Annotated in this window: 81 protein-coding genes, 2 pseudogenes and 1 riboswitch; of the genes and pseudogenes, 38 read left to right on the top strand and 45 right to left on the bottom strand. The window is 66.0% G+C overall.

The features are described from left to right. A pseudogene (locus DWA33_RS25760) lies at window positions 1-103 on the top strand (integrase core domain-containing protein); the annotation flags it as partial. After that, window positions 82-261: pseudogene (locus tag DWA33_RS18605) on the top strand (integrase core domain-containing protein); the annotation flags it as partial. The pseudogenes DWA33_RS25760 and DWA33_RS18605, both read left to right, overlap by 22 nt. Before the next feature lie 157 nt (window positions 262-418). On the opposite strand, the gene DWA33_RS18600 reads toward DWA33_RS18605, so the two are convergent. Continuing rightward, complete coding sequence (locus tag DWA33_RS18600; protein WP_114360012.1) at window positions 419-1,489, bottom strand: glycosyltransferase; 1,071 nt, start codon at window positions 1,487-1,489, stop codon at window positions 419-421. 218 nt (window positions 1,490-1,707) lie between these two features. Here DWA33_RS18600 and DWA33_RS18595 point away from each other — a divergent pair, with 218 nt between their 5' ends. Next, window positions 1,708-2,655 (top strand): UDP-glucuronic acid decarboxylase family protein, encoded by a 948-nt coding sequence (locus DWA33_RS18595; protein ID WP_114360011.1) that lies wholly within the window; start codon window positions 1,708-1,710, stop codon window positions 2,653-2,655. Further along, window positions 2,652-3,173, top strand: coding sequence for an RNA pyrophosphohydrolase (locus DWA33_RS18590; protein WP_114360010.1), 522 nt, complete (start codon window positions 2,652-2,654; stop codon window positions 3,171-3,173). Before DWA33_RS18595 ends, DWA33_RS18590 begins: the two co-directional genes overlap by 4 nt. 185 nt (window positions 3,174-3,358) lie before the next feature. Here DWA33_RS18590 and DWA33_RS18585 read toward each other — a convergent pair whose 3' ends face one another. The 5 genes from DWA33_RS18585 to DWA33_RS18565 form a co-directional block, all read right to left on the bottom strand. Beyond that, a complete protein-coding gene (locus DWA33_RS18585) occupies window positions 3,359-3,766 on the bottom strand; it encodes a F0F1 ATP synthase subunit epsilon (RefSeq protein WP_114360009.1) in 408 nt (135 codons plus the stop codon). Window positions 3,767-3,878: 112 nt separating this feature from the next. Next, the gene (gene atpD / locus DWA33_RS18580; RefSeq protein ID WP_114360008.1) at window positions 3,879-5,309 is read right to left on the bottom strand and encodes a F0F1 ATP synthase subunit beta; all 1,431 of its coding nucleotides are present in this window, start codon (window positions 5,307-5,309) and stop codon (window positions 3,879-3,881) included. A 73-nt stretch (window positions 5,310-5,382) separates the two neighbouring features. After that, a complete protein-coding gene (locus tag DWA33_RS18575) occupies window positions 5,383-6,258 on the bottom strand; it encodes a F0F1 ATP synthase subunit gamma (RefSeq protein ID WP_114360007.1) in 876 nt (291 codons plus the stop codon). Between the two features lie 142 nt (window positions 6,259-6,400). Then, the gene (gene atpA / locus DWA33_RS18570; protein ID WP_114360006.1) at window positions 6,401-7,933 is read right to left on the bottom strand and encodes a F0F1 ATP synthase subunit alpha; all 1,533 of its coding nucleotides are present in this window, start codon (window positions 7,931-7,933) and stop codon (window positions 6,401-6,403) included. After that, window positions 7,933-8,493: a F0F1 ATP synthase subunit delta gene (locus tag DWA33_RS18565; protein ID WP_114360005.1), complete on the bottom strand. Its 561-nt coding sequence runs from the start codon at window positions 8,491-8,493 to the stop codon at window positions 7,933-7,935. Before DWA33_RS18565 ends, atpA begins: the two co-directional genes overlap by 1 nt. Window positions 8,494-9,196: 703 nt before the next feature. Between DWA33_RS18565 and DWA33_RS18560 the strand changes: the two genes are divergently transcribed. After that, window positions 9,197-9,676 carry a septal ring lytic transglycosylase RlpA family protein gene (locus DWA33_RS18560; protein WP_114360004.1) on the top strand — a complete coding sequence of 160 codons (480 nt, stop codon included), beginning with the start codon at window positions 9,197-9,199 and terminating at the stop codon, window positions 9,674-9,676. Between the two features lie 154 nt (window positions 9,677-9,830). Here DWA33_RS18560 and DWA33_RS18555 read toward each other — a convergent pair whose 3' ends face one another. Continuing rightward, window positions 9,831-12,041, bottom strand: coding sequence for a primosomal protein N' (locus tag DWA33_RS18555; protein WP_114360003.1), 2,211 nt, complete (start codon window positions 12,039-12,041; stop codon window positions 9,831-9,833). A gap of 183 nt (window positions 12,042-12,224) precedes the next feature. Here DWA33_RS18555 and DWA33_RS18550 point away from each other — a divergent pair, with 183 nt between their 5' ends. Next, window positions 12,225-13,196 (top strand): tyrosine recombinase XerC, encoded by a 972-nt coding sequence (locus DWA33_RS18550; protein WP_114360002.1) that lies wholly within the window; start codon window positions 12,225-12,227, stop codon window positions 13,194-13,196. Window positions 13,197-13,336: 140 nt separating this feature from the next. Continuing rightward, window positions 13,337-13,927 (top strand): DUF4337 domain-containing protein, encoded by a 591-nt coding sequence (locus DWA33_RS18545; RefSeq protein WP_114360001.1) that lies wholly within the window; start codon window positions 13,337-13,339, stop codon window positions 13,925-13,927. A gap of 2 nt (window positions 13,928-13,929) precedes the next feature. Here DWA33_RS18545 and DWA33_RS18540 read toward each other — a convergent pair whose 3' ends face one another. From DWA33_RS18540 to DWA33_RS18465, 16 genes are all read right to left on the bottom strand, one after another. Further along, complete coding sequence (locus DWA33_RS18540) at window positions 13,930-14,472, bottom strand: hypothetical protein (protein ID WP_114360000.1); 543 nt, start codon at window positions 14,470-14,472, stop codon at window positions 13,930-13,932. Window positions 14,473-14,502: 30 nt separating this feature from the next. After that, window positions 14,503-15,903 carry a dihydrolipoyl dehydrogenase gene (lpdA, locus tag DWA33_RS18535; protein ID WP_114359999.1) on the bottom strand — a complete coding sequence of 467 codons (1,401 nt, stop codon included), beginning with the start codon at window positions 15,901-15,903 and terminating at the stop codon, window positions 14,503-14,505. A 14-nt stretch (window positions 15,904-15,917) separates the two neighbouring features. Then, window positions 15,918-16,208: a DUF2442 domain-containing protein gene (locus DWA33_RS18530; RefSeq protein ID WP_114359998.1), complete on the bottom strand. Its 291-nt coding sequence runs from the start codon at window positions 16,206-16,208 to the stop codon at window positions 15,918-15,920. Then, on the bottom strand, window positions 16,201-16,455 hold the full coding sequence (locus tag DWA33_RS18525) for a DUF4160 domain-containing protein (RefSeq protein ID WP_114359997.1): 255 nt from the start codon (window positions 16,453-16,455) through the stop codon (window positions 16,201-16,203). Before DWA33_RS18525 ends, DWA33_RS18530 begins: the two co-directional genes overlap by 8 nt. Window positions 16,456-16,481: 26 nt before the next feature. Beyond that, the gene (locus DWA33_RS18520) at window positions 16,482-17,228 is read right to left on the bottom strand and encodes an SDR family oxidoreductase (RefSeq protein ID WP_114359996.1); all 747 of its coding nucleotides are present in this window, start codon (window positions 17,226-17,228) and stop codon (window positions 16,482-16,484) included. 7 nt (window positions 17,229-17,235) lie between these two features. After that, on the bottom strand, window positions 17,236-17,628 hold the full coding sequence (locus DWA33_RS18515; RefSeq protein ID WP_114359995.1) for an MAPEG family protein: 393 nt from the start codon (window positions 17,626-17,628) through the stop codon (window positions 17,236-17,238). Window positions 17,629-17,695: 67 nt separating this feature from the next. After that, on the bottom strand, window positions 17,696-18,952 hold the full coding sequence (odhB, locus tag DWA33_RS18510) for a 2-oxoglutarate dehydrogenase complex dihydrolipoyllysine-residue succinyltransferase (RefSeq protein ID WP_114359994.1): 1,257 nt from the start codon (window positions 18,950-18,952) through the stop codon (window positions 17,696-17,698). A 103-nt stretch (window positions 18,953-19,055) separates the two neighbouring features. Then, window positions 19,056-22,013, bottom strand: coding sequence for a 2-oxoglutarate dehydrogenase E1 component (locus DWA33_RS18505; protein WP_114359993.1), 2,958 nt, complete (start codon window positions 22,011-22,013; stop codon window positions 19,056-19,058). Window positions 22,014-22,140: 127 nt separating this feature from the next. Continuing rightward, the gene (gene sucD / locus DWA33_RS18500) at window positions 22,141-23,025 is read right to left on the bottom strand and encodes a succinate--CoA ligase subunit alpha (RefSeq protein ID WP_114359992.1); all 885 of its coding nucleotides are present in this window, start codon (window positions 23,023-23,025) and stop codon (window positions 22,141-22,143) included. 11 nt (window positions 23,026-23,036) lie between these two features. Next, window positions 23,037-23,456 (bottom strand): PIN domain-containing protein, encoded by a 420-nt coding sequence (locus DWA33_RS18495; protein WP_114359991.1) that lies wholly within the window; start codon window positions 23,454-23,456, stop codon window positions 23,037-23,039. Beyond that, window positions 23,446-23,679 (bottom strand): DUF6364 family protein, encoded by a 234-nt coding sequence (locus tag DWA33_RS18490; RefSeq protein WP_147270253.1) that lies wholly within the window; start codon window positions 23,677-23,679, stop codon window positions 23,446-23,448. Before DWA33_RS18490 ends, DWA33_RS18495 begins: the two co-directional genes overlap by 11 nt. Window positions 23,680-24,069: 390 nt before the next feature. Beyond that, entirely contained in the window at window positions 24,070-25,263 is a 1,194-nt protein-coding gene (gene sucC / locus DWA33_RS18485; RefSeq protein ID WP_114359989.1) for an ADP-forming succinate--CoA ligase subunit beta, read from the bottom strand. Window positions 25,264-25,358: 95 nt separating this feature from the next. Then, window positions 25,359-26,327, bottom strand: coding sequence for a malate dehydrogenase (gene mdh, locus DWA33_RS18480; protein ID WP_114359988.1), 969 nt, complete (start codon window positions 26,325-26,327; stop codon window positions 25,359-25,361). Window positions 26,328-26,472: 145 nt separating this feature from the next. After that, a complete protein-coding gene (gene zapE / locus DWA33_RS18475; protein WP_114359987.1) occupies window positions 26,473-27,657 on the bottom strand; it encodes a cell division protein ZapE in 1,185 nt (394 codons plus the stop codon). A gap of 84 nt (window positions 27,658-27,741) precedes the next feature. Next, on the bottom strand, window positions 27,742-28,281 hold the full coding sequence (thpR, locus tag DWA33_RS18470) for an RNA 2',3'-cyclic phosphodiesterase (protein ID WP_114359986.1): 540 nt from the start codon (window positions 28,279-28,281) through the stop codon (window positions 27,742-27,744). A 206-nt stretch (window positions 28,282-28,487) separates the two neighbouring features. Then, complete coding sequence (locus tag DWA33_RS18465; protein ID WP_181902430.1) at window positions 28,488-29,186, bottom strand: arylesterase; 699 nt, start codon at window positions 29,184-29,186, stop codon at window positions 28,488-28,490. Between DWA33_RS18465 and DWA33_RS18460 the strand changes: the two genes are divergently transcribed. From DWA33_RS18460 to DWA33_RS18445, 4 genes are all read left to right on the top strand, one after another. Next, window positions 29,185-29,928, top strand: coding sequence for an ABC transporter ATP-binding protein (locus DWA33_RS18460; protein WP_114359984.1), 744 nt, complete (start codon window positions 29,185-29,187; stop codon window positions 29,926-29,928). The genes DWA33_RS18465 and DWA33_RS18460 overlap by 2 nt on opposite strands. Window positions 29,929-29,931: 3 nt before the next feature. Then, window positions 29,932-32,502 carry an ABC transporter permease gene (locus DWA33_RS18455; protein WP_114359983.1) on the top strand — a complete coding sequence of 857 codons (2,571 nt, stop codon included), beginning with the start codon at window positions 29,932-29,934 and terminating at the stop codon, window positions 32,500-32,502. 328 nt (window positions 32,503-32,830) lie between these two features. Continuing rightward, window positions 32,831-33,622 carry a Bax inhibitor-1/YccA family protein gene (locus DWA33_RS18450; RefSeq protein ID WP_011155766.1) on the top strand — a complete coding sequence of 264 codons (792 nt, stop codon included), beginning with the start codon at window positions 32,831-32,833 and terminating at the stop codon, window positions 33,620-33,622. 249 nt (window positions 33,623-33,871) lie between these two features. Beyond that, window positions 33,872-34,423, top strand: a complete 552-nt coding sequence (locus tag DWA33_RS18445; protein ID WP_114359982.1) for a GNAT family N-acetyltransferase — start codon at window positions 33,872-33,874, stop codon at window positions 34,421-34,423. Between the two features lie 156 nt (window positions 34,424-34,579). On the opposite strand, the gene DWA33_RS18440 is transcribed toward DWA33_RS18445, so the two are convergent. The 3 genes from DWA33_RS18440 to acnA form a co-directional block, all read right to left on the bottom strand. Next, complete coding sequence (locus tag DWA33_RS18440) at window positions 34,580-34,948, bottom strand: DUF2794 domain-containing protein (RefSeq protein ID WP_114359981.1); 369 nt, start codon at window positions 34,946-34,948, stop codon at window positions 34,580-34,582. Between the two features lie 406 nt (window positions 34,949-35,354). Beyond that, window positions 35,355-36,110, bottom strand: a complete 756-nt coding sequence (locus DWA33_RS18435) for a DUF1223 domain-containing protein (protein WP_114359980.1) — start codon at window positions 36,108-36,110, stop codon at window positions 35,355-35,357. A gap of 165 nt (window positions 36,111-36,275) precedes the next feature. Next, window positions 36,276-38,993 (bottom strand): aconitate hydratase AcnA, encoded by a 2,718-nt coding sequence (gene acnA, locus DWA33_RS18430; protein WP_114359979.1) that lies wholly within the window; start codon window positions 38,991-38,993, stop codon window positions 36,276-36,278. Window positions 38,994-39,206: 213 nt separating this feature from the next. Between acnA and ccmA the strand changes: the two genes are divergently transcribed. From ccmA to DWA33_RS18390, 8 genes are all read left to right on the top strand, one after another. Then, window positions 39,207-39,809: a heme ABC exporter ATP-binding protein CcmA gene (gene ccmA / locus DWA33_RS18425; RefSeq protein ID WP_114359978.1), complete on the top strand. Its 603-nt coding sequence runs from the start codon at window positions 39,207-39,209 to the stop codon at window positions 39,807-39,809. Further along, complete coding sequence (gene ccmB, locus DWA33_RS18420) at window positions 39,806-40,474, top strand: heme exporter protein CcmB (RefSeq protein WP_114359977.1); 669 nt, start codon at window positions 39,806-39,808, stop codon at window positions 40,472-40,474. The genes ccmA and ccmB overlap by 4 nt, the downstream gene beginning before the upstream one ends. Window positions 40,475-40,604: 130 nt before the next feature. Then, a complete protein-coding gene (locus tag DWA33_RS18415) occupies window positions 40,605-40,940 on the top strand; it encodes an MbcA/ParS/Xre antitoxin family protein (protein ID WP_244601341.1) in 336 nt (111 codons plus the stop codon). Then, window positions 40,900-41,664, top strand: coding sequence for an RES family NAD+ phosphorylase (locus DWA33_RS18410; RefSeq protein WP_114359975.1), 765 nt, complete (start codon window positions 40,900-40,902; stop codon window positions 41,662-41,664). Before DWA33_RS18415 ends, DWA33_RS18410 begins: the two co-directional genes overlap by 41 nt. Before the next feature lie 89 nt (window positions 41,665-41,753). Continuing rightward, a complete protein-coding gene (locus DWA33_RS18405; protein ID WP_114359974.1) occupies window positions 41,754-42,488 on the top strand; it encodes a heme ABC transporter permease in 735 nt (244 codons plus the stop codon). After that, a complete protein-coding gene (gene ccmD, locus DWA33_RS18400; RefSeq protein ID WP_114359973.1) occupies window positions 42,488-42,661 on the top strand; it encodes a heme exporter protein CcmD in 174 nt (57 codons plus the stop codon). Before DWA33_RS18405 ends, ccmD begins: the two co-directional genes overlap by 1 nt. A 15-nt stretch (window positions 42,662-42,676) precedes the next feature. Continuing rightward, complete coding sequence (locus DWA33_RS18395; RefSeq protein WP_114359972.1) at window positions 42,677-43,267, top strand: DsbE family thiol:disulfide interchange protein; 591 nt, start codon at window positions 42,677-42,679, stop codon at window positions 43,265-43,267. A gap of 205 nt (window positions 43,268-43,472) precedes the next feature. Continuing rightward, window positions 43,473-43,838 carry a ComEA family DNA-binding protein gene (locus DWA33_RS18390; protein ID WP_114360016.1) on the top strand — a complete coding sequence of 122 codons (366 nt, stop codon included), beginning with the start codon at window positions 43,473-43,475 and terminating at the stop codon, window positions 43,836-43,838. A 184-nt stretch (window positions 43,839-44,022) separates the two neighbouring features. Here the strand turns inward: DWA33_RS18390 and DWA33_RS18380 are convergent, their stop codons facing one another. Together DWA33_RS18380 and ftsY are read right to left on the bottom strand one after the other, a co-directional pair. After that, window positions 44,023-44,625 carry a septation protein A gene (locus tag DWA33_RS18380; RefSeq protein ID WP_114360015.1) on the bottom strand — a complete coding sequence of 201 codons (603 nt, stop codon included), beginning with the start codon at window positions 44,623-44,625 and terminating at the stop codon, window positions 44,023-44,025. Between the two features lie 11 nt (window positions 44,626-44,636). Beyond that, window positions 44,637-45,584 (bottom strand): signal recognition particle-docking protein FtsY, encoded by a 948-nt coding sequence (gene ftsY, locus DWA33_RS18375; protein ID WP_114359970.1) that lies wholly within the window; start codon window positions 45,582-45,584, stop codon window positions 44,637-44,639. 28 nt (window positions 45,585-45,612) lie between these two features. Between ftsY and DWA33_RS18370 the strand changes: the two genes are divergently transcribed. After that, on the top strand, window positions 45,613-46,464 hold the full coding sequence (locus DWA33_RS18370) for an RluA family pseudouridine synthase (RefSeq protein ID WP_114359969.1): 852 nt from the start codon (window positions 45,613-45,615) through the stop codon (window positions 46,462-46,464). Between the two features lie 12 nt (window positions 46,465-46,476). Here DWA33_RS18370 and DWA33_RS18365 read toward each other — a convergent pair whose 3' ends face one another. Beyond that, complete coding sequence (locus DWA33_RS18365; protein WP_114359968.1) at window positions 46,477-47,580, bottom strand: DNA topoisomerase IB; 1,104 nt, start codon at window positions 47,578-47,580, stop codon at window positions 46,477-46,479. A 383-nt stretch (window positions 47,581-47,963) separates the two neighbouring features. Here DWA33_RS18365 and acs point away from each other — a divergent pair, with 383 nt between their 5' ends. Continuing rightward, window positions 47,964-49,916: an acetate--CoA ligase gene (gene acs, locus DWA33_RS18355; protein ID WP_167443238.1), complete on the top strand. Its 1,953-nt coding sequence runs from the start codon at window positions 47,964-47,966 to the stop codon at window positions 49,914-49,916. A gap of 371 nt (window positions 49,917-50,287) precedes the next feature. Further along, window positions 50,288-50,815, top strand: a complete 528-nt coding sequence (locus DWA33_RS18350) for a L,D-transpeptidase (protein WP_114359965.1) — start codon at window positions 50,288-50,290, stop codon at window positions 50,813-50,815. A 78-nt stretch (window positions 50,816-50,893) separates the two neighbouring features. On the opposite strand, the gene DWA33_RS18345 is transcribed toward DWA33_RS18350, so the two are convergent. From DWA33_RS18345 to sdhC, 7 genes are all read right to left on the bottom strand, one after another. Continuing rightward, on the bottom strand, window positions 50,894-52,840 hold the full coding sequence (locus tag DWA33_RS18345; protein WP_114359964.1) for an OmpA family protein: 1,947 nt from the start codon (window positions 52,838-52,840) through the stop codon (window positions 50,894-50,896). Between the two features lie 260 nt (window positions 52,841-53,100). Continuing rightward, window positions 53,101-53,358, bottom strand: coding sequence for a hypothetical protein (locus DWA33_RS18340; RefSeq protein WP_114359963.1), 258 nt, complete (start codon window positions 53,356-53,358; stop codon window positions 53,101-53,103). Next, complete coding sequence (locus tag DWA33_RS18335; RefSeq protein ID WP_114359962.1) at window positions 53,359-53,847, bottom strand: pyridoxamine 5'-phosphate oxidase family protein; 489 nt, start codon at window positions 53,845-53,847, stop codon at window positions 53,359-53,361. Window positions 53,848-54,085: 238 nt separating this feature from the next. Then, a complete protein-coding gene (locus DWA33_RS18330; protein WP_114359961.1) occupies window positions 54,086-54,868 on the bottom strand; it encodes a succinate dehydrogenase iron-sulfur subunit in 783 nt (260 codons plus the stop codon). A 114-nt stretch (window positions 54,869-54,982) separates the two neighbouring features. After that, window positions 54,983-56,806, bottom strand: a complete 1,824-nt coding sequence (gene sdhA, locus DWA33_RS18325) for a succinate dehydrogenase flavoprotein subunit (protein ID WP_114359960.1) — start codon at window positions 56,804-56,806, stop codon at window positions 54,983-54,985. A 3-nt stretch (window positions 56,807-56,809) separates the two neighbouring features. Then, complete coding sequence (gene sdhD / locus DWA33_RS18320) at window positions 56,810-57,223, bottom strand: succinate dehydrogenase, hydrophobic membrane anchor protein (protein ID WP_107342467.1); 414 nt, start codon at window positions 57,221-57,223, stop codon at window positions 56,810-56,812. Continuing rightward, window positions 57,220-57,618: a succinate dehydrogenase, cytochrome b556 subunit gene (gene sdhC / locus DWA33_RS18315; RefSeq protein WP_114359959.1), complete on the bottom strand. Its 399-nt coding sequence runs from the start codon at window positions 57,616-57,618 to the stop codon at window positions 57,220-57,222. Before sdhC ends, sdhD begins: the two co-directional genes overlap by 4 nt. A 367-nt stretch (window positions 57,619-57,985) precedes the next feature. Here sdhC and DWA33_RS18310 point away from each other — a divergent pair, with 367 nt between their 5' ends. Continuing rightward, window positions 57,986-58,927, top strand: coding sequence for a cation diffusion facilitator family transporter (locus tag DWA33_RS18310; RefSeq protein WP_114360014.1), 942 nt, complete (start codon window positions 57,986-57,988; stop codon window positions 58,925-58,927). Between the two features lie 398 nt (window positions 58,928-59,325). Here the strand turns inward: DWA33_RS18310 and DWA33_RS18305 are convergent, their stop codons facing one another. Beyond that, window positions 59,326-60,837, bottom strand: a complete 1,512-nt coding sequence (locus DWA33_RS18305; protein ID WP_114359958.1) for a malonate--CoA ligase — start codon at window positions 60,835-60,837, stop codon at window positions 59,326-59,328. A 273-nt stretch (window positions 60,838-61,110) separates the two neighbouring features. Here DWA33_RS18305 and DWA33_RS18300 point away from each other — a divergent pair, with 273 nt between their 5' ends. The 4 genes from DWA33_RS18300 (at window position 61,111) to DWA33_RS18285 (ending at window position 64,127) form a co-directional block, all read left to right on the top strand. Beyond that, complete coding sequence (locus tag DWA33_RS18300) at window positions 61,111-61,686, top strand: fasciclin domain-containing protein (RefSeq protein WP_114359957.1); 576 nt, start codon at window positions 61,111-61,113, stop codon at window positions 61,684-61,686. A gap of 212 nt (window positions 61,687-61,898) precedes the next feature. Next, window positions 61,899-62,534, top strand: a complete 636-nt coding sequence (locus DWA33_RS18295) for a cytochrome b/b6 domain-containing protein (RefSeq protein WP_114359956.1) — start codon at window positions 61,899-61,901, stop codon at window positions 62,532-62,534. Between the two features lie 19 nt (window positions 62,535-62,553). Next, window positions 62,554-63,333: a molybdopterin-dependent oxidoreductase gene (locus DWA33_RS18290; RefSeq protein ID WP_114359955.1), complete on the top strand. Its 780-nt coding sequence runs from the start codon at window positions 62,554-62,556 to the stop codon at window positions 63,331-63,333. A gap of 275 nt (window positions 63,334-63,608) precedes the next feature. After that, entirely contained in the window at window positions 63,609-64,127 is a 519-nt protein-coding gene (locus DWA33_RS18285) for a superoxide dismutase family protein (RefSeq protein WP_114359954.1), read from the top strand. Window positions 64,128-64,296: 169 nt separating this feature from the next. Here DWA33_RS18285 and DWA33_RS18280 read toward each other — a convergent pair whose 3' ends face one another. The 5 genes from DWA33_RS18280 to typA all read right to left on the bottom strand — a co-directional run bounded on the left by DWA33_RS18280 (window position 64,297) and on the right by typA (window position 70,309). Further along, window positions 64,297-65,778 carry a M20 family peptidase gene (locus DWA33_RS18280; RefSeq protein WP_114359952.1) on the bottom strand — a complete coding sequence of 494 codons (1,482 nt, stop codon included), beginning with the start codon at window positions 65,776-65,778 and terminating at the stop codon, window positions 64,297-64,299. A gap of 33 nt (window positions 65,779-65,811) precedes the next feature. After that, window positions 65,812-66,348, bottom strand: coding sequence for an inorganic diphosphatase (gene ppa, locus DWA33_RS18275; RefSeq protein ID WP_114359950.1), 537 nt, complete (start codon window positions 66,346-66,348; stop codon window positions 65,812-65,814). A 76-nt stretch (window positions 66,349-66,424) separates the two neighbouring features. Continuing rightward, window positions 66,425-66,934, bottom strand: coding sequence for a GNAT family N-acetyltransferase (locus DWA33_RS18270; protein WP_114360013.1), 510 nt, complete (start codon window positions 66,932-66,934; stop codon window positions 66,425-66,427). A 174-nt stretch (window positions 66,935-67,108) separates the two neighbouring features. After that, window positions 67,109-68,377: a flavin monoamine oxidase family protein gene (locus tag DWA33_RS18265; RefSeq protein ID WP_114359948.1), complete on the bottom strand. Its 1,269-nt coding sequence runs from the start codon at window positions 68,375-68,377 to the stop codon at window positions 67,109-67,111. A 108-nt stretch (window positions 68,378-68,485) separates the two neighbouring features. Further along, window positions 68,486-70,309 carry a translational GTPase TypA gene (typA, locus tag DWA33_RS18260; RefSeq protein ID WP_114359946.1) on the bottom strand — a complete coding sequence of 608 codons (1,824 nt, stop codon included), beginning with the start codon at window positions 70,307-70,309 and terminating at the stop codon, window positions 68,486-68,488. A 424-nt stretch (window positions 70,310-70,733) separates the two neighbouring features. Beyond that, a riboswitch (cobalamin riboswitch) is annotated at window positions 70,734-70,929 on the top strand. Window positions 70,930-71,037: 108 nt separating this feature from the next. On the opposite strand from typA, the gene DWA33_RS18255 reads away from it, so the two are divergent. Then, window positions 71,038-73,317, top strand: a complete 2,280-nt coding sequence (locus tag DWA33_RS18255) for a TonB-dependent receptor (RefSeq protein WP_114359944.1) — start codon at window positions 71,038-71,040, stop codon at window positions 73,315-73,317. A gap of 4 nt (window positions 73,318-73,321) precedes the next feature. After that, the gene (locus tag DWA33_RS18250; protein WP_114359942.1) at window positions 73,322-74,767 is read left to right on the top strand and encodes a PepSY domain-containing protein; all 1,446 of its coding nucleotides are present in this window, start codon (window positions 73,322-73,324) and stop codon (window positions 74,765-74,767) included. Between the two features lie 3 nt (window positions 74,768-74,770). Here the strand turns inward: DWA33_RS18250 and DWA33_RS18245 are convergent, their stop codons facing one another. Next, window positions 74,771-76,216 (bottom strand): TAXI family TRAP transporter solute-binding subunit, encoded by a 1,446-nt coding sequence (locus DWA33_RS18245; protein WP_114359940.1) that lies wholly within the window; start codon window positions 76,214-76,216, stop codon window positions 74,771-74,773. A gap of 169 nt (window positions 76,217-76,385) precedes the next feature. On the opposite strand from DWA33_RS18245, the gene DWA33_RS18240 reads away from it, so the two are divergent. Both DWA33_RS18240 and DWA33_RS18235 read left to right on the top strand, forming a co-directional pair. Next, window positions 76,386-76,691 carry a 4a-hydroxytetrahydrobiopterin dehydratase gene (locus DWA33_RS18240; protein ID WP_114359938.1) on the top strand — a complete coding sequence of 102 codons (306 nt, stop codon included), beginning with the start codon at window positions 76,386-76,388 and terminating at the stop codon, window positions 76,689-76,691. A gap of 83 nt (window positions 76,692-76,774) precedes the next feature. Continuing rightward, the gene (locus DWA33_RS18235; RefSeq protein ID WP_114359936.1) at window positions 76,775-77,149 is read left to right on the top strand and encodes a YkvA family protein; all 375 of its coding nucleotides are present in this window, start codon (window positions 76,775-76,777) and stop codon (window positions 77,147-77,149) included. 15 nt (window positions 77,150-77,164) lie between these two features. Here the strand turns inward: DWA33_RS18235 and DWA33_RS18230 are convergent, their stop codons facing one another. Then, a complete protein-coding gene (locus tag DWA33_RS18230) occupies window positions 77,165-77,800 on the bottom strand; it encodes a TetR/AcrR family transcriptional regulator (RefSeq protein WP_114359934.1) in 636 nt (211 codons plus the stop codon). Between the two features lie 146 nt (window positions 77,801-77,946). On the opposite strand from DWA33_RS18230, the gene DWA33_RS18225 reads away from it, so the two are divergent. Further along, window positions 77,947-80,085 carry a phytoene desaturase family protein gene (locus DWA33_RS18225; RefSeq protein ID WP_114359932.1) on the top strand — a complete coding sequence of 713 codons (2,139 nt, stop codon included), beginning with the start codon at window positions 77,947-77,949 and terminating at the stop codon, window positions 80,083-80,085. Window positions 80,086-80,212: 127 nt separating this feature from the next. Here DWA33_RS18225 and DWA33_RS18220 read toward each other — a convergent pair whose 3' ends face one another. Next, the gene (locus DWA33_RS18220; RefSeq protein WP_114359930.1) at window positions 80,213-81,187 is read right to left on the bottom strand and encodes an NADPH:quinone oxidoreductase family protein; all 975 of its coding nucleotides are present in this window, start codon (window positions 81,185-81,187) and stop codon (window positions 80,213-80,215) included. Window positions 81,188-81,388: 201 nt separating this feature from the next. Here DWA33_RS18220 and DWA33_RS18215 point away from each other — a divergent pair, with 201 nt between their 5' ends. The 6 genes from DWA33_RS18215 to argG all read left to right on the top strand — a co-directional run bounded on the left by DWA33_RS18215 (window position 81,389) and on the right by argG (window position 87,302). Continuing rightward, window positions 81,389-82,219, top strand: coding sequence for an SDR family oxidoreductase (locus DWA33_RS18215; RefSeq protein WP_114359928.1), 831 nt, complete (start codon window positions 81,389-81,391; stop codon window positions 82,217-82,219). 159 nt (window positions 82,220-82,378) lie between these two features. Further along, on the top strand, window positions 82,379-82,954 hold the full coding sequence (locus DWA33_RS18210; RefSeq protein ID WP_114359926.1) for an invasion associated locus B family protein: 576 nt from the start codon (window positions 82,379-82,381) through the stop codon (window positions 82,952-82,954). 184 nt (window positions 82,955-83,138) lie between these two features. After that, window positions 83,139-84,338 carry a dual-specificity RNA methyltransferase RlmN gene (rlmN, locus tag DWA33_RS18205; RefSeq protein ID WP_114359924.1) on the top strand — a complete coding sequence of 400 codons (1,200 nt, stop codon included), beginning with the start codon at window positions 83,139-83,141 and terminating at the stop codon, window positions 84,336-84,338. A 253-nt stretch (window positions 84,339-84,591) separates the two neighbouring features. Continuing rightward, window positions 84,592-85,092, top strand: coding sequence for a hypothetical protein (locus tag DWA33_RS18195; RefSeq protein ID WP_114359922.1), 501 nt, complete (start codon window positions 84,592-84,594; stop codon window positions 85,090-85,092). Continuing rightward, the gene (locus DWA33_RS18190; protein WP_114359920.1) at window positions 85,089-85,868 is read left to right on the top strand and encodes a phosphatase PAP2 family protein; all 780 of its coding nucleotides are present in this window, start codon (window positions 85,089-85,091) and stop codon (window positions 85,866-85,868) included. The genes DWA33_RS18195 and DWA33_RS18190 overlap by 4 nt, the downstream gene beginning before the upstream one ends. Window positions 85,869-85,964: 96 nt before the next feature. Continuing rightward, window positions 85,965-87,302, top strand: coding sequence for an argininosuccinate synthase (gene argG, locus DWA33_RS18185; RefSeq protein WP_114359918.1), 1,338 nt, complete (start codon window positions 85,965-85,967; stop codon window positions 87,300-87,302). Window positions 87,303-87,503: the final 201 nt, after the last annotated feature.

Here is an 87,503-nt window from a genome sequence, read left to right as displayed (position 1 = left end):
GAGGCAATGCTGCGCGAGCTCGGCATCGTGCACCGTTACACTCGGCCTTACCGCCCCCAGACCAACGGCAAGATCGAGCGCTTCTGGCGGACCCTGGACGACGACGTGATCGACGGAGCCACCTTCGACAACCTCGACCACTTCGCCAACGAGTTGTTCGAATACATGGTCTATTACAACAACTTCAGGCCCCACCAGGCCCTCGGCGGCAAAACCCCGAAGGACTTCGCCGCCGACAAAAAAATCCGATCACCGAATTAGTGAACTCGCACAATTGCGAGCCGAAGGCGAAGCAATCCAGGTGCTCGGTGCACTGAGCCCTTGGATTGCTTCGTCGTTCACTCCTCGCAATTACGCGGGAATTCCGTGAGCGATCTTCCCGCCTCGTCGCGCGGCGGCCGCGGAAGCTGCGGGGCCATCACCTCGCCGCGACCGCGGCCTGAAGGATGTGATCGCAGTGCGCCTTCACGGTGTGGTGGGCGAAGACGTGGTCGCGCGCGGCCAGCGCCATGCGGCGCAGGTTGTCTTTGTCTGCCAGTGCTGACGTGACGGCGCGCTCCAGTCCGCCCGGTTCGATGTCGTAGTACACGCCGTGCTGCCCGGACAGCAGCGGCGCGTAGCGCAGGATGGTCGGATTGTTCATCAGCGGCACCGACTGCACGATCGGCGCCTCGTAGTGCCGGTAGCAGTCCCACCCCATGCCCTCCGGCGACCACGCCAGCCAGGAATGCGACATCCGCTCCATGAAGGCATCGTAGGGCAGCCGCTCGGTCGGCTGATCGATCCTCACGCCCATCGCCCGCAGCCGCTCCAGCTCCGGCAGGCCGGCGCGCCGCACCGTGGAGTTGCCGTCCACCGAACCGATGAAGAAGATATCGTGAGTCTTCTCGGGAAACGGCGCGTCACGCCAGCGCGCGTCGAACCGGAATTGCGGCAGTGAAATCGGCTGCAGCTTGTCGATCCGGCGCTGCCATTTCTCGTTGCGGCGATAGCGCAGCGTCGGTAGATGCGGATGCACCGTGCCGGCCAGCGCCTGCCATTTGTCGCACGGCAGCTCGCGCTTGAAATACGCCTTGGCCTTGTCGAGCAGGAACACACTGCTCTTCGAGATCGCGAAGTGATCGTCCATCTCGACGGCGACCAGCGGCACGGGCGACCTTACCCAGCGGAACACGCTGGGACCGAACTGCCGCGTCAGAGCCGCCCAGGGATTGGCCGGGGTGTAGAAGATGCCGCGCGCCCAATAGCGCGGATGCCAGGGCGAATAGCGCAGGCTGTTGACCACCACGACGTCGTATTCGCCGCGGCCGGCAGCGCGCAGTTCGCGCAGCACGCGGTCCGGCGTCGAGAACCCGTCGAGCTTGCCGAAATCGTCGGTCAGCTTGGTCCAGGTCCACAAGCAGGTGGTGCGCTCGGGATATTGCAGTTTGAAATAGCCGCCGCCGATTTCGAGGATGCGAAGCTTGGAGGTATCGACGGGCGCGGTCATGGGGCGAAATCGCCTGGCGTGGGATCGCGGGCAGGCGCGAGGCGCCCCGGATGTCGGCGCAGGGCCGGTTTCGGCGCTTGCCTAGCATGGGGTTTCTTGCCATTCAATGCGACCGAGAGCGGTCGCCGCGACGGCGCGCGGCCGTCTGTTCGACCCAAATGGGCACCCGTTCCCGCGACTGAGGCGCGTCCGAACCCGCCCCTGTCCAGGACCCAGCGATGCGATTGTCCCGACGAATTCTCGTGAGCGGCGGCGCCGGCTTTATCGGCTCGCATCTGTGCGACAAGCTGCTGGCCGAAGGCCACGAGGTGCTGTGCGTCGACAATTATTTCACCGGCTGGCGGCGCAACATCGAGCATCTGGTCGGCACCCCGCGGTTCGAAATGATGCGCCACGACGTCACCTTCCCGCTCTATGTCGAAGTCGACGACATCTACAATCTGGCCTGCCCGGCCTCGCCGATCCACTATCAGCACGATCCGGTGCAGACGCTGAAGACCAGCGTGCACGGCGCGATCAACATGCTCGGCCTCGCCAAGCGCACCCGCGCCAAGATCTTCCAGGCCTCGACCAGCGAGGTCTACGGCGATCCGAACGTCCACCCGCAGCCGGAGAGCTATTGGGGCCACGTCAATCCGCTCGGGATTCGCGCCTGCTACGACGAGGGCAAGCGCGCCGCCGAGACGCTGTTCTTCGACTATCACCGCCAGCACAAGGTGAAGATCAAGGTGGCGCGGATCTTCAACACCTACGGGCCCCGGATGCACCCGAACGACGGCCGGGTGGTGTCGAACTTCATCGTCCAGGCGCTGTCCGGCAACGACATCACCATCTACGGCGACGGCAGCCAGACGCGGTCGTTCTGCTACGTCACCGACCTGCTCGACGGATTCGCCAAGCTGATGGCAAGCGGTGACGAGTTCATCGGCCCGGTCAATCTCGGCAATCCGGTCGAGTTCACCATTCGGCAGCTCGCCGAGATGGTGATCGAAATGACCGATTCGAAGTCGAAGCTGGTGATGATGCCGCTGCCGTCGGACGATCCGCGGCAGCGGCAGCCCGACATCTCGCTGGCCCGCCGTGAGCTCGGCTGGGAGCCGAAGGTGCCTCTCGCAGACGGCCTTAAAGAGACAATCGGCTACTTCCGCACCCTGATGGCGTCGTGACTGCGCGCCCGCCCGTCGACTCCCTGCCCTATCGCCGCAACGTCGGCATCGCGTTGTTTGGCGTCGATGGCCGCGTCCTGATCGGGCGGCGGTTTCGCGACGATGGCCCCGAGATCATCCTGCCTGGCCTGGAGTGGCAGATGCCGCAGGGCGGTATCGACGAGGGCGAGGAGCCGCGGATCGCGGTGATGCGCGAACTCTGGGAGGAGACCGGCGTCACCAGTGCCGAGATCCTCGGTGAGACCGACTGGGTCAGCTACGACTTCCCGCCATACGACGGCCCTGCCCATCGCCTCGCGGTGTTTCGCGGCCAGCGTCAGAAGTGGTTTGCGCTGCGCTTCACCGGCAGCGACGCCGAGATCGACCCGCTCGCCGTCCGCAACGGCATGCCGCCGGAATTCGACGCCTGGCGCTGGGAGCGCCTCGACCGCGTCGCCGACCTCGTCGTGCCCTTCCGCCGCGAAGTCTATCGGGAAGTTGCGCGGAGTTTTTCGCGGTTTGCCGCCGCTCAAGCTTAGCTGCGGCGCCTTCTTCACTACCGTACGTCATGCGCGGGCTTGACCCGCGCATCCATCATTCTTGGGAAAACAGATGGATTGCCGGGTCAAGCCCGGCAATGACCACTGTGTAGAGCGCCGCCTCAAAAGCAAATGGCCGGGACGATGCTCGGCCATTCGAAACTTCAGAACACTCGGTCGCGACGTCAGTGCATCGCCGTGGTGTTGAGCTCGTGCTGGATGCTCTTGAAGTGATCCAGGCGCTCGATGGCGCTGTCGAGTTCGTCGCCGACCTTACCGGGGAGCTGCTGCTCCATGGTCTGGATGGTGGCGGCAAAATCCTGCAGGTCCATGTCCCGCGCCGGCGTGGCGACGTCGGCCAGCACGGTGAGACCCTTCTCGGACACTTCGGCGATGCCGCCGAGCACCACGATCTTCTGCTTGTTGGCGCCCGCCGTCACGGTGAGGATACCGGGACGGATCACCGCCACCACCGGCGCGTGGCCAGCGAGCACGCCGAAATCGCCCTCGGCGCCCGGGATGTCGACCTGATCGACCTCGCCGGAGAAGGCGACCATTTCGGGCGAAACCAGATCGAAGTGGAAGGTGGACATGCTCGCTGCTCTCTTTGCGGTCACCCGCGGGCTCGACCCGCGGGTCCATCAGTGAAACGATTTGAGGCGATGGATGGCCGGATCAAGCCCGGCCATGACGTGTTCTCTCGGCTCAGGCCGCCTCGGCGGCGAGCTTCTTGCCCTTCTCGACCGCCTCTTCGATGGTGCCGACCATGTAGAACGCCGCTTCCGGCAGGTGGTCGTACTTGCCTTCGCACAGGCCGCGGAAGCCCTTGATGGTGTCGGCGAGGTCGACGAACTTGCCCGGCGAGCCGGTGAACACTTCGGCGACGAAGAACGGCTGCGACAGGAAGCGCTCGATCTTACGGGCGCGGGCCACGGTCAGCTTGTCCTCTTCGGACAGTTCGTCCATGCCCAGGATGGCGATGATGTCCTGCAGCGACTTGTACTTCTGCAGGATCTGCTGAACCATGCGCGCGGTGGTGTAGTGCTCTTCGCCGACGATCGAGGCCGACAGCATGCGCGAGGTCGAGTCGAGCGGGTCCACCGCCGGGTAGATGCCCTTTTCCGAGATCGCTCGGTTGAGCACGGTGGTCGCGTCCAAGTGCGCGAACGAGGTCGCCGGCGCCGGGTCGGTCAAGTCGTCGGCCGGCACGTAGATCGCCTGCACCGAAGTGATCGAACCCTTGGTGGTGGTGGTGATGCGCTCCTGCAGCGCGCCCATGTCGGTCGCGAGCGTCGGCTGATAACCCACCGCCGACGGGATGCGGCCGAGCAGCGCCGACACTTCGGAGCCGGCCTGGGTGAAGCGGAAGATGTTGTCGACGAAGAACAGCACGTCCTGGCCCTGGTCGCGGAAGTGCTCGGCGACGGTCAGACCGGTGAGGCCGACGCGGGCGCGGGCGCCCGGCGGTTCGTTCATCTGGCCGTAGACCAGCGCGCACTTCGAACCTTCGCCGCCGCCCTTCTTGTTGACGCCGGATTCGATGAACTCGTGATACAGGTCGTTGCCTTCGCGGGTGCGCTCGCCGACGCCGGCGAACACCGAGTAACCACCATGGGCGCGGGCGACGTTGTTGATCAGTTCCTGGATCAGCACGGTCTTGCCGACGCCGGCGCCGCCGAACAGGCCGATCTTGCCGCCCTTGGCGTAGGGCGCCAGCAGGTCGACGACCTTGATGCCGGTGACGAGGATCTCGGCTTCGGTCGACTGGTCGGTGTAGGCCGGGGCTTCCTGGTGGATGGCGCGATTGCCGTCGGACTTGATCGGACCCTGCTCGTCGACCGGCTCGCCGATCACGTTCATGATGCGGCCGAGCGTGCCGTCGCCGACCGGCACCGAGATCGGCGCGCCGGTGTCGGTGACTTCCTGGCCGCGCACCAGACCCTCGGTGGTGTCCATCGCGATGGTGCGGACGGTCGATTCACCGAGATGCTGCGCAACTTCGAGCACCAGGCGGTTGTCGCCGTTCTTGGTTTCGATGGCGTTCAGAATGGCCGGCAGGTGCCCTTCGAACTGAACGTCGACGACGGCGCCGATCACCTGGGTGATGCGTCCGGTCTGATTGGCGGGTGTAGCCATTTCAACTGTCTCCCTGAAGTCCGAAAACCCGTCCACGGTCGATCGACCGGACGTAAAACCTTGTGAAGTCGCGTCAGATCGCCTCGGCGCCCGAGATGATCTCGATCAGTTCCTTGGTGATCATCGCCTGCCGGGTGCGGTTGTAGACCAGCGTCTGCTTGCGGATCATCTCACCGGCGTTGCGGGTGGCGTTGTCCATCGCGCTCATCTGCGCGCCGTAGAACGAGGCGTTGTTCTCGAGCAGCGCGCGGAAGATCTGCACCGCGAGGTTGCGTGGCAACAGGCCCGAGAGGATCTCGTCCTCTTCCGGCTCGTACTCGTAGGACGTCGCCGAAGCGCCGGCAGTCGGGGCCGTCACTTCCAGCGGGATCAGCTGCTGGGCGGTCGGGATCTGCGAGATCACCGACTTGAAGCGCGAATAGAACAGCGTGCAGACGTCGAACTCGCCGGCATTGAAGCGAGAGATCACCTTCTGGGCGATGTCCTCGGCGTTGACGAAGCCGATCTGACGCACCGAGCGCAGCTCGACATTGGCGATGATCTGCTTCTCGAAATTGCGGCGGAGCTGCTCGTAGCCCTTGCGGCCGACGCAGAAGAACTTGACGGTCTTGCCCTGCCCCATCAGCTCGTACGCCCGCTCGCGAGCGAGGCGGACGATCGACGAGTTGAAGGCGCCGGACAGGCCGCGCTCGCCGGTGCACACCAGCAGCAGATGAACCTGGTCCTTGCCGTTGCCGGCGAGCAGCACCGGTGCACCGGGCGAGCCCGCCGCGGCGCCGGCGATATTCGAGATCACCGCTTCCATCTTCTCGGCGTAGGGCCGCGCTGCTTCCGCCGCCATCTGGGCGCGGCGCAGCTTCGAGGCGGCCACCATCTGCATCGCCTTGGTGATCTTCTGCGTCGCCTTGGTCGAGGCGATGCGGACGCGCATGTCTTTAAGTGAAGCCATTCTCAGTCCACCCCGGCGATCTGACCTGTGATCCGACCGCGAACCTCACACTCGTCATGCCCGGGCTCGTCCCGGGCATTCACGATGTCGAATAGCCACGTCGAGGACGTGGATGGCCGGGGAGACCCCGGCCATGACAGCATCAAGCGAACGTCTTGGCGTAGCTCTCGACCACCGCCTTGAGCTTCGCAGCGGTGTCGTCGGAGAGATCGCGGCTGGTGCGGATCGCCTCGAGGATGGCCGACTCCTTGCCGCGCAGCAGCGCCAGCAGGCCGTCTTCGAACGGGCGCACCTTGTTGAGCGGCAGCGCGTCCAGATAGCCGTTGGTGCCGGCCCAGATCACGCAGACCTGCTCTTCCATCTTCAGCGGCGAGAACTGCGGCTGCTTCAGGAGCTCGGTCAGACGCGAACCGCGGTTCAGCAGGCGCTGGGTCGCGGCGTCGAGGTCGGAGCCGAACTGCGCGAACGCCGCCATTTCGCGGTACTGCGCCAGCTCGCCCTTGATCTTGCCGGCGACCTTCTTCATCGCCTTGGTCTGCGCCGACGAACCGACGCGCGACACCGACAGACCGACGTTCACGGCCGGGCGGATGCCCTGGAAGAACAGGTCGGTTTCCAGGAAGATCTGGCCGTCGGTGATCGAGATCACGTTGGTCGGGATGTAGGCCGACACGTCGTTGGCCTGGGTTTCGATCACCGGCAGAGCCGTGAGCGAGCCGTTACCCTGTTCGTCATTGAGCTTGGCGGCGCGCTCGAGCAGGCGGGAGTGCAGGTAGAACACGTCGCCCGGATACGCTTCGCGACCCGGCGGACGACGCAGCAGCAGCGACATCTGACGGTAGGCGACGGCCTGCTTGGACAAGTCGTCGTAGATGATCACGGCGTGCATGCCGTTGTCGCGGAAGTACTCGCCGATGGTGCAGCCGGTGAACGGGGCGATGTACTGCATCGGAGCCGGATCCGACGCGGTGGCGGCGACGACGACCGAATATTCCAGCGCGCCCTGCTCTTCCAGAACCTTCACGAACTGGGCGACGGTAGAGCGCTTCTGACCGACCGCGACGTAGACGCAGTACAGCTTCTGGCTCTCCGGCGCGCCTTCGACGTTCAGCGGCTTCTGGTTGAGAATGGTGTCGAGCGCGATCGCGGTCTTGCCGGTCTGACGGTCGCCGATGATCAGCTCGCGCTGGCCGCGGCCGATCGGGATCAGGGCGTCGATCGCCTTGAGGCCGGTGGCCATCGGCTCGTGCACCGACTTGCGCGGAATGATGCCGGGCGCCTTGACGTCGACGCGCCTGCGCTCGACCGCCTGGATCGGGCCCTTGCCGTCGATCGGGTTACCCAGCGCGTCGACGACGCGGCCGAGCAGGCCCTTGCCGACCGGCGCGTCCACGATCGAACGGGTGCGCTTGACGGTCTGGCCTTCCTTGATCTCGCGGTCGGCACCGAAGATCACGACGCCGACGTTGTCGGTTTCGAGGTTCAGCGCCATGCCGCGCGTGCCGTTCTCGAACTCGACCATTTCACCGGCGAGCACATTGTCCAGGCCATAGACGCGGGCGATACCGTCGCCGACGGACAACACCTGTCCGACCTCGGAGACTTCGGCTTCCTGGCCGAAATTCTTGATCTGGTCCTTGAGGATCGCGGAAATTTCCGCGGCGCGGATGTCCATCAGCCTGCCTCTTTCATCGCGTGCTTGATCGAATTGAGTTTGGTGCGGAGCGAACTGTCGACCATGCGGCTACCGAGCTTGACGACAAGCCCGCCGATGATCGCCGGATCGACATTGATATTGAGGGCGACATCCTTGCCGGTGACCGACTTCAGCGCCGCCTTCAGCGCTTCGAGATTCTTGTCGCTGAGCTTTTCCGCGACGGTCACATCGGCGGTCGCCTCGCCCTTGAACCTGGCGACCAGCGCTCGATAAGCGCGGATCACATCGGCAACCACGAACAGCCGGCGGTTGGCAGCGAGCACTTTCAGAAAATTGGCACTGATGCCGGTGATGCCCGCGTTGTCGAGCACCGCGGCCAGCGCCTTGCCCTGCACCTCGGAAGCGAACACCGGGCTACGGACCAGGCGGACCAGATCGGGGCTGCCCGCCAGCATGGCGCTGAACTTGTCCAGATCGGCCGTCACCGCATCGATGGATTTCTCGTCGCGGGCCAGTTCAAACAAAGCGGTCGCGTAACGACCGGAGACTCCGGAAACCGATGGATCTTCAGATGCCACGAGCGCGCTCTTCTTGCTGTCAAATGGCCAAGGAAAAAACCGTCGCCACGAAGCGGCGCCCCCGATTTAAGCCCTTGGAATTCAAGCTGGACTTCGATTTCTGACCGGCACGATGGTCCGGCGGCCCTTAAAATCGCGGCTTTGCTAACATAGCGCGCGGGCAGGTGCAACACGATGGCACGAGCCCGCGGCGCCTTGTTGCAGGTCAATTGTCGACGCGCCCAACGGAGCGCTTCGGCGCAACGCCGAGCACAGGCTTCGATCGGACAGCGGACCTCCGCTCCGCCACACAAGGGCACCTCGAACGCCGCTCCGCGAGACGTCGAGGAAGCGTGCCAGCCCCTTCGCCGGGCGCATGGAGCTAATCCTAACGGTCGCAGCTTCTCTATTTGCGGTTGCAAAAGCGCCGGCGCCGCCAAACGCAGGCTTAACAGCCGATTACTTGTGCGATTCGCAGTCGGCGTTCATGAAAACTTCGCAATTCAGTATTCTTGAGAAACGCGCAGTATTTAGATAGTAAAATAGCTGTTAATATCAGAGTACCGCACTGTACTGCGAAAGATCAACAAATATTGCAGCATGAAATATGGCGGATTGACCGCCAATAATAAGCCTCATTACAAGGCCACTCGTTCGCCCGCGAACATAGGGACGGGGGTTCCACTTGCCACATGTAGGGCAATACTCGACTTAAGGATAGGATATGGTTCGAAAGAAAACACCGGCGCTGCTCACCACCGGGCCGGCCACGGCCGCGGCGATGATCGTCGCCTCTGTCTTCCTCGGCGGGTCGGTCGGCGAAGCCTCCGCGAAGAGCCGGCAGCAGCGTCACCACCATCATCACCATAGCCATCATCAAAGCGACTGGCGTTCGGCCAATGCCTCCCTGGGAGGCGGCAGCGGGCGCAGTTTTTCCGGCATGGCCTCCTATTATGGCAACGAGTCCGGCAGCCGCACCGCATCGGGCCAGCGCTTCAACCAGCATGCGATGACAGCGGCGCATCGTTCGCTGCCGTTCGGCACCAAACTCCGCGTCACCCACGGCAGCCGCAGTGTCGTCGTCACCATCAACGATCGCGGCCCGTTCATCCGCGGCCGCGTGCTCGACCTGTCGCGCGGCGCCGCCCAGGCGATCGGCCTCACCAGCCGTGGCGTCGGACGGGTCGTCGCCGAGGTGATGTAACCGCGGCATAGCGGCCGTCTTCCCTCTGTGGCTTAAAACGCCTGACGCCGGATTTGGTTCGCTCGGGAAGAACGCGCATCTCTCAGTCACGTAAAAGGCCTGCCGTCGACCGCGACGGCAGGCCTTTTTTTGTTGGTCCCGGCCGGTTTCAAGATCACAGAAAGCTCTGCGGATCGACATCGACTTCGAGCTTGAGATTACCCTTAGTCTTGGGGCCGCGTGCGAGCCATGAGCGCAAGTAATTCGACAGATCGAACCCGCGTACCGACTTCACCAGCAGCCTGAATCGGTAGCGCCCTTTGATCACCGCCAGCGGCGCTTCTGCCGGACCCAGCACCTGGACCCGCTCGTCGAACGGCGCGGCGCCGGCGAGCTGGCGGCCGAAGCCTTCGGCGGTCGGCCGATCGCCGGCCGAGACGATCAGGCTCGCGAGCCGGCCGAACGGCGGATACAGCGTGCGCTCGCGGATCTCGATCTCGCTGGCGTAGAACGCCTCACGGTCGCAGGCGACCAGGGCTTTCATCACCGGATGTTCGGGCTGATGCGTCTGCAGGAAGCCGACGCCGCGGCCCTGATCGCGGCCGGCGCGGCCGATCACCTGATTGAGCAGCTGGAAGGTGCGCTCGGCGGCGCGCGGATCGCCGTTGGACAGGCCGAGATCGGCGTCGACCACGCCGACCAGATTGAGCCGCGGGAAGTTGTGGCCCTTGGCGACGAGCTGGGTGCCGATGATGATGTCGACCCGGCCCTCGGCGATCTCGTTCAGCTCGGCGCGCATGGTCTCGATCGAGGTGATCAGATCGCTCGACAGCACCATGGTGCGGGCGTTCGGAAACAGGCTCGCCGCCTCCTCCTGCAGCCGCTCGACGCCGGGTCCGACTGCGACCAGCGAGCCCTCGGCACCGCAATGCGGGCAGGCCGGCGGCCGCGGCATCGAGAACCCGCAATGGTGACACACCAGCCGCTGCCGGAAGCGGTGATCGACGAGCCAAGCATCGCAGATCGTGCAGGCAAAGCGATGGCCGCAGGCGCGGCACAGCGTCAGCGGTGCATAGCCGCGGCGGTTGAGAAACAGCAGCGCCTGTTCGCGCCGTTCGATCGCGAAGCCGATCTGTTCGGCCAGCCGCGGCGAAATGAAGCGGCCGCGCATCGGCGGCTCGCGCCGCAGATCGATCGCCTCGATCTGAGGCATGTGCTGACCGCCGAACCGTGACGGCAGCGGAATCCGCGTGTAACGGCCCTTGCGGGCGTTGACCTCGGTCTCGACCGACGGCGTCGCCGACGCCAGCACGATCGGAATTTTCGCGATCGATGCCCGTACCACCGCCATGTCGCGGGCGTGATAGTGCGCGCCGTCTTCCTGCTTGTAGGCCTGATCGTGCTCCTCATCGACGATGATCAGCCCGAGATCCGCATAGGGCAGAAACAGCGCCGAGCGTGCGCCGACCACGACGCGGGCCTCGCCGGCTGCGATCGCCGCCCAGTTGCGGGCGCGGGTGCGCGGGGTCAGTTCGGAGTGCCATTCCAGCGGCCGCACGCCGAATCGCTGGGCGAAGCGATCGAGAAACTGCCCGGTCAGCGCGATCTCCGGCATCAGGATCAGGCTCTGCCGGCGCTGCCGGATCACCTCGGCGACCGCCTCGAAATACACTTCGGTCTTGCCGGAGCCGGTGACGCCGTCGATCAGCGCCGCCTGAAAGCCGCCGGCCGCGACGAGGCCGCGCATCGTCTCGGCCGCGCGGGCCTGCTCCGGCGAGAAATCCGTCGGTGCGAAATCCGGGTCAGGCTCCGGTGCCGGGTTCTCGCGTGGCATCTGCTCGACCTGCAGCGTGCCCTCATCGACCAGGCCATCGATCACGCCGGGACTAACGCCGGCCTCCTTGGCGACGTCGGATTTGCCGTGCAACAGGCCATCCGACAGCATCTCGAGCAGGCGCCGCCGCGCCGGCGTCATCCGCTGCGGCGGCGGGCCGACCAGCCGCACCCCCATACGCTGCCGCTCCGGGCCGAGATGCTCGCCCATCCTCAGGCACATCCGCAGCACCATGCCGCGCGCCGATAGCGTGTAGGTCGCGACCCAGTCCACCATCCGCCGCAGCTCGTCGCGCAGCGGCGGCAGGTCGAGCTTTTCGGCGACGTCCTTCAGCCGGTTGTGCAGCCGCGGGTCGGGATTGGGATTCTCTGCCCAGACCACACCGAGCACTTCGCGGGCGCCCAGCGGCACCGCCACGACATCGCCGGGCTTCAGCGAAAGGCCGCGCGGCACCCGGTACGAGTAGGACTGGTCGATCGCGACCGGCACCAGCACGTCGACGACGCTGGCGGGCGCGTGGGAGGCCGGGCTGCTGGTCGGCAAATCATCCATCGGCCCGGTGTGCCGCCAAAGCCCGGTTTCATCAATGGGAAAGGAAATCGGTTATGATTCCGACCAGAGCTCACCGTCATTGCGAGGAGCGAAGCGACGAAGCAATCCAGCCTCGTGCACTGAGCTGGATTGCTTCGCTTCGCTCGCAATGACGGAGACGGTCCGATCAGTCACAAGAAACACATGCCCAAAACCCAGCCCGCGCCTCCGCCTCTCGAACTCTCCTGTGCGGCCGCCGATCTCACCGCCGAGATGACTAAATGGCTGTCGCATCTGCGGGCCGAGCGGCGGCTGTCCGGCAAGACGCTGGAAGCCTATGCGCGCGACGTCCGGCAGTTTCTGCAATTCCTGGCGGGGCATTGGGGCGGCGAAGTCACGCTCGGCCGATTCGCGCGGCTGGAGGCGACCGACGTCCGCGCCTTCATGGCGGCGCGCCGGGCAGACGACATCGCCGGACGGTCGCTGATGCGGGCGCTGGCGGGCCTCCGTTCGTTCGGCCGTTTTCTCGAACGCGAAGGCAAGGGTCGGGTCGGTGCGCTGGCTTCGGTGCGGGCGCCGAAGATCAAGAAGAGCCTGCCCAAGCCGCTGCCGATCGCGGCCGCCAAGCGGCTCGCCGACGCCGACGAGCGCGCCGGCGAGGAGCGCGAGACCTGGGTGCTGATTCGCGACGCCGCCGTGATGGCGCTGCTGTATGGCTCGGGCTTGCGCATCTCCGAAGCGCTCGGCCTGAAACGCCGCGACGTGCCGGCACCGGGCAAGGGCGACACCCTGATCGTGCACGGCAAGGGCAACAAGACCCGGATGGTGCCGGTGCTGCAAAACGTGCTCGAGCAGATCGCCGAGTATGCAGCAGCCTGCCCCTACAACCTGCCGCCCGATGGGCCGATGTTCGTCGGCGCCCGCGGCGGGCCGCTCAGCCCGCGAATCATTCAGCTCACGCTGGAGCGGCTGCGCGGCGGCCTCGGGCTGCCCGACAGCGCCACGCCCCACGCGCTGCGGCATTCGTTTGCGACGCATTTGCTGAGTCGCGGCGGCGACCTGCGCGCCATCCAGGAATTACTCGGTCACGCCTCGCTGTCGACCACGCAGGTCTATACCGGCATCGATACCGAGCGGCTGCTCGAAGTCTATAACAGCGCCCATCCCCGGGCCTGAGCAACGGAAGCGCCTCGGCTAAGCTGTTAGTCCGGTGCCGGCGGCCTTGACCCTGCCATTTATCCAACTGACAAGATCGCGGTGCTACAAGGCCTGCGCGACGCAGGCGCGATGATTGCGGTGACAGGAGATTCCGGACGATGGGGGCGCACGAAAGCATGGAGCACGCGGAGCATGCCGAGCATGCATCGGGCTCCAACAAGGGCATCGCGCTGCTGATCTCGGTGATCGCGCTGTTCCTGGCGTTCTCCGAAACACTCGGCAAGGGCGCCCAGACCGAGGCGCTGGCCAAGAATGTCGAAGCCTCCAATCTCTGGGCGTTCTTCCAGGCCAAGAGCATCCGTCGTACCACCGTGCAGGCGGTGTCCGAACACGCCAAGCTCAGCCTCGGCACCGTACCCGACGAGGCCACCAAGGCGGCGCTGCAGAAACAGATCGAAGACTGGCAGAAAACCGCGGCGCGCTATCGCTCCGAGCCGGAGACCGGCGAGGGCTCCGAACAGCTCGCCGCGCGCGCCAAGCACGCCGAGCACGACCGCGACTTGGCGATGGCGCGCTACCATCACTACGAAGTCGCTTCCGCCGCCTTCCAGATCGGCATCGTGCTGGCCTCGGCGACGATCATCACCGGAATGATGGTGCTGGCGTGGATTTCCGGGCTGCTGGCAATCGGCGGACTGGTGTTCACCGCGATCGGCCTGTTCGCGCCGCACGCCGTGCATCTGATGTAGGATCAGCGCGCCGTGCGGATGCGCCTGCGCAACGCGCCGATGCGGCGCAGCACCTTCGCTCCCCAGCCGTCGCCGTCACCCTTCAGCAGCTCGGCGAGCTTGGCCCGGATCTGCGCCATGATCGGCGCCACGATGGCATGGGCCTTGGCGCGCAGCGCGATCACCCAGCGATAGGTCGCGGCGAACCAGCGAAGCTGCAGCAGCTTCGGCTTGGTGACATCGAAGATGAAGGCGGCGACGCCGAGGCCGAACACCTGGGCGGCCGCAAACATGCCGAGCCCTGCGATCCAATGGCCTTGAGCGAGCAGTGCCAGCGCGAACAGCTTCAGCGGATACAGCGGCGCTACCGGCACCAGAAACACCGGTAGCGTCATCGCGGGCGACAGATGGTCGACCCAGCCCGCCAGCCGCTCCTTGAGTTCGTGCAGCGGAATCAGCGCGACAATGCGGGCGATCAGCGGCTCGACGTGATCCCAGAACCACGCCTCGATCAGGAACAGAACCGCCAGCAGCACCCATAGGGGCTGCCACAACCGACTCCTCATCACACCACCATCCGTCGCGCCGGCCCTCCGTCACATATGGATGGCGCGCTTGCCGACCGAAAGGGCGGCTTCCTTGATGGCTTCGGAGCGGGTGGGATGGGCGTGGCAGGTGCGGGCCAGATCTTCGGCCGAGCCGCCGAACTCCATCAGCACCGCTGCTTCATGGATCATCTCGCCGGCCTCGCGGCCGATGATGTGAACGCCGAGGACGCGGTCGGTCTTGGCGTCGGCCAGGATCTTCACGAAGCCGTCGGTGGTCTGGTTGACCTTGGAGCGGCCGTTGGCGGTGAATGGGAATTTGCCGACCGTGTAAGCGACGCCGGCCTGCTTGAGATCCTCTTCGGTCTTGCCGACGCTCGACACTTCCGGCGTGGTGTACACCACGCCTGGAATCACCTCGTAGTTGACGTGGCCCGCCTTGCCGGCGATCAGCTCGGCGACCGCGACGCCTTCGTCCTCGGCCTTGTGCGCCAGCATCGGACCGCGCACCACGTCGCCGATCGCGTACACGCCCTTGAGGCTGGTGGCGAAATGATCGTCGATCACCACCCGGCCGCGCTCGTCGAGCGCCACGCCGGCCTCCTTCAGCCCGAGACCCTCGGTGTAGGGGGCGCGGCCGATCGCAACCAGCACGATGTCGGCTTCCAGCGTTTCCGGATTGCCGCCGGCCGCCGCCTCGACCTTCACGGCGAGCTTGGCGCCCGAGGTGTCGACACCGGTGACCTTGGCGCCGAGCTTGAAGGCGAAGCCCTGCTTTTCGAGGATGCGCTGGAACTGCTTGACCACCTCGCCGTCCATCCCCGGCAGGATGCGGTCGAGGAATTCGACCACGGTGACCTCGGCGCCGAGACGGCGCCACACCGAGCCGAGCTCGAGACCGATCACCCCGGCGCCGACCACGATCAGCTTGCCCGGGACCTTGTCGAGCGACAGCGCTCCGGTCGACGACACCACGCGCTTCTCGTCGATCTCGATGCCCTTGAGCTGCGCCACCGCCGAACCGGAGGCGATCACGATCGACTTGGTGTCGACGGTTTGCGCCTTGCCGTCGGCACCGGTGACCTCGACCTTGCCGGCGCCGAGGATCTTGCCCTTGCCGGCCAGCACGTCGATCTTGTTCTTCTTCATCAGGTATTCGACGCCCTTGACGTTGCCGTCGATACCCTGCTGCTTGAAGTTCATCATCGCCGGCAGATCGAGCTTCGGCGCGGGGACGCCGATCCCCATCTTGGCGAACGAATGCCCGGCCTCCTCGAAAAGTTCGGAAGCGTGCAGCAGCGCCTTCGACGGCATGCAGCCGACGTTCAGGCAGGTGCCGCCGAGCGTGGCGTTCTTCTCGACCACCGCGACCTTGAGTCCGAGCTGAGCCGCGCGGATCGCGCAGACGTAGCCGCCGGGGCCGGTGCCGATGACGACGAGATCGTAAGTCATTGAGTTCTTTCTATTCAGCTAGCGAGATGGAGGAGGCCGGCTTGACGTTCAGCGCGGTGCCGGAGGGCTTCGGATCCGAAATCGATCTCGTCGCCGTCATCGTCCACCCAGAAGATCTTGTGTCCATGGGCTTCGAGCACGACGTCGTTGAACCTGGGCGGGGAGGCACGAAGAAATGCAAACATCGTCCCCTTGTTGATCAGCGGGCGCAGATCGACGATCCCTTCGAAACCATCGGCCCAGACGATCTTGAGCACTCCGAAGATCACCGGCTCGGCGTGGCGCATCACGAGGATCTCAGTCATCGATCTTCTCCGGCTTGCGTAGCTCCTCGACCGCAGTCCAGGCGTTCATCAGGCCGATATAGTGGCCGGCCGCCCATTCCAAAACGACCCTGAGTTTTGCGGGCGGTAGCGAGCCGCGCAAGACCTTGGCCGTTCGAATCTCGATCTGCGCGACATATTCGGCATAACGGGCGTGAAAGTGCGGCGGTGGGTGCTCGTCGGGATAGAATTCGATCTTGACGCCGTCCACCATCGCGACCACCGGCATCGGGCATCTCCATCAAGGTCCGGGCTCTACCGTCCCCCCGACACGTCGAGGATGGCGCTGGTGACATAGGAGGCCTCGTCGGACAGCAGCCAGACGACGGCGTTGGCGATTTCTTCGGCGCGGCCGACGCGCTTCATCGGCACGTTGACGCTCAGCCGATGGGCGCGTTCCGGATCGCCGCCGGAGGCGTGGATCTCGGTGTCGATCAGTCCCGGCCGGATCGCCGCGACGCGAATACCTTCGCCGGCGACTTCGTGGCCGAGCCCGACCGTGAAGGAATCGACAGCGCCCTTGGAGGCGGCATAGTCGACATAGGTGTTGGGCGAGCCGAGTTTGGCCGCGACCGACGACAGATTGACGATCACGCCGCCCTGGCCGCCGTGCCGGGTCGACATCCGCTTCACCGCCTCGCGGGCGCACAGCATGCTGCCGGTGACGTTGACCGCCATCATGCGCTGAATGCGCTCCGCCGACATCTCGTCGACGCGGGCGGTCGGGCCGACGATGCCGGCATTGTTGACCAGCGCGCCGAGCGGGCCGAACTGATCCGCCGCGGCGAACAGCGCCAGGATGTCGGCCTCATCGCCGACGTCGCATTTCACCGCGATCGCCTTGCCGTTGCTGGCTTCGATCTCCGCCACCACGTCGTTCGCCGCGGCGGCGTTGCTGGCGTAGCCGATCACGACATTGAAGCCGCGCCTCGCGCAGCCGAGCGCGGTGGCGCGCCCGATGCCGCGACTGCCGCCGGTGATGATGACGACGCGATCGTTCATGGGCCTCTCAGCTCAACAGCCTGACCAGCATCGTGACCAGCGCCAACAGGGCGACCAGCCAGGCGATGCTGCGGGCGAACGGGACGTGGACGATGTAGAGCGGTACGTAGAGCACCCGCGCCGCCAGCCAGACGATCGCAGCGGTGGCGGCGTATCCGCCGGTCTTGCCGGTGACGGCGAGCGCTAGGGCGATCGCCACGAAGGCCGGGAAGGTCTCGAGCAGGTTGCGGTACGCGCGGCCGGCGCGACCGGCGAAGTGGCCTTTCGGCGTCCGCGGCTCGTCGCGCGGGCCGGCCTGATAGTCGCCGCCGAGCTCCATCGTGGTCGGGATCGATGCCAGCAGCATCTGCACGATCAGTAGCGCCACACCCCAGCCAAGCACCGTGATTTCGACCGGCATCGCGGCATCGCCTCCCCTGAACTAAGCGGCGGCGCGCCGGTGCCGCGCCGCCGGGATTGTTTGGGCGTTAAAGATCCAGCACCAGCCGGGCCGGATCTTCCAGGCTTTCCTTGACGCGGACCAGGAAAGTCACCGCTTCCTTGCCGTCGATCACGCGGTGATCGTAGCTCAGCGCCAGATACATCATCGGGCGGACTTCGATCTTGCCGCCGACCACCACCGGCCGTTCCTGGATCTTGTGCATGCCGAGGATGCCCGACTGCGGCGCGTTCAGGATCGGGGTCGACATCAGCGAGCCGTAGATGCCGCCGTTGGTGATCGTGAAGGTGCCGCCCTGCATCTCCTCAATCTTGAGCTGGCCGTCGCGGGCGCGCTTGCCGTAGTCGACGATGCTCTTCTCGATGTCGGCGATCGACTTCGCGTCGCAGTCACGCACCACCGGCACCACCAAGCCCTTGTCAGTGCCGACGGCGACGCCGACGTGGTAGTAGTTTTTGTAGATCAGATCGGTGCCGTCGATCTCGGCGTTCACCGCCGGGATGTCCTTCAGGGCCTGAACACAGGCCTTGGTGAAGAAGCCCATGAAGCCGAGCTTGGCACCATGCTTCTTCTCGAACACGTCCTTGTACTGCGCGCGAAGCGCCATCACGTTGGTCATGTCGACCTCGTTGAAGGTCGTCAGCATCGCGGCGGTGTTCTGCACTTCCTTCAAGCGGCGCGCGATGGTCTGGCGCAGCCGGGTCATCTTGACCCGCTCTTCGCGCGCGGCGTCGTCGGCCGGCGACGGTGCGCGGACCTGCACCGCGGCAGCGGGCTGATTGACCGGGGTCGGGGCGGACGCCGCCTTCTCGATCGCCGCCAGCATGTCGCCCTTGGTGACACGGCCGTCCTTGCCGGAGCCCGGCACGGTCGAGGCGTCGACGCCGCTCTCGGCCGACAGCCGGCGCACCGACGGCGCCAACGGCGCGTCGGAAGGCGGAGCCTTGGCGGCCGGAGCTGCGGCCGGTGCAGCAGGCGCAGCCGGAGCGGGCGCTGCGGCAGGTGCCGCTGGCTTGGCCGGAGCAGCGGCGGCCGGCTTGGCCGAGGCGGCGCCATCGGTGATCTGGCCGAGCAGCGCGCCGACCGCGACGGTCTCGCCATCCTTGGCGACAATTTCGCCGAGCGTGCCGGCCGACGGAGCTGGCACTTCGATCGTCACCTTGTCGGTCTCGAGCTCGACGAGCGGCTCGTCGACGGCCACCGCCTCGCCCGGCTTCTTGAACCAGCGGCCGATGGTCGCCTCGGTCACCGATTCACCGAGCGTCGGAACGCGAATTTCAGTCATCGTTATCGTCCTTTTGCAGCGTCGCGGCTGTCGCGCCGGCGCCCGCCCATGATCCAAACTCAGGAAAAACCGAAGGGCCGCCGGCAGACGGCGGCCCGGTGCGTCAACGCAATGCTTCGTCGAGGAACGCCTTGAGCTGCGCCAGGTGCTTCGACATCAAGCCGGTCGCAGTCGCCGCCGAGGCGGCGCGGCCGACGTAGCGCGGCCGGCGATGCTTGGCTTCGATCTGATTTTGCACCCACTCGAGATACGGCTCGATGAAGTGCCAGCCGCCCATGTTGCGCGGCTCTTCCTGACACCACACCAGCTCCGCATCCTTGAAGCGCGACAGCTCGTGCACCAGCGTCTTCAGCGGCACCGGATAGAGCTGTTCGACCCGGAGCAGATAGACGTCGTCGATGCCGCGCTTCTCGCGCTCCTCGTAGAGGTCGTAATAGACCTTGCCGGAGCATACCACGACGCGGCGGATCTTGGCGTCCGCCACCAGCTTGGTCTTCTCGTCGGGCTGCGTCTGCGCGTCGTCGAGCAGCACGCGGTGGAAGCTGGTCCCGGGGCCGAGCTCTTCGAGCCGCGAGATTGCCCGCTTGTGACGCAGCAGCGACTTCGGCGTCATCAGGATCAACGGCTTCCTGATCTCGCGCTTGAGCTGGCGGCGCAGCGCATGGAAGTAGTTCGCCGGAGTGGTCGGATACACCACCTGCATGTTGTCTTCGGCGCACATCTGCAGATAGCGCTCGAGCCGGGCGGACGAGTGCTCCGGCCCCTGGCCCTCGTAGCCGTGCGGCAGCAGGCAGACCAGGCCGGACATGCGCAGCCACTTGCGTTCGCCCGACGAGATGAACTGGTCGAACAGCACCTGGGCGCCGTTGGCGAAATCGCCGAACTGGGCTTCCCACAGCGTCAGCGCGTTCGGCTCGGCCAGCGAGTAGCCGTACTCGAAGCCGAGCACAGCTTCCTCGGACAGCAGCGAGTTGATCACTTCATAGTGGCCCTGGTCGGGCGAGAGGTGATTGAACGGGGTGTAACGGGTCTCGTCTTCCTGGTCGATCAGCACCGAATGGCGCTGCGAGAAGGTGCCACGTTCGGAATCCTGACCCGAGAGCCGGATGCGATGACCTTCCAGCAGCATGGTGCAGAACGCCAGCGCTTCGCCGGTCGCCCAGTCGAGGCCGTTGCCGCTGTCGATCGCCTTGGCGCGGTTCTCGAGGAAGCGCTGCACGGTGCGGTGCAGGCGGAAACCCTCCGGCACCTTGGTGATTCTGCGGCCGATCTCTTTCAACGTCGGCAGATCGACGCCGGTGATGCCGCGGCGCGGTTCCTCGTCCTGGTCGGCCGACTTGAAGCCGGCCCATTTGCCGTCGAGCCAGTCGGCCTTGTTCGGGCGATAGCTGGATGCGGCCTCGAATTCGGCGTCGAGCCGGGCGCGCCAATCGGCCCGCGCCTTCTCGACCTCGCCTTCAGTAATCACGCCGTCCGCGATCAGCCGCTTGGAGTAAATCTCCAGCGTTGTGGGATGGCCGGCGATCTTGCGATACATCAGCGGCTGGGTGAACGACGGCTCGTCGCCTTCGTTGTGGCCGTGCCGCCGGTAGCAGAACATGTCGATGACGACCGGCTTGTGGAACTTCTGCCGATACTCGACCGCGATCTTGGCGGCGAACACCACCGCTTCCGGATCATCGCCGTTGACGTGGAAGATCGGCGCGTCGATCATCTTCGCCACATCCGACGGATACGGCGAGGAGCGTGAGTACCGCGGATAGGTGGTGAAGCCGATCTGGTTGTTGACGATGAAGTGGATCGAACCGCCGGTGCGGTAGCCCTTCAGATCCGACAGCGCGAAGCACTCGGCGACCACGCCCTGGCCGGCGAACGCGGCGTCGCCATGCATCAGCAGCGGCAGCACCGAGACCCGCTCCTCCGGGAGATCGCCGTGCTGGTCCTGCTTGGCGCGGACCTTGCCGAGCACCACCGGATCGACAATTTCGAGATGCGACGGGTTGGCGGTCAGCGACAGGTGGACCTTGTTGTGGTCGAACTCGCGGTCCGACGAGGCGCCGAGGTGATATTTGACGTCGCCCGAGCCTTCGACCTCGTCCGGATTGGCCGAGCCGCCCTTGAACTCGTGGAACAGCGCCCGGTGGGCCTTGGCCATCACCTGGGTCAGCACGTTGAGGCGGCCGCGATGCGGCATGCCGAGCACGATCTCGCGCACGCCGAGGTTGCCGCCTCGCTTGATGATCTGCTCCAGCGCCGGGATCAGCGCTTCACCGCCGTCGAGGCCGAACCGCTTGGTGCCGGTGAACTTCAGGTCACAGAACTTCTCGAAGCCCTCGGTCTCGATCAACTTCATCAGGATCGCGCGCCGGCCCTCGCGGGTGAAGCTGATTTCCTTGTCCGGACCTTCGATCCGTTCCTGGATCCAGGCCTTCTGCGCACCATTAGAGATGTGCAGAAACTCGATGCCCATGGTCTGGCAGTAGGTGCGCTCACAAATGGCGACGATGTCGCGGAGCGAGCCGTATTCGAGGCCGAGAACATGGTCGAGGAAGATCTTGCGGTCGAGATCGGCTTCGGTGAAGCCGTAAGAGCGGATGTCCAGCTCCTCGTGATCCTTCGCCGGCGACAGGCCGAGCGGGTCGAGCTTGGCGTGGAAATGGCCGCGCATCCGGTAGGCGCGGATCAACATCAGAGCCCGCACCGAGTCGCGGGTGGCCTGCAGCACGTCGGCGGAGGACAGTTCGACGCCGCGGCTCTGGGCTTTGGCCTGAATCTTCTGGCCGACAGCCTTCTCGACCTGATTCCAGTTGCCGTCGAGCGCCGAGGTCAGCTCGTCCTGCGGGGTCAGCGGCCAGTTCGCCTGCTCCCAGGATGGGCCCTCGGCATTCTTCTGGATGTCGCCAGGATTGTCTTTGAGGCTCCGGAAGAATGCCTGCCAGTCGGCATCGACCGAGGACGGATCGCTTTCATACCGAGAGTACAGATCGTCGATATAGGTGGCGTTGGCGCCCTGTAGAAAGGAAGACAGGGCGAAAGCGGCATTCGCGTCCTGGCGAGACATGATTGCTTCCTGATTATGAGATCGCGACTTAGTCGCGATAAGCTGATCCGGTTACCGGATCAGCAACGTAGTGCACCTTTTATCCTATTCTAGGGAAATGTAAGCTCGGAACGACACAAGGTTTGAATTAAGACTTCAATTTTTCGGCAAGCGTTTTGCCGAGCCGCGCCGGGGACGGCGACACGGTGATGCCGGCCGCTTCCATGGCGGCGGTCTTCGAGGCTGCATCGCCCTTGCCGCCCGAAATGATCGCGCCGGCGTGACCCATGCGGCGGCCGGGAGGGGCAGTGACGCCGGCGATGAATCCGACCATCGGCTTCTTGCGGCCGCGCTTGGCCTCGTCGATCAGGAACTGGGCGGCGTCTTCTTCGGCCGAGCCGCCGATCTCGCCGATCATGATGATCGACTCGGTCTTGTCGTCGGCCAGGAACATCTCCAGCACGTCGATGAATTCAGTGCCCTTGACCGGGTCGCCGCCGATACCCACCGCGGTGGTCTGGCCGAGGCCCTCGGCCGAGGTCTGGAACACCGCCTCATAGGTCAGGGTGCCGGAGCGCGACACGATGCCGACCGAGCCCGGCTTGAAGATGTTGGCCGGCATGATGCCGATCTTGCACTCGCCGGCGGTCATCACGCCCGGGCAGTTCGGCCCGATCAGCCGCGACTTCGAGCCGTTCAGCGACCGCTTCACCCGCACCATGTCGAGCACCGGGATGCCCTCGGTGATGCAGACGATCAGCGGGATTTCGGCTTCGATCGCTTCGCAGATCGCGTCCGCGGCGCCCGGCGGCGGCACATAGATCACCGACGCATCCGCCCCGGTCTTGTCGCGCGCCTCGCGCACGGTGTCGAACACCGGCAGGCCGAGATGGGTCGAGCCGCCTTTGCCCGGCGAGGTGCCGCCGACCATCTTGGTGCCGTAGGCCACCGCGGCCTCGGAATGGAAGGTGCCGTTCTTGCCGGTGAAGCCCTGGCAGATGACTTTGGTGTTGCTGTCGATCAGGATGGACATAGGAGCTCGACTTAGTTGGCGCGGAAGGGATTCACGACACGGACCGAACCGTAGGTCTGATCGTGGCTGAGGTCTTCGGAATAGAGGATGGACGCGTTGAGACGGTGAGCGGCGGCAAGCACGGCGCCGTCCCAGTAGGAGATCTTGTAGCGTTGCGCGATTTCCGCGCCGGATCTGACCAGCGCGGCATCCACAGGGACGCACGGCAGTTCATCGAGCACGTCGAGCCAAGCCAGGGCATCGTCGACCGATAACGGCGTCGGGCTCTTTCGGGTAACGGTGACGTAAAATTCCTGCATCACTTGGCCCGAGATGCCGACGTTACCGGCCTTGAGAAGTTGCGTCGCAGTAAGCGCCTTGGCGGTCTCAGAGGAGGCGGTCGAGGCTGCGTAGACCAGGACGTTGGCGTCGAGCATTGCTTCAGCGCTCATAGAGATCGTCCCGAGACCACGTCACCGGACCGACTTCCAAGGTCGATTTAGCGCGCAACTCGTCGATCCGCTTTGCTAGGCGCGCACGTTTATCCTCGGCGCCCGACAAGTTTTCCAGATAATTCCGAACCAATCCGTTCACAGTCGTCTTCCGTTCGGCGGCGATGATCCGGACCCGGTCCAGCACAGCCTCATCGATTGCCAAAGTGATGTTCTTGGTCACGTCCGCACCTCCCACAGCTACACTGGATATGTGAAACTGTGTGAACCGGTCAAGACACCATCGACAGGGCGTTCAATCCGCATGATTTTCTAACTCTCAACGAGATTCCGAACCCCACAACTAGCCATAGCGCTGCGGCGATGCCGCCGGTCGGGAAGAAAACGAACCAAACCAGGTACATCAGCGGTCCCATCCCGGGTTGCATCGCATGCAAGTACGTCAGCCCGCTTGGAACACCCTATAACAAAAGGCCGATCAGCAACACAGCAAGTGCGTTCGCGGCCGATCCCCCCATCACCCAGCGCGTTCGAGAACAGAATTCCACCGATAGTCATCGAAGCCAGGTGGAATACGATCGCGAGGATGAGGAAGCCATCTAGGCTCAGATGATCAGCCCTTCACGGCGTTGACGATCTTCTGCGCGGCGTCGTCGAGATTGTCGGCGGGCAGCACGTTGAGACCGGAGTGCTTGATGATCTTCTTGCCGGCTTCGACATTGGTGCCTTCGAGGCGGACCACCAGCGGCACGTCGAGACCGACTTCCTTGACCGCAGCGACCACACCCTCGGCGATCACGTCGCACTTCATGATGCCGCCGAAGATGTTGATCAGGATGCCCTTCACGTTGGGATCGGCGGTGATGATCTTGAACGCCGCCGTCACCTTCTCCTTGCTGGCGCCGCCGCCCACGTCGAGGAAGTTGGCCGGGCTCATGCCGTACAGCTTGATGATGTCCATCGTCGCCATCGCGAGGCCGGCGCCGTTGACCATGCAGCCGATCGTGCCGTCGAGCGTGACGTAATTGAGGTCGTATTTCGACGCTTCGATTTCCTTGGCGTCTTCCTCGGTCTCGTCGCGCAGCGCCTGGACGTCGATGTGGCGGTACAGCGCGTTGCCGTCGAACGAGATCTTGGCGTCGAGACACTTCAGATCCCCCTGCTTGGTCAGCACCAGCGGGTTGATCTCGAGCATGTCCATGTCTTTGGCGACGAACGCGGTATACAGCTTGGCCACCATCGCCTCGGCCTGCTTGGCCTGATCGCCCTTCAGGTTCAGCGCCTTGGCGACGGTGCGGCCGTGGTGGCCCATGATGCCGGTCGCCGGATCGACAGTGAACGACACGATCTTTTCGGGCGTCTCGTGGGCGACGTCTTCGATCGACATGCCGCCTTCGGTCGAAACTACGAAGGAAATCCGCGAGGTGGCGCGGTCGACCAGCAACGACAGGTAGAACTCCTTGTCGATGTCGGAGCCTTCCTCGATGTAGAGGCGATTGACCTGCTTGCCGTCGGGGCCGGTCTGCACCGTCACCAGCGTGGCGCCGAGCATCTGCTTGGCGAATTCCTTGACCTCGTCGATCGACTTGGCGAGACGGACGCCGCCCTTGTCGCCCGCAGAGGCCTCCTTGAACTTACCCTTGCCGCGGCCGCCGGCGTGGATCTGGCTCTTCACCACCCAGACCGGACCGCCGAGCTGCTTGGCGGCGGCTTCCGCCTCGGACGCCTTGAAGATCGGGAAGCCGTGCCCCACCGGCACGCCGAACTCGCGCAGCACCGCCTTGGCCTGGTATTCGTGAATATTCATGGAATTGCCCCTCGCCAGATCGCATCCAGCCGGTTGAACCGCGATGCTGCGCCGGCCCTTCGGGAGCCGGCGCAGCCAGTTTCGTTAGACGTTCCTCAGCGGCCGAGCAGATCGGGCGCAATCTTCTTGCAGGCGTCCACCAGGCCCTGCACGGCGGCGACCGACTTGTCGAACGCCTCCTTGTCCTTGCCGGCCAGTTCGATCTCGACGATGCGCTCGACGCCCTTGTCGCCGATCACCACCGGAACGCCGACATACATGTCCTTGACGCCGTATTCGCCGTTGAGATGAGCCGCGACCGGGACCACCCGCTTCTTGTCCTTCAGATAGCTCTCGGCCATCGCGATCGCCGACGACGCCGGGGCGTAGAACGCCGAGCCGGTCTTCAGCAGGTTGACGATCTCGGCGCCGCCGTTGCGGGTGCGGTCGACGATCTCGTCGAGCCGCGCCTGAGAGGTCCAACCCATCTTGACCAGGTCGGGCAGCGGGATGCCGGCGACCGTCGAGTACTTGACCAGCGGCACCATGGTGTCGCCGTGGCCGCCGAGCACGAAGGCGGTGACGTCTTCCACCGACACGTTGAATTCGTCGGCCAGGAAGTAGCGGAAGCGGGCCGAGTCGAGCACGCCGGCCATGCCGACGACTTTCTTGGCCGGCAGGCCCGAGGCCTTCTGCAGCGCCCAGACCATCGCGTCGAGCGGGTTGGTGATGCAGATCACGAACGCGTCGGGCGCGTACTTCTTGATGCCGGCACCGACCTGCTCCATCACCTTGAGGTTGATGCTGAGCAGATCGTCACGGCTCATGCCCGGCTTGCGCGGCACGCCGGCGGTGACGATCACCACGCGGGCGCCTTCGATCGCCTCGTAGGAATTGGCGCCGGTCAGCTTGGAGTCGAAACCGTCGACCGGCGAGGACTCCGCGATGTCCAGCGCCTTGCCCTGCGGCACGCCCTCGGCGATGTCGAACAGCACCACGTCGCCGAGCTCTTTCAGCCCGATCATGTGTGCCAGCGTACCGCCGATCTGGCCGGAGCCAATCAAAGCAATCTTATCGCGCGCCATGGGAAAGCAGTCCTTTGAGCCCGTGGGTGGGGAGGGGTGGGAAATCCGCTTGGGTGGTTATCGCTTTCGTCCCATGCGTTCAAGTCGGCGAACGCCCATTTGTTGAGCCGGCACCCCTGCAAACCGCGGGCTGCCGGGAACAGGCCTAGGTTTCGACCAGTCCAGTGGTGTCGCCGGTGGCGGTGGAGTCGCGCCGGCCGTGCGGCAGCGCCAGATACGATTCCGATCCCATTTCTGTGAGACGGGAGACGGTGCGATTGAATTCCAGTGCCTCGAAGCCTTCGGTGGCGCGGTAGAGTTGCGCCGGCTCGGCTGCGGCGGAGGCCATCAGCTTCACCGAGTTGTCGTACAGCGTGTCGATCAGCGCGATGAACCGCTTGGCGGCGTTGCGATCGGCATAGTCCATCACCGGCACATGATCGATCATCAGCGTGTGATATTCATGTGCGAGCCGCAGATAATCGCTGGCGCCCAGCGGTTTCTGGCAGAGATCGGCGAACGAGAACCGCGCGACGTGATGGTCGGACTGCGGCACGTGCAGAATGCGGCCCTTGATCGAGATGTCACGAGCCTCGCCTTTGGCGGTACCGGTGATCCGATGCCAGGCCCGATCAATCGTGGCGGTCGCCTCGGCATCGTCCGGCGTCAACCAGACCTTCATGCCGGCGAATTTCTCCAGGCGGTAATCGGTTCGCGCGTCGAGACGTATCACCCGCATATGCCGCTTGACCTGACCGATGAAGGGCATGAACAGCGAGCGGTTGAGGCCGCCCTTGTAGAGGTCGTCGGGCGCGACGTTGGAGGTCGCCACCACCACGGTGCCGAGCTCGAACAGCTTTGTGAACAGCCGTCCGAGGATCATCGCGTCGGCGATGTCGGTGACGTGAAACTCGTCGAAGCAGAGCAGCCAGGCTTCGTCGAGGATCGACGCCGCCGTCAGCTCCATCACGTCGGCATCCGGAATTTCGCCGCGCTTGATCGCCTGGCGGAAGCCGTTGATGCGATCGTGAGTCTCGGCCATGAACTCATGGAAATGCGACCTCCGCTTCAACGCGATCGGACTCGCATCGAAGAACAGGTCCATCAGCATGGTCTTGCCGCGACCGACCTCGCCATGGATGTACAGCCCTTGCGGGGGCTGCTGGCCGGCATCGCCGCCGCCGAACAGACGGCCGAAAAAGCCCTGCTTTTTCGGCGGCTTATAGCCGTCGAGCGTCTCATTGAGGAGCGTGAAAGCCTGCACCGCACGGGCCTGCGCCGGATCGGCTTCGATGCTGCCGGAGGCGATCAGGGATTGATAGTGCTGGCGGAGTGAGAGCGGCGGGGACATGCGGTCTTGTACCGCCTGATCGGGCGGCAAAATGCAAGCCGGGAATCGGGCGGAGAGCTATGCGCGATCACGAGGGAGCGGCGATCAGGCGTTCAATTCGTACGGCGCCTCGACGATATACGGGCCACCGCCGGTCGAGGCGCGGGCCGAATACAGCACGAACCGCTCCGCTTTGAACACTTTGGACGGGAAATAGCCACGAATCGACAGATAGTCGGCGACATCGCGGCTCGAGACGTCGCCGCGCAGCCGCGCCAGGGTGACGTGCGGGGTGAATTTCCGGCCTTCGGGATCGAGCCCGACCCGCTGCATCAGCCGCTCCAGTTCGGCCTGCAGTTCGATCAGCGGCTTCGACGGCACCACCGAAGCGACCACGGCGCGCGGTTTCTTGCCGCCGAAACTCGACAGCCCCTGCAACGTCACCTCGAACGGCTTGCGATTGACCCGGAACAGGGTCGAGGCGATCTCGTTGGCGGTCGCGCCGTCGATATCGCCGATGAACCGCAGGGTGAGGTGATAGTCGTCAGGGTCGACCCAGCGCGCCCCCGGCAATCCGCCACGTAAACTCGAAAGCGTCTGGCTGATCTCGGCCGGAATCTCCAGTCCCGTGAACAAACGCGGCATCGCTACATCCTCGAACTTGAGGCCCGATTGCGGCAGCCCATCCCGATCTTGGGACCGATCCCCACCGGGACCTGGCAGTCCACGAATCGTCCGGCGAATCAACGACACGAGTCGTAGCGCGTTTGTGTAACAGCGCCACAGCGGAGCGCCGGTCTCCGCAGAAAACATGAGGGCAATCCGCCTGTTAAGCCCGAATTGCCGTTTTCTCAGCGCGCTTGCCCGAGGAGCGGGCGAAGCAGCGCCTCGACCGCAGGCAGAATGCGCGCGACGATGACGTCGACCCCCGCGGCCGTCGGATGAATGCCGTCGGGCTGGTTGAGGTTCGCCACCGCCGCCACGCCGTCGAGAAAGAACGGATACAGCGGCACATCGTATTGCTTGGCGAGATCCGGATAGATCGCGTTGAACTGCGCCGCGTAGTCCTTGCCGTAGTTCGGCGGCGCCAACATGCCGGCGAGCAGCACCGGAATGTTTCGCTGCTTCAGCCGCTTCAGGATCTCGTCCAGTGCCTTGCGCGGGACCTTCGGATCGGTCCCGCGCAGCGCGTCGTTGGCGCCGAGCTCGACGATCACCGCATCGGCATCCGGCGGGACCGACCAGTCGAGCCGCTCCAGACCACCGCTGGCGGTATCGCCGGATACGCCGGCGTTCACCATCTCGGTGTCTATACCTCTGTCTTTCAAAGCCTTTTGCAGCTTGGTCGGAAACGCGTCTCCGGCCGGAAGACCATAGCCGGCCGTCAGGGAATCGCCGAGCACCACAACCTTCAGCGGCTTGGTCGTCGCCTGCGCCTGGGCGTCCTGGCCCGGCAGCAACGCCGCCATCAGTCCCAGTGCCAGCACCAGCGCGATCCTGTGTCTCCACCTCTCGACCGCCACGAATAAATCGCCATATGAGGCAGCCATGGACAGTCTCATCGAATCCTCATTGTCGGCCGGCGGCGCGCCGGACACCATCGCGATCTCCAACGTCAACCTGTCGCTGGGCAGCGGCGCCGCGCGGGTGCACATCCTCAAGGACATCAGCCTGCGCGTCGCTGCCGGCGAGGCGGTCGGACTGATCGGCCCGTCCGGCTCCGGCAAATCCACCCTGCTGATGGTGATGGCCGGGCTGGAGCGGCCCGACAGCGGTGAGGTGGTGGTGGACGGCACCGCTTTCAATGGTTTGGACGAGGACGCGCTGGCCCGCTTCCGCGGCCGACAGATCGGAATCGTCTTTCAGTCCTTCCATCTGATCCCGACCATGACGGCGCTCGAGAACGTCGCGGTGCCGCTGGAGCTGGCCGGCCAGGCCGACGCCGCGGACCGGGCCGCCCGCGAACTGGCCTCGGTCGGGCTTGGAGAGCGGCTGCACCATTATCCGTCGCAGCTCTCCGGCGGCGAGCAGCAGCGCGTCGCGCTGGCCCGTGCGCTCGCCCCCGATCCGGCGATCCTGGTCGCCGACGAGCCGACCGGCAATCTCGACGAGGCCACCGGCAGGCAGATCGTCGACCTGCTGTTCGCCAAGCACGCCGAGCGCGGCATGACGCTAGTTCTGGTCACCCACGATAGCGCGCTGGCGCAGCGCTGTGATCGGGTGGTGCGGCTGCGCTCCGGGCGGATCGACACGACACAGCCCGGTTCTGCCGCACGCGCACGGTCGGCCTGATCGATGACCGTCCTCGTCGAAACCCCGCCCCGCGCCCGCTCATGGTTGCTGCCGCTGCGGTTTGCGCTGCGCGAGATGCGCGGCGGCCTGAGCGGCTTCTACGTGTTCATCGCCTGCATCGCGCTCGGCGTGATGGCGATCGCCGGCGTCGGCTCGGTGGCTGCCAGCCTCGGCGACGGGCTCGCCCGCGAGGGCCGCACCCTGCTCGGCGGCGATGCGGCGTTCTCGCTGATCCAGCGCGAGGCAACGCCGAACGAAGTGGCGTTTCTGCGCAGTCGCGGCGAGGTTTCGGTGGCGGCCACGATGCGCGGGATGGCGCGCACCGACGACGGCCGCTCGGCCCTGGTCGAGCTGAAGGCGGTTGACAGCGCCTATCCGCTGCTCGGCGAACTGAAACTCGATCCACCGATGCCGGTGAGCGATCTGCTGGTCCGGCGCGACGATGCCTATGGAGCCGCCGCCGACGCCGCGCTGCTGGCACGGCTCGACCTCAAGCTCGGCGACAGGATTCATGTCGGCAGCGCCGTGTTCCAGATCCGCAGCGTAGTCGCCGCCGAGCCGGACAAGCTGTCCGGAAATGTCGGCTTCGGGCCGCGCTTTCTGATCAGCGACGAGGGGCTGCGCGCCACGCAGTTGCTGCAGCCCGGCAGCCTGGTGCGCTGGATCTATCGCGTCCGGCTGCCGGACAATGGCGCCGACGATCGTGCTGCCCTGCGCCTGGTCGACGAAACCCGCGCCGCCCTGCCGCAGGCCGGCTGGGAGATCCGCACGCGCAGCAACGCCTCGCCGCAGCTCGAACGCACCATCACCCGCTTTACGCAATTCCTGACCCTGGTGGGCCTCGCCGCGCTGGTGGTCGGAGGGGTCGGCGTCGCCAATGCGGTGAAGAGTCATATCGACCGCCGCCGCGACGTGATCGCGACCTTCAAGGCGGTCGGCGGCACCGGCGGCGACGTGTTCGCGATCTATCTGACGCAGGTGGTCGTGCTGGCGGTGATCGGCGCTGCGATCGGATTGGCGCTCGGCGCCGCGATTCCGTTCGTGATCGTCGGCCTGTTCGGCCAATTGCTGCCGCTTCCCGTGGTCGCCGCCATCCATCCAGGGGAGCTGGCGCTGTCGTTGCTGTACGGCCTGCTGACCGCGCTGGCGTTCGGACTGTGGCCGCTGGCGCAGGTTCGCGACGTCCCGGTGGCGACGCTGTTTCGGGAGGCGGCGACCGCGGACGGCCACCGGCCGCGGCTGAAGCACATCGCCTGGATCGGCATCGTCGTCGTGGCGCTGCTGGCGCTGGTGATCGGCCTCTCCTACGACAAGCGGATCGCGCTGGCGGTGGTCGGCGCCGTGCTCGCGGTGTTCGTGCTGCTGCGCGGCGTCGCCGCCGCCCTGATGGCGATCGCGCGGCGGCTGCCGCGGTCGCGGATCACCATGCTGAGGCTGGCAGTCGCCAACATTCACCGGCCGGGGGCGCTGACGCCTTCCGTGGTGCTGTCGCTCGGTCTCGGCCTCGCGGTGCTGGTGACGGTGTCGCAGGTCGACGGCAATCTGCAGCGCCAGTTCACCGCGGCATTGCCGGAGAAGGCGCCGACATTCTTCTTCATCGACATCCCGTCGAGCGAGACTGAGCAGTTCAGCGCGTTTCTGCGCCAGATTGCTCCCAATGCAACGCTGGAAGACGTGCCGATGCTGCGCGGGCGGATCGTCGCGGCACGCGGCGTCCGCGCCGAAGATCTCAAGCCGGCCTCCGACGCCGAATGGGTACTGCAGAGCGACCGCGGCCTGACCTACGCCACCGACATCCCGGCCGGTTCCAAGGTGGTGGAAGGTCGGTGGTGGCCGAAGGACTACAGCGGCGCGCCGCTGGTGTCGTTCGACAAGAAGCTGGCGCAGGGGCTCGGGCTGACGATCGGCGACAAGGTCACCGTCAACGTGCTCGGCCGTGAGATCACCGCGACGATCTCCAACCTGCGCAGCATCGACTGGCAGAGCCTCGGCATCAATTTCGTCCTGGTGTTTTCACCCAACACCTTCCGCGGCGCGCCCCACACCCACATTGCCACCCTGACCGAGAGCGACAGCACGCCGCACAGCGACGCGGCGGTGATCAAGCAGGTGGCGGACAGATTCCCGATGGTCACCTCGGTCCGGGTTCGCGAGGCGCTGGAGACGGTGGGCGGCGTGGTGTCGAACTTGGTGCTGGCGGTGCGCGGCGCCAGCGCGGTGACGCTGATCTCGGCGATCCTGGTGCTCGGCGGCGCCCTGGCGGCCGGGCATCGCCACCGTGTCTACGACGCCGTCATCCTGAAGACGCTGGGCGCGACCCGGGCGCGGCTGATCGGCGCTTTCGCGCTGGAATATGCGCTGATCGGCCTCGCCACCGCGGCTTTCGCGGTGGTGGCCGGCTCGGCCCCCGCGTGGCTGATTGTCACACGGCTGATGACGCTCAGTTTCGCCTGGCAGGCCGGCTCTGCGGCCGGCGTGGTGGCAGCCGCCCTCTTGGTAACCGTCGGCCTGGGGTTGGTGGGGACGCTGCTCGCGCTCAACCAGAAGCCAGCTTCCGTTTTGCGAAATTTATAGTTATGCAACCCCGCGGCATCGGGCTGCGCGGCGGACTGGCGCTCCTCTCCGGTGAGCCTGAAACAGGCTCAAAACGGCGACTTTCGACCAAGGTCGGACGCGGGTTTCTTTACCCTGCGGAGCGGAGCGACATTCAGCCGCGCATAAAAGCTTGCCCGGTCCGTGTTAGTTTCCCACATATCAGCATGGGTCGGACGGTTCGATGAACAGGCGTTAATTTTGGGCTCAACCTCGAATTTGACGCGTCTCGCTCATCATCGTCCGGGATAAATTAGTACTGGCGATCGCCACCCTTCGCGACCGGCCAGACAAACTCGGGATCTCGACCATGTCGGACTTGGACCGCAACTATACGTCTCCATTTGGCCGGGCCGCCGGACGCGTCGAAACCGCGACCGTCGACGCCGGGCTGCGCGCCTACATGCTGCGCATCTACAACTACATGACGATCGGCCTCGCCATCACCGGCCTGGCCGCGCTCGGCGTGTATATGGGCGCCGTGACCACGGACGCCGGCGCCGCCGCCGCACGGGTCGGCAACACCATGCTGACCTCGTTCGGCGTCGCGATGTTCGTCAGCCCTCTGAAGTGGGTCTTCATCCTCGCCCCGCTGGCGATGGTATTTGTCATTTCTTTCGGCATCAATCGCCTCAAGCCGGCGACCGCACAGCTGCTGTTCTGGGCGTTCTCGGCGCTGATGGGCATCTCGCTGTCGTCGATCTTCCTGGTCTACACCCACACCTCGATCGTCCGGGTGTTCTTCATCACCGCGGCGGCGTTCGGTGCGCTGAGCCTCTACGGCTACACCACCAAGCGTGACATGACCGGGATGGGCTCGTTCCTGATCATGGGCCTGTTCGGCGTGGTGATCGCCAGCCTGGTGAACCTGTTCGTCGCCTCGTCGATGCTGCAGTTCATCGTCTCGGTGGTGGGCGTGCTGGTGTTCGCCGGCCTGACCGCCTGGGACACCCAGCGGCTGAAGAACGACTACATCTACGGCTACGGCTCGATGGGCGGCGACGTCGCCGAGCGGGCCGCCATCACCGGCGCGCTGTCGCTGTACCTGAACTTCATCAACCTGTTCACGCTGCTGCTGCAGCTGCTCGGACAGAAGGAATAACGGTCTCCGCGCAGACCTGACGGATCGAAGCCCCGGCCCCAGCGGCCGGGGCTTTTGTTTTGGACGGGCGAACCGGCCGGAGGAGCCGGGCGCCGCACAGGCGAAAGTGCCCTCGCCGGGCTTGATCCGGCGCTCGATCCTGCGACGCGAGCGTCCAAGCAGAATCACGATGACGATGGATACGCGGCGCGAGCCCGCGTATGACGGCGGCGATTGGAATGCCACCCGCCGTTCGTCTCAGGCCCGCCCATGTCAGACCTCCTCGTCCGCCCGGCAACGCCCGCCGACCTGACCGCCATCACCGCGATCTACGAGCACGCCGTTCGGTTCGGCACCGCGACCTTCGAGTTGACGCCGCCCGACCTCGCCGAGATGACGCGGCGGTTCGAGGCTCTGACCGGGACCGGCTTTCCCTATCTGGTGGCGGAAGCGGACGGCGCGATCGCCGGCTACGCCTATGCGGGGCCGTACCGGCCGCGGCCGGCGTATCGCTTCACCGTCGAGAACTCGATCTATCTCGACCCGGCGGCGCACCGCCGCGGCATCGGCAGCACGCTGCTGAACGAGCTGATCGCGACATGCACGGAACGCGGCTTCCGCCAGATGATCGCAGTGATCGGCGATTCGGCCAACGCCGCCTCGATCGCCCTGCACCGCAAGGCGGGGTTCGTGCCGATCGGCACCCATACCGACGTCGGCTTCAAATTCGGCCGCTGGCTGGACTCGGTGCTGATGCAGCGGATGCTGGGCGACGGCGGCAGGACGGTGCCGGAAGCAGAGGCAAGGCCGACTAACATGTGATGCCGTCACCCTCCGCGAAGGCGGAGGGCCCAGTATCCCAGAGCATTGATGCTGGTCACTGGCGCTCTGGGATAATGGGTCGCCCGGACAAGCCGGGCGATGACGCCGGGGACCACCAAGACGCTTCGTCCCGACCCAGCTCCGCCGCCGCTCAGCTCACACCAGCGCCAGCTTGCGATCGATCACCAGCAGCACGCGGTCGAGTTCGTGGCCGCGGCGCAGGATCTGGCCGGAGGCTCCGATCACGCAATACGCGCCCTGCTTGCGGGCCAGCCGCGGATCCTTGACGATGCGGTAGATCGGCACTTCCGAGGCGCGGCGAAAGATCGAGAACACCGCGGTATCTTTCAGGAAATCGATGGCGTAGTCGCGCCATTCGCCGGCCGCGACCATCCGGCCGTAGAGATTGAGGATGCGATTGAGCTCCAGGCGGTTGAAGGTGACCAGTCCCTGCAGCGGTGCGGTGCCTGTCCGCTCCGCTGCACGGCTCTCGCTGGGATCAGCCTCCCCGGAAATCATATCCATCGGCGCCTCCTGTCACTGCACTGACATGATTGCGCCACCGGCGCACGGCCGCAAGGGGATCAAAAGCAGCAGGCCCATAAACATCCCTCGGCGGCTGCGATCTCACGGCTTCGTTAGCCGAATTCTTATTGCCGCCCGATTTTCGCCCACCGCGCGCCAAGCCCGGTTGCGACAACACCATCACTGCGTTGGCCCGGTCCCTTCGGCTTCGGATTCCTCAGCCCCCAGCCCCCCGAGGCAGTCGGGACCGGGCCTGTACGCAGAACCTCAATCCCCCTCCTGGGCCGACGCAAGTTGGTCCTTTTTTGTTTTTCGGGGATGGGTCGGCGCCGGGCCATGCAGCTTGCGGCCGTGACCAAGTGCTGCAGCCTGAGCGGCCTCGTCAGAGATCTCAGCCTGACGGGATTCAGTTCAACGAGGTGAAGGCGGCCCCGAGCATTGCGCCCGGCTTGTCGCGGCTGCCGTTCTGGACATATACCGCCGCCGCATCGACGCCGTCAGCGACGACGTTCTCCAGCGGGACCGACCAGTGCTCCGCCGCGCCGGTCCAGTCGCCGACTTTCAGAAGATTGCGTACCACATTGTGGTAGACGACCTGACGACCACGGTTCTCGCCACGCCCGATCTCGATCGGGACCGCTTTCGACACCGCACAGATCCAGACCTCGCCCTGCTTGGCCGGATCGCCGGGCGGCGCCGCCGCGACCGAGACCTTGATCTCCTTGCCTTCGACCGCGAGCGAAACCGGCACCGCCATCACTCCGGAAGTCTTGTCGACGGTCTTGATGGCGCTGTCGATGCCGGCCCGATTGCTGCCGACCAGATGCGTCGAGCCGTTGACGACGACCTGAGGGGTGAAAACGTCGCGATCACCGCGCACCTGCGAGTATGCTCGCTGCCGGGCGCTGAACCGGGCATCGGCCAGGGTATCTTTCCAGCCGAGATAGTCCCAATAGTCGATCGGCAGGCTGAGCGCGATCACCGCGGGATCGCGGGCGAGTTCGCCGATGATCTTGTCGGCGGGCGGACAGGACGAGCAACCCTGCGAAGTGAAAAGCTCGACCACGGCGCGGGGCTCGGCGACTGCGAAGTCTACCGTCGCGACCGCCACGCACAGGCCGAGTGCGCCGGACCATCGCGAAAATCCACCAACACCGCTCATCGTCGTTTGCCAAACCGCCTTTGCCGAGTGCTTCGGGACGGCGGTACGCCGCCTTCCATCAACAAGCCTTAAAACGAAAAGGCGGCCCTTTGCATAGGCCGCCTTCCGTTCACCCGCCACTCACTTCGCAGTGAGGCATTCTGCTACTGTCGATCAGATCGCGGCTCAGGCCGCGAGCTTGCGCAGCACGTAGTGCAGAATACCGCCGTTGCGATAGTAATCGAGCTCATCGAGGGTATCGATGCGGCACAGCAGCGGCACGCGCTTGCGCTTGCCTTCGGCCGACGTGATTTCGGCTTCCAGCATCTGCCGCGGCTTGAGATCGCCTTCGAGACCACGGATCGTGACCTTCTCGTCGCCCTTGAGGCCGAGCGACGCCCACGAGGTGCCGTCTTCGAAGGTCAGCGGCAGCACGCCCATACCGACCAGATTGGAGCGATGGATGCGCTCGAAGCTCTGGCAGATCACCGCGCGGACGCCGAGCAGCCGGGTGCCCTTCGCGGCCCAGTCGCGCGACGAACCGTTGCCGTATTCGGCACCGGCGAACACCACCAGCGGCACCTTCTCTTCCTGGTACTTCATGGCGGCGTCGTAGATCGACATCTGTTCGCCGTCCGGCCAGTGCTTGGTCAGGCCGCCTTCCGGAATGTTGCCGTCGGCGCCCTTCAGCATGTGGTTCTTGATGCGGATGTTGGCGAAGGTGCCGCGCATCATCACTTCATGGTTGCCGCGGCGGGTGCCGTACTGGTTGAAGTCGGCCGGACGCACTTGATGCTCGGTCAGATACTTGCCGGCCGGCGAGGTCAGCTTGATCGAACCGGCCGGCGAGATGTGGTCGGTGGTGATCTTGTCGCCGAACAGCGCCAGGACGCGGGCGTCGACCACGTCGGTGATCGGCTCCGGCTGCTTGGTCATGCCCTCGAAATACGGCGGGTTCTGCACGTAGGTCGAGCCCATGTTCCACTTGTAGGTCTCGCTCTCCACCGTCTTGATCTTGCGCCAGTTGGTGTCGCCCTTGAACACGTCGGCGTAGCGCGCCTTGAAGATCTTCGAGGTCACGTACTTCTTGACGAAGGCGTTGATCTCCTTGGTGGTCGGCCAGATGTCCTTCAGGTACACCGGCTTGCCGTCCTTGCCGGTGCCGATCGGCTCGACCGCAAGGTTCTTGGTGACTGAGCCGGCCAGCGCGTAGGCCACCACCAGCGGCGGCGAGGCCAGATAGTTGGCCTGCACGTCCGGCGAGACGCGGCCTTCGAAGTTGCGGTTGCCCGACAGCACCGCGGCGGCGACGATGCCGTTGTCGTTGATCGACTTCGAGATCTCCTCCGGCAGCGGACCGGAATTGCCGATACAGGTGGTGCAGCCGAAGCCGACCAGGTTGAAGCCGACCTTGTCGAGATCGGGCTGCAGCCCGGAATTGGCGAGATATTCGGCGACCACTTGCGAGCCAGGCGCCAGCGAGGTCTTGACCCACGGCTTGGCCTTGAGGCCCTTGGCGGCGGCGTTACGGGCCAACAGACCGGCGCCGATCAGCACGCTCGGGTTGGAGGTGTTGGTGCAGGAGGTGATCGCGGCGATCACCACGTCACCGTGGCCGAGATCGAAGTTACGGCCTTCCACCTTGTAGCGGGCGCCGTCCAGCGCCTTCTTGTACTCGTTGGCCATCGCGGTCGCGAAACCTTCCGACACCGACGACAGCGCGATCCGGCCTTCGGGACGCTTCGGGCCGGCCATCGACGGCTCGACGGTCGCGAGGTCCAGGGTCAGCGTCACGGTGAACACCGGGTCCGGCGACTTGGCGGTCCGGTACAGGCCCTGGGCCTTGCTGTACTTCTCGACCAGCGCGACGCGGGCCGAGGCACGGCCCGAGGTCTTCAGGTAATCGATGGTTTCGCCGTCGACCGGGAAGAAGCCGCAGGTCGCGCCGTATTCCGGCGCCATGTTGGCGATCGTCGCCTTGTCGGCGACCGAGAGGTTGTCGAGGCCGGGACCGAAGAATTCGACGAACTTGCCGACCACGCCCTGCTTGCGCAGCATCTGGGTGACGGTGAGCACCAGGTCGGTGGCGGTGACGCCTTCCTTGAGCGCACCCTTGAGCTTGAAGCCGACCACTTCGGGCAGCAGCATCGACAGCGGCTGGCCGAGCATCGCAGCTTCCGCTTCGATGCCGCCGACGCCCCAGCCGAGCACGGCGAGACCGTTGACCATGGTGGTGTGCGAATCGGTACCGACCAGCGTATCCGGATAGGCGACCTCGAAGGTGCCGGTCTTACGGCCGACCGTCATCTTCTCCTTCTTGGTCCAGACCGTCTGCGCCAAGTACTCGAGATTGACCTGGTGGCAGATTCCGGTGCCGGGCGGCACCACCGAGAAGTTCGAGAACGCCTTCTGGCCCCATTTCAGGAACTCGTAGCGCTCCTGGTTCTGCTTGTACTCCTCGGCGACGTTCTTCTTGAACGCCTGGTTGTTACCGAAGAAGTTGACGATCACCGAATGGTCGATGACGAGATCGACCGGCACCAGCGGGTTGATCTTCTCGGCATCGCCACCGAGCGCCTGCATCGCGTTGCGCATTGCCGCCAGATCGACCACCGCCGGAACGCCGGTGAAGTCCTGCATCAGCACGCGCGCCGGGCGGAACGCGATTTCGTGCTCCAGCGCCTTCTTCCGCATCCATTTGGCGACCGCCATGATGTCGGCCTTCTTGACGGTGCGGTCGTCCTCGTTGCGCAGCAGGTTTTCCAGCAGCACCTTCATCGAGTAGGGCAGGCGGGAGATGCCTTTCAGGCCGTTCTTCTCGGCGGTGGGCAGGCTGTAATAGACGTAAGACTTGCTGCCGACCTTGAGGATCTTCCGGCATTTGAAGCTGTCGAGCGAGGTCATGTAAGGCGGGTCCCAGATTATCGTTTTCGATTGGGCGAGCTTGTATGCTGGCTCCGGAGGGGCAGGCCGTCCGGCTTGCAGGCGCCGATCGTGTGCTGCATCAAGTTCCGGCTTATAGAACCTTTCCAATTGCGCCGCCAGTTCGACAATGACAGGCGAGCGCATCGATTTGTGAGTAGGCCGTTCCGATGTGGAGCGGAACAGGTTGGATGCATGCGGCTGTCGGGGCGCGACTTACAATGTGTACGAGGCGGCCGCGAGGTATTCGCCGGACTGGCCTTCGAGGCGAGCGGCCGCGAAGCGCTGGCGCTGGTCGGACACAACGGCGCCGGCAAGACGTCGCTGTTGCGACTGATCGCCGGGCTGCTGACACCGGAGGCCGGAACCATCACACTCGAGGGCGGGGAACCGGACACGCCCGTCGCCGAACAGGCGCACTATCTCGGCCATCGCGACGCGCTGAAGCCGTCGCTCAGCGTTGCTGAGAATCTCGGTTTCTGGCGCGACTTTCTCGGCGGCGAGCGCAGCGATCTGGGCGCGGCCATCAAGGCGGTCGGGCTCGGCCACGCGGCCGAACTGCCGGCGGCGTATCTGTCGGCCGGCCAGCGCCGGCGGCTGTCGATCGCCCGCCTGCTGGTGGTGCGGCGGCCGATCTGGCTGCTCGACGAGCCGACCTCGGCGCTCGACGTCAAAGGCCAGGAGCTGTTCGTGCGCCTGATGCAGGATCACCTCGCCGGCGGCGGCATCATCGTTGCCGCCACCCACACGCCGCTCGGCATTCCGGTGCGGGAGCTGCGGATCGGAGCCGCCCAATGACTGCGCTTGGTGCCATCGTCCGCCGCGATATCAGGATCGCGCTGCGGGTCGGCGGCGGCGCGCTGATCGGCGTGCTGTTCTTCCTCACCGTGGTGGTGCTGATGCCGTTCGCGGTCGGTCCCGATCTGGCGCTGCTGAAGCGGCTCGGGCCGGCGATCCTGTGGCTCGGGGCGCTGCTGGCCAGCCTGCTGACGCTCGACCGGCTGTTCACCGCCGACGCCGAGGACGGCTCGCTCGACCTGATCGTGATGAGCCGGACCCCGCTGGAACTGACCTGCGCCGCCAAGGCGCTGGCGCATTGGCTGGCAGCGGGCCTGCCGCTGATCGTCGCCACGCCGGTGCTTGGCCTCTTGCTCAATCTCGACGGCAGCGCGTCGCTGGCGGTGATGGCCACGCTGCTGGCCGGCACCCCGGCGCTGACCTTCACCGGCATGATCGGCGCCGCGCTGGCGGTGACGCTGCGCCGCGGCGGCCTGCTGCTGGCGGTGCTGGTGCTGCCGCTGTCGATCCCGGTGCTGATCTTCGGCGTTTCGGCCTCCCAGGCGGCGATCGTCGGCCCGGTGTCTTTCGGCACGCCGTTTTCGATCCTGTGCGCGATCTCGCTGCTCAGCCTGGTGATCGGCCCGTTCGCCGCCGCCGCCAGCTTGCGGCAGGGGCTGGACTGAGGACGGGAACAAGTTCAACCGGAGGCGTTTATTGCTAAAGCAACACTCTTGATCTATTGTTGCTTTAGCAAGACGGAGGCTCTTGATGAGCGTTGCGGTTCATAGGCAAGACGCTCCTGCAAATGCCGGCATGGTCCTGAGCAAGGCGACGATCCGCGCAGCGGACCGGCTCGGTCTGTCGCAGAAGATCCTCGGCAATGTGATCGGGCTTTCGGAATCGGTGATCTCGCGGATGCGCAGCGGCGACTATGTGCTGGAACGCGGCAAGCCGTTCGAACTCGCGACGCTGTTCGTGCGGCTGTATCGCTCGTTGGACGCGATCGTCGGCGGCGACGAGGCTTCCGCCCGGGCCTGGATGCGCGGCGACAATCTGGCGCTGCGCGGAACACCGGCCGAGTTGATTCAAAAGGTCCAGGGTCTGCTGCATGTCGTCCAGTACCTGGACAGCCGACGCGCTCCGATCTAGCGCCGTCCGCCTGTCGGGCCGGTTCTGGCGGATCGTCGAGGCTCAGCATCGCGCCGCAACAATGAAGCTGACCGACTCGCTCGACGAGCAGGCGCTGCTGGAGCAACTGATCGACGACAGCAAGCCGCCGATCCCTTCGGACTGCGCCGGGCTCGACTATCTCTTGATGACGCCGTTCCGTTACAGCCCGGCCAACCCGTGGGGCTCGCGCTTTCGCCGGCCGTTTGCGGAAGGAGGCGTGTTTTACGCCTCCGACCGGCCGCGGACATGCGTTGCGGAAGCGGTGTTCCACCGCCTGCTGTTCTTTGCCGAGTCCCCCGCCACCCCGTGGCCGCAGAATCCGGCCGAGTACACCGCCTTCGCGGTCGACCTGCAGTCCGATCACGCCGTCGACGTGGCGGTGTTGCCGGCGGAGGATGCCGAGGCCATTCTGGCGCGGCAGAGCTATCAGGCAGGGCAGGCGTTCAGCGATGCGGCCCGCCGCGCCGCGATCGAGATCATCAGATATCCTTCGGTTCGCGATTCCGAAGGCGGCATGAATGTTGCCGTTTTGTCGCCCGCGGTGTTTGCGGTCAAAGCGCCGGTCGACCGCCAGAGCTGGCGCATCCATGTCGACCGCAACGGCGCACGCGCCTTCTGCGAAGCACCGAGGTCGTCCCTCGGCTTCGGCCGCGACGCCTTCGATTCCGACCCGCGAATGGCGGGACTGGTCTGGGAGCGCTGACCTTCACCGCCGATCAACTCCTTCGGAAGTCGCGCCCGATCTGACTCACGTCATTGCCTGCGCCGGTCGCGGCCATTATCAGGAACGTCATGAAGCTGACCGAACTCGCCAACCCGACGCGGTTCCTGACGCTGGCCGGGCGCCTGCTGCCCTGGCTGGCGGGCGCGACCGTGTTGACGCTGGCGGCCGGCCTGACCCAAGGCATGCTGGCCCCGGACGACTACCAGCAGGGCGCCACGGTCAAAATCATGTTCGTGCACGTGCCGAACGCCTGGCTGGCGATGTTCGTCTGGGGGGTGATGAGCATCGCCTCGCTCGGCACGCTGGTATGGCGGCATCCGCTCGCCGACGTCGCCGCCAAGACCGCAGCGCCGATCGGCGCGGCGTTCACGTTCCTGGCGCTGGTGACCGGCTCGCTGTGGGGGCGGCCGATGTGGGGCACCTATTGGGAATGGGACGCTCGGCTGACCTCGATGCTGGTGCTGTTTCTGATGTATCTCGGCCTGATCGCGCTGTGGCGAGCGGTCGAGGACCCGACGCGGGCGGCACGCGCGGCCGCGGTGCTGACCCTGGTCGGTGCCATCAACCTGCCGATCATCAAATTCTCGGTCGACTGGTGGAATACGCTGCACCAGCCCGCCTCGGTGGTGCGGATGGGCGGATCGACCCTGGACAAGGCGTTCCTGATCCCGCTGCTGGTCACCGCGGTCGGCTTCTCGCTGCTGTTTCTGACCCTGCACCTGGCCGCGATGCGCAACGAAATCCTGCGGCGTCGGGTGCGCTCGCTGCAGATGCTGCAGGCCAGCCGGGCCGAGGCGGCGTGATGTTCGGCAAATACGCGGACTTCATCGTCTCGTCCTACGCCGCGACCGCGATCGTGGTGCTACTGCTGGTCGGCTGGGTGGTGCTCGACTATCGCAAGCAGAAGGCGCGGCTGCGCGACCTCGAAGCGCGCGGCGCGGTCCGTCGGTCCGGCCGCAGCGCCACCGATCACTGAACCTGACGGATCGACATGACAGACACTCTCGACCCCGCCTCGCCGAAGCGCCGTTCCTGGCTGGTGGTGCTGCCGGCGCTGCTGTTCGCCGGACTGGCGGTGCTGTTCTGGTTTCGGCTCGGCGACAGCGACGTGTCGCGCATTCCCTCAGCCCTGATCGGCCGGCCGGCACCGCAGACCCCGCTGCCGCCGCTGGAAGGACTGAGCCGCGACGGCGCCGCCGTGCCTGGGCTGGATCCGGCGATGTTCAAGGGCAAGGTCAGCGTCGTCAACGTCTGGGCGTCGTGGTGCGTGCCCTGCCACGACGAGGCGCCGCTGCTGATGACGCTGGCCGAGGACAAGCGCATCCAGCTCGTCGGTATCGACTACAAGGACAAGCCCGACAACGCCCGCCGCTTCCTCGGCCGCTACGGCAACCCGTTCGCGGCGGTCGGTGTCGACGCCACCGGCCGCGCCGCGATCGAATGGGGCGTGTATGGGGTGCCGGAAACCTTCGTGGTCGGCCGCGACGGCAACATCGCCTACAAGCTGGTCGGACCGATCACGCCCGACAATCTCGACAAGGTGCTCAAGGTCGAGATCGGCAAGGCGCTGGCGAAGTCCTAGCCCGCGTTCCTCCGCACCCTCTCCCCGACCGCAGCGCGTCCCCCACTCCCGCTCGCGGGAGAGGTTGCGCCGTGCCGCGCCACTACCTCCCCGCCGCGAAATAATAATCAGCATTTATCGGCGGTTCATTTGCCGGCCACGGCGCCGCCATGAATCGCCGGCTAGCTTCATGGCGTTACTAACGACGTCCTTGGAGGACACCCCGATGCGTATTTCGAAGCTGCGCCACCTCACGCTCGCCGCCGCGCTGGCCTTCGGCCTGCTCACCAGTGCCCCGGTGATGGCCCAGGGCACCCAGACCGCACCGTCCGGCACCATGGCGCCGCCCGTCGCGACCAAGACCTCGCCGACCGCAGGCGCCAAGTCCGAGACGCCCAAGACGGAGCTTCTCGATATCAACTCGGCGACCGCCGAGCAGCTCGACGCGCTGCCCGGCGTCGGCAAGGCGTATTCCGCGGCGATCATCAAAGGCCGCCCCTACAAGGGCAAGGACGAGCTGGTGAAGAAGAAGATCGTCCCCGAGAAGACCTACGACGGGATCAAGGACAAGATCATCGCCAAGCAGAAGTGAGAGAGGCGATGCCGGGGCGACCGCCCCGAAGTACACCGTCATGGCCGGGCTCGTCCCGGCCATCCACGTCCTTGTTCCTGACATCTGCCGAAAACGTGGATGCCCGGGACAAGCCCGGGCATGACGGCGGTGAAATTGGCAATGTCAGATCAGGCAACGCGATGCCGACTTCTGAGGTGCAGCCTCAGCGTCCCGAGACGTCGCCCTCTTCGTCCGCGCTCTGCTCCAGCGTCGCCGGCTCGACCTGATGGCGTTTGATCAGCGGCATCTGCGTCACCGCGAACGCCATGGTCAGCGGCACCATCCCGAACACCTTGAAGGTGACCCAGAAGTCGGTCGACTGGGTGCGCCAGATGATCTCGTTCAGCACCGCCATGGCGAAGAACCACAGCGCCCAGCGCCAGGTCAGCGTCCGCCAGCCCTGCGGGGTGAGGTTGAACATCTGATCGAACATGATCGCGATGAAGGAGCGGCCGAACAGCAGCCCGCCGCCGAGCGCCGCGGCGAACAGCGTGTAGACGATGGTCGGCTTCATCTTGATGAAGGTTTCGTCGTGCAGCAGCAGCGTCAGCGTGCCGAACACGACCACCACCACCGCCGTGACGATGGTCATCATCGGGATCCGCCGCGTGACCCAATAGGCCACAGCGATCGCCACCAGCACCGCCACCATGAACGCCGCGGTGGCGACGAACAGGTTCGACCGGGAATTGACGAAGAAGAAGATCAGCAGCGGACCGACCTCGGTCGCCAGCTTGAACAGCGGATGCGGCCGGTTCTTTTCGATCAGCTCGTCGGTCATGCCGCCTCCGTGCCGGCGATCGCCTTGGCGAAATCGCGCGCGGTGAACGGCGCCAGATCCTCGACGCCCTCGCCGACGCCGATGAAATGCACCGGCAGTTTGTGCTTCTCGGCGATCGCCACCAGGATGCCGCCGCGCGCCGTGCCGTCGAGCTTGGTCATCACCAGCCCGGTAACGCCCGCCGTCTTGGTGAAAGCCTCGACCTGCGACAGCGCGTTCTGGCCGACGGTGGCGTCGAGCACCAGCAACACCGCATGCGGCGCGCTGGCGTCGACCTTCCTGATCACCCGCACCACCTTTTCGAGTTCGCTCATCAGCTCGGTGCGGTTCTGCAGCCGGCCGGCGGTGTCGATCAGCAGCACGTCGCGGCTCTGCTCCTTGGCCGCGGTCAGCGCGTTGAACGCCAGCCCGGCCGCGTCGGAGCCCTGCGCGCCGGCGACAACTGGAGAGCCCGTGCGCTCGCCCCAGACCTTGAGCTGATCGATCGCCGCGGCGCGGAACGTGTCGCCGGCCGCCAGCATCACCTTGTGGCCTTCGGATGCGAACCGCGCCGACAACTTGCCGATGGTGGTGGTCTTGCCGGAGCCGTTGACTCCGACCATCAGGATCACGAACGGCTTCTTGCCGGTGTCGACCACGAGCGGCTGTGCCACCGGCGCCAGCACCTTCTCGACTTCGGCGGCGACGATCTCCTTGACGTCGCCCGCCGAGATCATCTTGTCGTAGCGTCCCTCGCCGACCGCACTGGCGATCCGCGCCGCCACCTCGGTGCCGAGATCGGCGCGCAGCAGCACGTCCTCGATCTCCTCAAGCATCGCCCGGTCGAGCTTGCGCTTGGACACGAATTCCGACAGCGCGGTCCCGATCGAGCTCGAGGTGCGCTTCAAGCCGCTGGACAGCCGCCGCCACCAGCTCTGTTTCGAATTTTCCGGAGTGTCGCTCATCAGGGCGCTGTGTTAGCCGTTTCGCGCCATGAACGAAAGCCACCCAGATCAATTCGACGTGCCGGAACTGACCGCGGACCAGATCCAGGCGCGGGTGCTGTATCGCGACGGGCTGATGCTGGTGATCGACAAACCGCCGGGCCTTCCGGTGCATCTCGGCCCCAAGGGCGGACCGAACCTGGAAACCTCGTTCGAATTCCTGCGCTTCGGCCTGCCGCGCCCGCCGGTGCTGGCGCATCGGCTCGACCGCGACACCTCGGGCTGCCTGGTGCTCGGGCGGCATCGCAAGGCGACCGCCACGCTCGGACTGCTGTTCAAGCATTCGCGGATTTCCAAGACCTATTGGGCGATCGTCGAAGGCGGCCCGGCCGAAGACGAAGGCAGCATCGATCTGCCGATCGCCAAGCTCAATGCCGAGCGCGGCTGGTGGCAGAAGGTCGATCCTGCGGGACTGCCGTCGTTGACGAAATGGCGGGTGATGGGTCGATCCTCCCCTCCCCCTTGCGGGGAGGGGTCGGGGGTGGGGGTCCCGCAAGCGGGAGAGGGGGCTCTCAGTGCCGGGGGAGAGGGTGACGATCCGACTCGAAAGCCGGGCGCCAAATCCGGTGCGCCACCCCCGACGCACCTCACCTGGCTGGCGCTCGAACCGGTCACCGGCCGCACCCACCAGCTCCGGGTGCATTGTGCGGCGATGGGGTGGCCGATCGTCGGTGACAACATCTACGGCAACGGCCCGCGGTTCGGCGAACCCCGGCTGCATCTGCACGCCCGCGAGATCGTGATCCCGCTGTCGCGTAATAAACCGCCGGTGGTGGTCACCGCGCCGCCGCCGGCGCATATGCATCCGCGGCTCTCTGCCTGCGGCTGGACGCCGAACTGACCACGAGCGGTCTCAGGCCGCAGCCGCCATCACCACCTGGGCCAGCAGCTGTTCACGCTTGGCCTGGGAGCGAGTGCCCTTCAGGGTCGAAGCGAAGCGTTCGAGAATACCGTCCTCGAACGCCGTAACGATGGTGGCGTGCACGTAGCTCTTGCGGCAGATCGACGGGGTGTTGGCGAGTTCGTCGGCCGCCGCCCGTACCGCCTCCAGCACCTGTTTGCGCCGGCCGCGCGCACTGCTGGCCGGTTCGATCCGCGCCAGCGATTCCAGCACCACAGCCGAGGCCATCAGGGTGCGAAAATCCTTCAGCGAAATCTTGATGCCGGCGAGTTCACGCAGGAACACGTTGACCTGGGACGTCGAAACCGGATGCACCGCGCCGTCCGCGCCGACATATTGGAACAGCCGTCGACCCGGCAGCTTGCGCAGGATGCCGATCGCCCGCACCAGCCGGGCGGCGCCGCATTCCTTGCGCACCGCCTTGCCGCCTTTGGCCTTGAACGACAGCATCACGCAGTCGTCTTCGATCGTGACGTTGGATTTCAGCAGCGTCGCGGCGCCGCGGGTGCCGTTGAGCCGCGCATAGGATTCGCTGCCGGGGCGGATCGCGGTGCGGGCGATCAGCTCGATCACCGCGGCCAGCGCGAATTCCCGGGTCGGCTCGTCACCCGAGAGGTGCTTCGCCACCATGCGGCGGATCTTCGGCAGCGCGCCGACGAGTTGCGCCAGCCGGTGGGCCTTTCGCGCCTCACGGACCTTTTCCCAATCCGAATGGTAGCGATACTGCAGCCGTCCCGCGGCATCTCGACCGACCGCCTGCAGATGCGACGCTGGATCGGCGGCATAGCGGACGTCCTGATAGGCCGGCGGCATCGCCAGCGCGTTCAGCCGCCGGATCGTGCCTGGCTGCTTCACCCGCGAGCCATCGGCGCGCAGATAATGCCAGCGCTTGCCGCGCTTGACGCGGCGGATCGTCAGATGATCGACCTCGCCGAGATGCAGACCGAGATCTTCGGCGAGCTCCGCGACACTGGCCGGCTCCGCAGCGGCGAGGAAGTTCGATGCCTCTGTGGCAGTTTCGTTTTCGGGAAGCTCGAAATTCTGCCGATCGATCATGTCGTTAACAATCCCCGCCAGAGCCAACAGCTAATGCGCCAGCGTCTCGGTCGTTCCGGGCGGGCGAATGCCGCAGCGCACGCATCCCGATCACGGCCCTGCACATGCGCGCGATCAGCGCCGAAAGTCGGATGACCGCACCGCTTGTCGCGGCTAGGCGTGCCGACGCATAATTGGTCAACAACAACAGCCGGAGGCTGAGACGATCGCACGTCTCTTCACCGGCGATGCTCCCCCGTAGCGTTTCCATGACTTCGCCCGGATCGCAGGATCAACGATCGGCGGAGCCTGACTCGTTGGCGGGTGAGTCGCCGGTTGCAGCGGGGTTGCGGTCGGGCACCGACGGCGGGTGCGGGATCGGCCGCGTTTTTGTGGAGGAACGAATGTCCGAGAAGATCTACGACGTGCCTGCTGAATGGGCGAGCCGCGCCTTCGTCGACGACGCCAAGTATCGGCAGATGTACGAGCGTTCGGTCAAGGATCCCACCGGGTTCTGGGCGGAGCATGCCAAGCGCGTCGACTGGATCAAGGCGCCGACCAAGATCGACAACTGGTCGTATGCCCCGGGTAACATCTCGATCAAATGGTTCGAGGACGGCGTTCTCAACGCCGCCTACAACTGCATCGACCGCCATCTCGACAAGCGCGGCGACCAGGTCGCGATCATCTGGGAAGGCGATGATCCTTCGCAGTCGCGGACCATAACCTATCGCGAACTGCACGACGAGGTCTGCAAGTTCGCCAACATCCTGCGCAACCGCAACGTCGGCAAAGGCGACCGCGTCACCATCTATCTGCCGATGATTCCGGAGGCCGCGTTCGCGATGCTGGCCTGCGCCCGGATCGGCGCCATCCATTCGGTGGTGTTCGCCGGCTTCTCGCCCGACAGCCTCGCAGGCCGGATCAACGACTGCCAGTCCAAGATCGTCATCACCGCCGACGAGGGCCTGCGCGGCGGCAAGAAGGTGCCGCTGAAGGCCAATGTCGATGCCGCGTTGAAGAAGTGCGAGGGCGTCGACTGGGTGATGGTGGTCAAGCGCACCGGCGCCGCGATCGAAATGGATGACGTCCGCGACTTCTGGTACCACGAAGCCGCCGAAGTCGTGACGACCGAGTGCCCGGTCGAGCACATGCACGCCGAGGACCCGCTGTTCATCCTCTATACCTCGGGGTCGACCGGGCAGCCCAAGGGCGTGTTGCACACCACCGGCGGCTATCTGGTGTTCGCGTCGATGACGCACCAGTACGTGTTCGACTATCACGACGGCGACATCTACTGGTGCACCGCCGACGTCGGCTGGGTCACCGGCCACAGCTATATCCTGTACGGCCCGCTCGCCAACGGCGCCACCACGCTGATGTTCGAAGGCGTACCCAACTATCCGAGCAATTCCCGGTTCTGGGAAGTGATCGACAAGCACAAGGTCAACATCTTCTACACCGCGCCGACCGCGATCCGCGCGCTGATGCAGGGCGGCGACGAGCCGGTGAAGAAGACCTCGCGCAAGAGCCTGCGGTTGCTCGGCTCGGTCGGCGAGCCGATCAATCCGGAAGCCTGGGAGTGGTACCACCGCGTCGTCGGCGAGGACCGCTGCCCGATCGTCGACACCTGGTGGCAGACCGAGACCGGCGGCATCCTGATCACGCCACTGCCCGGCGCCACCAAGCTGAAGCCGGGTTCGGCGACCCGGCCGTTCTTCGGCGTGGTGCCCGAGATCCTCGATCCGGACGGCAACGTGCTGGACGGCGAATGCACCGGCAATCTCTGCCTCGCCCGCTCCTGGCCGGGCCAGATGCGGACGGTGTACGGCGACCATGCCCGGTTCGAGCAGACCTACTTCTCGGCCTACAAGGGCAAGTACTTCACCGGCGACGGCTGCCGCCGCGACGCCGACGGCTTCTACTGGATCACCGGCCGGGTCGACGACGTCATCAACGTCTCCGGTCACCGCATGGGCACCGCCGAGGTCGAGTCCTCGCTGGTGGCGCATCCGAAGGTGTCCGAAGCCGCCGTGGTCGGCTATCCGCACGATATCAAGGGCCAGGGCATCTACGCCTATGTGACCCTGATGGCCGGTGAAGAGCCGACCGAGGAGCTGCGCAAGGAGCTGGTCGCCTGGGTCCGCAAGGATATCGGCCCGATCGCCTCGCCCGACCTGATCCAGTTCGCGCCCGGCCTGCCGAAAACCCGGTCCGGCAAGATCATGCGCCGGATTCTGCGCAAGATCGCCGAGGACGAGCCGTCGGCGCTCGGCGACACCTCGACGCTGGCCGATCCGGCGGTGGTCGACGATCTGGTCGAGCACCGCCAGAACAAGCACCACAAGGCCGGCTGAGCCGCCCCAAGGCGGCGGCCCGCTGCCGGCGACTGCTGAAGATATTGAAGGCCCCGCCCCCGGCCCAGGAGGCGGGGCCTTTCGCGTCCGACGCGTACTACCAGCTCGACGTCACTTGTTAGTTGATACGACGCCAGCTGGGCTGTGCCGATTCGATCACATCCAAGCGAGGATCGCGGCTCGCGCGCAGTTTTGCCGGCGGGTGTTGTTTGCCGGATATTTACTTTGTTCCCCGGATTTTTCTTGAATGGTACGCCCGCGTTCGTTCGATCGTCCAGCGCATACCGATTGGTTAGTTCACGCTGCAACTATCGCGGGCGCTGAGGGCGCCGGAGCGAAGCTGACCGGTGCGGGGAAACTGGAGAGACTGAATGTCTTTGGGATTTCGATCGGCGAAGTTGGCGCTGGCGCTCGCAGTTCTAGCCGGAGCCGGGGCGGTGACCGCGCCGCGCGCGGAGGCGCGGCCCGATCTGGTCGCCTTTCGCGGCGACTACTCACCCGGCACGATCGTGGTGAAGACCAACGAGCGGCGGCTGTATCTGGTGGTCGAGCCCGGGCACGCGGTGCGCTATCCGGTCGGTGTCGGTAAGGCCGGCAAGCAATGGGCCGGCATCACCAAGATCGACGGCAAGTATCGCAACCCGGCCTGGGCGCCGCCGGCTGAGGTCAAGCGCGACGTGCCGACGATGCCGGACGTGATCCCGGGCGGATCGCCCGCCAATCCGATGGGCGTCGCGGCGATGACGCTGGCGGGCGGCGAATACGCGATCCACGGCACCAACCGGCCGCAGTCGATCGGCGGCTTCGTATCCTACGGCTGCATCCGGATGCTGAACCAGGACATCACCGATCTGTACGAACGCGTTCCGGTCGGCACCACGGTGGTGGTGATGCGCTGATCGGCGACGACACTCGCTTCGAAAAGGAAAAGCCGCGGGGGCGCCCGCGGCTTTTTTTGTTGTCGTTCGCGTGCCTGCTCAGCGCGGCGGCGCAATGCCCGGAGGCGGCGGCGGCAGTGATGCCTGACCGCCATTGAGCAGCGGGGTGATGCGGCGGATCGTGACGCGGCGGTTCTGACGCTCCGGACCCTGGGTCGGGATCTTCAGATACTGCTCGCCATAGCCCTGCGAGGTCAGGTTTTCGGCCGGGACTCCGAATTGCTGGGTCAGCAGAGCGGCGGCCGATTCGGCGCGCCGGTCGGACAGCGACAGGTTGTCGGTGTCGTTGCCGACCGCATCGGTGTGGCCTTCGATCAGGAACACCTCACGCGGGTTACGCTGGATCGCCCGGTTGAGACCGTCCGCAATCACCTGCAGCTTCGCGGCCTGGTCCGGGGGAATGTCCCACGAGCCGGTGTCGAAGTTGATGGTGTTGAGGTCGATCGAGGGCATCCGCTGCCGCACCGCCGGGCTGTAGCGGATCTCGTCCATGGTGTAGCGCCGCTCGATCCGTTCGACCGGCGGCGCCTCCAGGGTCTCGTAGATCAGCTCCGGCGATGCGTCTTCGTAATCGACGATGTAGCGGTCGCGCGGCATCCGGATGACCGGCGGCGGCAGGTCGACATAGAAGTTGGCCCGGTCGCGCGGACCGTAGCTGTTGTCGATGATGATGATCTCGCGGCCCTCGCGGTCGCGGCGGATCCGCCGCAGCAGCCGACCGTCGTCATCGGTGACGTTGATGATCTCGCTGCCGTCGGGCCGCACCACGATGGTGCGGGTGCCACCGCCACGGATGTCTTCGGTGCGTATGTTGCGCGCGCCGTAGCGGAAGCGATCGAGCTCGTTGTGGCGGATGAACTCCTGGCCGCCCGGATCGCGCACGATGACGCGGCCGGGCTCGGTGATGACGATGCGACCGTTCTGCTGCACCTCGCGCCGCTGGTTGCGGAAGTCCGAGATGTTGCGCGGGCCCTGCGGCGCGGCACCCTGCGGAAGCGGGGTCAGCGACTGGGGCGGCGGCGGTGGCGCGGGCGGGATCGGCGCGGTCACGGCCGGCGGCGGAGGTGCCGGCCGCGCGACAGCGGGACCTGCCGGCGGCTGACCGGGCTGCGGTTGGCCGGGCTGCGGGGCAACAGCCGGACCGGCGCCGGAGCCGCCTGGCCCGGCTTGCGGCCGCGGCGGCGGACCACCTGCGGGGGCGCCGGGTTGTGGGCCGCGCTCCCCCGAGGAACGAGCGCCCGGCGCCACGGCCGGGCCCGACGAAGTCGGCGCCGCCTGCGGCTGAGTCGAGGGGGCCGGCGTCGGCGCTGCGGCCGGGGGCGGATTAGCAGAAGCGGGTGGTGGTGGCGGCGGGCCGCGGCGGGGCGCTTCGCCCGGCGGCGGGGTCGTGCCCGGTGCAGCCGCATTCGGCGGCGGGCCGCCCGGCGCACCGGGCGGCGGACCGCGGCGCTGCGGGCTCTCGCCCGGAGGCTGCTTGGCGGCATCCGGCGCGGTGGGATTCGGCGGAGTTGCAGCGGGCGGCGGGCCACGACGCTGCGGAGCTTCGCCGGCGGGCGGTGCCGGCGGACGGCTCGGGGCAGCGGCGGGCGGAGGGGCAGCCGGACGCTCTGCCGGCGCGGCCGAGGGCGGCGCCGGGGGCTTCGGAGCGGGCGGGGGTGGCGGCGGTTCGGCGCGCTTGGGAGCGGGCGCCGGGGCGGCAGCCGGCGGCGGAGGAGGAGGCGGAGGCGCAGCCTTCGGTGGCGCGGGCGGGGGCGGCGGGGCGGCTTTAGGGGGCGCGGGCGGCTGCGCAGATGGCGCGGGGGCAGGGCGCGGGCCGGGCGGCGTCGCCTCTTTCTTCTTGTCCTCGGACGGTGCAGGCGCCGGGGCGCTTTGCACCGCCTGCGCCAGCAGCGTCGGCGCCGACGCACTCTCGGCGGCGGCAGGACCGATCAGCGCCCCGACCGTCAAGGCCGTGGTCGCGAGCAGTGCCACATTCAGCTTCGTCATCAAAAGATCCTCAATCGAGCAGGTTGGCGTCGCGCACGACGCAGTCGAACGGTCACCCGCCGTGTTCCGATCAACGACAAGGCGTGAGGCCCAATTGTGGCGACCGGCTGCGGCCGAAGAGAAATAAATCCGCCGCGCCCGAGGCTCGGACGCGGCGGTATTCAGCACGAGTTCAGATCCGGAATCCGCGCCCTGGCAAGCCGTCGGCGCGCCGGTCTGTCGAGCACCCGGCAACAATCTGCGCGCACCGCGGGACGACGTCAGGCGACAGCCGGGTTCGGCGCGCCGGGCCCCGGCGGTGACCGCACCGGCAGTTCATCCGGCATCTGGCCAGGCAGCTCGTCGGGCTGCGGCGGCGCGCCAGGCTCCTCGATCGGCGGCGGAATGTCCGGATTTGGATTCCCCGGCGGTTGCTCCGGCGGCGGCTCGGTCGGCGTGCCGGGCGTGCTCGACGGCACTTCCGGCGGCGGCGTCGCGGGCCCGGGATTATTCGGCACCTCCTGGGGTTCGCCGGCCATTCAGATCGCCACCTTGGCATTCTCGCCGAGATCGGGCCGGCCGCCGGTCGCGGCCGCCACCATCATCTTGGCGTAGCTCACGATGGTGCCGGGCGAATCCCAATATTCGGCCTCCTCCGGCGTCACCTTGAGCACGCGGATGTTCGGATCGTCCGGGCTGTCCCACCACGCTTTGGCCTCGGTGCCGAACAGTTCCTTGATCTTGGCGCGGTCGTCGCTGATCGCCGCATAGCCGGTGACCGAGACGTACTTCTGCGCGCTGGCGTTGGCGAAGCCGAGATTGACGTGATGATCGTTGGCGATCTCCTCGTCCTTGTGCCGGCGCGCGTCGGTCAGAAAGTAGATCGCCCCTTCTTCGGGCCTCACATAGGCGGCCATCGGCCGCGAGCGGATCTTCTCGCCGTCGCGCGTCGCCAGCATTGCGAAGGTGATCTTCTTCATCAGGTCCCAGGCGTGCTGCGCATTGCCCTCGTTCCTCGTCACCGCCATCTCGCTCTCCCGTGTTCGTCAGCGGCGATAACGATCGCTTTGCGGTGATGTTCCGAGGAGGGCGAGGCAATGCGGCTGCACCGTCATTTTCGAGGTGCGCAGCGACGAAGCCATCCGTGCTCGGTGCACGCGCCTCTGGATTGCTTCGCTTCGGGCGCAATGACGGGAGAGATCGGCAATCAAAACACAACGGCCGGGCAAAGGCCCGGCCGTTGGGATCAGCAACAATTTGCGCGCGTCAGATCTGGCGTTCGACCAGCTTGAGCTTGAGGTTGGCGATCGCTTCCGACGGGTTGAGGCCCTTCGGGCACGCCTTGGCGCAGTTCATGATGGTGTGGCAGCGATAGATCCGGAACGGATCTTCGAGATTGTCGAGGCGCTCGCCGGTGGCTTCGTCGCGGCTGTCTTCGACCCAGCGGGTCGCCTGCAGCAGCGCGGCCGGGCCGAGGAAACGGTCCGAGTTCCACCAGTAGCTCGGGCACGAGGTCGAGCAGCAGGCGCACAGGATGCACTCGTACAGGCCGTCGAGCTTCTCGCGGTCGGCGTGGCTCTGCCGCCATTCCTTCTGCGGGGTCGGCGTCACGGTCTGCAGCCAGGGCTGAATCGAGGCGTACTGCGCATAGAAGTTGGTGAGGTCGGGGACCAGATCCTTGACCACCGGCTGGTGCGGCAGCGGCGTGATCTTCACCGCGTCGTCGCGCACGTCGTCCATCGCCTTGGTGCAGGCCAGCGTGTTCTCGCCGTCGATGTTCATCGCGCAGGAGCCGCACACGCCCTCGCGGCACGAGCGGCGGAAGGTCAGGGTCGGATCGATGTTGTTCTTGATCCAGATCAGACCGTCGAGCACCATCGGACCGCAGTCGTGCTTGTCGACGTAGTAGGTGTCCATGCTCGGGTTGTTGCCGTCGTCCGGATTCCAGCGATAGACGCGGAACTCCCGAACCTCGGTCGCGCCTTCCGGCTTCGGCCAGGTCTTGCCGCCGACAATCTTCGAATTCTTCGGAAGTGCGAATTCAACCATCTCGTTGCCTCTGGCTCTGCGCGTCATTGCCGGGCTTGACCCGGCAATCCATCTTCTTGCGAAGATGATGGATGCCCGGGTCAAGCCCGGGCATGACAGTTCGTTCTCTGGCGATCAATACACCCGCGGCTTCGGCGGAATGTACTGAACGTCGTTGGTCATCGTGTAGTCGTGCACCGGCCGGTAATCGATCGTCACGCCGCCGTCGTCACCGATCCAGGCCAGCGTGTGCTTCATCCAGTTGGCGTCGTCGCGATCCGGGAAATCCTCGCGGGCGTGGGCGCCGCGGCTCTCGGTGCGGTTGGCGGCGGAGTTCATCGTCACCACCGCCTGGACGATCAGATTGTCGAACTCCAGGGTCTCGACCAGATCCGAATTCCACACCAGCGAGCGGTCCGACACGCCGACATCGCCGACGCTGCCGTACACCTTGGCGATCAGGTCCTTGCCCTCGGCGAGCACTTCGCCGGTGCGGAACACCGCGCAGTTGTTCTGCATCACGTGCTGCATCCGCTCGCGCAGCTTGGCGGTCGGCGTGCCGCCCTTGGCGTAGCGATACTTGTCGAGCCGGCCCAGCGACATCTCGGCGGAGTTCGCCGGCAGCTCGGGCTGCTTGCCGTTCGGCACCAGCTTTTCGGCGCAGCGCAGCGCCGCGGCGCGGCCGAACACCACGAGGTCGATCAGCGAGTTGGAGCCGAGGCGGTTGGCGCCGTGCACCGACACGCAGGCGGCTTCGCCGATCGCCATCAGGCCCGGCACCACCGCGTTGTCGTCGCCGTCCTTCTTGGTGACGACTTCGCCGTGGAAGTTCGTCGGGATGCCGCCCATATTGTAGTGCACGGTCGGCAGGATCGGGATCGGCTCGCGGGTGACATCGACGCCGGCGAAGATCCGGGCCGATTCCGAGATGCCCGGCAGCCGCTCGTGCAGCACTTCCGGCGCCAGATGGTCGAGGTGCAGGAAGATGTGGTCCTTCTTCTTGCCGACGCCGCGACCTTCGCGCATTTCGATCGTCATCGCGCGCGAAACCACGTCGCGCGAGGCGAGATCCTTGGCCGACGGCGCGTAGCGCTCCATGAAGCGCTCGCCTTCGGAGTTGACCAGATAGCCGCCCTCACCGCGGGCGCCTTCGGTCACCAGACAGCCCGAACCGTAGATGCCGGTCGGGTGGAACTGAACGAACTCCATATCCTGCAGCGGCAGGCCGGCCCGCAGCGCCATCGCGCCGCCGTCGCCGGTGCAGGTGTGCGCCGACGTGCAGGAGGCGTAGGCGCGGCCGTAGCCGCCGGTCGCCAGGATGGTGGTCTGGGCCTTGAAGCGATGGATGGTGCCGTCGTCGAGCTTCAGCGCCACGACGCCGCGGCAGCAGCCCTGATCGTCCATGATCAGGTCGATGGCGAAGAACTCGATGTAGAACTCGGCCGAATGGCGTAGCGCCTGGCCGTACATCGTGTGCAGCATGGCGTGGCCGGTGCGGTCGGCGGCCGCGCAGGTGCGCTGCGCCTGGCTCTTGCCGAACTCGGTGGTCATGCCGCCGAACGGACGCTGATAGATCTTGCCGTCTTCGGTGCGCGAGAACGGCACGCCCCAATGCTCGAGCTCGTACACGGCTTCCGGCGCGTTGCGGACCATGTACTCGATCGAATCCTGGTCGCCGAGCCAGTCCGACCCCTTCACGGTGTCGTACATGTGCCAGCGCCAGTCGTCCTTGTGCATGTTGCCGAGCGAGGCCGAGATGCCGCCCTGTGCCGCCACGGTGTGCGACCGGGTCGGGAACACCTTGGTGATGCAGGCGGTGCGGAGGCCCGCTTCGCTGCAGCCGACCACCGCGCGCAGACCCGCGCCGCCGGCGCCGACCACCACGACGTCATAGGTGTGGTCCTCGATCGGATAGGCGTAGCCGCCCGCCGCCGGGGCGCCGTTGACGTTCGCCGCCATGCCTTAAACTCCGGATGCCATTTTGAAGATCGCAAAGATCGCGGCCAGCGCCACGGCGATCGAGAAGAAGTTGTTGGCCATGATGGTGACCAACTTGAGCTTTTCGTTCTGGACGTAGTCCTCGATCACCACCTGCATGCCGATCTTCATGTGGATCGCGGAGGCAATGATGAAGAGGATCATGATCAGCGAGATCAGCGGCGAACCGAGGATCTGCGCGGCGGCCGCCTGGTTGCGGCCGAGCAGCATCATGATCACCACGATGGTCGGCAGGATCAGCAGCGTCATGGCGACGCCGGTGATGCGCTGACGCCAGAAGTCAGAGGTTCCGGAACCGGCCGGGCCGAATTTGCGGACCTTGCCGATCGGGGTGCGCATCGAGGACGGCGTGCGCGCGCCGTGTGCGTCGCCGCTCATCGGGCCACCCCCATCGAATAGGCGATCACCCACAGCAGCACCGTCAGGACGATGCCGCCGATCAGCGCCGCCCAGGTCAGCCATTCGCGGTCGGCGGTCTTGAAGCCGTAACCGAGGTCCCACACGAAGTGGCGAACGCCGCTGAGCAGATGGTGCATCAACGCCCAGGTGTAGCCGAACACGATCAGCCGCCCGATCCACGAGCCGGTGAAGGCCTGGACGTTGGCGTAAGCCGTCGGGCCGGCGGCGCAGGCGATCAGCCACCACGCCAGCAACAGGGTTCCAGAGTACAGGGCGATGCCGGTGGCGCGATGGACGATGGACATCGTCATCGTCAGGCTCCAGCGGTAGGCCTGCATGTGGGGCGAAAGCGGTCGTTCCATCCTGGCGGTCATCGGCTCAATCGGTTGGCGGCGAGCGGACAGGGCCCCGGGGAGAGGCTCGCGAAGGTGCCTCTATTTACGGAGCCCGCTCCATCAGCGCAACGATGAAATGACATATAACGAACGTTAATTCATTTCTTTAAGTGCTGGCGATGCAAGGTCCGGACGACACTCTCCGCACACCTGAAGCAATCGAGCGCTGAAGATCGATTCACAGAGACAACACCGGATTGCCGTCACCATTGCAAACGGCCGCGGCTGGCCCTTGCAATCTGGACCGATTCTGATCCGCAATCTCCGCGAGGTCTTTCATCAATCGCGGCTGCATGCGAAGGTTCATCGTCGCGAACTGATTTCCTCGCCGCGGCGTTCTGTACGGATGAATCAGAGTCATCATCACCACGGACCGGGCAGCGGCCACGGACCGACCGGCCACAGTCATGCGCCGAAGGATTTCGGCCGCGCCTTCGCGATCGGCATTGCGCTCAACATCGTCTTCGTCATCGCCGAAGCGGCATTCGGTTACTTCAGCAATTCCATGGCGCTGATCGCCGACGCAGGACACAATCTGTCCGACGTGGCCGGACTGGTGGTGGCGTGGATTGCCGCCGGCCTGGCGAAGCGTCCACCATCGGCGCGCTACACCTACGGTCTGCGCGGCTCCTCGATCCTCGCCGCGCTGTTCAACGCGGTGTTTCTGCTGATCGCGGTCGGCGCGATCGGTTGGGAAGCGATCGTGCGGCTGTTTGCACCGGAGCCGGTCGCAGGTACTACCGTAATGATCGTCGCCGGGATCGGTATCGTCATCAATGCGGCCACCGCCTGGCTGTTTGCGGCGGGTCGCGACACCGACCTCAACATCCGCGGCGCCTACCTGCACATGGCGGCGGATGCGGCGGTCTCGGCCGCCGTGGTCGTGGCCGGAGTGATCATCTTGTTCACCGGCTGGTACTGGATCGATCCGGCGGTCAGCCTGGTTGTCGCCGTGGTGATCGTGTGGGGGACCTGGGGTCTGCTGCGCGACTCCACCGCGCTGTCGCTTGCCGCCGTGCCGCGCGGCATCGACCCCGCCGCGGTGCGGGCGTTTCTCGCCGGGCTTCCCGGCGTGACGCAAGTCCACGACCTGCACATCTGGGGGATGTCGACCACCGAAGTGGCGCTGACCTGCCATCTGGTAATGCCCGGCGGCTCGCCGGGCGATCCCTTTCTGGTCGACCTCGCCCACGAACTGCAGCACGATTTCGGCATCGCCCATACCACGGTGCAGATCGAGACCGATCCGAACACCGTGTGCGCTCTGGCGCCCGATCATGTGGTTTAGCTGCTCACGGCAGCCGTCCGACCTGTTTGACGGGGTGCTCGCTATACCCCTCCCCCTTGCGGGGAGGGTCGCATAGGTGGCCTTCGGCCACCGTCACTTAGAATTACGCCGATGCGCTGCATCGGCTATGGCGAAGCGGAGGCCGGGGTGGGGGTGCCGCGGGCCCTTTGCTCGTGGCCCCCCACCCCCGACCCCTCCCCGCAAGGGGGAGGGGAGAACAGCGCCTCGCGTCTTCAAGGCCCAACTAATATTAACCAGTGTCCGCCCCCCGTCATTCCGGGGCGCTCGCGCCAGCGAGCGAGCCCGGAATCTCGAGGTGATGGAAACGAATCGGGTGCACAACAACGTCGAGATTCCGGGTTCGCGCTGCGCGCGCCCCGGAATGACGGTGCTGGTTGTTACTTATAAATGTCCTTGTAGGTCTCGCGCAGCACGTTCTTCTGGACCTTGCCCATGGTGTTGCGCGGCAGGTCGTCGACGAACAGCACCTTCTTCGGCATCTTGAACTTGGCGAGCTGACCGTCGAGGCCTTTCAGAACCTGCGCCTCGTCGATGCTGGCGCCCTTGTCGCGCACCACCACGGCGGTGACGCCTTCGCCGAAATCGGCGTGCGGCACGCCGATCACCGCGGATTCGACCACGCCCGGCATCGCGTCGATCTCGCTCTCGATTTCCTTCGGATAGACGTTGAAGCCGCCGGTGATCACCAGATCCTTGCCGCGGCCGAGGATGTGGACGTAGCCGCGCTCGTCGATCTTGCCGAGGTCGCCGGTGATGAAGAAGCCGTCGTCACGAAACTCGGATTTGGTCTTTTCCGGCATCCGCCAGTAGCCCTTGAACACGTTCGGGCCCTTCACCTCGATCATGCCGATCTCGCCGCGCGGCAGCTCCTTGCCGGTTTCCGGATCGGTCACGCGCGCCGAAACGCCCGGCAGCGCCGGACCGACCGCACCGGGGACGCGGTCGCCGTCATACGGGTTCGAGGTGTTCATGTTGGTCTCGGTCATGCCGTAGCGCTCGAGCACGGCGTGGCCGGTCTTCGCCGCCCATTCGCGATGCGTATCGGCGAGCAACGGCGCCGAGCCGGAGATAAACAGCCGCATATGGCCGGTCGCCTCTTTGGTCAGCCGCGGGCTCTGCAGCAGCCGGGTGTAGAACGTCGGCACGCCCATCAGCACGGTGGCGCGTGCCATCAAATCGAGGATCCTGTCGGGATCGAACTTCGGCAGGAAGATCATCGATCCGCGCGCGAACAACGTGACGTTGCTGGCCACGAACAATCCATGGGTGTGATAGATCGGCAGCGCGTGGATCAGCACATCGTCCGGCGTGAAGCGCCAATAGTCGACCAGCGTCAGCGAGTTGGACGCCAGATTGTCGTGGCTGAGCATCGCGCCCTTGGAGCGGCCGGTGGTGCCCGAGGTGTAGAGGATCGCCGCGAGATCGTCGTCGCCGCGCGCGACGGTGGCGAAATCCTCGCTCGCCTGCGCGGCCGAGTCGGTGAGCGAGCCCTGGCCGTCCGGCCCGAGCGTTTCGACCGTCGCGCCGACCTTGGCGGCGATCGCTGCGATGCCGTCTCGCTTCGACGGATCGCACACCACGATCTTCGGTTCGGCGTCGGTGATGAAGTAATCGAGTTCGTGCAGCGTATAGGCGGTGTTGAGCGGCAGATACACGCCGCCGGCCCGCACCGTGGCGAGATACAGCACCAGCGCCTCGACCGACTTCTCGGTCTGCGCCGCAACCCGGTCGCCGACCTCGAGCCCGCGCGCGGCCAGCACATTGGCGACGCGCCCCGCGCGCGCCACCAGCTCGGCATAGCTGATCTTGTCGCCGGCCGCGGTCTCGATGGCGAGCTTCTGCGGGTCGTCGAGCTTGTCGAACAGGCGGGCGAACAGATTGGCGTTCATGGCGGGTTCCGGGCGCGTCACAGTGGCGGGAGGGCGCCGTTGGATAGCAAGAACGCTCCGATCCACGCAACGACAGAACCGCAGGCGAGCGCGCCGGAACGAACAGAACCGCGATCGGTTTCAGCCTGCGACAAAAAAGAATTGCTGAAACGGCGCTGAAAACCTCCCGTAGCTGGCGTCGACGAGGCGCCGAGCCCCTCTTCAAGGTGCACGCCAGCGTCATTCACGCTCGCCCGCAGCATGCGCGGGCTGCCATCACTCGGGAGACGAACCATGACGAAGCGAACTGCTCTGCTGACCGCCGCCGCCTTCAGCGCTCTGGCGCTCGCCGCCACCGTGAGCGTCCCGGCCTCCGCCGAATCCGGCAAGATGATGAAAAGCTCCGGCGACACCGTGATGGTCGGCGGCGCACCGATGTATCCGTCGAAGACCATCGTCGAGAACGCCGCCAACTCCAAGGATCACACCACGCTGGTCGCCGCCGTGAAGGCCGCCGGCCTGGTCAAGACACTGGACGGCAAGGGCCCGTTCACCGTGTTCGCCCCGACCAACACCGCGTTCGGCAAGCTGCCGGCCGGCACCGTCGACACCCTGGTCAAGCCGGAAAACAAGGCGCAGCTCACCAAGATCCTCACCTACCACGTGGTACCCGGCAAGCTCGAAGCCGCCGATCTGACCGACGGCAAGAAGCTCAAGACCGTCGAAGGCGAGACCCTGACGGTGAAACGGATGGGCGACCAGGTGATGCTGATCGACGCCAAGGGTGGCAGCTCCACCGTGACGATCCCGAACGTCAACCAGTCCAACGGCGTCATCCATGTGATCGATACCGTGCTGATGCCGTCGTAACCTTCGGATCACCCTCCGCTGCGCACGATGTCCCCCGGCGCAGCGGAAGCCGCGGCGAAGCCGCCGCACGCGAGGCGCGGGCCGGGCGACCGGCTCGCGCTTTCGTGATGATCCCGATCGCGCCGGGATGCACGGCGATCGAAAATCGGCCGTAACGAAATCGGCGCATTGCCCGTAAACTCTGGTGCGACCGCCGTTGAGGATGCAGGCCGATGTCCACCACGACCGTGACCGACACTACCCCGCAGACCGCCACCGGTGCGGCCGCCGTGCTGCAGCCGCTATGGGTGCGGGTGATGCACTGGATCAACGCGGCCGCGATGCTGGCGATGATCATGTCGGGCTGGCAGATCTACAACGCCGCGCCGCTGTTCGACTTCCAGTTCTCGCGGGCGATCACGCTCGGCGGCTGGCTCGGCGGCGGCCTGCTCTGGCACTTCGCGGCGATGTGGGTGCTGGTGATCAACGGCATGCTGTACGTCGGGCTCGGCTTCGCCACCGGCCGGTTTCGCCGCAAGCTGTGGCCGATCACGCCATCTGGCGTGATCTCCGACCTGTCGCAGGCGGTCCGGTTGCGGCTGTCGCACGACGATCTCGGCCGCTACAATTCGGTGCAGAAGCTATTGTATGCCGGCATCCTACTGGTCGGCGTGGTGACGGTGGCGTCCGGGCTGGCGATCTGGAAGCCGGTGCAATTTCACATGCTCACCGCGCTGTTCGGCGGCTACGACACCGCGCGTTACGTGCACTTCTTCGCGATGACCGCGATCGTCGGCTTCCTGGTGATTCACATCGCGCTCGCCGCCCTGGTGCCGAAGGCGCTGCGGGCGATCATCATCGGACGCTGACGACACCAGGATCCTTCCCATGCTGCGCATCAACAAACTGCTGATCCCCGGCGTCGACAAGAAGTTGCTGGCTCGCGACGCCGCCAAGCTGATGCCCGACGTGTCGCGGCGGCGCTTTCTCGCCGGCGGCGCCAGCTTCGGTGCGCTGACGCTGCTGACCGGCTGCGACGTGGTCGACGGCGACGGTGCCGAGCGGCTGCTCGCCCAGGTCTCGAAATTCAACGACGCGGTGCAGGCGGCGATCTTCAATCCGCACACGCTGGCGCCGACCTTCAGCGAGCAGGACATCACCCGGCCGTTCCCGTTCAACGCCTACTACGCGCTGGACCAAGCGCCGACGATCGACGCCGGCGAGTGGAAGCTGGAAGTATCGGGCCTGGTGCAGAACAAGAAGAGCTGGACGCTGCAGGAGCTGACGCAGCTTCCCGAAGTGTCGCAGATCACCCGTCACGTCTGCGTCGAGGGCTGGAGCGCGATCGGCCAGTGGAGCGGCGTACGGCTGCGCGATTTCCTCGAGCTGATCGGCGCCGACACCAAGGCGAACTACGTCTGGTTCCGCTGCGCCGACGACTACACCTCGCCGATCGACATGCCGACCGCGCTGCATCCGCAGACCCAGATGACCTTCAAGTTCGGCGGCGAAGTGCTGCCGCGCGCCTACGGCTATCCGATGAAGATCCGGATTCCGACCAAGCTCGGTTTCAAGAACCCGAAATACGTCGTGTCGATGGAAGTCACCAACGACTACAAGGGCGGCTATTGGGAAGACCAGGGCTACAACTCGTTCAGCGGATTGTAGTCGCCCTTCGTCCACCCGTCATTCCGGGGCACGCGCAACGCGCGTGAACCCGGGATCCCGAATTTATGTAGTTGGCGTGTGCCAAGGTCCCTCAAGTCATTCCGGGGCGCTCGCGCCAGCGAGCGAACCCGGAATCTCGACGTGCGTGGCCCGGAGCTCTGCACCGCTTCCCACGGCCTTGCAAAGTTCCACGGCGAATCCGCGGCCAAACGCCCGCTGTCGATCGCAACTCGTTCAGAGTTAGTCTTCCTAACCCAAGAAGGAGGAGAATCATCATGATGCTGCGAGCCCTGCTGTGCACCGCCGCGCTGATCGGCGTCAGCTCCGTGGCAATGGCAGCCGACATGGCCAAGGCGACGCTGAAGAACGCCGACGGCAAGCAGGTCGGCCACGCTAACCTGACGCAAGGCTCGTCCGGCGTCACGATCTCGCTGGAATTGACCGGCGTTCCGCCCGGAGAGCACGCCTTCCACATCCACGAAACCGGCAAATGCGAGCCGCCCTTCACCTCGGCCGGCGGTCACTTCAATCCGGAAGGCCATAAGCACGGCAAGATGTCCGACGGCGGCCAGCACGCCGGCGATATGGACAACGTCACCGTGCCGGCCGACGGCAAGCTGCAGAAGCTGGTGATCAACAACAAGGTGACGCTCGACAAGGGCAAGCCGAATTCGCTGTTCAAGGACGGCGGGACTGCGCTGGTGATCCACGCCGGCCCCGACGACTACAAGTCCGACCCCGCCGGCAACGCCGGCGGCCGCATCGCCTGCGGGGTGATCGAGCCGGGTACATAGCTTCGGGCCGTCATTCCGGGGCACGCGCAACGCGCGTGAACCCGGAACCCCGAACTGTTTGAGGGGGACTCGTCGCACCAGCCCCTGGATTCCGGGGTCGCGCCGGTGGCGCGCTCCCGGAATGACTGCTGCGCGGCTTATCAAAACATGAAACGCTCTGGTACGCCGGCTAGCCGGCCGTACTCTGCATCAGCCGGACGTAAAACCGGATCATGTCCGCGTAGTTCTTGATGCTGATGCGCTCGTTGGTGCCGTGGAAGCGCTTCAGGTCTTCGGACGTGGCGCGGACCGGTGAGAACCGGAAGATGTTGTCGGCGACCTGCGCATAGTGCCGCGAGTCGGTCGCGGCGATCATCAACCCCGGCGCCACGATCACGTCCGGAAACACCTCACGAATGGTGCGGTTCAGCGCCTGATACGACGCGCTGCTGGTACCGGTCACCGGTGGCGGATCGAAATTGCCCTCGAACCCCTGCACGGCAATCTTGTCGTTGGCGACCACGCTGCGGACGTGATCAGTGACGCTGGCCTGGGTGTCGCCCGGCAGCAGCCGGAAATTGACGCTGGCCTCGGCAACGCCGGGCAGCACGTTGTCCTTGTCGCCGGCGTTGAACACGGTCAGCGCCGTCGTCGTCTGCACCATCGCGGCGGTGGTGCCGCTCTTGGCGAATTCGCGCAGCAGCAGCGGCCGGAACAGCCACAGGTTGGACAGCGCCACCCGGCTGAAGCCGCTCATCTCCGGCGCCAGCGTGTCGAACATCTCGGCCACCGAACCGCGGATCCGCATCGGTAGCCGGTTGTCTTCGAGGTGAGTCAGCGCCGCCGCCAGCATCCCGATCGCGGTGTCGCGTGGCGGCATCGACGAATGGCCGGGGGTGCCGCGCGCGGTCAGCACCAGCGTGGCGTAGCCCTTCTCGGACACACCGATCAGCGCCGCCGGCTTGTCGAGCCCCTTCAGCACCCCGTCGGTGATCAACAGCCCCTCGTCGAGCACGAACTCGAGCCGGACGTTGCGCGAAGCGAGCAGCTCGGCGATCTTGCCGGCGCCGCGCAGGCCGGAGACCTCCTCGTCGTGACCGAACGCGAAATAGATCGTGCGTTTCGGCCGGAAGCCCTGCTTGGCCATCAGCTCGGCGGCCTCCAACATCGCGTAGAGGTTGCCCTTGTCGTCCCAAGAGCCGCGACCCCAGACATAGCCGCCTTCGATCGCGCCGCTGAACGGCGGCTGCTGCCAGTCGGCTTCCGTCTTCGGCGCGATCGGCACCACGTCCTGATGCGCCAGCAGCGCGATCGGCCTGGCCTGCGGGTCGCTGCCTTCCCAGGTGTAGAGCAGGCTGTGGCCGCCGACGATTTCGCGCTTGGCCGCGGCGTGGAACGCCGGGAAGCTGGCTTCGATATGCGCACGCAGGCCGCGCAGCGCCTCGGCGTCCTGCTCGGGATTGAGGAAGTTGGAGATGGTCTGAAACCGGATCGATTGCGACAGCCGCTGTGCGGCGCCCTGCTCGTCGATCGCGATCGGCGGCACCGCGGCGACGTCGATCTGCCGCGAGCCGTGCCGCAAGGTGTTGTAGGCCACTACGCCGGCCAGGGCCGCGACCGCCAGCACGGCGATCGCGACGAGGTTACGAATCCATCGGAGCAGCCGGCGCATCGGATCTCCTGTTCGCCGGCGCTTCCCGGCCGCTTAGGCCTTGGCCTGCTTGGCTCGCTCCAGGCCTTCGAGGATCAGCTTGTGGGCTTCCTCGGCGCCGCCCCAGCGCAGCACCTTGACCCACTTGCCGGGTTCGAGATCCTTGTAGTGTTCGAAGAAGTGCTGGAACTGCGCCAGCGTGATCTCCGGCAGATCCGAGTAGGTCTTGATGCGGTCGTAGCGCTGGGTCAGCTTCGACGACGGCACCGCGATGATCTTTTCGTCGTGGCCGGCTTCGTCGCTCATGTACAGGACGCCGACAGGGCGCACGCTCATCACCGCGCCCGGCACGATGCCGCGGGTGTTGGCGACCAGCACGTCGCAGGGGTCGCCGTCGTCCGACAACGTGTGGGGGATGAAGCCGTAATTCCCCGGATAATGCATCGAGGTATAGAGAAACCGATCAACCACCAGAGTACCGGCAGCCTTGTCCATTTCATACTTGATCGGCTCACCGCCGACCGGCACCTCGATGATGACGTTGACGTCATAGGGAGGGTTCACGCCGACGGGGATTGCGTCGATGCGCATCAAGAGCTCCAGACTGATTTGATTTCAGGAACCACCCGAATAGCCTGCGCTCGCGGTGTTCGCCAGCGCAAAAAGCTCAGTTGCTCCAGGCGAACGCAACCTTGTCGAGCGACTTCGGCCCGAACCGCTCCGACGAGCGGGCGACCATCCGGCCGCCGAGAGCCCGATAGAATTCGGTCGCCGGCTCGTTGTCCGACAGCGCCCAGATCACCATGCTCTTCAGGCCGCTCTGCGCCAGATCGCGGCGCGCGGCGGTGAACAGCCGGCGGCCGAAGCCGAGCCCCTGGAACTCGGGACGGAGATAGAGTTCGTAGATCTCGCCTTCGAACTGCAGGCTGCGGGCGCGGTTGCGGCCGTAGTTGGCGTAGCCGGCGATCTTGTCGCCGAAGCACAGCACGCTGATGCGGCTGCCCTTGCGGATCGCCGAGTCCCACCAGGTCGGGCCGCGGCGGTTGATCAGCTTTTCCAGCTCCGCGCCCGGGATGATGCCCTGATACGCGGAACGCCAGGCTTCGTCATGAGTGGTCGCGACCGCGGATGCGTCCGCCGCCCTCGCCGCTCGTACCTCGATCAGGGTCGTGCTCATGACGCCGATCAAAGCAAGTCGCAGCGCCGGCTTCAAGCTCCATCGTTAATTATCGGTTAACGTGTGGATTTTCTGCACCAGCCGCGGCCGAACTGTGCCGGAATCGGACAGCCGGCCGGCAGCTCGGCGGGTTTTCACGTTCCGTCGTGGGGTTCGCCGAGCGACCGCGGGCAGTTAGTTCGTTTGCAGGCCGGCCTTGCTGCGACAATCGATCGCCTGCCGCGCTGCACGCTCGCCCGAATCACGCGCGCCGTGGGCGGTGGAGAAGAACTGCGGCGAGGTCGCCTCGCCGGCGAAGAACAGCCGGCCGTCGACCGGCGCCGCCAGCACGGCGCGGGCGCCGGCGTAGCCGGGCAGCGCGTGGGAGTAAGCGCCGCGCGCGAACGGATCGTGGGCCCAGCGCGATTCCGCCAGCGGCGACAGCTTGCGCCGGATGTCGTTGCCGAGCAGATCGGCGATCTCGTCGATCGCCTGCGCGGCGAACGCCCCCTCGCCGGCGTCTTCCAGTGCGCGCGCGTAGCGGCCGCCGAAGAAGCCCTCGATACAATCATCGCCGAACGGCCGCAGGTGATACGTGCCCATCGCGCTGCGCATGGTGGCGGCGCGCAAATTGCCGTCGGCCGGAAAGCCGTTCGGGTCGGACAGCTTCAGCATCACCTTGTCGTCGACGCCGAGCGGCAGGTGGCTCGCCGCCTCGACCTTGTCCGGCAGCGCCGGCGCAAACCGGATCGCCTCGTCGGCGATCAGATTGGTCGGCACCGTGACGATCACCTGGCCGGCGCTGAGCGTGCCGAGCGAGGTGTTGATCTTGATCTGCCGCTCGGCGTGATCGATCAGCTCGACCACACAATTGAGCACCACCGGGCAGGGCGCGCCATAAGCCGCAATCAGCGTGCCGTAGCCTTCGCGGATCCGCCAATTGATGCCGGTATCGCGATAAGCTTCGAGATCGTGCACCGAGACGCGGTCGAGCTCGGCGCCGTTGACGTAGGTCGAGACCGCATCGATCATCGGATTCCAGCGGTTGCCCGGCTCCAGCAGGGTGGCGGCCGCGACGTCGGTCTTCTTCTTCGCCGCCCGCCAGACCCGCTCGTAGAACGCCTCGAGCGCCTTGCCGAAGGCGGCGCGCTCGCGCTTGGGAAACACGTCGCCGAAGCTCGCCTCGCTCCACGGCGGGTGGGTCTTGTCGACGCCGATGCCGAGCTGCCCGGCGATGCCGGCGAAGGAGTTCTCGTCGGCCGAATGCAGCCAGCCGCAGCCGACGTCGAACGCGATCTCCGGCGTCACCATTCGGGTCCAGGCCCGGCCACCGATCCGGTCCCGCGCCTCCAGCACGATCACCGACAGGCCGGAAGTCTCCAGCGTGCGCGCCGCACCGAGCCCGGCCGCGCCGGCGCCGATGATCGCGATGTCGACCGAGGACGGAAAACGGGATGACGGCATGGGCGACCCTACCATGGGGCTGACGGCGGTTCGATGTCAGACGCCCCGAAACGACGATGCCCGGCACGAGGGCCGGGCATCGGGAATGGGCAGTTGTGGCCAGGGCGATCAGGCGACCGCCTGCTTGCTCTTTTCGGCGCGCTTGCGCTCGTTGGGGTCGAGCAGGCGCTTGCGCAGCCGGATCGACTTCGGGGTGATTTCGACCAGCTCGTCGTCCTCGATATAGGCGAGCGCCTTTTCCAGCGTCATCCGGATCGGCGGCGTCAGCCGCACCGCTTCGTCCTTCGAGGTGGTGCGGATGTTGGTGAGCTGCTTGCCCTTGAGGACATTGATCTCGAGATCGTTGTCGCGGGTGTGCTCGCCGACGATCATGCCCTTGTAGACCTTCCAGCCCGGCTCGATCATCATCGGGCCGCGATCTTCCAGCTTGAACATCGCGTAGGCGACAGCCTCGCCCTGATCGTTGGAGATCAGCACGCCGTTGCGGCGGCCCTGGATCTCGCCGCGATACGGCAGGTAGTCGTGGAACAGCCGGTTCATGATCGCGGTGCCCTTGGTGTCGGTCATCAGTTCGCCCTGGTAACCGATCAGGCCGCGGGTCGGCGCGTAGAACACCAGACGCAGACGATTGCCGCCCGAGGGCCGCATCTCGATCATCTCGGCCTTGCGTTCGCTCATCTTCTGCACGACGACGCCGGAGAACTCCTCGTCGACGTCGATCACGACTTCCTCGACCGGCTCCAGGAGCTGGCCGTTGTCGTCCTTGGTCAGCACCACGCGGGGCCGCGACACCGACAGCTCGAAGCCTTCGCGGCGCATGGTTTCGATCAGGATCGCGAGCTGCAATTCGCCGCGGCCCGACACTTCCATCGCGTCCTTCTCGGCGGATTCGACCACGCGCAGCGCGACGTTGCCCTCGGCCTCGCGCAGCAGGCGATCGCGGATCAGGCGGCTCGTCACCTTGTCGCCTTCGGTGCCGGCGAGCGGCGAGTTGTTGACGATGAACGACATCGACACGGTCGGCGGATCGATCGGCTGCGCCTGCAGCGGCGCTTCGACCGACGGATCGCAGAAGGTGTCGGCGACGGTGCCCTTGGTCAGGCCGGCGATCGCCACGATGTCACCGGCTTCGGCGACGTCGAGCGGCACGCGCTCGAGGCCGCGGAACGCCAGGATCTTGGTGATGCGGCCCTGCTCGACCAGCTTGCCTTCGCGCGACAGCACCTTGACGGCCTGGTTCGGCTTGACGGTGCCGGAGGCGATCCGGCCGGTGATGATGCGGCCGAGATAGGGATTGGCTTCCAGGATGGTGCCGAGCAGCCGGAACGGGCCTTCTTCCACCACCGGCGGATGGACGTGCTTGAGCACCAGCTCGAACAGCGGCTTCATGCCTTCGCTGTGGTCACCGTCCGGCTTGTCGGACATCCAGCCGTTCTTGCCGGAGCCGTACAGGATCGGGAAGTCGAGCTGCTCGTCGGTGGCGTCGAGCGCCGCGAACAGGTCGAACACCTCGTTGACGACTTCGGTGACGCGGGCGTCGGAGCGGTCGACCTTGTTGATCGCGACGATCGGCTTGAGGCCGAGCTTCAGCGCCTTGCCGACCACGAACTTGGTCTGCGGCATCGGGCCTTCGGCGGCGTCGACCAGCACGATCACGCCGTCGACCATCGACAGGATGCGCTCGACCTCGCCGCCGAAATCGGCGTGGCCGGGGGTGTCGACGATGTTGATGTGGGTGTCGCCCCAGACCACCGAGGTGCACTTGGCCAGAATGGTGATGCCGCGCTCGCGTTCGAGATCGTTGGAGTCCATCGCCCGTTCGACCTGGCGCTGGTTGTCGCGATAGGTGCCGGACTGCTGCAGCAGCTTGTCGACAAGAGTGGTCTTGCCGTGGTCGACGTGGGCGATAATGGCGATGTTACGGAGGGTCATGGCTCTTCTGTCGGTCCTGCGGGCGTTGCCTGATCAGCGAGATCACAGGCACACCGCGGGATGCGCCGAAGGGCGCGCCGCAGCCAGCCTATGTCTGAAACGCGCCGGGCAATCGCAATCTGAAATCGCAAAAAACAGGCCCGGCCGAACAGGACCGGGCACCAGCACGCGTTGCGACGCAATATACGCAGAAATCGCGAAATAACAATGACGGCGGTGCCGATCTCGTCGGGTCGTTGAGCCCGGTGACGTCTGCCGCCGGTGGTGGTCGGCCGCACGCGACCATCCTTGGTTGCTTGATGGGGTATATGTAACGTTATAACGTTGCACATCTATTGGGGACCGAACAACATGCTTTCGCCGCCAAATGCTGTCGCGACGGCGATCATGGCCGGCCTTGCGTTGACAGAGCCGCCTTATGACCCATACCGTGAACAGCGACGGTTCCCGCAAGGGATCAATAGGGAATGCGGTGGTGGTCTTCGGACTTCATTCCGCAGCTGCCCCCGCAACTGTGAGCGGCGAGCCATTCGCCACGCGCCACTGGGCTCTGGTCCTGGGAAGGCGGCGAATGGCAGCGACCCGCGAGCCAGGAGACCTGCCGTCAGTCGTGGTCACACGCGAGCACATCGGGCGGGGTGTCCTGGTGCGTGTCGAACCGTAGCCGTGAGAAGGCTGCGGCCGACCTGTTTCGCGGTGACGTGCCACGTTAGCCGCGAGCCAAGAAAATGACTTCCGCCGTTCTGCCTTTCGGGCGCAATCGTCGCCTGCTGTCCTCTGTCGCCCTCGTTCCGCTGCTCTGGCCGGTCGACGGCCTGGCCCAAACCGCCTCGGCGAATCCGCGCGGTCTCGACCCGATCGTGGTCGAGGGCCAGACCGCGCGGCCGGCCAAGCCACGAGCGACCGCCAATGCCGGATCGTCGCGCCAGCGCCGCGCCGCCGCGCGTCCCGCCGCGGCGCCCGCTCCCGCACCGGCTGAAGCCGCCACAACCCGTGCGGCGACTGCCCCCACCTTCAACCTCGGCACGCCGTCGTCGACCGGCAGCCGGCTCGGTCTGACGCCGCTGCAGACACCGGCCAGCGTCGAAGTGATTCGCGCCGAGACCATCGCCGAGCGTGGCCAGCACAACGTAATCGACGCGGTGACGCAGAACGCCACCGGCTTCACCGCCAGCCCGGCGCCGGGCAATGGCGGCCTGTCCTTCGCCACCCGCGGCTTCACCGGCAACGGCACCGTGATGTCGCTGTACGACGGCACCCGGATGTATGTCGGCTCGGGCACGATGACGTTCCCGTTCGACACCTGGACGGCACAGCGCATCGAAGTGCTGCGCGGCCCGGCCTCGGTGATGTACGGCGAAGGCGCGATCGGCGGCGCGGTCAACGTGATCTCGAAGAAGCCGCTCGACGTGCAGCGCAACGAGGCTGAGATCTCGCTCGATACCAACCTGCTGCGGCGCCTCGCCGTCGACTCGGGCGGCCCGATCAATCCAAACGTGACCTATCGGCTGGCAGCGATCGGCAACATGTCGGACGGCTGGGTCGATCGCGATACGATGTCGAACGTCGCAGTGTCAGGCTCGGTGCGGGTGCAGGCCGCCGACAATCTCGCCTTCACGCTGAGCGAAGATTATGCCGACCGCAGCCCGTCGCGTTATTTCGGCACGCCGCTGGTGAACGGCGGGATCGACGAGTCTCTGCGGTTCAAGAACTACAATGTGGGCGACTCCAGCATCCGCTATCGCGACAACTGGACCCAGTTCAAGACCGAGTGGGACGTCGCCGAAGGCGTCTCGGTCAAGAACGTCACCTATTATCTCAGCAGCCACCGCCACTGGAAGGACGTCGAGAGCTACGCCTTCAGCCCGACCACCGGGAACATCAACCGCAGCTCCTATATCGAGATCTTCCACGACCAGGAGCAGGTCGGCAATCGCTTCGACACCACCTTCAAGGGCCATCTGTTCGGCCTGGCCAACCAGTTCGTCGCCGGCTTCGACGTCAACCGCATCGCCTTCACCCACACCAACAACTCGCCCTATTCCGGCAGTTCGTCGGTCAATCCCTACAATTTCGATCCGGGCAACTTCCTGTGGGTCAGCTCGACCCGGCCGAGCTTCCACACCAAGACGACGCAATACGGTCTGTTCGCCGAGAACCGCCTCAGCCTGACCGATCAGCTGTCGGTGATCGGCGGCGTCCGCTCCGATCACCCGACCGTCGAACGCACCGACTTCCTCACTCCGGCGAACAGTTTCGAGAAGACCTATTCGGCGCCGAGCTGGCGGGTCGGCGTGGTGTACAATCCGATCCCGGATCTGTCGCTGTACGGCCAGTATGCGACCGCGGTCGATCCGGTCACCAATCTGATCACCATGACCGGCGTCAACCGCGACTTCGCGCTCTCGACCGGCAAACAGGTCGAGGTCGGCATCAAGCAGCAGCTCGCCGGCGGCCGCGCCGAATGGACGCTGTCGGCGTATCAGATCGTCAAGAACAACCTGCTGGCGCGCGATCCGCAGAATCCCGCCAACACCAACCCGCTGCAGATCGGCCAGCAATCCTCGCGCGGCATCGAGGCCTCGGCCGGCCTCAAGGTCACCGAGACGATCCGGCTCGACGCTAACGTCGCGTGGCTGCGGGCGAAGTACGACGACTTCACCCAGGTAGTCGGCGGCCAGGTGGTGAACTACGCCGGCAATGTTCCGGCCAACGTGCCACAGGTGGTCAGCAACATCTGGGCGACCTGGGCGTTCGCGCCGGGCTGGTCGGCCAATGCCGGCGTGCAGCTCGTCGGCGACACCTGGGCCGACAACGCCAACACCTTGGTGCGGCCGGCCTACAATGTGGTGAATGCCGGAATGATGTGGAAGCCGGACAGCCGGCAGACCTTCGCGCTGCGGGTCTACAATCTGTTCGACACCGTCTACGCGACCTCCGGCGGCACGTCGCAGTGGATCCTCGGCATGCCGCGCACCGCGGAACTGTCCTACAATGTGAAGTTCTAGAGCGATGCGAAGCGTCGTCAGGCGCGCGAAGCGGTGGCTGTATCTCGGCCACCGCTGGCTCGGCATCGCCGGGTGTCTGCTGTTCGCGATGTGGTTCGTCTCCGGCGTGGTGATGATGTACGTCGCGTTTCCGCATCTCGACAAACAAGAACGCTGGGCGGCGTTGCCAGACCTCGCCTGGCAGAGCGTCGCGCTGTCGCCCGACCACGCCATGCAGGCGGCCGGCATGAAGCACTATCCGCGCGAGCTGCGGCTGGTGATGCTGAACGACGAGCCGGTGTACCGGCTGCTCGACTGGAGCAGCCGGCGCCACACCATCTCGGCGGTCGATGGCCGTGCGATCGACGAGATCAGCGCAGGCCAGGCGCTCGCGGTGACGCGACATCATCCGGCGGCAGCCGCGCCACGGCTGATCGAGACGGTCGATCGCGACCAATGGAGCGTGACCTCGCGCTACGATCCGTTCAGGCCGCTGTATCGGATCGGTCTCGGCGATGCCGCCGGGACCGAACTCTATGTCGGATCGCGCGGCGGCGAGATCGTGCTCGACACCACGCGGGGCGAGCGGATCTGGAACTGGCTCGGCGCGATCCCGCACTGGATCTACTTCACGGTGCTGCGGCAGGACGGGCCGCTATGGCGGCAGGTGGTGCTGTGGGTCTCGGGCGTGCTGATGATCGTCGCCGTGAGCGGCATCTGGATTGGCCTGCTGCGCGCCGGCTTGCGGCGGCGCTACGCGTCGGGCCGGATCACGCCGTATCGCGGCTGGATGGCGTGGCACCACATCGCCGGCCTGGTCGGCGGCGTGGTGGTGCTGACCTGGATGTTTTCCGGCTGGCTGTCGCTCAATCCGGGTGGCACCTTCGCCCGCGGCGGCGAGAGCCGCGACATGCTGCAGCGCTACGCCGGCCACGATGCTCCGACGATCGCGGGCAGGCTGCCGGCGATCGGGATACCGGGTGTCGTCGAAGCTCGCTTCGTCTGGATCGGCGGTTCGCCGCTGATGCTGCTCGGGCATCGCGACGGCCGGCAGACGCTCGCCGATCCCGAGGACGGCACGCCCAAGCGGCTGCCCCAGGAGGCGATTGTGATGGCCGCGGCGCGGCTGCTCCCGGACGCCAAGATGGTGCTGCAGCAGCGTCTCGATCACTACGATGCCTACTGGTACCAGCACCATCGCCAGCGCGTGCTGCCGGTGCTGCGGGTCGGGTTCGACGATCCGGCGCGCACCTGGCTGCACATCGATCCCGCCACCGGCGAACTGATCGGACGGAGCAACAGCAGCGCCCGCAACTATCGCTGGCTGTTCAATGCGCTGCACAGCTTTGATTTCCCGGTGCTGCTGGCCTACCGGCCGGCGTGGGATCTGGTGGTGATCGGGCTGTCGCTCGCCGGGCTGGTGATTTCGGTCAGCGGCGTGGTGATCGGCTGGCGGCGGCTGGTGCGCTGAGCGCTACACCGCCTGCGGCCGGACACCGCGCACCGGCGGCAGCGGCGAGGTCTCGGCCAGCAGCAGCTTGCGGTCGGCGACGGCATTGTGGAACTGCTCCAGCGCGATGCTGAAGGCGGTCAGCGCCGCGCTGTCGATCACGCCGTTCTCATAGGCGTTGAGGGTGTCGCGCAGGATCGCGTCGGCCTCGGTCTGCATCGCGTCGAGGTCTTCGCTCGAGCTACAACGCCGCGCCGTCGCCAGCATGTCGAGCAGCCGCTGACGCTGCGACGCGGTGCTGTTGCGCTCGTCCTTGCGCAGATAGCTGGCGAACCAGGCGCCGGCCGAGCCCATCAGCGACAACCCCATCAGCGAGAACCAGATCAGGTCGCTGTAGCGATCGAGAAAGCTCCGCTCCTCGCCGTCCACATAGGCGGCGGCGCCCGGCTGCACCGGAATCACGGCGTCCTTGTCGGTGTCCGGGGTTTCGATCTTGGCGGCCAGCGGCACTTCCGCCATCACGATCTGGCGGGCCGTGAACAACTGCTCGGTGAAAGCTGCGATCGTGGTATCGGAGGCGCCTTCGCGGGCGACGATGTAGTGCGAGAAGCTGACGGTCTTGATATCGGTGTCCGGCCGCACCGGGGCGCCGCCGAACGCGCCGGCCGGGATCGAGGCCGCCTCGTAGGACGGATGGTTGGCGGCCAGCGCCTCGGCGGATTCGATCGCCAGGAACACCGGTTCGCGGCCGGTATGGGCGGTCGCCGCCAGCGCCTCGCCGATGATCTTGCTGTTCAGTGGTCCCGCGGCGAGCAGCGCATCGACCTTGCCGTTGCGGACCGCCTCCGCCACCTCGGCCACGGGTACGGCCGACGTCTGCACCTTGGCCGGATCGACGCCGTACTGCTGCAGGATCACATTGAGCAGGCCGGCATTGGCCTCGGTGCGTCCGACCACGCCGACGCGCTTGCCGGCCAGATCGGTGATCCCGGCAATGCCGGGGGTCTTGCGGGCCTTGCGCTTGCCCTTGGTGTCCGGATTGCCGGGCGCCCACAGCACCGCGACGTTCTTGTGCAGCACCGCCACCGACTGCGCGGCTTTCGGCACCGGCAGGTCGCCGCGGATCACCGCGAGGTCGACCGTTCCGGATTTCAGCGCGACAGCGCTGGCGGCAGGGCCATCGGTCACCACCGGCCGCAGCCGCACGGCGTTGCGCTCGCGCGCGAACACCTGGGCCAGCGCCTGGATCAGCTTGTAGTCGTCGCCGGCCTGCGGCCCGACCGCGATCTTCAGGGTGACCGGGCGCATCGCGAAGTAATAGCCGGCGCTGGCGGCGCCCATCAGCGCCAGGATGGTCGCGAGCAGGATCAGCGTCGTCCTGCGCCGCGACGGACGTGGAACTGATTGCAGCAATGGCTCCCCCGGCTCGGGTCCGTCCATCGATCGGGACAATAGCCGGGTGCTGCTCATCGGCGATCGGGACCCATCCAGTGTAGCCGTTCGGCCGGCGCTGTGCAGTTCCACCCGCGAGCCGGGCGTCAGCCTGATGGCTAGCGCGGCGGTTTGGCCGCATTATGGTCATCGGATCGCGCTCCGCTGCAGCAGGCGAACTTCGGGAACCAGGAATAGGATGAGAGCCATGGTGGAACTGCTGTCGGCGACGGAGCGTCAAGACGCATTGCAGAACCTTCCGGGGTGGAGCGAGATTTCCGATCGAGCGGCGATCGGCCGCAGCTTCGTGTTCAAGGATTTCAGTGAGGCGTTCGGGTTCATGACCCGGGTCGCGCTCGCCGCCGAGAAGGCGGATCACCACCCGGATTGGCGCAACGTCTACAAAACCGTCGACGTCGTGCTGACGACGCATGACGCCGGCGGCGTGACGGCCCGCGACATCGCCCTGGCAAAGGCGATCGACGCGATCGCGCGGCCGTTCCGCGCAGCATGACGCGAGGCCTTGCGGGCGGAGCGGCAAATTCCCAGATCTGACAAGGTTGATGAACCGTGTCGCGGTTCGCTGGAGTGGGTGCGATGACAGGCGATTACAGCGTGGGATTCGAGCCGGCCGACAAGCTGGCGCAGGATCCCGAACAGGTGCGGCACCGGTTCTGGCGCAAGCTCAAGAGCGTCGCCGTCAGGCTGCCGTTCGTCGAGGACATCCTCGCGGCGTATTACTGCGCGTTCGACCGGCAGACGCCGCGGCACGTGCAGATCGCGCTGCTCGGCGCGATCGCGTATTTCATCCTGCCGTTCGATTTTGCGCCCGACATCCTGCCGGTGCTCGGCTTCACCGACGACGCCGCGATTCTGGCGACCGCGATCCGGATGGTCGCGAGCAACATTACCCCTGCGCATCGCGAAGCCGCCCGCGTCGCGATGCAGCGCGATCTGGAAGACGCGACATAATCGCCGGCATCGGCCTTAGCGGTCGGCGCTGTCCGGCTGCATCATCCGCGCCGTTGCCCGCGTCGCCAGCACTGCCCGCTGCGCGATTGCCTCCGCGTCCAGCGGCGGCTCGGTGCCGAGCAGTGTCTGCAGCTGCGCGAATCCGATCAGCACCGAGAAGTACACGCTGAGCAGCAGCGCGATCTCCTCGCGGCGGATGATGCCGCGCGCGGCGGCCTGATCGAAGAACTGCGTCGCCGCCCGCATCACCGGCTGGCGGCCGTTGGCGTCGAGCTCGCGCGCCACCAGCGCGCCGCCCCGTCCGGCTTCGGCGATCGCAAGGCGATACATCGCGGTACGCTCGGGATGCAGCAATTCGCGGAGAAACGCGCGGCCGAACTGCTCCAGCACGGCGAGGAACTGCTCCCGGCTCTGCGGCTCCGGCAGATCGGGCGACGGCTGCAGCTTCTGGCTGCCGTAGCGCACCAGCGCGGTCAGAATCTCCTGCTTGCTGGCGAAGAGTTCGTACAGCGTCCGCTTCGACACTCGCGCCCGCCGAACGATCTCGGCGGTAGTCGCCGCTTCGAACCCGTTCTCGACGAACACGTCGAACGCCGCCTGCAGGATCGCGGCACGGCGCGGGTCGCCAGGGGGTTCTTTCGCTGTTTCCATGACTTACGGGCCGTCCGGGAGGGTGTCGAAATTCCGGTACCAATTGGTACCGGATGTGCTATTGATACGGTACCCAACGGTACCGGAAGCCCCTGCGGCATTCAATGCCGGGGCGTCTCACGGGCCCGCCAAGCCTGGAGACGACCATGAGGACCTTTCTGACCGTCAAGCTCGTCCTGGTCCCGTTCGCGGTGTTCTGGGCATTGCTGGCGCTCCATCAGCCCGGCTGGGCGATCGGGCTGGCGGTCGCGCTGGCGCTCGCAGGCAACGTCTGGCGAGCGCTGCGCCGTGAACTGTTCGTGCTCGAAGCCGGCGGGCTGGTGCTGTTCGCCGGTCTGGCGGCGCTGCACCTGATCGCCCCGGCCGTCGCCGCCGCCAATGCCCTGTGGCTGTCGTTTGCGGGATTGTCGGCGATCAGCGCGCTCAGCCTCGCGGCGCAACGGCCTTGGACCGCCGACTATTCGCGCGCCGCCTATCCGGACAATGCCGGCACGCCGCAGTTCTTCGTCGTCAACGCCGCGATCACCGCGCTGTGGGCGGTGCTGTTCGCGGCGATCGCCGCCTGCCGCTATCTGGGCGCACCGGCCGAACTGATCGGCGCGATCTTCACGGTCGGCGCGCTGGTCTCGATCTTCGGGCCGAGGCTGGCGATCCGCCTGGTGCTGCAGCGGCTGATCGACGCGCACGAGAGCTATCGCTGGCCGGCGCCGTCGTTCGCTGCGGGTGGGCGAGAGGATTGCGACGTGGCGGTGATCGGTGCCGGGATCGGCGGCCTCACCGCCGCGGCGCTGCTGGCCGACGCCGGGCTGAAGGTGCAGGTGTTCGATCAGCACGTCGTTCCCGGCGGCTACTGCCACAGTTACTTGCGCAAGGCGCATCATCTGAACCGGCCGGTGCTGTACCGGTTCGATGCCGGACCGCACGATTTCTCCGGCGTGCAGCCGGGCGGGCCGTTCGCCACGCTGCTGCAGCGGCTCGGCGTTGCCGACCGGATCGGCTGGGAGCGGGTGACCCAGAGCTTCCACACCGAGCACGGTGTGATCGACGTTCCGCCCGACTGGCGCGATTACGTCCGGCTGCTCGGCGAGCGGTTTCCGGGCAGCGCCGCCGGCATCGCGGCGCTGTTCGAGGAGATCAAGGCGATCTTCGACGACATGTTCGCCACCGCCGCCGGCCGCGGCGGGGTTCCCGGCCCGCCGGCGACGATCGAGGACTTGCTGGCGTTTCCGCGCGCCCATCCGCACGCCTACAAATGGATGAACCTTCCGTTCGCCGAACTGGTCGCGGCGCATGTCGACGATCCGGCCGTGGTGGCGGTGATCGACGGGCTGTCCGGCTATATCGGCGACGGCAGCGAGCGGCCGAGCTGCGCCAGGATGGTGCCGATCTTCGGCTATTACTTCCACGGCGGTTATTATCCGCGCGGCGGTTCGGGCGTCGTCGCCGAGGCGCTGGTGGCGGCGATCGAGGCACGCGGCGGCAAGCTACGGCTGAAGACGGCGGTGCGGGAGATCCTGGTCGAGCAGCGCCGCGCGGCCGGCGTGATCCTCGCTGGCGGCGAGACGGTGCGAGCCCGCGCGGTGGTGTCGAACGCCGACTTCAAGCGCACCATGCTCGAACTGCTACCATCTGACACGCTGCCGGCGAGGTTCCGTGCCCGGGTGGCCGACGCGGCCCCGGCGAATTCGTGCTTCAGCGTGCATCTCGGGATCGATTGCGTGCCGGACCTCGGTCCGTCGACGCACCTGCAGACTCCGGTCAAACTCGGCATCGCGATGATGTCGAAGCTCGATCCCTCCGCCGCGCCGCCCGGCCATGCGATCCTGTCGCTGATCGCGCTGGTGCCGCACGACGAGGCGAAAACCTGGTTTCCGCCGCAGGACGGCGGCACCGACTGGAAGGCGTGGCGACGTTCGGACAGCTATCTGCGGCGCAAGCAGGCGTTCGGCGACCGGATGATCGCCGCTGCCGAAGCCGTGATCCCGGACCTGTCGCAGCACATCGTGTATCGCACCGACGCCAGCCCGGTGACCTACGCGCGCTACGACTGGGCGAGCTTCGGTTCGATCTACGGGATGTCGACCGCGGGACAGCTCCGAGGTTCGAAAACCCCGCTGCGCAATCTGGTGATCGCCGGCGGCGGCAATATCGGCGCCGGCATCGAGGCGGTGGTGATCTCCGGCGCCAACGCTGCCGAGGCGCTGATGCCGGGACTGCTGGCGAGCGCGCAACCGGTCGCGAGCGAGCCCGCAGCGGCTACGCGGCCGGAGTTGATGCCGGCATAACGCGGGCACGCGTAGCACGCTGATACAAGGGTGAGCTAGGCGATCTTGCGCCGTAACCCACCATCTGCACGCGGCGCCGTGAATCGACGGGTTGGGCGGTGCGCGCCAACCCACCGATTCAGCATCCTCACGGGTGCAGGATCACCTTGCCCATCGCCTGGCGGCCGGCGAGCACTTTCAGCGCGTCGGCGGTCTGCGCCAGCGGGAAGGTACGGTCGACGTGCGAGGAGATCTTGCCCTCCGCGGCCCACTGCACCAGCTTTTCGAGATTAGCTCGGTTCTTCTCCGGATTGATCCGCGTCCACGCCCCCCAGAACACGCCGCGAATGTCGCAGCCCTTCAGCAGCGCGAGGTTGAGCGGCATCTTCGGAATGTCGCCGGCCGCAAAGCCGATCACCAGGAAGCGGCCTTCCCAGGCGATCGAACGCAGTGCGGCTTCGGCGTAGGTCCCACCGACCGGATCGAACACGATGTCGACGCCCTTGCCGCCGGTGAGTTTCTTCAGCCCCTCTTTCAGATCTTCGGTCGCGTAGTTCAGCGTCAGCTCGGCGCCGTGCTGTTTGGCGAACGCCAGCTTCTCCTCCGAGGAGGCGCAGGCGATCACCTTCAGGCCCATCAGCTTGCCGAGTTCGCAGGCGGCGAGGCCGGTGCCGCCGGCTGCGCCGAGCACGGCCAGCGTCTCGCCCGGCTTCGGGCTGGCGCGGTCTTCCAGCGCATGCAACGCGGTGCCGTAGATGATGATGATGCCGGCGGCGCGATCGAAATCGAGATTGTCGGGAATCTTGACGATCTGCTGCGCCGGCAGCGCGATCTTCTCGCGCGCGCCGTTGTGTCCGCACGATGCCACCACGCGATCGCCGACCTTCAGATCGGTGACGCCTTCACCGACGCTCTCGATCACGCCCGCGACTTCCGCACCCGGCGAGAACGGGAACGGCGGCTTGATCTGGTACTTGCCCTGGATCATCAGGATATCGAAGAAGTTCAGCGCCGCCGCCTTGATCGCGATCACCGCTTCGCCGGGCCCGGCGACCGGATCGGGCACGTCGGCGTAAACGAGGTCGTCGGGACCGCAATATTGCTGGCAGAGAATGGCCTTCATGTATCCACCCGGGTACGAGGTTTGTGATTGCCTGCCGTTCTGCCGGATTTGCACGCGAGGGACAATCGGATTCGGGCCGAGCGTTCTGCCGCGTTGTCATTGCCGGGCTTGACCCGGCAATCCATCCGTTCTCGAAAGATGATGGATTGTGGGACTACATCCCCGCGAATTCCGTTACGCGGTCAATCAAGGAGCCGTGCGATGTTCGAGGCTGGTCTGCTCGCGAACAAACGAATTCTGATTACCGGCGGCGGTTCCGGACTCGGCGCCGCGATGGCGGCGCGCTTCGCCGAACTCGGTGCGTCGCTGGTGCTGTGCGGGCGACGCGCCGAGGTGCTGCAGCAGACCGCAGAGCGAATTCGGTCGCGCGGCGGCGAAGTCGACACCAGCGTTTGCGACGTGCGCGATCCGCAAGCGGTGGAAGGCATGCTCGACGCCATCTGGCGCGACGCGCCGCTCGACGTCTTGATCAACAATGCCGCCGCGACCTTCATCGCGCAGACCGAACGGCTGTCGGCGCGCGCCGCCGACGCGATCCTGGCGCCGACGCTGCACGGCGCGATGTACTGCACGCTCGGTGCCGGCCGACGCTGGATCGACGGCGGACGCGCGGGCGTCGTGCTCAGCATCCTGTCGACCTCGACGATCACCGGCCGCGCCTTCACGGTGCCGTCGGCGATGGCGAAGTCGGCGGTACTGGCGATGACCAAGAGCCTCGCGGTCGAGTGGGGTCCGAAACAGATCCGCCTGGTGGCGATCGCGCCCGGCGCGTTTCCGACCGCGGGCGCGACCGCACAGTTGCAGCCGGACGGGCGAGCCGCGGATCCGGCCGCGCGTGTGCCGCTCGGCCGGGTCGGTCATCACGACGAACTCGCCAATCTCGCCAGCTTCCTGATTTCGGATCAGGCCGGCTACATCAACGGCGAGATGGTGGTGCAGGACGGCGGCGCGCATCTGCGCTCGTCGGGTGCCGATGACCTGTTGCACTGGAGCGATCAGCAATGGGCCGCGCACCGTGCCGTACGAAGGTAAATCCTGATTGTACGCCAGATACATGCGCTGCTTTGAAGGATGGTGATCACCGCTTTGGCGCCTTCACAGAATCGGCCATCCCGGCTATTCCGGGCAACGTGAACAGGCGGGCCTGACAGGCCATGCTGCAGTCACAATGATGAGGGACCAGACTTGCCCATGATCGTGAGGCGAATGCTGATTGCCGCTCTGGCGGGCCCGTTGATGGTTGCTGCGACCGACGCGGCGCACGCGCGCGATGCGCGGAGCAAATCTGCCGCGACGCCGGCGTCCACGTCCGGCGGCGCCGAACCGACGCTGATCGGCCAGTTCGGCAGTTGGGGCGCCTACACCGCCGCCCCGGGCGGCAAGAAAGTGTGCTTCGCGCTGGCCAAGCCGTCGTCGTCCAAGACCAATCCGCCGAACCGGCCGCGTGATCCCGCTTACGCGTTCATCTCGACCCGGCCGGCCGAGAAGGTCGTCAATGAAGTTTCGGTGATGGTGGGCTATCCGCTGAAGCCGGGCTCGGAATCGACGATCGATGTCGGCGGGACTTCGTTCGCGATGTACACTCAGGGCGACGGCATCTGGATCAAGAACGCCGCCGAGGAAGACCGCCTGGTCGAGGCGATGCGCAAGGGCGCGGACATCACCGTCAAGGGCGTTTCCTCCAAAGGAACCGCCAGTACCGACGTTTTTTCGTTGAAGGGCCTGTCGCAGGCGCTGGACAAGGTGGCGCAGGCCTGCGGCGGCTAATAGCTGCCCATCGGCCGCCGGCTCTTGAGGCGGGCCGCCCCGTTCGGTAAAGCATTCTGGCAAAGATGACCCGCCGGCCGACGACAATCGGGCGGCGGGTTCTTATATGCACGGCGACCGGCGGATTAGGCCCGCCCCTGCATGCCCGGCGCGGAATAGCCGGCCACAAACCAGACGTGATCCGATGACGCCTTCTGCCGCCTCGACCCTGGTCGAGAAGACCCCGCTGGAAACCTATGTGCCGCCGGCCAAGCCGTCGCTGATCGGGCTGTCGCGGGCGGAATTGTGCGACCGGCTCGGCGACGTAGGCGTGGCGCCGCCCCAGCGCAAGATGCGGGCGCAGCAGCTTTGGCACTGGATGTATGTCCGGGGCGCCCGCGATTTCGCCGAAATGACCAACGTGTCCAAGGAGATGCGGGCGACCCTGGCGGAGCATGTCACGGTCGACCGTCCCGAAGTGGTGGCCGAACAGATTTCGGCCGACGGCACCCGCAAATGGCTGCTGCGGCTGCCGAGCGGCGGCGACGGACAAAAGGCTCACGAAGTCGAGTGCGTCTACATTCCGGAAACCGATCGCGGCACGCTGTGCGTCTCCAGCCAGGTCGGCTGCACGCTCAATTGTTCGTTCTGCCATACCGGCACCCAGCGCCTGGTGCGCAACCTCACCGCCGGCGAGATCGTCGGCCAGGTGATGGTGGCGCGCGACCGTCTGAATGACTGGATCGACCGCGAGACGCCGAACGGCAACCGCCTGATCACCAATATCGTGATGATGGGGATGGGCGAGCCTCTGTACAATTTCGACGCCGTGCGCGACGCGCTGCTGATCGTCTCCGACAACGAGGGCATCGGCATTTCGCGGCGGCGGATCACGCTGTCGACCTCCGGCGTGGTGCCGAACATCAAGCGCACCGGCGACGAGATCGGCGTGATGCTGGCGATCTCGCTGCACGCGGTGCGCGACGAACTCCGCGACGAGCTGGTGCCGCTGAACCGCAAGTACCCGTTGAAGGAATTGCTGCAGGCCTGCCGCGACTATCCGGGCGCCTCGAATGCGCGCCGCATCACCTTCGAATACGTGATGCTGAAGGACGTCAACGATTCACTCGACGACGCGCGCAAGCTGGTGCAACTGCTCAAGGGAATTCCGGCCAAGATCAATCTGATCCCGTTCAACCCCTGGCCGGGCTCGAAATACGAGTGCTCGGACTGGGACCAGATCGAGAAATTCTCCGAGTACATCTTCAACGCCGGCTACTCGTCGCCGGTGCGCACCCCGCGCGGCCGCGACATTCTGGCCGCCTGCGGCCAGCTCAAATCCGAAACCGAAAAGCTGTCGGTGCGCGAACGCAACGCGCTCCGCGCCATGGCGATGACGGATTGATGGGCGTCCCCTCACATTCGGACGTCACACGCGGGCTCGACCCGCGTGTCCATCTCTTTCGAAGCGGATGGATTGCCGGGTCGAGCCCGGCAATGACGAACCGCAACCGATCTACAGCCGCCGTCATGGCCGGGCTTGGCCCGGCCATCCACGTCTTCACTCCGAGCCGCGATGCCGTATCGTGGATGCCCGGGACGAGCCCGGGCATGACGGAGGAAAGGTGGTCGCCAAAAGCTGCCAATGGGACCACGCCATGTCCCTGATCGGCCGGCTGTTCGTGATTGCGATCGGCTTTCTGCTCGCCTCGATCGCGGCCGGCCTGGTGGTGGTCGGGATGCTGCTGTTTCCGGAAGTGAGCCAGATCGCCGACGGCCCGATCGACCCCGACGCGCTGAACATCATGATGGGCTTCGGCTTCATCTTCGTGTCCGGCTTCGCGCTGCTGCCGGCGCTGGTGGTTGTGCTGATCACCGAGGCGTTTGCGATCCGCAGCGCGCTGGCCTATGCGATCGGCGGGGGGCTGGTCGGAGTCGCCTGCTATCTCGGTCTGGTGCCGTTCGATCCCGCGACGCTGCAGTTCGACGGCATCATCCGCCGCCATCTCGAAATCATGACCGGAGCCGGCATCATCGGCGGCATGGTGTATTGGCTGGTCGCCGGCCGCAATGCCGGCGCCTGGCGCGATCCGCCGCGGCCGCGTGCGCCGCTGCCGCCTTCCCAATCCGTGCCGCCTCCGGTAAATCGCGCCCCATGAACCGCAAGGGACTTCTCATTGCGCTGGCGCTGTTCGCCGGCATCGGGCTGATATTCGGCGTGTTCCCGGGGCTCGATCTGTGGCTGGCGGGGCTGTTTTACGATTCCGCCGCCAAGACCTTCCCGCTGCGCTCGGTCGATGATCTGGAGTTCGTGCGCGATCTGGCGATGTGGATCGCCTGGGCGATCGCGGCGCCGTCGATCTTCGCGCTGGTCTACAAGATGATCCGTCCCGACCTTCCACTGGTGATGCCGGGCCGCACGGTGGCGTTTCTGCTGATCAGCATCACGCTGTCGGCGGGCGTGCTCACCAACATGACCTTCAAGAGCCATTGGGGCCGGCCGCGGCCGGCCGCGGTGACCGAATTCAACGGCCCGTGGCAGTTCAAGGCGTGGTGGGACAATTCCGGCGCCTGCCCGAAGAACTGCTCGTTCTTCTCCGGCGAGGGCGCGACCGCCTATTGGACCTTCGCGCCGGCGGCGCTGACGCCGCCCGCGGTGCGGCCTTACGCCTATGCGGCGGCCTTCGTGTTCGGCACCGTCACCAGCGGGCTGCGGATGGCGTTCGGCGGGCATTTCTTCACCGACGTGGTGATCGCCGGCCTTGTCACCTTCCTGGTGATCTGGCTGCTCTACGCACTGATCTACCGCTGGGCCTGGAGCCGGACCTCGGACGCCGCGATCGACGCCGCGCTGACTCGGGCGTTCTGGCCGGGCTACCGCTGGCGCTCGAAATGGCGTGGCCGCGATGTCGGCCCGGCGCCGGCCACCACCTGACCGGCAATCGAGCTTCGGCCCGCGATTAAACGCGTGCCCGGGCGCGCGAAGTTTGCTATTCGCCCAGCCGAACCGCTTCAACCGATTGGGATTTCCATGACTACGATCTTGAAAAGCCTGCCCAAGGGCGAAAACGTCGGCATCGCTTTCTCAGGGGGTCTCGATACCAGCGCGGCGCTGCTGTGGATGAAGCAGAAGGGCGCCAAGGTGTTCGCCTATACGGCCAATCTCGGCCAGCCCGACGAGGCCGACTACGACGCGATCCCGCGCAAGGCGATGGAGTTCGGCGCCGAGAAGGCCCGGCTGGTCGATTGCCGCACCCAATTGGTGCACGAGGGCATCGCGGCGATCCAGGCCGGCGCCTTCCACGTCTCGACCGGCGGCATCGCGTATTTCAACACCACCCCGCTCGGCCGCGCCGTCACCGGCACCATGCTGGTGTCGGCGATGAAGGAAGACGGCGTCAACATCTGGGGCGACGGCTCGACCTACAAGGGCAACGACATCGAGCGGTTCTATCGCTACGGCCTGCTGACCAATCCGGCCTTGCGAATCTACAAGCCCTGGCTCGACCAGCAGTTCATCGACGAGCTCGGCGGCCGCGCCGAGATGTCGGCGTTCATGACCGCGCACGGCTTCGCCTACAAGATGAGCGCCGAGAAGGCGTATTCGACCGACAGCAATCTGTTGGGCGCCACCCACGAGGCCAAGGATCTCGAACACCTCGACAGCGGCATCAAGATCGTCGTCCCGATCATGGGCGTGCCGTTCTGGCGCGACGACTGCGTGGTGAAGGCCGAGGCCGTCACGGTGCGATTCGAGGAAGGCCAGCCGGTCGCGCTCAACGGCAAGACCTTCACCGACCCGGTGGCGATGTTCTACGAGGCCAATGCGATCGGCGGCCGTCACGGCCTCGGCATGAGCGACCAGATCGAGAACCGCATCATCGAGGCCAAGAGCCGCGGCATCTACGAGGCGCCCGGCATGGCGCTGCTGCACATCGCCTATGAGCGGCTCGTCACCGGCATCCACAACGAAGACACCATCGAGCAGTACCGCATCAACGGCATGAAGCTCGGCCGGCTGCTGTATCAGGGTCGCTGGTTCGACTCGCAGGCCTTGATGCTGCGCGAGACCGCGCAGCGCTGGGTGGCGCGCGCCATCACCGGCGAGGTGACGCTGGAGCTGCGCCGCGGCAACGACTACTCGATCCTCAACACCGTCAGCCCGAACCTGACCTATGCGCCGGAGCGGCTGAGCATGGAGAAGGTCGAGGACGCGCCCTTCACGCCGGCCGACCGCATCGGCCAGCTCACCATGCGCAACCTCGACATCACCGACACCCGCGCCAAGCTCGGCCTCTACGCCAAGACCGGCCTGCTGTCGTCCGGCGAAGGCACGCCGATCCCGCAGCTCGAGAACGACAAGGGCTGAGGGCTCCACGGTCATTCCGGGGCGCTCGCGGAGCGAGCGAACCCGGAATCCCGAGATTGTTTGGCTGTTTCGGTGCACCGAACGTCGAGATTCCTGTATCTGCGATGTGCTGGTGCATAGTCAGCACGACAGAGGCCGCTCGGTAGATTCCCGGCCGATCATCTCGCCGTAACCCGGTGCGGGCGCCTCTGTCGGTGTTGC

Origin of the sequence: Rhodopseudomonas pentothenatexigens (assembly GCF_900218015.1) — a bacterium.
Classification (GTDB): Bacteria; Pseudomonadota; Alphaproteobacteria; order Rhizobiales; family Xanthobacteraceae; genus Rhodopseudomonas; species Rhodopseudomonas pentothenatexigens.
This window is presented reverse-complemented; position numbering and strand designations above follow the sequence as displayed.

Bases quoted from the DNA above. Each gene is read 5' to 3' on its own strand.
- DWA33_RS18600 (WP_114360012.1), bottom strand. From the start codon at position 1,489: ATGACCGCGCCCGTCGATACCTCCAAGCTTCGCATCCTCGAAATCGGC.
- DWA33_RS18595 (WP_114360011.1), top strand. From the start codon at position 1,708: ATGCGATTGTCCCGACGAATTCTCGTGAGCGGCGGCGCCGGCTTTATC.
- DWA33_RS18585 (WP_114360009.1), bottom strand. From the start codon at position 3,766: ATGTCCACCTTCCACTTCGATCTGGTTTCGCCCGAAATGGTCGCCTTC.
- atpD (WP_114360008.1), bottom strand. From the start codon at position 5,309: ATGGCTACACCCGCCAATCAGACCGGACGCATCACCCAGGTGATCGGC.
- DWA33_RS18575 (WP_114360007.1), bottom strand. From the start codon at position 6,258: ATGGCTTCACTTAAAGACATGCGCGTCCGCATCGCCTCGACCAAGGCG.
- atpA (WP_114360006.1), bottom strand. From the start codon at position 7,933: ATGGACATCCGCGCCGCGGAAATTTCCGCGATCCTCAAGGACCAGATC.
- DWA33_RS18560 (WP_114360004.1), top strand. From the start codon at position 9,197: ATGGTTCGAAAGAAAACACCGGCGCTGCTCACCACCGGGCCGGCCACG.
- DWA33_RS18555 (WP_114360003.1), bottom strand. From the start codon at position 12,041: ATGGATGATTTGCCGACCAGCAGCCCGGCCTCCCACGCGCCCGCCAGC.
- DWA33_RS18550 (WP_114360002.1), top strand. From the start codon at position 12,225: ATGCCCAAAACCCAGCCCGCGCCTCCGCCTCTCGAACTCTCCTGTGCG.
- DWA33_RS18545 (WP_114360001.1), top strand. From the start codon at position 13,337: ATGGGGGCGCACGAAAGCATGGAGCACGCGGAGCATGCCGAGCATGCA.
- DWA33_RS18540 (WP_114360000.1), bottom strand. From the start codon at position 14,472: ATGAGGAGTCGGTTGTGGCAGCCCCTATGGGTGCTGCTGGCGGTTCTG.
- lpdA (WP_114359999.1), bottom strand. From the start codon at position 15,903: ATGACTTACGATCTCGTCGTCATCGGCACCGGCCCCGGCGGCTACGTC.
- DWA33_RS18530 (WP_114359998.1), bottom strand. From the start codon at position 16,208: ATGACTGAGATCCTCGTGATGCGCCACGCCGAGCCGGTGATCTTCGGA.
- DWA33_RS18525 (WP_114359997.1), bottom strand. From the start codon at position 16,455: ATGCCGGTGGTCGCGATGGTGGACGGCGTCAAGATCGAATTCTATCCC.
- DWA33_RS18520 (WP_114359996.1), bottom strand. From the start codon at position 17,228: ATGAACGATCGCGTCGTCATCATCACCGGCGGCAGTCGCGGCATCGGG.
- DWA33_RS18515 (WP_114359995.1), bottom strand. From the start codon at position 17,628: ATGCCGGTCGAAATCACGGTGCTTGGCTGGGGTGTGGCGCTACTGATC.
- odhB (WP_114359994.1), bottom strand. From the start codon at position 18,952: ATGACTGAAATTCGCGTTCCGACGCTCGGTGAATCGGTGACCGAGGCG.
- DWA33_RS18505 (WP_114359993.1), bottom strand. From the start codon at position 22,013: ATGTCTCGCCAGGACGCGAATGCCGCTTTCGCCCTGTCTTCCTTTCTA.
- sucD (WP_114359992.1), bottom strand. From the start codon at position 23,025: ATGTCCATCCTGATCGACAGCAACACCAAAGTCATCTGCCAGGGCTTC.
- DWA33_RS18495 (WP_114359991.1), bottom strand. From the start codon at position 23,456: ATGAGCGCTGAAGCAATGCTCGACGCCAACGTCCTGGTCTACGCAGCC.
- sucC (WP_114359989.1), bottom strand. From the start codon at position 25,263: ATGAATATTCACGAATACCAGGCCAAGGCGGTGCTGCGCGAGTTCGGC.
- mdh (WP_114359988.1), bottom strand. From the start codon at position 26,327: ATGGCGCGCGATAAGATTGCTTTGATTGGCTCCGGCCAGATCGGCGGT.
- zapE (WP_114359987.1), bottom strand. From the start codon at position 27,657: ATGTCCCCGCCGCTCTCACTCCGCCAGCACTATCAATCCCTGATCGCC.
- thpR (WP_114359986.1), bottom strand. From the start codon at position 28,281: ATGCCGCGTTTGTTCACGGGACTGGAGATTCCGGCCGAGATCAGCCAG.
- DWA33_RS18460 (WP_114359984.1), top strand. From the start codon at position 29,185: ATGGACAGTCTCATCGAATCCTCATTGTCGGCCGGCGGCGCGCCGGAC.
- DWA33_RS18465 (WP_181902430.1), bottom strand. From the start codon at position 29,186: ATGGCTGCCTCATATGGCGATTTATTCGTGGCGGTCGAGAGGTGGAGA.
- DWA33_RS18455 (WP_114359983.1), top strand. From the start codon at position 29,932: ATGACCGTCCTCGTCGAAACCCCGCCCCGCGCCCGCTCATGGTTGCTG.
- DWA33_RS18450 (WP_011155766.1), top strand. From the start codon at position 32,831: ATGTCGGACTTGGACCGCAACTATACGTCTCCATTTGGCCGGGCCGCC.
- DWA33_RS18445 (WP_114359982.1), top strand. From the start codon at position 33,872: ATGTCAGACCTCCTCGTCCGCCCGGCAACGCCCGCCGACCTGACCGCC.
- DWA33_RS18440 (WP_114359981.1), bottom strand. From the start codon at position 34,948: ATGGATATGATTTCCGGGGAGGCTGATCCCAGCGAGAGCCGTGCAGCG.
- DWA33_RS18435 (WP_114359980.1), bottom strand. From the start codon at position 36,110: ATGAGCGGTGTTGGTGGATTTTCGCGATGGTCCGGCGCACTCGGCCTG.
- acnA (WP_114359979.1), bottom strand. From the start codon at position 38,993: ATGACCTCGCTCGACAGCTTCAAATGCCGGAAGATCCTCAAGGTCGGC.
- ccmA (WP_114359978.1), top strand. From the start codon at position 39,207: ATGCGGCTGTCGGGGCGCGACTTACAATGTGTACGAGGCGGCCGCGAG.
- ccmB (WP_114359977.1), top strand. From the start codon at position 39,806: ATGACTGCGCTTGGTGCCATCGTCCGCCGCGATATCAGGATCGCGCTG.
- DWA33_RS18415 (WP_244601341.1), top strand. From the start codon at position 40,605: ATGGTCCTGAGCAAGGCGACGATCCGCGCAGCGGACCGGCTCGGTCTG.
- DWA33_RS18410 (WP_114359975.1), top strand. From the start codon at position 40,900: ATGTCGTCCAGTACCTGGACAGCCGACGCGCTCCGATCTAGCGCCGTC.
- DWA33_RS18405 (WP_114359974.1), top strand. From the start codon at position 41,754: ATGAAGCTGACCGAACTCGCCAACCCGACGCGGTTCCTGACGCTGGCC.
- ccmD (WP_114359973.1), top strand. From the start codon at position 42,488: ATGTTCGGCAAATACGCGGACTTCATCGTCTCGTCCTACGCCGCGACC.
- DWA33_RS18395 (WP_114359972.1), top strand. From the start codon at position 42,677: ATGACAGACACTCTCGACCCCGCCTCGCCGAAGCGCCGTTCCTGGCTG.
- DWA33_RS18390 (WP_114360016.1), top strand. From the start codon at position 43,473: ATGCGTATTTCGAAGCTGCGCCACCTCACGCTCGCCGCCGCGCTGGCC.
- ftsY (WP_114359970.1), bottom strand. From the start codon at position 45,584: ATGAGCGACACTCCGGAAAATTCGAAACAGAGCTGGTGGCGGCGGCTG.
- DWA33_RS18370 (WP_114359969.1), top strand. From the start codon at position 45,613: ATGAACGAAAGCCACCCAGATCAATTCGACGTGCCGGAACTGACCGCG.
- DWA33_RS18365 (WP_114359968.1), bottom strand. From the start codon at position 47,580: ATGATCGATCGGCAGAATTTCGAGCTTCCCGAAAACGAAACTGCCACA.
- acs (WP_167443238.1), top strand. From the start codon at position 47,964: ATGTCCGAGAAGATCTACGACGTGCCTGCTGAATGGGCGAGCCGCGCC.
- DWA33_RS18350 (WP_114359965.1), top strand. From the start codon at position 50,288: ATGTCTTTGGGATTTCGATCGGCGAAGTTGGCGCTGGCGCTCGCAGTT.
- DWA33_RS18345 (WP_114359964.1), bottom strand. From the start codon at position 52,840: ATGACGAAGCTGAATGTGGCACTGCTCGCGACCACGGCCTTGACGGTC.
- DWA33_RS18340 (WP_114359963.1), bottom strand. From the start codon at position 53,358: ATGGCCGGCGAACCCCAGGAGGTGCCGAATAATCCCGGGCCCGCGACG.
- DWA33_RS18335 (WP_114359962.1), bottom strand. From the start codon at position 53,847: ATGGCGGTGACGAGGAACGAGGGCAATGCGCAGCACGCCTGGGACCTG.
- DWA33_RS18330 (WP_114359961.1), bottom strand. From the start codon at position 54,868: ATGGTTGAATTCGCACTTCCGAAGAATTCGAAGATTGTCGGCGGCAAG.
- sdhA (WP_114359960.1), bottom strand. From the start codon at position 56,806: ATGGCGGCGAACGTCAACGGCGCCCCGGCGGCGGGCGGCTACGCCTAT.
- sdhD (WP_107342467.1), bottom strand. From the start codon at position 57,223: ATGAGCGGCGACGCACACGGCGCGCGCACGCCGTCCTCGATGCGCACC.
- sdhC (WP_114359959.1), bottom strand. From the start codon at position 57,618: ATGACCGCCAGGATGGAACGACCGCTTTCGCCCCACATGCAGGCCTAC.
- DWA33_RS18310 (WP_114360014.1), top strand. From the start codon at position 57,986: ATGAATCAGAGTCATCATCACCACGGACCGGGCAGCGGCCACGGACCG.
- DWA33_RS18305 (WP_114359958.1), bottom strand. From the start codon at position 60,837: ATGAACGCCAATCTGTTCGCCCGCCTGTTCGACAAGCTCGACGACCCG.
- DWA33_RS18300 (WP_114359957.1), top strand. From the start codon at position 61,111: ATGACGAAGCGAACTGCTCTGCTGACCGCCGCCGCCTTCAGCGCTCTG.
- DWA33_RS18295 (WP_114359956.1), top strand. From the start codon at position 61,899: ATGTCCACCACGACCGTGACCGACACTACCCCGCAGACCGCCACCGGT.
- DWA33_RS18290 (WP_114359955.1), top strand. From the start codon at position 62,554: ATGCTGCGCATCAACAAACTGCTGATCCCCGGCGTCGACAAGAAGTTG.
- DWA33_RS18285 (WP_114359954.1), top strand. From the start codon at position 63,609: ATGATGCTGCGAGCCCTGCTGTGCACCGCCGCGCTGATCGGCGTCAGC.
- DWA33_RS18280 (WP_114359952.1), bottom strand. From the start codon at position 65,778: ATGCGCCGGCTGCTCCGATGGATTCGTAACCTCGTCGCGATCGCCGTG.
- ppa (WP_114359950.1), bottom strand. From the start codon at position 66,348: ATGCGCATCGACGCAATCCCCGTCGGCGTGAACCCTCCCTATGACGTC.
- DWA33_RS18270 (WP_114360013.1), bottom strand. From the start codon at position 66,934: ATGAGCACGACCCTGATCGAGGTACGAGCGGCGAGGGCGGCGGACGCA.
- DWA33_RS18265 (WP_114359948.1), bottom strand. From the start codon at position 68,377: ATGCCGTCATCCCGTTTTCCGTCCTCGGTCGACATCGCGATCATCGGC.
- typA (WP_114359946.1), bottom strand. From the start codon at position 70,309: ATGACCCTCCGTAACATCGCCATTATCGCCCACGTCGACCACGGCAAG.
- DWA33_RS18255 (WP_114359944.1), top strand. From the start codon at position 71,038: ATGACTTCCGCCGTTCTGCCTTTCGGGCGCAATCGTCGCCTGCTGTCC.
- DWA33_RS18250 (WP_114359942.1), top strand. From the start codon at position 73,322: ATGCGAAGCGTCGTCAGGCGCGCGAAGCGGTGGCTGTATCTCGGCCAC.
- DWA33_RS18245 (WP_114359940.1), bottom strand. From the start codon at position 76,216: ATGAGCAGCACCCGGCTATTGTCCCGATCGATGGACGGACCCGAGCCG.
- DWA33_RS18240 (WP_114359938.1), top strand. From the start codon at position 76,386: ATGGTGGAACTGCTGTCGGCGACGGAGCGTCAAGACGCATTGCAGAAC.
- DWA33_RS18235 (WP_114359936.1), top strand. From the start codon at position 76,775: ATGACAGGCGATTACAGCGTGGGATTCGAGCCGGCCGACAAGCTGGCG.
- DWA33_RS18230 (WP_114359934.1), bottom strand. From the start codon at position 77,800: ATGGAAACAGCGAAAGAACCCCCTGGCGACCCGCGCCGTGCCGCGATC.
- DWA33_RS18225 (WP_114359932.1), top strand. From the start codon at position 77,947: ATGAGGACCTTTCTGACCGTCAAGCTCGTCCTGGTCCCGTTCGCGGTG.
- DWA33_RS18220 (WP_114359930.1), bottom strand. From the start codon at position 81,187: ATGAAGGCCATTCTCTGCCAGCAATATTGCGGTCCCGACGACCTCGTT.
- DWA33_RS18215 (WP_114359928.1), top strand. From the start codon at position 81,389: ATGTTCGAGGCTGGTCTGCTCGCGAACAAACGAATTCTGATTACCGGC.
- DWA33_RS18210 (WP_114359926.1), top strand. From the start codon at position 82,379: ATGATCGTGAGGCGAATGCTGATTGCCGCTCTGGCGGGCCCGTTGATG.
- rlmN (WP_114359924.1), top strand. From the start codon at position 83,139: ATGACGCCTTCTGCCGCCTCGACCCTGGTCGAGAAGACCCCGCTGGAA.
- DWA33_RS18195 (WP_114359922.1), top strand. From the start codon at position 84,592: ATGTCCCTGATCGGCCGGCTGTTCGTGATTGCGATCGGCTTTCTGCTC.
- DWA33_RS18190 (WP_114359920.1), top strand. From the start codon at position 85,089: ATGAACCGCAAGGGACTTCTCATTGCGCTGGCGCTGTTCGCCGGCATC.
- argG (WP_114359918.1), top strand. From the start codon at position 85,965: ATGACTACGATCTTGAAAAGCCTGCCCAAGGGCGAAAACGTCGGCATC.